The sequence below is a fragment of the Paraburkholderia sp. A1RI_3L genome, assembly GCF_048957895.1.
Taxonomy (GTDB): domain Bacteria; phylum Pseudomonadota; class Gammaproteobacteria; order Burkholderiales; family Burkholderiaceae; genus Paraburkholderia; species Paraburkholderia kururiensis.
On the sequence record NZ_JARCHA010000003.1, the window covers coordinates 572011 to 682209 of the forward strand.

The following is a 110199-nucleotide window of genomic DNA, read 5'->3' on the forward strand; positions in this document are numbered from 1 at the left end:
GCCGGCGCCGAGAGGTCCACGGCATCGATGTCCGCGTTCGGGAACGCGTGGGCGGCGAGCACGGCGAGGCAACCCGAGCCCGTGCAAAGTTCAAGCACCGCGCCGACCAGTTCCGGGTCTTCGACGTAGGGCTGCAAGCCGTCCTGCAGCAGCTCGCCGATGAACGAGCGCGGCACGATCACGCGCTCATCCACGTAAAAGCGCACGCCGTGCATCCATGCTTCGTGCGTGATGTAGGCAGCCGGCACGCGCTCGGTGGCGCGGCGCTCGATCACGCCGAGCACGGTTGTCGTTTCCTCGTCTGTGAGGCGCGCGTCGAGAAACGGATCGAGCAGGTCGAGCGGCAGATGCAGCGTGTGGAGAATCAGATACGCGGCTTCGTCGTAGGCGTTCGTGGTGCCGTGGCCGAATGCCAGTTCGGCTTCATTGAAACGTGTGACCGCGTAACGCAGCAGGTCGCGCACGGTCTGGAAGGTGGCGCAAAGCGGATGCGGCATGGTGGACTCCTCGTGTCGTGTCGGCGTGCGTGGTCGCATCAGGCGATCAGCTGTTCGAGCACGCGCCGGTAGACATTCTTGAGCGGTTCGACGAAGGCTACGTCGATATGCTCGTCGATCTTGTGGATGCTGCCGTTCGGCGGCCCGAATTCGACCACCTGCGGGCAGATGCGTGCGATGAAGCGGCCGTCCGAGGTGCCGCCCGTGGTGGAGAGTTCGGTGGAGACACCGGTCTCGTCGCGAATCGCCTTCTCGAGCGCGCTCGACAACTCGCCGCGCGGCGTGAGGAACGGCAGGCCGCTCACGGTCCATTGAAGATCGTAGTCGAGCCCATGGCGGTCGAGGATCGCGTGCACGCGCTGCTGCAGTCCTTCCACCGTGCTCGCGGTCGAGAAGCGGAAGTTGAAGAGCACGTCGGCGTGGCCCGGAATCACGTTGCTCGCGCCCGTGCCGCTGTGCAGGTTCGACACCTGCCACGTGGTGGGCGGAAAGTATTCGTTGCCGTCGTCCCAGCGTTCGGCTACGAGTTCGGCCAAGGCCGGCGCCAACAGATGAACGGGATTCTTCGCGAGGTGCGGATACGCGATATGTCCCTGCACGCCCTTGATGGTGAGCTTGCCGCTCATCGAGCCGCGCCGGCCGTTCTTCACGACGTCGCCGAGCGTGGCCGTGGACGTGGGTTCGCCGACGATGCAGTAGTCGAGCCGCTCGCCGCGCGCTTCGAGCCGGTCGACCACCTTGACGGTGCCATCCGTGGCCGGGCCTTCCTCGTCGCTCGTGATGAGGAAGGCAACGGAGCCGCGATGCTGCGGATGCGCCGCCACGAATTCTTCGCTTGCCACGACGAAACCGGCGAGCGACGTCTTCATATCCGCGGCGCCGCGACCGTAGAGCTTGCCGTCGCGAATGGCGGGCACGAACGGCGGCGAACGCCATTGTTCGAGCGGGCCGGTCGGCACGACGTCGGTGTGGCCCGCGAAGGCGAGCAGCTTGCCGTTGGTGCCGTCGGTGCCGCGCTTGACGGCCCAGAGATTGGTGACGCCGTGCGACTCGATGGTTTCGCACGCGAAGCCCAGCGGCGCGAGGCGCTCGATCAGGATCTGCTGGCAGTGCTGATCGTCGGGCGTGACCGATGCGCGGGCAATCAGCTGTTCGGTAAGGGCGAGGGTGCCGGACATGGGAACGAGGCTTCCGATAAGAAAATTGCCGGCCCGCGGGCCGGCAACAGCATGGGTTACAGACGGCGCCAAAGCGCCGCCGCGCTAGGCGAAGAGCGCCGCATAGTGGTCGGCCGAGAAGCCGAGCGTTTTCACGTGCCCGTCCACGACTACCACCGGGCGTTTGATGACGGAGGGCTTCTCGATCATCAGCGCGATCGCGCCGGCCTCGTTCTGCGCCGCGGCCTTCGCGTCGTCGTCGAGGCCGCGCCACGTCGTGCCGCGCCGGTTCACGAGCGTGTCGAGCGGCACTTGCTTCAACCAGCCCTTGAGAAGCGGCGCCGTGACGCCGGCTTTCTTGAAGTCGTGGAACTCGAACGCGACGCCGTGCTCTTCAAGCCACACGCGCGCCTTCTTCACCGTGTCGCAGTTCGGAATGCCGTAGACGACCGTTTTGCCGGCGGCCATCTCAGTCGCCCCGCAGCAGTTCGTTCAGCCCGACCTTCGCGCGCGTCTTCGCGTCCACCTTCTTCACGATCACGGCGCAGTAGAGGCTGTGCGAACCGTCCTTCGACGGCAGGTTGCCCGCCACCACGACGGAGCCCGCAGGAATGCGGCCATAGGTCACTTCGCCGGTTTCGCGGTCGTAGATCTTGGTGCTCTGGCCGAGGTAGACGCCCATCGAGATCACCGAGTTCTCTTCGACGATCACGCCTTCCACCACTTCCGAGCGCGCGCCGATGAAGCAGTTGTCCTCGATGATGACGGGGTTGGCCTGCAGCGGCTCCAGCACGCCGCCGATGCCCACGCCGCCCGACAGGTGCACGTTCTTGCCGATCTGCGCACACGAACCGACGGTGGCCCACGTGTCGACCATCGTGCCTTCGTCCACGTAAGCGCCGATGTTCGTGTACGACGGCATCAGCACGACGTTCTTCGCGATAAACGAGCCGCGCCGCGCAATGGCGGGCGGCACGACGCGAAACCCGCCCGCGGCGAAGTCTTCGGCCGTGTAGTTGGCGAACTTCGAGGGCACCTTGTCGTAGAACTGGGAGTAGCCGCCCGCCGGCATCGGCACGTTGTCTTCCAGGCGAAACGACAGCAGCACCGCCTTCTTCAGCCACTGGTTGACGATCCACTGGCCGTCTTTCTTTTCGGCGACGCGCAGTGTGCCGCGGTCGAGTTGCTCGATGGCGTGCGCGACGGCGTCACGCACTTCCGGAGAGGCCGATTTCGGCGACAGCTCGGCGCGGTTGTCCCAGGCGGTGTCGATGATCTGCTGAAGTTGTTGCGACATGTTCGTGGTTGCTGGAAGTGAAAGACAGTGGAAGAGAAGCGTGGCGCCTCGCCGTTGGCTGCAGGCGCGCCGCTTGTGCGGTGTCGTAGCGCCGCGCGCGGCCGGTGTCTGGCGCCTCGACGGTGCCCGGCGCGTCCCGGATCGGCTTAGCTCGCCGCGCAAAGCGCGCGGCAGAACGAAACGATCCGCCTCGCGCCCTCGACGCATTCGTCGACGCCGGCGACGAGCGCCAGACGGACGAAATCGCGCCCTGGATTGACGCCATGTGCGGTGCGCGCGAGATACGAGCCCGGCAGAACCGTCACATTATAGTCGGCGTACAGTTGCCGGGCGAAGGCGGTATCCGAAAGGCCAGTGCGCGCCACGTTCGCCCAGAGGTAGAACGCGGCGTCGGGCATGCGCACGTCGAGGACATCCGCGATCATCGGCGTGACCGTGGAAAACTTCTGCACATACTTCGCGCGGTTCTCGCGCACGTGGGCCTCGTCGTTCCATGCGGCGATGCTGGCGCTTTGCCAGACCGTCGAGAGCGCCGCACCGTGGTAGGTGCGGTAGAGCAGGAACGGCTTGAGAATGGCGGCGTCGCCCGCGACGAAGCCCGAGCGCATGCCGGGCACGTTCGAGCGCTTCGAGAGGCTCGACAGCATCACGAGGCGATCGAATCCGCGCCCGAGCCGGTGTGCCGCCTCGAGTCCGCCGAGCGGCGGGGCGTTCTCGTCGAAGTAGATTTCCGAATAGCACTCGTCGGAAGCGATCACAAAGCCGTACCGGTCCGACAGCGCGAAGAGTTCGCGCCAGTCGTCGAGCGTGAGCACCGCGCCCGTCGGGTTGCCCGGCGAGCAGACGTAAAGCAGCTTGGTGCGCGCCCAGATGTCGTCGGGCACGGCCGAGTAGTCGCAGGCGAAATTGCGCGCCGGATCGCTGTTGGCGAAATACGGCTCGGCACCCGCGAGCAGCGCCGCACCCTCGTAGATTTGGTAGAACGGGTTCGGACAGAGTACGATCGGCCGTTTCGCGGGATCCTTGACGCCAGCGGTCGGATCGACCACCGCCTGCGCGAGCGCGAAGAGCGCTTCGCGCGAACCGGAAACCGGCAGCACCTGCGTCTTCGCATCGACAGCCGGCAGGCCGTAGCGCTGCGTGACCCAGCGCGCGATGGTCTCGCGCAGCGCGTCCGATCCTGCCGTAGCGGGATAGGCCGACAGGCCGTCGAGCGAAGCGATCACTGCCTCGCGCACAAGCGCGGGCGTAGGATGTTTGGGCTCCCCGATGCCGAAGCTGATGTGGCGCAGGTCGTGCGGCGGCGTGACGTCGGCAAAGAGCGCGCGCAGCTTTTCGAAGGGATAGGACTGAAGGGTGTCGAGGAGCGGGTTCACTTGGCGGATCAGGGCTGATCGAAGACGTACAGCGACAGGTGAGCGAGGTACGCGCCGGCCACCATGGAAGCCGGCCCGACGCAGATGCAGCGAGCCGCGAGGCGTGCGGTTGCTGCGGCGAACTTCAAGCGGGCGATTATAGCGTGGAGTGCCGGGAACGCGAGGGGTTGGGCCAGCCAGTCAAGGCGGTACGCCGCCCGGAATGCTCCGCGAAAACACGAAGACACGAAAGGATGCAGATTGACGTTACCGAGCAATGAGGGTGTGGACCACGGTCAGGTAGCGGAAGGCCGCGGAGGTTGGCCGCAATGAATGACCGGATTCGTTCAGACACGCGCACAAACGCGCGCCCGAACACGCCGACAAACGGTGCCGCGAGCTGGTCCACCAGTTGGCCCACGCTCGCGATCATGCTGGGCGCTTCGGTGTGGGGCATGGTCTGGTACCCGCTGCGCATGCTGGCGTCCCTCGGCGTGACAGGCACCGCCGCGAGCGCGGCGACGAGCGCCGCCGGCTGCCTGTTCGTGCTCGCGCTGCGCCGTCGCGCGATTGCGAGCGTGCGGTGGCACTGGATCTTGCCGGCGCTCGGGCTCGCGGCCGGCGTGACCAACCTCGGCTTCGTCTGGGGCTCGATTCACGGCGAAGTAATGCGGGTGCTGCTGCTCTTCTATCTGACGCCGGCATGGACCGCGCTCTTTGCGCATTTCATCCTGCACGAGCGGCTGACGTGGGGCGGCGCCGGTCTCGCGGCGCTGTCGCTGGGCGGCGCGATGCTGATGCTGTGGTCGCCGCAGGCCGGCCTGCCGGTGCCCGCCAACGCGGCGGAATGGGGCGGCCTCGCCGGCGGCATGGGCTTTGCCATGAGCAACGTGTTGATCCTCAAGGCGAGCCGGGTGCTGCCGCAGATGAAACCCGAGATGCGCACGGCGACGATCTTCGGCGGCGCCGCGCTCTTCAGCGCCTGTGCGTCGTTGTTCGAGCCGATGCCTGCGCCGCCCGCGGGCGGCCATCTGGCTATCGCGGCACTGCTCGTGCTGGCGCTCGGGTTCGTGCTGGCGTCGAACAACATGCTCGTCCAGTACGGGCTCGCTCGCGTGCCGGCTAATCGCGCATCCATCATCATGCTGTTCGAACTCGTCGTGACCGCGCTCACCGCGTGGCTCTTCGCCGGCGAAGTGCCGGGCCCGCGCGAATGGGCGGGCGGTGCGTGCATCGTGCTCGCCTCGCTGCTTTCGAGCTGGATACATCGCGATACGAGTCAGCAGCAGGGCCAGCAGAAGGGCGACCAGAAGGGCGACCAGAAGGGCGACGGGCCGGGCGGCGAACAGGACACCGAAGACCGGCACGAGCCGGAAAGCGGTCCGGACGGGCGCACGCCGCGTCGGAATCGATCACGCGCGATGGTATGATTGCCGCTACCCGCCGCAGGTGCGCTGTCTCGCGTGCCTGCGGCGTATCCGTATGGCGCTCCGTCAACGGAAAACGCGCGCCGCACCGGCGGCGCCGCGTTCCGGCACGGGGCGCGATCCAGTTTTCAATCCCTTATAAATCAGCGATATCGCCGTGCGTCTGACCTCGATAAAACTCGCTGGCTTCAAGTCATTCGTCGATCCCACGCATTTTCAGGTTCCGGGCCAGCTCGTCGGCGTGGTCGGCCCTAATGGGTGCGGCAAGTCCAACATCATCGACGCCGTGCGCTGGGTGCTCGGCGAGTCGCGCGCCTCGGAACTGCGCGGCGAGTCGATGCAGGACGTGATCTTCAACGGCTCGACTGCGCGCAAGCCGGGCAGCCGCGCAAGCGTCGAACTCGTGTTCGACAATGCGGACGGCCGCGCCGCGGGCCAGTGGGGCCAGTATGCCGAGATTGCCGTCAAGCGCGTGCTGACGCGCGATGGCACGTCGAGCTACTACATCAACAACCTGCCGGCGCGCCGCCGCGACATCCAGGACATCTTCCTCGGCACCGGTCTCGGGCCGCGTGCGTACGCGATCATCGGCCAGGGCATGATCGCGCGCATCATCGAGGCGAAGCCCGAAGAGCTGCGCGTGTTCCTCGAAGAGGCCGCGGGCGTGTCGAAGTACAAGGAGCGCCGCCGCGAGACGGAAAACCGGCTGCACGACACGCGCGAGAACCTCACGCGCGTCGAAGACATCATCCGCGAACTGACCACGAACCTCGACAAGCTCGAGGGCCAGGCCGTGGTGGCCACGAAGTTTCGCGAACTGCAGTCCGATGGCGAAGAGAAACAGCGCCTGTTGTGGCTGTTGCGCAAGAACGAGGCGGCGAGCGAGCAGCAGCGCCAGCAGCGCGCCATCGAGCAGGCGCAGATCGACCTCGAAGCGCACACCGCGCAGCTGCGCGAAGTGGAGGCGCAACTCGAAACGCTGCGCGTCGCCCATTACTCCGCGACCGACGCGATGCAGGGCGCACAGGGCGCGCTCTACGAAGCCAACGCCGAGGTGAGTCGGCTCGAAGCCGAGATCAAGTTCATTGTCGAGTCGCGTAACCGGGCACAGGCGCAGATCGCAGCGCTCACGGCGCAGCGCGAGCAATGGCTCGCGCAGGCCCAGAAGGCCCAGGGCGACCTGGAAGACGCCGAAGAACAGCTCGCGATCGCCGAGGAAAAAGCGACGCTCGCCGAGGATGACGCCGCCGCGAAGCACGACGCGCTGCCCGCGCTCGAAGCGCGCTGGCGTGACGCCCAGGGGCAGCTCAACGACGAGCGCGCGGGCATCGCGCAAACCGAGCAGGCTATCAAGCTGGAAGCTGCCCATCAGCGCAACGCCGATCAGATGCTGCAACAGCTTCAGCAGCGCGAGGAGCGGTTGAAGGCCGAGGCAAGTGGTCTCGACGCCCCGGACGAGGCGCAGCTCGAAGAACTGCGCATGCAACTCGCCGAGCACGAGGAAATTCTGCGTGACGCCCAGGACCAGCTCGCAGAAGCGCAGGAAACGGTGCCGCGTCTCGACGCCGAGCGCCGCGCCGCCCATGAGCGCGTGCAGGCCGAAAGCGCGCAGATCCACCAGCTTGAAGCCCGTCTTGCGGCGTTGAAGCAGCTCCAGGAAAACGTCCAGACCGAGGGCAAGATCCAGCCGTGGCTCGAGAAGCACGAACTCGCCACCCTGCCGCGCCTGTGGAAGAAGCTGCACGTCGAGGCCGGCTGGGAAACGGCGCTCGAAGCGGTGCTGCGCGAGCGGCTGGCGGCGCTCGAAGTCTCGAATCTCGACTGGGTGAAGGCGTTCGCTACCGACGCGCCACCCGCCAAGCTCGCGTTCTATTCCCCGCCTGTGGCCGGTCAGCCGGTGGCGGCAACGGCGGCGCTGAATCCGCTGCTGTCGCTCGTGCGTATCGACGACGCGGGGCTGCGTGCGGTGCTCAACGACTGGTTGGGCCAGGTGTTCGTTGCCGACGACCTTGCGCAAGCGCTCGCCCAGCGTTCGCAGTTGCCCGAGGGCGGCGCCTTCGTCGTGAAGGCCGGTCACGTGGTGACGCGCGTGGGCGTGCAGCTCTATGCGGCCGATTCCGAGCAGGCCGGTATGCTCGCGCGGCAGCAGGAAATCGAGAACCTCACGCGCCAGGTGCGCGCCCAGGCGCTGCTTGCCGACGAGGCGAAGGCCGCAGCGATCCGCGCCGAAGCAGCGCATACGCAAGCAGCCCAGGCGCTCGCCGACGTGCGCGCGCAGGCCGAGCGCGCCACGCAGCGCGTGCACGCGCTGCAGCTGGATGTACTGAAGCTCACCCAGGCGCACGAGCGCTACACGGCGCGCAGCACGCAGATTCGCGAGGAACGCGAAGAAATCGCTGCACAGATTGAAGAGCAGCGTGGGCTGCGGGCCGAGTCGGAAGCGAATTTCGAGCGTCACGACGCAGAGCTCGCCGAGTTGCAGGCCCGCTACGAAGACAACCAGCTCGCATTCGAAGCGCTCGACGAAGAGTTGACCGCTGCGCGTGGTGCGGCGCGGGACCTGGAGCGCGCCGCGAACGACGCGCGCTTTGCGGCGCGCAACATGGCCAACCGTATCGACGAGCTTCGGCGCAGCATCCAGGTGGCGCATGAGCAGAGCGAGCGGGTGGCAGCTTCGCTCGAGGACGCCCGTGCGGAACTCGAAACGATTAATGAGCAGACCGCGCACACCGGTCTGCAGGACGCGCTCGACATTCGTTCGCAGAAGGAAGAGGCATTGCGCCTGGCGCGCATGGAGCTCGACGATCTGACGGCCAGGCTGCGTCAGGCCGACGAAACGCGCCTCACCGCCGAGCGCGCACTGCAGCCGCTGCGCGACCGCATCACCGAATTGCAGCTGAAAGAACAGGCCGCGCGTTTGAGCGGCGAGCAGTACGTCGAGCAGCTGCAAGCCGCCGGCGTGGACGAAGCTGCGCTGCAAGCCAAGCTCACGCCGGATCTCAAGCCGTCGTATCTGCAGGGCGAAGTGACGCGCATCAACAACGCGATTGCGGCACTCGGGCCGGTCAACATGGCCGCGCTCGACGAACTGGCTGCGGCGAAGGAGCGCAAGACCTTCCTCGATGCGCAGTCCGCTGACTTGACGAGCGCGATCGAAACGCTCGAAGACGCGATCCGCAAGATCGACCAGGAAACGCGCACGCTGCTGCAAGGCACGTTCGACGAGGTGAATCGCCACTTCGGCGAGCTTTTCCCGCGACTCTTCGGCGGTGGCCAGGCGCGGCTGATGATGACGGGCGACGAGATTCTCGATGCCGGCGTGCAGGTGATGGCGCAGCCGCCGGGCAAGAAGAACTCGACCATTCATCTGCTCTCGGGCGGCGAGAAAGCGCTCACGGCCACGGCGCTCGTGTTCGCGATGTTCCAGCTGAATCCGGCGCCGTTCTGTCTGCTCGACGAAGTGGACGCGCCGCTCGACGACGCGAATACCGAACGTTTTGCCAACCTGGTGCGCGCGATGTCGGACAAGACGCAGTTCCTGTTCATCTCGCACAACAAGATTGCGATGGAAATGGCGCAGCAGTTGATCGGCGTGACGATGCAGGAGCAGGGCGTGTCGCGTATCGTCGCGGTCGACATGGAAACGGCTGCTGGTTTCGCCCAGAATAACGTTTGATTGGCGAGCGCCGCGCGGGCGCGCATGGCGGACGGGCGGCGCAGCGCTGTGCCGGACCGTCGCGGCGCCGCATCGCAGACGATGCCTTGTGCGGCGCATCGCTCGAAGAAGAATTGCTGATGGAGCATGCATGGACGAGTTGACCCTCGGTTTGACCGGCGCGGGTGCCGTGGTGGTGGCGGGCGTGGTGGCGTACAACGCCTGGCAGGCAGCGAAGGTGCGCCGCAGAATGCCGAGGCCGATGCCGGCCGAGACGGCGGAAACGCTGGCCCGCGAAGATCACGAGAACCAGAGCCCGTTCATCGAGCCCGCGCAGCCGGTAACGCGCCGCGAGCCCACGCTGGCGGGCGGCCAGGGCGACGAAGCGGAAGAGCGCATCGAGCCGGGCTTCGGAGCGGCGGCGCCGCTCGATACGCCCGCCGATATTCAGGCGGAGACCACGTCGCCCAATGGCGGCTTTGCCGAACCGCAGTCTGCCGAAAGCGATGACGAACGCACCGAACCGGTGCTGCCCGCCGCCACGACGATTTCCGCTGCGCCGCCGGCCGTGGTGGATCGCCGCATCGACTGCATCGTGCCGATCCGGCTTGCGGGCCCCGTGCCGGGCGAGCGCATCATTCCGCTTGCGCAGCGGCTTCGCCGGGCCGGCAGCAAGCCCGTGCATATCGAGGGCAAGCCGGAGGGCGACGGCGCCTGGGAACTGCTGCAGAACGGCGTGCGCTATGAAGAACTGCGCGCAGCAGCGCAGCTTGCCAACCGCAACGGGCCGCTTAACGAACTGGAGTTCTCCGAGTTCGTTTCGGGCGTGCAGCAATTTGCCGATGCGCTCGACGCGGCGCCCGAGTTTCCCGACATGATGGAAACCGTGTCGATGGCACGCGAACTGGATGGCTTCGCTGCACAGTGCGACGCGCAACTCTCGATCAACGTGATGTCGGACGGCGCGCCGTGGTCGGCCAACTACGTGCAGGCGGTCGCTTCCCAAGACGGCCTGCTGCTTTCGCGCGATGGCACACGTTTCGTGAAGCTCGACGCGAAGCAAAGCCCCGTGTTCATGCTGCAGTTCGGCGACACCAACTTCCTGCGCGACGACCTCACCTACAAGGGTGGCCAGATGATCACGCTGGTGCTGGACGTACCGGTGGCCGACGAGGACATTCTGCCGTTCCGCCTGATGTGCGACTACGCGAAGTCGCTCGCAGAGCGCATAGGCGGGCGCGTGGTGGACGACCAGCGCCGTCCGTTGCCCGAGGCCGCGTTCCTTGCCATTGAAAAGCAGCTGATGACGCTCTACGCGAAGCTGGAGCAGGCCGGCATTCCCGCTGGCTCCGCGGCCACGCGACGGCTTTTCAGTCAGTAACGCCAGCAGTCGGTTCACTCTATTCCCTCCTTTGCATCTTCATGGCCCGCTCACCGCAAACGGTGGGCGGCGGCAGGCTCCGGCGTTCGGTTGCTGCACAGGTCGTTGCGAGCCTGACAGGCTGGGCGCTTTCCCGTTAAGCCGGCCCGTGACACGCTTTCATCCGGCCTGTTCGCGAAGCGCTGTCGATCGCTGGTAGTGCTCGCCGCCGCACGTACGAAGAGACAATAGCGGGCCGCACCCAGAGCGTGAAGCTGTCCTTTTGGCCGATGCCACGGCGGCGGCTTCCTGCGATAATCTGACGACTCAATTTCCTTGCGAACCTGCCCACAGCATGGCCCGAACGACTGCCCGCGAACCCGTCCACGCACCCGCTGCCGAGCGCGCCGCATGGCTGCGCAACGAGCTCGAACGCGCGAATTACGCGTACTACGTGCTCGATCAGCCGGAACTGCCGGACGCCGAGTACGACAGGATGTTCGTCGAGCTGCAGCAGATCGAGGCCGAGCATCCGGATCTGATCACGCCGGAATCGCCTACCCAGCGTGTGGGCGGCGAGGTGGCGAGCGGTTTCGAGCCCGTCGTGCACGACGCACCCATGCTGTCGCTGAACAACGGTTTCGAGGACGAGGACATCGTCGCGTTCGACCGGCGCGTGTGCGAGACGCTCGATGTAGCTCACGTCGATTACGCGTGTGAGCTGAAATTCGACGGGCTCGCCATCTCGCTGCGCTACGTCGATGGGCAATTCGTGCAGGCCGCTACGCGAGGCGACGGCACGACGGGCGAGAACGTCACCGAGAACGTCCGCACGATTCGCTCCATTCCGCTCAAGCTCAAGGGCAAGCGCGTTCCCAGGGTGCTCGACGTGCGCGGCGAAGTGCTGATGTTCCGCCGTGACTTCGAACGCCTCAACGAGCGTCAGCGGGAGGCGGGTCAGCGCGAATTCGCAAACCCGCGCAATGCTGCGGCGGGCAGCTTGAGGCAGCTCGATACGCGCATCACCGCGCACCGTCCGCTATCGTTTTTTGCCTATGGCATCGGCGTGCTCGATGGCATGGAGATGCCCGCGACCCACAGCGAACTGCTCGACTGGTACGTGGACCTCGGTTTGCCCGTGAACAGCGAGCGGCGTGTGGTGCGGGGCGCGGAAGGGCTGCTTGGCTTCTTTCGCGCGATCGGGGAGAAGCGCGACAACCTGCCGTATGACATCGACGGCGTCGTCTACAAGGTGAACCGCCGGGACCAGCAGGACACGCTCGGTTTCGTTTCGCGTGCGCCGCGCTTCGCGCTCGCGCACAAGTTTCCTGCCCAGGAAGCGCTGACGAAGCTCCTGGCCATCGACGTGCAGGTAGGCCGCACGGGCGCGATTACGCCGGTGGCGCGCCTCGAGCCGGTGTTCGTGGGCGGCGTGACGGTCACGAATGCGACGCTGCACAACGAGGATGAGGTGCGCCGCAAGGACATCCACATTGGCGATACGGTCGTGGTGCGGCGCGCTGGCGACGTGATTCCGGAAGTGGTGAGCGTGGTGCTGGATCGGCGTCCCGCTAACGCGCGTGCATTCGTTATGCCCACGCATTGCCCGGTATGCGGCTCGCGCATCGAGCGGTTGCCCGACGAGGCCATCGCGCGCTGCACGGGCGGGCTCTTTTGCCCGGCGCAACGCAAGCAGGCGCTATGGCATTTCGCGCAGCGTCGCGCCATGGACATCGATGGTCTGGGCGAGAAGGTGATCGACCAACTTGTCGAACAGAACCTCGTGCGTACGCCGGCCGACCTGTTCAGCCTCGGCTTTTCCACGCTTGCAGCGCTCGATCGCTTCGCGGACAAGTCGGCGCAGAATCTGCTGGATTCGCTCGAAAAGGCAAAGAAGACGACGCTCGCGCGGTTCCTCTACGCACTCGGTATCCGTCATGTGGGTGAGTCCACGGCGAAAGACCTCGCGAAGCACTTCGGTTCGCTCGATCCCGTCATGAACGCGTCGGTGGAAGAACTCCTGGAGGTGAACGACGTAGGCCCTGTGGTGGCCGAGTCGATTCACCAGTTCTTTGCCGAGGAGCACAACCGCACCGTGATCGAGCAACTGCGGGCGCCGGGTCGGGTGACCTGGGCAGAAGGGCCGCCTGCGCCCAGAGCGCCGCAAGGCATGCTGGCCGGCAAAACGGTGGTGCTGACGGGCACGTTGCCGACCCTCACGCGCGAAGCGGCGAAGGAAATGCTGGAGGCCGCGGGCGCGAAGGTGGCCGGATCGGTGTCGAAAAAAACGGATTACGTGGTCGCAGGTGCGGACGCGGGCAGCAAGCTCGCGAAAGCCGAGGAACTCGGCGTTCCCGTACTCGACGAAGAAGGTATGCGCAAGCTGCTGGAGGGTCACACGCCATGATTCGCGAAATTCTCAGAATGGGCGATCCGCGCCTGCTCGGCATCGCGCGCCCGGTCGATCATTTCGACACGCCCGAACTGCATGAGCTCATCGCCGATATGTTCGACACCATGCACGATGCGAACGGTGCCGGGCTTGCCGCACCACAGATCGGCGTCGATTTGCAGGTGGTGATTTTCGGTTTCGGCCAGAACGAGCGTTATCCCGACGCGCCGCCTGTGCCCGAAACGGTGCTCATCAATCCGATCATCCATCCGGTGTCGCAGGATCAGGAGGAAGGCTGGGAAGGCTGCCTCTCGGTGCCCGGCCTGCGCGGGATGGTGAACCGGTTCTCGATGATCCGCTACGAAGGCTTCGATCAGTTCGGCAAACCGATCGATCGCGTCGCAGAGGGTTTTCACGCACGCGTGGTGCAGCACGAATGCGATCACCTGATCGGCAAGCTGTACCCCATGCGGATCACGGACTTCTCGAAGTTCGGTTTTACCGATGTCCTGTTTCCGGACCTCGATCCGGGTCAGGACGATTGATGTGATTGGTGTGACCGGCGCGCAGCAGGGCGAGTTGCCTGCTGCGCGCCTTGGGGACGGTCAGAACGATTCGTCCGGCGTCATGTAACGCCATTGGCCTTGCGGCAGCGCGCCCAGCGTCACCCGGCCCATCCGCACGCGTTTGAGGCCCACCACCTTCAGGCCTACCAGCTCGCACATGCGGCGAATCTGCCGCTTCTTGCCTTCGCGCAGCACGAAGCGCAGTTGTTCGCCGTTCTGCCAGCTGACCATAGCTGGCTTGAGTGGGGCGTCGTCAAGCGCAAGGCCGTGACGCAGCATCGCGAGACTTTCCGCCGGAAAGTGCTGGTCGATGTCGGTGCTCAAGTCGCCGTACGTCACGCGCACGAGGTACTCCTTGTCGACGTCGGACTGTTCGCCGATCAATTGCTTTGCGACGCGGCCGTCCTGGGTCAGCACGAGCAGACCAGTCGAATCGATGTCGAGGCGGCCTGCGGGCGCGAGCGTGCGCAGATGCAAAGGCGAAAAGCGGATACCGGAGCGGTCGCCGTCCCAGTGATTGGCGGGCGTGACGAGCGTCGCCGCAGGAGGGTAGCCGTCCTCGGCCTGTCCGGAGACGAAGCCAACCGGTTTGTGCAGCAGGATCGTTACCTGGCGGGCCTGGGCTGCGCGCGCCGCCGGGTTGATCTCGATCTGCTGCTCGGGGCGCACCTTGGCCCCGAGCGTATCCACGAGCACGCCATCCACGAGCACCCAGCCTTTCTCGATCCACTCGTCGGCTTCCCGCCGCGAACACAGGCCGAGTTCCGACATGCGCTTCGACAGGCGCAGCGTGCCCGGCTCGTCTTCATGGAAGCGGACGGCTTCAGGACGAGGCGAGGGCTTCGCCTTCGCGGGCACCGCCTCGGCTCGAGTAGAGGGTCGGCGGGCAGGCTTGCCTGCCGCGGGCGCGCCGCGGTCGCTTCGTTGGTCGCCGCCGCGGTTGCCACCGTCCCGACGGTCCTCCCGATACGCGCCTTTCACGGGCTTCGCATAGGGCCGCCCGGAGTGATCTGCGCCCGAGGAGCCGGCGCGTGGCGAGCGCTCGAATCGACCAGTGCGCGATTCGGCGTCTTGTGCAGGCGTGTCCGATCTTCGGCCGCCCCCGCCGAAACCTCGCGCCGGTTCGTCGCGCCGGGGCGAGGATGAAGGCGCTGAAGAGGGCGCGCGGCGAGGGCGGTCCGTTGCCGCCGAGCCGCGCACGCCGTCCGTCCTGCGTGCCGCGTCGGTTCGCGGTCCGTCCGTTCGCCGGACAGCCCGGCGCGCACCCTCGGCGTCGCGCGTTGGCCCGCGCGAATCTTCGGCTCTGCGGTTCGTGGCACGGTAGGCACCCTCGGCTTCACGAGCTGGGCCGCGCGGTCTGCGCTCGCCGGCTGGTCCAAACCCTGACTTTTCGGCGCGTCGGCGTTCAGCTCCTGTCGGCTGATCCGACGCAGCGCCCGCGCGGGGCCGCGATGGGTGATCTCCGCCTGCTTCTGTACGAGTCTTGAATTTCCCGTCGGAGCGCCCAAACCCCGATGCGCGTGGCGCGCCCGGCCCTGTGGCTGTGCGATTGCGTCCACCCTCGCGTGCCGCATCGGCTGCGCCGGCCGATCGAACCGTTCCCCGGTCATTCCTGCGATCGCCCGCGCGGTCGCCCCATTTTGCGCCGGTCCCCGCCGAAGCCTTTGCGGCCGGCCGAGGCCGTTTCCCGCCCGCATCGGCTGCGCCGGGCTTCGAGCCCGATCGAGGTCCCGTTCCGGTTGCCGTGCCCGCGCCGCGTTTTGCGCCGGCAAATTTCGGTGCGCCTGCGCCAGCCCCCGACGGAGTCGTCGTGGCGGGGCGGCTGGGTTTGCGCGCGGTTGCGCTACCGGAACGAACGGGGGCGCGCTCGGGCGCCGTCGGCCGCGGATGCTTGGCTGTCAGTTTGACTCGCATGGATTTTTTCAGACTGCGATCGCGCGCAGCAGCTCGGTTTCGACTTGAATCTGGAGCCGGTTGTCGGACAGCCCGTGTCCGTCCAGCAGAAACACGTCTTCGACGCGTTCGCCGAGCGTGTTGATCCGCGCCGCATGGACGCCGACCCGGTGCTCGGCCAGCACGCGCGCGATCGAATAGAGAAGGCCCGGCCGGTCGTTGGCCGACACGGAAAGGATGTAGTACTGACCGCGCTCGTCGGCCCGCAGGTCGACGCGCGGCGTAATGGGGAAGGTGCGCGACAGGCGCGACAGGCGCCCCTTCGACGGCTCGGGCAGCAGCGTGCCGGGAGCGGCCAGCCGCGCCGTCAGCTCCTGCTCCACGAGGTTCGCGATGTCGCGATAGTGGACGTCGCCTTCGGTGTATGCGACGAGAAAGTTGTCGAGCGCGTAGCCGTGTTTCGTGGTGCTCACGCGCGCGTCGAGCACCGAGAGGCCGTTGCGGTCGAAATACGCGCAGATGCCGGCGAAGAGGTCAGGGCGGTCCTTCAGGTAGACGAGCACCTGCAACGCCTCGCCGATCGGCGACGGGCGCGCGCGCACCACGGGCGCCTCCGCCTGCACATGGCGATACAGCACACGCGTTTGCCACGCGATGTCGGCTGCGTCGTGGCGCAGGAAGTAGCCCACGTCGAGCTGATCCCAGAGCGCACGATGCGCGTGCTCGGGCACGGTTTCGAGCCGCAGCAGCGCGAGCGCCTCTTCCTGGCGCGACTTGAGCTCCGAGTGCGCGTCCGGGCGGGCGCCGCCGAGCACGGCCAGCGTTGCGCGATACAGGTCCTCGAGCAGCTTGCCCTTCCAGTTGTTCCATACCTTCGGGCTCGTGCCGCGGATATCGGCCACGGTCAGCAGGTAAAGCGCCGTGAGCCGGCGCTCGGTGCCGACCAGCTCCGCGAAGCGCCGGATCACCTCCGGGTCGCTCGTGTCCTGCTTCTGCGCGACGTGGCTCATCGTGAGGTGGTGCTGCACGAGCCAGACCACGAGCGCTGCGTCGTCGCCTTCGATGCCGTGTTCCCTGCAGAAACGCCGCGCGTCGGCCATGCCGAGCGTGGAGTGATCGCCGCCGCGGCCCTTCGCGATGTCGTGAAAGAGCGCCGCCACGTAGAGCACCCAGGGCCGCTCGAAGTTGGCGATCAACTGGCTGCAGAACGGATATTCGTGCGCGTGTTCCGGCACGGCGAAGCGGCGCAGGTTGCGCAGCACCATCAGGATGTGCTGATCGACTGTGTAGACGTGATACAGGTCGTGCTGCATCTGGCCGACGATGCGCCGGAAGTTCAGCAGATAGCGGCCCAGCACGCTCGTCTGGTTCATGAGACGCATGGCGTGCGTGATGCCCTCGGGCGCCTTCAGGATTTCCATGAAGAGGCGCCGGTTTTCGGGGTCCCGGCGCCAGTGCTGATCCATCGCGTCGCGTGCGTTGTAGAGCGCGCGCAGCGTGCGTGCCGACAGGCCTTTCACGCCCGGCGTCTTCTCGTAGAGCAGGAAAGCTTCGAGGATGGCATGCGGTTCGCGCTGGAACACGTCGTCGCTGGCGATTTCGAGCATGCCCTGCTTTTCGACGAAATGGTCCGAGAGCACCCGCGTGATGCCGCTCGTCTTCGGGAAGAGCTGGGCCTCGATGTTCTGGATCAGGATGGTCGAGAGCTGCGTGACTGCTTTGGCGGCCCAGTAGTAGCGGCGCATCAGCTGCTCGCTGGCACGCCTCGCCCCGCTTGCACGATAGCCGAAACTCTCGGCCACGGGCGTTTGCAGGTCGAATACGAGGATGTCCTGGCGGCGTCCCGAAACGACATGCAGCCGGGCGCGCAGCGATTTGAGAAAACGCTCGTTGCGGCGCAGCTCGCGCGCTTCGCGGCCGGTGATGAGCCCGCGCTGGTCGAGTTCGCGCCAGCTGCTGCCGAAGCCCGCGGCCTGGGTGATCCAGAGGATCAGTTGCAGGTCGCGCAGGCCGCCCGGGCTTTCCTTCACGTTCGGTTCGAGCGCGTAAGGCGTGTCCTGGAACTTCGCGTGGCGCTGGCGCATTTCCAGCACCTTCGCCTGGAAGAACGCGCGCGGATCGAGCCCGGCGTGGTAGCAGTGCGAGAAGTCGTCGAAGAGACCGGCGCTGCCTGTGATGAACCGTGCTTCGAGCAGCGAGGTGCGTACCGTGACGTCGTTCGCGGCTTCCTCGACGCATTGCGACACCGTGCGCACGCTGCTGCCCAGTTCCAGCCCGAGGTCCCAGGCAAGGCCGATGAAGCGCTCGATGCGCGCCTCGACGTGCGGCGGGTCGTCGGGCAGCAACACCAGAATGTCGACGTCCGAATGCGGTGCGAGTTCGCCGCGCCCGAATCCGCCGACGGCGGCGAGCGTCAGCGCGTCTGGCAGCTCGCAGGCTTGCCAGGCGCGGCGCAGCGTGTCGTCGGTGAGACGCGCGAGCGCCCGCATCAGGGCATCGACGTTGGTGGCGGTGCGGAACCGCTCGAGCAGGGCGGCTTTGGCCGCCTTGTAGTCCGTCCTGAGCGAAGACGTATCGGGAAGGGCGACAGCGGGAACACTCATGGGCGGGCGTGTCGAGACAGAGGACGGAGGACCGGGGAGCGGGGGCAGCAGGCGCTGAGCGGAAAGGCCGCTCAGGCGGCCGCGGCGACGATGTCGGGGCGCGCGGGCGTGCCGGCCGAGACCGTCAGCACCTCGTATCCTGTTTCCGTGACGAGCACCGTGTGCTCCCATTGCGCCGAGAGGCTGCGGTCCTTGGTCTTGACCGTCCACTGGTCGGGCATAGTGCGAATGTCGCGGCGGCCGGCGTTGATCATCGGCTCCACGGTGAAGATCATGCCCGGCTGAAGTTCGATGCCCGTGCCCGGGCGACCGTAGTGGAGCACCTGCGGGTCTTCGTGGAACACGGTACCGATGCCGTGGCCGCAGTACTCGCGCACCACGCTGTAACCGTTGTTCTCGGCGTGCCGCTGGATCGCGTGGCCGATGTCGCCCAGATGCCCGCCGGGGCGTACCTGGTCGATGCCGAGCCACATGCACTCGTAGGTGACCTGAACGAGGCGCTTCGCGAGAATGGACCCTTCGCCGACGATGAACATGCGGCTCGTGTCGCCGAAATAGCCGTTCTTGATCACGGTGATGTCGATGTTGAGCGCATCGCCGTTTTTGAGCGTCTTGTCGCCGGGGATGCCGTGGCAGATCACGTCGTTGACGGAAATGCAAGTCGCCTTCGGGTACGGCGGATAGCCCGGAGGCTGATAGTTGAGCGGCGCCGGTACGGTGCCCTGGACATTGAGCATGTACTCGTGGCACAGGCGGTCCAGTTCACCGGTGGTGGCGCCGGCTGCGACAAACGGCGTGATGTAGTCGAGCACCTCGCTTGCGAGGCGGCAGGCAACGCGCATCTGCGCGATGTCGTGTTCGTTCTTGATCGTAATGGCCATGGCGGAGCTCAGCATTTGCTGGCTAAACGGCAATAAAACGCAATTATCGCACCTAACGCGCCGTGCCGCAGAGGTTTGGCAAGCCTGGAAAGGGCGGCGGACCCCGTCACCTAAGGCGATGAAAGGAGGTGATCGGCCATCCGTCCGCTGGGAGGTCATGCCGCGGCATGCTGGCCTTGGGTTGAGTCGTGAAACAGTCGCGTGCTATACTTATTGGCTAAGTCGCTCCCGGTTTTCCCGGATTGCGGGCTGGCCGAAAGGCGGGCCCGATGAATCCGGCGAACACGGTGGAGTGGCTTGGACCTGACGCTGCAAGTGTGAAAGGTGGTCTGCCGGAAATCCCGGTGTCGCCTGATCCACGCGCGCAGCACATTCGCAAGCCGGCGCACCCAGGGTGTCGTCGTGCAAGCTTCGCCCGGCAGGGCAGGCTTGCCGCCGATACGGCAGCCGGCTTAAGACCTAACCCTCGCGGAGAATTTCATGGCAGTCACCATGCGCCAAATGCTGGAAGCCGGTGTCCACTTCGGTCACCAGACGCGCTTCTGGAACCCCAAGATGGCCCCGTTCATCTTCGGCCATCGCAACAAGATTCACATCATCAACCTCGAAAAGACGCTGCCGATGTACAACGACGCGCTGAAGTACGTGCGTCAGCTGGCAGCCAATCGCGGCACCATCCTGTTCGTTGGCACGAAGCGTCAGTCGCGCGACATTATCGCTGAAGAAGCGCAGCGCGCCGGTATGCCGTTCGTGAACGCGCGCTGGCTCGGCGGCATGCTGACCAACTTCAAGACGCTGAAGGTTTCGATCAAGCGCCTGAAGGACATGGAAGCGTCGGTCGAGGCGGGCGAGCTCGAAAAGATGAGCAAGAAGGAAGCGCTGCTGTTCGAACGCGAGATCGCCAAGCTGCAGAAGTCGATTGGCGGCGTGAAGGACATGGGCGGCATTCCCGACGCGATTTTCGTGGTGGACGTCGGCTATCACAAGATCGCCGTGACGGAAGCGAACAAGCTGGGCATTCCGGTTATCGCGGTGGTCGATACGAACCACTCGCCGGAAGGCATCGACTACGTGATCCCGGGTAACGACGACGCCAGCAAGGCTGTCGCACTGTACGCCCAGGGCGTGGCCGATGCGATCCTCGAAGGGCGCGCGAACGCCGTGAACGAAGTCGTCCAGGCCGTGCGCGGCGACGACGGCGACGAGTTCGTCGAGGTCAACGCGGAAGCGTAAGCTGCCCCGTGTCCGGCAAAAAAGGGGGCTTTCTACAGGCCCCCTTTTTTTAAGCTGTGGTGCTGCGCGAGATTGCTCCGCGCCACAGCAGACCGGACGGCAAGAATGGCCGCCACCAGGGCGGTCCCAGCCGCGCGGCACGTGTAACAAATGTGTCGCTGCGAAACGAATTCCGGCCACCCGTATCGAAGTGCGGGCGGCGTGAACAGTCAGATTGCAAGGAGCGAATGATGGCGGCAATTACCGCAAGCATGGTGGCAGAACTGCGCGCGAAGACCGACGCGCCCATGATGGAATGCAAGAAGGCGCTGACCGAAGCCGACGGCGACATGGCCCGCGCCGAAGAACTGCTGCGCGTGAAGCTCGGCAACAAGGCGAGCAAGGCTGCGTCGCGCGTGACGGCTGAAGGCGTGGTGGCGTCGTACATCGGCGGCAACGTCGGCGCGCTCGTCGAACTGAACTGCGAAACCGACTTCGTCGCCAAGAACGACGACTTCAACGCGTTCGCGAAGAAGGTCGCCGAACTGGCGGCCACCCAGAATCCGGCGGACGTGGCCGCGCTGTCGGCGCTGCCGCTCGACGGTCAGACCGTGGACGCCGTGCGTCTCGCACTGGTCGGCAAGATCGGCGAAAACCTGTCGATCCGCCGCTTCGTGCGCTTCGAAACCGCGAACAAGCTGGCCGCTTACCTGCACGGCACGCGCATCGGCGTGCTCGTCGAGTACACGGGTGCGGACGAACAGGTCGGCAAGGACGTCGCCATGCACATCGCCGCCATGAAGCCGGTTTCGCTGTCGGCTGACGACGTGCCGGCGGAGCTGATCGCCAAGGAGCGCAGCATCGCTGAGCAGAAGGCTGCCGAATCGGGCAAGCCGGCCGAGATCGTCGCGAAGATGGTGGACGGCAGCGTGCAGAAGTACCTGAAGGAAGTGTCGCTGCTGAACCAGCCGTTCGTGAAGAACGACAAGCAGACGATCGAGCAGATGCTCAAGGCCGGCAGCTCGAGCGTGCAGCAGTTCGCCCTGTTCGTGGTGGGCGAGGGCATCGAGAAGCGTCAGGACGACTTCGCGGCCGAAGTGGCGGCGCAGGTCGCTGCTGCAAAGCAACAATAAGTAGTCCCGCAGTCTGTCGTAACCCGTGGCGGGGCAAGACCTCGCTGCGGCCGGCAGCGCCGCAAGGCGCGCAGCGGGCCATCCCCGCCGGCGCGCCGATCGACGGTTGCGCGCACCCTGTGCGCGTGCCGGGGCAAATTTGGCGGTGCTTGCCCGAATCAGTATTTCACCCCTACAGTTTCAAGTTATTGTCCCTTTCCGCGCGATCTGGATACCTCCATGCCCACTGCCTATAAACGCGTTCTGCTCAAACTCTCCGGCGAAGCTCTGATGGGCGACGATGCTTTCGGCATCAATCGCGCAACGATCGAAAGAATGGTGGCGGACGTGGCCGAGGTCGTGAAGCTCGGTACGCAGCTCGCGGTCGTGATCGGCGGCGGCAACATCTTCCGTGGCGTGGCGGGCGGCGCAGCCGGCATGGACCGCGCCACGGCGGACTACATGGGCATGCTGGCCACCATGATGAATGCGCTCGCGCTGCAGGACGCCATGCGCCACGCGGGGATCGAAGCGCGCGTGCAATCCGCGCTGCGCATGGACCAGGTCGTGGAGCCCTACATCCGTCCGCGCGCCATTCGCCAGCTGGAAGAGGGCAAGGTCGTGATCTTCGCGGCCGGCACGGGCAACCCGTTCTTCACCACCGACACGGCGGCGGCGCTGCGCGGCTCGGAGATCGGCGCCGAGGTCGTCCTCAAGGCAACCAAGGTGGACGGCGTGTACTCGGCCGATCCGCGCAAGGACCCTGCGGCGACGCGCTACACGACGATTACGTTCGACGAGGCGATCAGCCGCAACCTGCAGGTCATGGACGCCACGGCGTTCGCGCTGTGCCGCGACCAGAAGCTGCCTATCCGCGTGTTCTCGATCACCAAGGCGGGCGCGCTCAAGCGGATCGTTCAGGGCGACGACGAGGGCACGCTCGTCCACGTGTAAACTCTCGGTCACGCGAGAAGGCTCGAACGCGGGTCCGGCGAGGCTTGAAGCTGCCGCAGCGGCGCGCTGGCCGGTCCGCACGTTATGATGGTTCGGAGGTTAGAAAATGGCTGTGGCTGACATCAAGAAGGGCGCCGAGCAAAAGATGCAGCGCTCGATCGACGCATTCAAGAACGATCTGTCGAAGATCCGCACGGGCCGCGCCCACACCGGTCTGCTGGATCACATCCAGGTCGACTATTACGGCTCGCCGGTTCCCATCTCCCAGGTCGCGAACCTCACGCTCGTGGACGCCCGCACGATCGGCGTCCAGCCGTGGGAAAAGAAGATGGTGCCGGTGGTCGAGAAGGCGATTCGCGAATCGGATCTCGGTCTGAACCCCGCCTCTCAGGGCGACCTGATCCGCGTGCCGATGCCCGCGCTCACGGAAGAGCGCCGCCGCGAACTCACCAAGGTCGTGAAGAGCGAAGGCGAAACGGCGAAGGTCGCCGTGCGTAATCTGCGCCGCGACGCCAACGAGCAACTGAAGAAGCTCGTCAAGGACAAGGAAATCTCGGAAGACGACGAGCGTCGCGCCGGCGACGAGATCCAGAAGCTCACGGACCGCTTCGTCGCCGAGATCGACAAGATGGTGCAGACCAAAGAAGCGGAAATCATGACGGTCTGAGGCCGTCGGGCTTTCTTTGCGCCAGTGTTTTCCGTTCCCCAAGCAGTTTGAGTCCGACGGCCATGACCTATACCAGCTCAACCGTTCGCGTGCCTGATGTGGCTGCTGTCCCGCGTCACATCGCGATCATCATGGACGGCAACGGCCGTTGGGCGACGCAGCGCCGGCTGCCGCGCGTCGCCGGTCATACGCGGGGCGTCGACGCGGTACGCGCCACGGTGGAAGCGTGCGCGCGCCGCGGGGTTCAGTACCTGACGCTGTTCGCGTTCAGCTCCGAGAACTGGCGCCGGCCGACCGACGAAGTCTCGTTCCTGATGCGTCTGTTCGTCACGGCGCTCGAACGCGAGATCGGCAAACTCCACGCAAACGGTATCCGGCTGCGTGTGGTGGGCGATCTGTCGATGTTCGACGCCCGCATTCAGGACCTCATCCGCCGCGCGGAAACGAAAACCGCCCGCAACACGCGTCTCACGCTCACCATTGCCGCCAACTACGGCGGCCGTTGGGACATCATGCAGGCGACGAGGAAACTGGTCGAAGAGGCGGCGCAAACGGGCAATGTGGTGCCGGTCAACGAAGACACGTTCGCCCAGCATCTGGCCATGGCCTACGCGCCCGAGCCCGATCTCTTCATTCGCACCGGCGGCGAGCAGCGCATCAGCAACTTCCTGCTTTGGCAACTCGCCTATACCGAGTTCTACTTCACCGACACCTACTGGCCGGATTTCGACGCGGATGCGCTCGGCCACGCCATCGCTTCGTACGCGGAGCGCGAGCGGCGCTTCGGTCGCACCAGTGCGCAGCTGGAGCCGCAATCGCAAAACGTCGATCCTCTTCCATGCTAAAAACCCGTGTCATCACGGCACTCGTTCTGCTGGCTGTCTTCCTGCCGGTCACGCTGTTTGCGCCCATCGGCGCGTTCGGTGCGCTGATCGGCTTCGTCGTGGTGTTCGCCGCCTGGGAATGGGCACGGCTTCTGAAGGCAGGCGGTGTGGTGCCCGTGCTGTACGCGGTGGTCGCCGGCCTCGCCGTGGTGGCCAGCACGCGCCTCTCCGATACGCGGCCGCTCTTCGAAGCGGCCGCGATCTTCTGGGTGATCGCCGGACCCTATGCGCTGGTGCGCAAGCCGGCGCTGGCCGAGGGGGCCTGGCGGCCGTTCCTGTTCGTCGCGGGCCTCGTGCTGTTCGCGGCCTGCTGGCATGCGCTCGTAGCGGCTCGCGCAGCCGGCGTGGCGTTCGTGCTGTCGCTGCTGCTCGTCGTCTGGCTCGCCGATATCGGCGCATACTTCTCGGGTAAGGCCTTCGGCCGCCACAAGCTGGCGCCCGCCATCAGTCCCGGCAAGACCTGGGAAGGCGCCGCGGGCGGCTGGCTCGCGGTCATGGTCATCTCGACGGCCGCCGCGACACTGCACGCGTTCGAGCCGACCCTTTATTCAACGCTCTTCGCGCACGCGGGCCCTGTCCGGGCGCTCCTCGCGCTCACGGTGCTGGTCGCATTCAGCGTGGTGGGCGACCTGTTCGAGTCGCTGCTCAAGCGCCAGGCAGGCGTGAAGGACTCCAGCGGCCTTCTGCCGGGGCACGGCGGCGTCCTCGACCGTATCGACGCACTGCTTCCGGTGCTGCCGCTGGCCATGCTTATCGTCGGCCGCAGCGCCGGCTAGAGAAAGAATCATGCAAAAACGACTGACATTGCTCGGTTCCACGGGCTCGATCGGAGACAGCACGCTCGACGTCGTCGCGCGGCATCCGGAACGTTTCTCGGTCTACGCGCTTACGGCGCACCGCAACGGCGACAAGCTGGTCGAGCAGTGCCTGCGCTTCGCGCCCGAGGTGGCGGTCGTCGGCGACGCCGAAACCGCGGCGCGGGTGGAAGCGAAGCTGCGCGCCGCAGGCAGCAAGACCGAGGTCACGTGGGGCCCGCAGGCGCTCGTCGACGTTTCGAAGAGCGATGGGTGCGATACCGTGGTCGCCGCGATCGTCGGTGCGGCGGGCCTCGCTCCCACGCTTGCGGCCGCTCGCGCCGGCAAGCGCATCCTGCTCGCGAACAAGGAAGCCCTTGTGATGTCCGGCGCCATCTTCATGGATGCCGTGCGCGATCACCATGCAGTGCTCCTGCCCGTCGACAGCGAGCACAACGCGATCTTCCAGTGTCTGCCGCGCGAGGCGGCGCTGCACGGCGGCGTCTCGAAGATCATCCTGACCGCGTCCGGCGGTCCGTTCCGTACACGCGAACCCGCCACGCTCGCCAACGTGACGCCGGAAGAGGCGTGCAAGCATCCGAACTGGGTGATGGGCCGCAAGATTTCGGTCGACTCGGCCACGATGATGAACAAGGGCCTCGAGGTCATCGAGGCGCATTGGCTCTTCGGTTTGCCGGGTGAGCGCATCGACGTGCTGATCCATCCGCAGAGCGTGATCCATTCACTCGTCTCGTATGCCGACGGTTCGGTGCTCGCACAACTCGGCAACCCCGACATGCGCACGCCGATCGCTCATGCGCTCGCGTTTCCGGAGCGCGTCGATTCGGGCGTCGCGCAGCTCGACCTTGCCGAAATCGCGACGTTGTCGTTCGAGAAGCCGAACTATGAGCGCTTCCCGTGTCTCGCGCTCGCCATGAAGGCGCTGGCCGAGGGCGGCGTGGCGAGCGCCGCGCTCAACGCGGCCAACGAGGTCGCGGTCGACGCTTTCCTCGCGCGCCGCATTTCTTTCATGGCTATCGCGCAGACTGTCGACGCCGTGCTCAACGCGCTGCCGAACCGGCGCGCCACGAGTCTCGGCGATGTGCTGGATGCCGACGCGGCGGCTCGCCGGGCAGCGGCATCGTTCATCGACGGTTTGCCTGCCGGCGCGCGCCATCTGGAGCGCGTGGCGCAGTGAGGCGCTTATGAATCTGCTCACCGAACTGGTCGCCTTCATCGTTGCGATCGGCGTGCTCGTGGTCGTTCACGAGTATGGCCACTACAGCGTCGCGCGCTTGTGCGGCGTCAAGGTACTGCGTTTTTCGATCGGCTTTGGCAAGCCGCTCGCGCGTTGGGTGAGCAAGAAGACGGGCGTCGAGTGGGTGGTGGCAGCGCTGCCGCTGGGCGGCTACGTCAAGATGCTCGACGAGCGCGAGGTGGTCGAGGACGCGGTGCCGATTCCCGCTGAAGACCTGCCGCGTGCCTTCAACCGCCAGGCCGTCGGCAAGCGGATCGCCATCGTTGCGGCGGGGCCGTTTGCCAACTTCCTGCTTGCCATCGTCTTGTTCGCGGCCGTGTTCGCAACGGGTGTGACGGAGCCCGTCGCCATCGTAGCCGCACCCCCCGCAGGGACCGTTGCGGCACAAGCTGGCTTTGAAGGCGGCGAGAAGATCGTCGCCATCCGCGATGCCAACGGCGCGCAGGCCGAGCCGGTGCGATCGTGGTCCGATCTGCGCTGGAAGCTGCTGGGTGCCGCGCTCGACCACGAGCGCGTGGTGCTGTCGGCGCGTGACGGACAGGGCACGTATGACTTTCCGGTCAACCTTGCAGGCCTCTCCAGTCAGGATCTCGACGACGACTTCATGTCGAAGCTCGGCTTCGACGTGGGCGGCGCGACGTTGCGCGTGGCGGCTGTCGAGCCGGGTAGCGCGGCACAGCGGGCGGGGCTTGCGGCCGGCGACACGCTGCGCCGCATGGACGGTCGTCCCGTGGACAGCGCGGAAAGCTTCATCGCGTATGTGAAGGCGCACGCCGGCAAGCCGGTGGTGCTGGAGGTGGAGCACGGTGCGCCGCAGCAAACGCAGCAGAAAGCGGGTGCGAGCGACGCCGCAAACAAGAGCGTGGAGCGCGCGCGCGCCGCCGCCGTGCCGGTCCAGCCAACAAGCCAACTGACCGTCGTGCCCGCGTCGCAGCGCGATGACGAAACCGGCCAGAGCGTAGGCCGCATCGGCGCGGCGCTTGCCACAGATGCACCTTCGGTGGACGTTCATTACGGGCCGATCGAGAGCGTTCGCCTGGGCGCCACGCGCACCTGGGACATCGCGATCTACTCGCTGCGGATGTTCGGCCGCATGATTACGGGCGAAGCGTCGCTCAAGAATCTCTCGGGTCCGGTGACGATTGCCGACTACGCGGGCAAGAGCGCACGCCTCGGTCCCTCTGCATTCCTGTCGTTCCTGGCCCTTGTCAGCATCAGCCTCGGCGTGCTTAATCTGCTACCAATTCCGGTATTGGACGGGGGGCATCTGTTATATTATCTGGTTGAGGCTGTAACGGGCAAAGCCGTTTCCGATCGTTGGCAGCTGGTACTCCAGAGAGCGGGGCTTGCCTGCATCGTCGCCTTGTCGGCGATTGCGCTTTTTAACGATCTGGCTCGTTTAATCCACTTTTAAAGAAGTCCGGCGGCGTCCAGCGACAGCCGTCCGGTCTGATGCAGCTATACATACTGGGGAAGCACGTTGTTTAGACCTCATCGCTTGGTTCCGAAAACGGTTGTTGCCGCAGCGTTTGCGGCGCATGGACTGGTGGCACACGCAACGACACCTTTCGTGGTACAGGACATCCGGATCGAGGGGCTGCAGCGCGTCGAACCCGGCACCGTGTTTTCCTACCTGCCCATCAAGCAAGGCGAGACGTTCACCGACGAAAAGGCTTCCGAAGCCATCCGCGCGCTCTATGCGACGGGCTTCTTCAACGACGTGAAGATTGCCACCGAGGGCAACGTCGTGATCGTCCAGGTGGCCGAGCGGCCCGCAATCGGCACCATCGACTTCTCCGGCCTGCACGAGTTCGACAAGGACAACCTCACCAAGGCGCTGCGCTCGGTGGGTCTCTCGCAGGGTCGTTACTACGACAAGGCGCTCGTCGATCGCGCCGAGCAGGAACTGAAGCGCCAGTACCTTACGCGCGGCTTCTACGCCGCCGAGGTCACGACCACGGTCACGCCGATCGACCGCAACCGCGTTGCGATCCTGTTCGCCGTGGTGGAAGGGCCGAGCGCGAAGATCCGCCAGATCAACTTCATCGGCAACAGGACGTTCAAGTCGAGCACGCTGCTCGACGAGATGCAGCTCTCCACGCCGAACTGGTTCTCCTGGTATACCAAGAACGACCTGTACTCAAAGGAAAAGCTCACGGGCGACCTCGAGAACGTGCGCTCGTACTACCTGAACCGCGGTTACCTCGAATTCAACATCGAGTCGACCCAGGTCTCCATCTCGCCCGACAAGAAGGACATGTACCTGACCATCACGGTGCATGAGGGCGAGCCGTACACGGTGTCGAGCATCAAGCTCGCGGGCAATCTGCTCGACCGCGAGGCGGAGCTCAACAAGCTCGTCAAGATCAAGCCGGGCGACCGCTTCTCGGCCGAAAAGCTGCAGGCCACGACGAAGGCCATCGTCGACAAGCTTGGCGAATACGGCTATGCGTTCGCGACCGTGAACGCGGTGCCGCAGATCGATCAGGAACATCACAAGGTCGACCTCACACTGCAGGTGGACCCGAGCCGCCGCGTCTACGTGCGCCGCATCAACGTGAACGGCAACACGCGCACGCGCGATGAAGTGGTGCGCCGCGAAATGCGCCAGCTCGAAAGCTCGTGGTTCGATTCGAACCGCCTCGCACTGTCGAAGGACCGCATCAACCGTCTCGGCTACTTCACGGACGTGGATGTCACCACTGTCCCCGTGGAAGGCACCGCAGACCAGGTTGACGTCGACGTGAAGGTCACGGAAAAGCCGACCGGTGCCATTACGCTGGGCGCGGGCTTCTCGTCCACCGACAAGGTGGTGCTTTCGGCGGGCGTCTCGCAGGACAACGTGTTCGGCTCGGGTACGAGCCTCTCGGTCAACGTCAACACGGCGCGCAGCTACCGCACGCTGACGGTCACGCAGGTCGACCCGTACTTCACGGTGGACGGCATCAAGCGCATTACCGACGTCTACTACCGTACGTACCAGCCGCTCTACTACTCGACCAATTCGAGCTTCCGCATCATCACGGCCGGCGCCGACCTCAAGTTCGGCATCCCGTTCTCGGAAGTCGATACGGTGTATTTCGGCACGGGCTTCGAGCAGAACCGGCTCGACGTCGACTCGGCCACGCCGCAAAGCTATATCGACTACGTGAACAACTTCGGCCGCGTGTCGAGCAATGTGCCCCTCACGCTCGGCTGGTCGCGCGATGCGCGCGACAGTGCACTCGTGCCGAGCCGCGGCTACTTCACGCAGGCGAACGCGGAGTACGGCACGCCGATCGCCGGCACCCAGTACTACAAGGCCGATATCCAGGCGCAGTACTATTACTCGTTTGCGCGTGGCTTCGTGCTCGGCTTCAACTTCCAGGGCGGTTACGGCAACGGCCTCGGCGGCAAGCCGTACCCGATCTTCAAGAACTACTACGCGGGCGGTATCGGTTCGGTGCGGGGCTACGAGCCGAGCTCGCTGGGTCCGCGCGACGCCAAGACGAACGACCCGATCGGCGGTTCGAAGCTGCTGGTCGGCAACATCGAGCTGACGTTCCCGCTGCCGGGCACCGGCTATGACCGCACGCTGCGTGTGTTCACCTTCCTCGACGGCGGTAACGTCTGGGGCACGGAAGGCAACAGCATCGGTGCGAACGGTCTGCGTTACGGCTACGGTGTCGGCCTCGCGTGGATCTCGCCCATCGGCCCGCTCAAGCTGAGCCTCGGCTTCCCGCTCGTGAAACACACGGGCGACCAGTATCAGAAGTTCCAGTTCCAGATCGGGACGGCGTTCTAATCGAGAGGATGACTTTGCTAACGGGTATGTCTTTCAAACGTGTGGCCTGGGCCCTGTCGCTGGCAGCGGCCCTGGGTGTGAGCGCCGCAGCCCACGCCCAGGAAGCGAAGATTGCGGCGGTCAATTCGGACCGTATCCTGCGCGAATCCGCTCCCGCCAAGGCCGCGCAGAGCAAGCTCGAGGCCGAGTTCGCGAAGCGCGACAAGGATCTGCAGGACATGGCGCAGCGCCTGAAGTCGATGTCCGATTCGCTCGACAAGAACGGCACGTCGTTGTCGGCCGCAGACCGCGCACAGAAGCAGCGCGACCTGTCGCAGCTCGATACGGACTTCCAGCGCAAGCAGCGCGAGTTCCGTGAAGACCTGAATCAGCGGCGCAACGAAGAACTCGCCGCGGTGCTCGACCGTGCGAACAAGGTGATCAAGCAGATTGCCGAGCAGCAGCACTACGACCTGATCGTGCAGGAAGCGGTGTACGTGAGCCCACGCATCGACATTACCGACCAGGTGCTCAAGGCGCTTGCGGCGTCGGGCGGCAACGCCAACTGAAAAGCAGGAGCAGTACGCGCACCATGGCATTTACGCTCGAGGAAATCGTCCGGCGGTTCGGCGGTGAAGTAGTCGGCGACCCGTCGCATCGCGTGGGCAGCCTGGCTCCGCTGGATCAGGCCGGCCCGCTTCAACTGGCGTTCCTCGCGAACCCGAAGTACCTGTCGCAGGTCGAGACCACCCAGGCGGGCGCTGTCCTCATTTCGGCCGACGACCTCGCGAAGCTCGCGGCCCGCGAAGGCCGTAACTTCATCGTCACGCCGAATCCCTACGCTTATTTCGCTCGCGTGGCGCAGGCGTTCATCGACCTCGCCGCGCCCAAAGTGGCGCCGGGCGTGCATCCTTCCGCCACGGTCGATGCATCGGCGAAGATTGCCGCGAGCGCGGTGATCGGGCCCAACGTGACGGTCGAAGCGGGCGCTGTGATCGGCGAGAACGTGCGTCTCGACGCGAATGTGTTCGTCGGGCGCGGCACGCAGATTGGCGAAGGCTCGCATCTGTATCCGAACGTGGCGGTGTATTACGGCTGCCGCATCGGCGAGCGCGCGATCGTTCACGCGGGCGCCGTGATCGGCTCGGACGGTTTCGGCTTCGCCCCTGACTTCACGGGCGAGGGCGACGCGCGCACGGGCAGTTGGGTCAAGATTCCGCAAGTGGGCGGCGTCGCGATCGGGCCGGACGTGGAGATCGGCGCGAACACGACGATCGACCGCGGCGCGATGGCGGACACCGTGATCGAAGAATGCGTGAAGATCGACAACCTCGTGCAGATCGGTCACAACTGCCGCATCGGCGCGTACACCGTGATCGCCGGCTGTGCCGGCATCGCGGGCAGCACCACGATCGGGCGGCATTGCATGATTGGCGGCGCGGTCGGCATCGCGGGTCACGTGACGCTGGCCGACTATGTGATCGTCACGGCGAAGTCGGGCGTGTCCAAGTCGCTCTTGAAGCCGGGCATGTACACGAGCGCGTTCCCCGCCGTGGATCACGCCGACTGGAACCGCAGCGCCGCGCTGATGCGCAATCTCGACAAGCTGCGCGACCGGATCAAGGCGCTCGAAGCGGCTGCGGCCGCGAAGACGCCGGACGAAACGTAAGCGACGGCGCAGCCGCGCCGTCCCGCCAACGAGCGGAGGTCGCGGGAACCGCGTGTTCCCCGGCCGCATGAGCCTTTCCGCAGTCATCACCGCGCAGTCAATGCGTGAGCAGAAACACCATGAGCACCGAAAAGATCAATCTCGACATCCATAAGATTCTCACGCTGCTGCCGCATCGCTATCCGATCCTGCTCGTCGACCGGGTGCTCGAGCTCGAGCCGCACAAGAGTATCAAGGCGCTGAAGAACGTCTCGATTAACGAGCCGTACTTCATGGGGCATTTCCCGTCGCGTCCGGTCATGCCCGGCGTGCTGATTCTGGAAGCGCTTGCACAGACGGCGGCGCTCCTCACGTTCGCCGAGGCGCCGCAGGATCCGGAAAACACGCTGTACTACTTCGTCGGCATCGACGGTGCGCGCTTCAAGCGCGTCGTGGAGCCGGGCGACCAGCTGATTCTGAACGCTACGTTCGAGCGCTACCTGCGCGGCATCTGGAAGTTCAAGGCGCGCGCCGAGGTGGATGGCGTCGTGGCGGCAGAAGCCGAGCTGATGTGCACGGTCAAGAACGTCGAGCCGGGCAAGTAAAGGCGGCTGCGACAACGGCTGCCAAGGGCCTGCACGGGCAGGGCGCGAGTTGGCAGAACGAGAAGCAGCAGAACGAGAAGCGAGGACGCATGAGCAGGATTCATCCCACTGCGATCGTCGAGCCGGGCGCGCAGCTCGACGAAACGGTCGAGATCGGACCGTATGCGGTTGTTGGCGCGAACGTCACGATTGGCGCGGGCACCACGATCGGCTCGCATACGGTGGTCGAAGGCCACACCACGATCGGCGTGGACAACCGGATCGGCCATTTCGCGTCGGTCGGCGGCCGCCCTCAGGACATGAAGTACAAGGGCGAACCCACGCGGCTCGTGATCGGCGACCGTAACACCATTCGCGAATTCACCACGCTCCACACGGGCACGATTCAGGACACGGGCGTCACCGTCATCGGCGACGACAACTGGATCATGGCGTACGTGCACGTCGGCCACGACTGCCGGCTCGGCAACAACGTGATCATGTCGAGCAACGCACAGCTGGCGGGGCACGTGATCGTGGAAGACTACGCCGTGGTGGGCGGCATGTCGGGCGTGCACCAGTTCGTGCGCATCGGCGCGCATTCCATGCTGGGCGGCGCTTCGGCGCTCGTGCAGGACATTCCGCCGTTCGTCATCGCCGCGGGCAACAAGGCTGAACCGCACGGCATCAACGTCGAAGGGCTACGCCGCCGCGGCTTTTCGCCCGATGCGATCTCGGCGTTGCGTTCGGCCTACCGTCTGCTGTACAAGAATGGCCTGTCGCTCGAAGAGGCCAAGGTGCAGCTGCGCGAACTCGCCTCGGCGGGCGGCGACGGCGACGCGCCGGTGAAGGCGTTCGTCGACTTCGTCGAAGCGTCGCAACGCGGCATCATCCGCTAGGCGATGGCGCTGCAGACCCGTCCGCTGCGGCTCGCGATGGTGGCCGGCGAACCGTCCGGCGACCTGCTGGCCGCGTCGCTGCTCAAGGGCCTGCAAGGGCGCCTCGAAGGCACGACGCAGTACTACGGCATCGGCGGCCCTCGCATGATCGCCGAGGGCTTCGAGGCGCACTGGCCCATGGAGAAGCTGACGGTGCGCGGTTACGTCGAGGCGCTGCGGCACATCCCCGAGATTCTCGGCATCCGTAACGAGCTGAAGCGGCAACTGCTGGCCGACCCGCCGGATGCGTTCGTCGGCGTCGATGCGCCCGACTTTAATTTCGGTCTCGAGCAACCGCTGCGCGAAGCGGGCATTCCGACGGTCCATTTCGTGTGTCCTTCGATCTGGGCATGGCGCGGTGGCCGTATCAAGAAGATCGCGAAGTCGGTGGATCACATGCTTTGCGTGTTCCCGTTCGAGACCGCGATTCTCGAGAAGGCGGGCGTGGCCGCGTCGTACGTGGGCCATCCGCTCGCCGACGAAATTCCCCTCGAACCCGACACGGTAGGCGCGCGTCGCGTACTCGGCCTGCCGGAGAGCGGTCCCGTCATCGCCGTGCTGCCCGGCAGCCGACGCTCGGAAATCGGCCTGATCGGGCCTACGTTCTTCGAGGCCATGGCGCTCATGCAACAACGCGAGCCCGGCGTGCGCTTCGTGATGCCGGCGGCCACGCCGGCGCTGCGCGCGCTGCTGCAGCCGCTGGTCGACGCACATCCTGGGCTCGCGCTCACGGTGGTGGACGGCCAGTCGCAGGTCGCCATGACGGCCGCCGACGCGATCCTCGTGAAGAGCGGTACGGTCACGCTGGAAGCGGCGCTGCTGAAGAAGCCGATGGTCATCTCGTACAAGGTGCCCTGGCTCACGGGCCAGATCATGCGCCGCCAGGGGTATCTGCCTTACGTCGGGCTGCCCAACATTCTCGCGGGGCGCTTCGTCGTGCCCGAACTGCTTCAGCATTTCGCGACGCCCGAAGCGCTCGCGGATGCCACGCTGACCCAGTTGCGCGACGACGCGAACCGTCGCACGCTCAAGGAAATCTTCACGGAGATGCATCGCGTGCTGAAGCAGAACACGTCGCAGCGTGCTGCCGAAGTCGTGGCGGGCATTGTCGAAAAGCGCAGGAGGCGCGCATGAGGGGCCGCCGGAAAACCGGTGACCGCGCGACTCAGGCGGGGCTCGAGTTCAACGCGCCGGAAGACATCGTCTGCGGCGTGGACGAAGCGGGCCGTGGGCCGCTCGCCGGTCCCGTGGTGGCGGCTGCGGTCATTCTCGATCGCGCGCGACCCATTCGCGGCCTCGACGATTCGAAGGTCTTGAGCGCAAAAAAGCGTGAAGCGCTCTACGAGAAGATCGTGACGCGAGCGGTGGCGTATTGCGTGGCGTCGGCATCGGTAGAGGAAATCGACACGCTGAACATCCTGCACGCCACAATGCTCGCGATGAAGCGCGCCGTGGAAGGTCTCGGCGTGACGCCGACGCTCGCGCGCATCGACGGCAACCGGTGTCCCGTGCTCGCGGTGCGAAGCGAAGCCGTGATCGGCGGCGACGCGCTCGTGCCCTCCATCTCGGCCGCGTCGATTCTCGCGAAGGTCACGCGCGACCGGATGCTGCTGGAGTTGCACGAAACCTTCCCGATGTACGGCTTCGACGCCCATGCGGGCTACGGCACGCCGCAGCATCTTGCCGCGCTGCGTGAGCATGGCCCGTGCGAGCACCACCGGCGGTCGTTTGCGCCGGTGCGCGAGGCCTACGCGCTGCACGGCCTGTCGTTGGTGCTGCCGGGCCGCGAAAACGTTGTGTCGGCGGTTGTTTCCGCAGGCGACGCGGATCTGGACGATGCGTTTGCCGTCGCGTCGGCTGATGGCCTCGCCGGCGTAGCCAAACGGCAGCGCCCGTCACAAGCGCAACCCCAGCCGGACGACGGCACCGCACCGTTCTGAATTACCTCGGCGCCGCATCGGCGCTGTTTCTTCGTCCCATCTTCTTGCCGCGCGCCCACCAGAGCCTTGTGGGCGCCCTCGTGAAAGCCCGTGAAAACGCTTACCTCGCGCGACAATCCGCTCTACAAACGCCTGAAGGCGCTGGCCGGCTCGACTCATCAGCAGCGGCGCAGCGGTCAGGCGCTGCTCGAAGGGTTCCATCTCGCGCGAGCCTACCTGGACGCGGCAGGGCAGCCGCAGACCTGCATCGTGACCGAAGGGGCGCTGCGCCATGACGAGGCGCAGGAAATCATCGCGCGCATCGATCCACAGCATGTCGTGATGCTGCCCGACGCGCTCTTTGGCCAGTTATCCAATGTCGTGAACGGCGTGGGGTTGCTGCTGCTCGTCGACCGGCTTGTCCCCGGGATGCCCGAGCGCGTGGCGCAGACCTGCGTCGTGCTCGACGGCATTCAGGATGCGGGCAACGTGGGTTCGATTCTGCGGAGCGCGGCAGCGGCCGGCATCCAGCATGTCTTCTGCGGTCCCGGCACCGCGTACGCGTGGTCGTCCAAGGTGTTGCGCTCCGGCATGGGCGCGCATTTCCTGATGAACATTCATGAGGACGTGGAGACGTCCACACTGATCGAGCGGCTCGACGTACCGGTTGCGATCACCGACTCGCACGGCAGCGCGGCGATCTACGACAGCGATCTGTCCGGACCGCTTGCGTGGGTGTTCGGCAACGAAGGGGCGGGGGTATCGGCGGCGTGGCGTCAGGCCGCCGCGCACAGGATGACCATTCCGCAACCAGGCGGCATGGAGTCACTCAACGTCGCGGCGGCGGCGGCCGTGTGTCTCTTCGAGCAGTGCCGCCAGCAGCGGCACCGCGAATGAGCACGCTCCTTCGGACGGCGGTCAGTACGCCGGCTTGTCCAGCCTGATTTCCTGCAGGATGGTGGTGGCGATTTCTTCGATCGACTTGTGCGTCGACGAGAGCCACTTGATGCCTTCGCGCCGCATCATCGCTTCAGCTTCGTTGATCTCGTAGCGGCAGTTTTCCAGCGCCGCGTACTTGCTGCCCGGGCGCCGCTCGTTGCGGATTTCGGAGAGGCGTTGCGGGTCGATGGAGAGCCCGAAGATCTTCGTCCGGTGCGCGAGCAACGGCGTGGGCAGCTTGCCGCGTTCGAAATCTTCGGGAATCAGCGGGTAATTGGCAGCCTTCACGCCGTACTGCATGGCGAGATAGAGACTGGTCGGCGTCTTGCCGCTGCGCGACACGCCGACGAGGATCACATCCGCATCCGTCAGATTGCGGTTCGACTGGCCATCGTCGTGGGCGAGCGAAAAGTTGATCGCCTCGATGCGGTTCTTGTATTCGTCGGTGTCCGCGTTCTGGTGGCCGCGGCCCATCGCGTGGCTCGACTTGAGTTCCAGTTCCTGCTCGAGCGGCTCGACGAAGGTCTGGAACATGTCCAGCACGAGCGCATTCGATCCCTTCACGATCTGGTTCGAGCCGCTGTTCACGAGCGTCGTGAAGACGATTGGCCGGCGGCCGTCGTGAATCGCCGATTCGTTGATCTTTTCGACGGTCACGTAGGCCTTCTCCGTAGAGTCGACGAACGGCACGCGCACGAGGCGGAACTTCTGATCGAACTGGGAGAGGATGGAATGCGCGAAGGTCTCGGCAGTGATTCCAGTACCGTCGGAGACGATGAATACGGTGGGCGGCATCGGTAGAAGCTAAAACGTCAAGCGCGGCAGCGCCCGGTGTGGCAAGGAGAAGGATCGGCCCGAAGGCCGCGCCGTGAAGGCCTTGAACGCGAGAGATCGTGTTCGTGCACCCATTCGAGGCGTTGTTCGTGCCGGCTGACACATTTCGGCACTCGGCACGGTAGAATAGCGGCAACCTGTTGGATAAGCAATTGCAGGCGAACCACGCCGAATTGCCGTCGATCCCGCGTCGTTCTGTCGCAAATATGCACAGACTCGCGGTAATTTCGGCGAATCTTGCGCTTCATCGTGCTATCGCAGTCGGCTTTGCCGGCTCCCCGCAAGGCATAGCGCTGGAGGGCCGCCAGTAGTGGCGGCTGCAAGACCTCCGCCGCCGGCGATTGCTTCTCCAACAGGTTGCGCAAGGTGCGACACGCTTCCAATGAGCCTGTCGCGCGTAAGCCCACTTGCGCAATCGAGCATTTTTTTCACACTTAGGGGCTTGTATGACTAACGCAGTTAACGTCGCAAAGGATGAGGCGTATGTAGTTCCGTTCGAACAGTTGCGGATGACCGACGTGGAAATCGTGGGCGGCAAGAACGCGTCGCTCGGCGAGATGATCAGCCAGCTCGCCGAAGCCGGTGTGCGCGTGCCGACCGGTTTCGCCACCACGGCGCTCGCGTTCCGCGACTTCCTCCGACACAACAACCTCACCGAACGTATTGCGAAACGTCTCGACACGCTCGACGTCGACGACGTGAAGGCGCTTGCCGCCGCGGGCAAGGAGATCCGCGAGTGGATCGTGGCTGCGCCGATGCAGCCTCGTCTCGAAGAGGAAATTCGCGCCCAGTTCGACACGCTGCAAAAAGGCTCGCCCGGCGAGCTGTCTTTTGCCGTGCGCTCGTCGGCTACGGCCGAAGACCTGCCCGACGCCTCGTTCGCCGGTCAGCAGGAAAGCTACCTCAACGTGGTCGGTATCGAAGACGTGCTCGACCGCATGAAGCACGTGTTCGCGTCGCTCTACAACGATCGCGCCATCTCGTATCGCGTCCACAAGGGCTTCACGCACGCGGAGGTCGCCCTGTCGGCCGGCGTGCAGCGCATGGTGCGCTCGGACGTGGGCGCGGCGGGCGTGATGTTCACGCTGGACACCGAATCGGGCTTCAAAGAGGCCGTGTTCATCACCTCGAGCTACGGCCTGGGCGAAACGGTCGTGCAGGGCGCGGTGAATCCGGACGAGTTCTACGTCTTCAAGACCACGCTCGCGCAGGGCAAGTCGCCCATCATCCGCCGCTCCATCGGCTCCAAGCTGATCAAGATGGAATTCACGCAGCCAGGCGAGCCGGGCCGTGTGAAGACCGTCGACGTGCCGCACGAGCAGCGCAACCGCTTCTCGATCACGGACGACGACGTCATCGAACTGGCGAAGTACGCGGTCATCATCGAAAAGCACTACCAGCGTCCCATGGACATCGAGTGGGGCAAGGACGGCCGCGACGGCAAGATATTCATCCTGCAGGCGCGCCCTGAAACGGTGAAGAGCCAGTCGCACGGCAAGATCGAGCAGCGCTTCAAGCTCAAAGGCCAGTCGCCGGTGCTTGCCACGGGCCGTGCCATCGGCCAGAAGATCGGCGCGGGCCGCGTGCGCGTGATTCACGATCCGTCCGAAATGGAACGCGTGCAGCCCGGCGACGTGCTGGTGGCCGACATGACCGACCCGAACTGGGAGCCGGTGATGAAACGCGCCTCGGCGATCGTCACGAATCGCGGCGGCCGGACGTGTCACGCCGCCATCATCGCGCGCGAACTCGGCGTACCCGCCGTGGTGGGTTGCGGCGACGCGACCGACGTGCTGAAGGACGGCTCGCTCGTTACCGTGTCGTGCGCGGAAGGCGACGAAGGCCGCATCTACGACGGCCTGCTCGAGACCGAAGTGACCGAAGTGCAGCGCGGTGAGCTGCCGCCGGTGCCGGTCAAGATCATGATGAACGTCGGCAATCCGCAACTCGCGTTCGACTTCTCGCAGTTGCCGAACGAAGGCGTGGGTCTTGCTCGTCTCGAATTCATCATCAACAACAACATCGGCGTGCACCCGAAGGCGATTCTCGAGTATCCGAACGTCGACGCGGATCTCAAGAAGGCGGTGGAAAGCGTGGCGCGCGGCCATGCGTCGCCGCGTGCGTTCTACGTGGACAAGCTCGCGGAAGGCATTGCGACGATCGCGGCCGCGTTCTATCCGAAGCCCGTCATCGTGCGTCTGTCGGACTTCAAGTCCAACGAGTACAAGAAGCTGATCGGTGGGTCGCGTTACGAGCCGGACGAGGAAAATCCGATGCTGGGCTTCCGCGGCGCGTCGCGCTACATCGCGGAAGACTTCGCGCAGGCGTTCGAGATGGAGTGCATCGCATTGAAGCGCGTGCGCGAGGAGATGGGTTTGACGAACGTCGAGATCATGGTGCCGTTCGTGCGTACGCTCGGTCAGGCGGAGCGCGTGGTCGGTCTGCTCGCGAAGTTTGGTCTCAAGCGCGGCGAGAACGGCCTGCGTCTCATCATGATGTGCGAAGTGCCGTCCAACGCGATTCTGGCCGAAGAATTCCTGCAGCACTTCGACGGCTTCTCGATCGGTTCGAACGACCTCACGCAGCTCACGCTCGGCCTCGACCGCGATTCGGGCATGGAGCTGCTGGCGGTGGACTTCGACGAGCGCGATCCCGCGGTGAAGTTCATGCTGAAGCGCGCCATCGACACCTGCCGCCGCCTCGACAAGTACGTGGGCATCTGCGGCCAGGGGCCGTCCGACCATCCGGACTTCGCGAAGTGGCTCGCCGACGAGGGTATCGCCTCGATTTCGCTGAATCCGGACACGGTCATCGAAACGTGGCAGGCGCTCGCCCAGGCGAAGTAATTCACGAGCGCATCTGCGGCGTTCGGCAAGTGCTGTCGCTTGCCGAACGCCGCGGCGAAGAAAGCGCCCGATTCGTGCTGCAACACGTGCTATAACACCCCGGTCAATCCGGGGTGTTTTCGTTTGGGGGGGATCGTCGTGGCCATTCACGGACTGTTCTGGTGGGTCGGCGCGGGGGCGATGATCGTGCTGGAGTTGATGAGCGGCACGTTCTATCTGTTGATGATCGCGCTCGGCTTCATTGCCGCGGGGCTCGCGCAGTGGAGCGGCGCGCCAGTCGAAGTGCAGCTCGCCGTGGCTGCGCTGGTGGCGCTCGTCGCCGTGCTGGCGCTGCGTCGCTCGCGCTTCGGGCGGCTGCGGCGCAAAGACGCAGCGCACAATCCGGACGTCAATATCGACATCGGGTCGCCGCTCACGGTGACGGCCTGGCGCGACCGTCGGGCACGGGCGATGTACCGCGGCGCGCAGTGGGACGTGGAGCTCGCGCCGGGCGAACCGGAGGACGCGCACTTCTACGAGATCACCGCGCTGCGCGGCAGTTGCCTCGTCGTCGCGGCGCGCAAGCATGGGTCGCCCGCCTGACGGGGCGCAATAGAAAAAGCGCAGCACAACAAACGGAGAACAACCATGGAAATACCAGTCGTCGGGCTGATCGTGCTCGTGATCGTCGTGGTGCTGATCGCGCAGACCATCAAGATCGTGCCGCAGCAGCATGCATGGGTGCTGGAGCGGCTCGGGCGCTATCACGCCACGCTGACGCCGGGGCTCAACTTCGTGCTGCCGTTCATCGACCGCGTGGCCTATCGGCACGTGCTCAAGGAGATTCCGCTCGACGTGCCGAGCCAGGTTTGTATCACGCGCGACAACACGCAGCTCCAGGTGGACGGCGTGCTGTACTTCCAGGTGACGGACCCGATGAAGGCGTCGTACGGATCGAGCAACTTCGTCTTCGCCATCACGCAGTTGTCGCAGACCACGCTGCGCTCGGTGATCGGCAAGCTCGAACTCGACAAGACTTTCGAGGAGCGCGATTTCATCAATCACAGCGTGGTGTCCGCGCTCGATGAAGCTGCCTCCAACTGGGGCGTGAAGGTGCTGCGCTACGAGATCAAGGACCTCACGCCGCCGAAGGAAATTCTCCACGCCATGCAGGCGCAGATCACCGCGGAGCGCGAGAAGCGGGCGTTGATCGCCGCATCCGAGGGACGCAAGCAGGAACAGATCAACCTGGCCGCGGGCGCGCGCGAAGCGGCGATCCAGAAGTCCGAAGGCGAGCGGCAGGCGGCGATCAACCAGGCGCAAGGGCAGGCGGCAGCGATTCTCGCGGTGGCCGAGGCGAACGCGCAGGCCATCCAGAAAATCGCCGCGTCGATCCAGTCCGAAGGCGGCATGGAAGCCGTCAACCTGAAGGTGGCCGAGCAGTACGTGAACGCGTTCGGCAATCTCGCGAAGCAGGGCAACACGCTGATCGTGCCCGGCAATCTGGCCGACATGGGATCGATGATCGCCTCGGCGCTCACCATCGTGAAGGGCAAAGGCAGCGAGGTGCGCGGCAGCTAACCGCGCTGGAGCCTTCGCCATGCAAAACGGCCCGCGCGTTGCGGGCCGTGCTGTTTTGCGGGGGGTGTCCGGCAATTCACGCCGCGTTATACGGCTTGCCGCCCGGAAAGAGGGCGGCTTCGACGACGTTCAGCCCGGCGTGCGCATGAGCCGCGCCTTTTCGCGTTCCCAGTCGCGCTTTTTCTCCGTCTCGCGCTTGTCGTGCTGCTTCTTGCCCTTCGCGAGGCCGATCTCGCATTTCACTCGTCCGCCCTTGTAGTGGAAGTTCAGCGGCACGAGCGTGTAGCCGCGTTGCTCCACCTTGCCGATCAGCTTGCTGATCTCGTTGCCGTGCAGAAGCAGCTTGCGCGTGCGGACCGGGTCGGGCTTGATGTGCGTGGACGCTTCTGGCAGCGGGCTGATGTGCGCCCCGATCAGGAACAGTTCGCCGTCGCGAATCACCACGTAGCCTTCCTTGATCTGCGAGCGGCCCGCGCGTATCGCCTTGACTTCCCATCCTTCCAGCACGAGCCCCGCCTCGTAGCGTTCCTCGATGAAGTAATCGAAGAAGGCCTTCCTGTTGTCGATGATGCTCATGAAATATGGAAAGTGCCCAACTCGTTTAAAATTGTGATTTTAGCAAAGCGGGCCGGCAATCGTGGCGCGGGCCCGTCGCTGCTGCCCAATCCTCGCCGCCTGCCGTGCATTTATGGCTGATGTCCAGAAAACCGTGTTGATACGCCATTCGGCGGAACAGATGTTCGACCTCGTCACCGACGTTGCCGACTACCCCAACTTCCTGCCCTGGTGCGGTGGCGTGGAAATTCGCCACAAGGACGAAAACGGAATGGAGGCGCGCATCAACATCCATTTCAAGGGCATCAAGCTCCATTTCGCCACGCATAACACGCAGCAACGGCCCACGCGCATCGACATGGACTTCGCGGACGGCCCGTTTCGCAAGTTCACGGGCTACTGGCGCTTCACGCCGCTGCGCGCCGACGCCTGCAAGATCGAATTCGCGCTGCACTACGAATTCACGAGCATCGTGCTCGAGAAGATCATTGGGCCCGTCTTCAATCACATCGCCAACACGTTCGTGGAGTCGTTCGTGAAGCGCGCGGATCAGCGGTACGGGCGGGCGTGAGCGCGGCATGACTACGAAGCGGCTCACCATCGACGTCTGCTACGCGCTGCCCGACGCGCAGACACTCCTCACCGTCGACCTTCCCGAAGGCGCCACGCTGCGCGACGCGCTCGACGCGAGCGGCATTCTGTCGCGGCACCCTGACATCGACCTCACGCGGCAGAAGACCGGGGTGTTCGGCAAGCTCAAGCCGCTCGACGCGCCGCTTGCCGATCACGACCGCGTGGAGATCTACCGGTCGCTGATCGTCGATCCGAAGCTGGCCCGTCAGCGGCGCGTCGACAAAACGCGCCGCGAAGGCTCGATCGAAGGGCGCAAGTGGTTGCCCAAGGATTCGCGGTAAGCGGGCAGGTCGCGCCGCCTACGGAGCGCTTCCAGCGCTCCTTCAGTCCCGCCTCGCGCCGTGCGTCTTCAGAGCGCGATCCGTGCATCATCAATGCGCCGCAGCCTGCGCCTTTTCCTCGATCGACTGCCCGTCGCCCCCATCCTCGTTTCCGTGTTGGCGGACTGACCAGCTCACGCCAGCCACCAGCAGCACGATGGCGGCAATCTCGAGCGGCCGCGGCAGCCGGTGGTCGTAGATAAACGCGTAGAGCAGCGCAAAGAGCGTCTCGAAGACGATCAACTGGCCGGAGAGCGTGAGCGGCAACCGCCGCGACGCCGCGTTCCATAGCCCATTGCCGAGCCACGACGCGCCGATCGCGAGCCCGAGATTCAAGGCCCAGAACAGATGCCAGCGCGGTGTCGGCAGCGCCGTCTGCACGGTGCCGGCGGGCAGTAGCGCGATAGCGCCCCACATGACGAGGCCGAGCGCGCCCGTCACCACGCCCCACAGCACCGACCATTCGTTGCCGCTGAAATGCTGGATGCGCCGCAGGCAGCGGGCGTTCTCGACTGCGAACCAGGTCCAGCACGCAAGCGCCCCCACCGCGCAGGCGATGCCGGCGAGCTTCGTCAGCGTGTCGTGACCCGCTGCGTCGCCCGTCGTGCCGCCCGTGGAGAACAGGTCGACGTTGATGCAGACGATGCCCGCCACCACCATCGCGAGCGGCCAGACGAGACGGGAAAGCGGCACGGCGCCGTGGTCGCGCCGGCCGAGCAGGGTCACGCTCACCGGCAACACGCCGACAATCAGCGACGACGGTGCGATGCCGACCATGTGGACGGCACCCGTGAGCAGCAGGTAATAGAGCAGGTTGCCGACCACGGCGAGCTTGACCAGTGCGGCGAGGTCCTCGCGCGTGAGGCGGCCCGGCACGGTGCGGATCATCGGCAGCAGCGCCGCAAGCGAGACGAGCCCGTACATCACGTAGCGGCCCGAACTCAGCAGGAAGGGCGAAAAATCCGACAATTGACGGGGTACGAGAAACACCATGCCCCATAACGCACCGGCGAGAACGCCGTACATCACACCGCGCTGCATCTGGAATCCCGGAAACGGTCAAACGAGGCGCGCAGCTTAACAGTCTGGGCGACGCGCGGTCTTGTTCGATCCTGCAACGGGCCGGCGGCGACCGAACGCAAAAACGAAAACCGATCGAACGGCAGGCGAACCGCAAAGCGAATTTTTCGCGCCGGACACCTCAAAAAATTTCGGCAAAACGTCGCTAAGCTGCTGTTCGTGCAGTGAAAACCGGGGAGGTATCGCGTATAATCTGCTTTTGCGCCTATAGGATTTGCCATGCGTCTGATCCAGAAAGCACTCACGTTCGATGATGTGCTCCTCGTCCCGGCCTTCTCCGACGTTCTGCCGCGCGACACCAGCCTGAAGACCCGCCTGACCCGCAACATCTCCCTGAACATCCCGCTCGTGTCCGCAGCCATGGACACCGTGACCGAAGGGCGGCTCGCCATCGCCATGGCGCAGCAGGGTGGCGTGGGCATCGTCCACAAGAACCTCACGCCTGCCGAGCAGGCGCGCGAAGTCGCAAAGGTCAAGCGCTTCGAGTCGGGCGTGGTGCGCGACCCCATCACCGTGCCGCCGCAGATGAAGGTGCGCGACGTCATGGCGCTTTCGCAGCAGCATGGCATTTCGGGTTTTCCGGTGGTCGAAGGCGCACAGTTGATCGGCATCGTGACCAACCGCGACCTGCGCTTCGAAACCCGCCTCGACGAACCGGTGCGCACGATCATGACGCCGCGCGAGCGGCTCGTCACCGTGAAGGAAGGCGCGCCGCTTTCCGAAGCCAAGTCGCTCATGCATAGCCACCGTCTGGAGCGCGTGCTCGTGGTGAACGACGCGTTCGAGCTGCGCGGCCTCATGACGGTCAAAGACATCACCAAACAAACCGAACACCCGGCCGCCTGCAAGGACGAGCACGGCAAGTTGCGCGCCGGCGCTGCGGTCGGCGTGGGCCCGGACAACGAAGAGCGGGTCGAACTGCTCGTGCAGGCCGGCGTGGACGTCATCGTCGTCGACACGGCGCACGGCCACAGCAAAGGCGTGCTGGAACGCGTGCGCTGGGTCAAGAAGAACTACCCGCAGGTCGAGGTGATCGGCGGCAACATCGCCACTGCGGACGCCGCGAAGGCGCTCGTCGAATACGGCGCGGACGCAGTGAAGGTCGGCATCGGCCCCGGCTCCATCTGCACGACGCGCATCGTGGCGGGCGTGGGCGTGCCGCAGATCAGCGCAATCGCGAACGTTGCGGACGCGCTGCGCGGCACCGGCGTGCCGGTGGTCGCGGACGGCGGCGTGCGCTACTCGGGCGACGTCTCCAAGGCCATCGCGGCCGGCGCGAACGCCGTGATGATGGGCAGCATGCTGGCGGGCACCGAAGAGTCGCCGGGCGACGTGTTCCTGTACCAGGGGCGCCAGTACAAGTCGTACCGCGGCATGGGTTCGGTAGGCGCGATGAAGGACGGCGCCGCGGACCGCTACTTCCAGGACAACTCCGCCAACATCGACAAGCTGGTGCCGGAAGGCATCGAAGGTCGAGTCGCCTACAAGGGCTCGGTCAACGCGATCCTGTTCCAGCTGATTGGCGGCGTGCGAGCCAGCATGGGCTACTGCGGTTGCCGCACTATCGAGGAAATGCACGAGAAGGCCGCATTCGTGGAAATCACGGCGGCGGGCATGCGCGAGTCGCACGTGCATGACGTGCAGATCACCAAGGAAGCGCCGAACTACCACGTGGACTGACGCCAATGAAGCCACTGCTGCGCGCTGTGCTGATTGTCGATGCGCTGTTGCTGCTGACGTTCGGGGTGCTGTTTCTGCTTACGCCCTGGACGTCGCTCTACAACGCCTTGCAGCTCGTGCAGCCGCAGCCGGCGTTCGTCGGCCAGGCGTTCGGCCTCGCGCTCGTCGGGCTGGCGTGGCTCGCCTTGCATGCGTCGATCGACGGGGCGATGACGTCTACGGTGGCCAAGGTGGCGGGGCACGTCGAGTGGCTGAGCGGCGTGGTGATGCTGGTCTGGCTGATCGGCCTGCATACGCCGTCGTTGACGGGATTCGGACAGCTCGTGGCAGGGCTTGCTGCTGTGGGGTTGCTCGTGCTCGGGCTGGGTAGCGTGCGGCTGGCCTCGGCCGTACGCAGGCGCGAGAAGGCACGCGTGGCAGAAGACGCGACGGCTGCTCGTTCTGCGAAGCCGGCGCCGCAAGGTGCGCCTGCCGTCAGCGGAAGTGAGCCCGCATTCAATGCCGCGCGCTATCGGGTTGAGCCCGCCGTAGTCGAGCCGGCTCGCCCCGAACCGGCGCCCGTTTATCACTCCGCGAGCGCTGCGCCAGGCCCTTCGGCAACCATGAGCGAAGCGCCCGTGAGTCCGGCTACCGGCCATCCTGTCGAACCCGGTCTCACCGCTGCCGCGGGGCGCGACGAGACGCAGGAAAGGGCGAGTGCAGCGGCCGGCCAGGGGGCGGCGAGCGAGACGACGGCGGCTGGAAGCACCACCAGCGCAGCCCGCGACGAAGCCCGCAGGGAGGCCGCGGGCGCCCCGCGGCCGCCGTTCCATGGCTGACGCCACGCGAAAGACTCGGCCCGCTCCAAAGCAGTCGCAATCCGTCCGCGCCCGGCACTACGCACTGAAAAGTACGCACTGAAATCCATGCCGCGCATCGTGCGCGGTTTTTTGTATCCGTTCTTTCTTAGATTCCGTCCGCTGCCATGCACGACAAGATCCTGATTCTCGACTTCGGTTCGCAAGTCACCCAGCTGATTGCACGACGTGTGCGCGAAGCCCACGTGTACTCGGAAATCCATCCGTACGACGTCGACGACGCTTTCGTCCGCGAGTTCGCGCCGAAGGGCATCATCCTCTCGGGCGGCCCGAATTCGGTCACCGAAACCGATACGCCGCGCGCCCCGCAAGCGGTGTTTGAACTCGGCGTACCCGTGCTCGGCATCTGCTACGGCATGCAGACGATGGCCGAGCAGCTGGGCGGCAAGGTGGACGGCGGTCACGTGCGTGAATTCGGTTACGCCGAAGTCCGGGCGCGCAACCACACGAAGTTCCTGGAAGGCATCGAAGACTTCAGCACGCCGGAAGGTCACGGCATGCTGAAAGTCTGGATGAGCCACGGCGACAAGGTCACGGAAATGCCCGAAGGCTTCAGGCTGATGGCCTCCACCGAGTCGTGCCCGATCGCCGCGATGGCCGACGAATCGCGTCATTTCTACGGCCTGCAGTGGCACCCCGAAGTCACGCACACGGTTCAAGGCCGCGCGATGCTCGAACGCTTCGTGCTCGGCATCGTGGGTGCGAAGGCGGATTGGGAGATGGGCCACTATATCGACGAAGCCGTCGCGAAGATTCGCGAGCAGGTGGGCGACGAGCACGTCATTCTGGGCTTGTCGGGTGGCGTCGATTCGTCAGTCGCTGCCGCGCTGCTGCATCGCGCGATTGGCGACCAGCTCACGTGCGTGTTCGTGGATCACGGACTGCTGCGCCTCAACGAGGCCGAGCAGGTCATGGCCACCTTCGCCGACCACCTCGGTGTGAAGGTCATTCACGTGGACGCGAGCGAGGCGTTTCTCTCGAAGCTCGCGGGCGTGACGGATCCGGAGGCGAAGCGCAAGATCATCGGCGCCGAATTCGTCGAGGTGTTCCAGACCGAGGCGGGCAAGCTCAAGGACGCGAAGTGGCTTGCCCAGGGCACGATCTATCCGGACGTGATCGAGTCCGCGGGCAAGGGCAAGAAGGCCGCACACACCATCAAGAGCCACCACAACGTAGGCGGTCTACCAGAAACGCTGAACCTCAAGCTGCTCGAACCGCTGCGCGAACTCTTCAAGGACGAGGTGCGCGAGCTGGGCGTGAAGCTTGGTCTGCCGCACGAGATGGTGTACCGCCATCCGTTCCCGGGTCCGGGCCTCGGCGTGCGCATTCTCGGCGAAGTGAAGCGCGAGTTCGCGGACCTGTTGCGCCGCGCGGATGCGATCTTCATCGAAACGCTGCGCACCACCATCGACAAGGAAACCGGCAAGTCCTGGTACGACCTCACGAGCCAGGCGTTCGCGGTGTTCCTGCCGGTAAAGAGCGTGGGCGTGATGGGCGATGGGCGCACCTACGAATACGTGGTGGCGCTGCGCGCGGTGCAGACGCTCGACTTCATGACCGCGCATTGGGCGCACCTGCCGCACGAATTGCTGGGTCGCGTCTCGAACCGGATCATCAACGAGGTGCGCGGGATCAATCGCGTGGTGTACGACATCTCGGGGAAGCCGCCGGCGACGATTGAGTGGGAGTGAAATCAGGTCCTTCGGGGACTATCGCAGGCTATCGAAAAACTTCCGTAACGTGTTGATTTCGAAATAAATGCGTCGCGGAAGCTATCGGTGGCTATCGCCAGCCAGCGGTACAGGTTGACGGTAAAGCTGACGGTAGGAACCGGAGGTCGGATTAAGACCCTCTCGTTTACTATTCAGACCATAGCGGTCTTTGACGGTAAAAATCATCTCGGGAAAGCTGGTTTTATGCGGCTTTCCGAGCATCAGCAGGTCTCCTGGCCCCTGACGGTAAAAGCCGTCACGAACAGGAGGAAAACCTCGATGCTTACCGACACCGCACTGCGCAATCTCAAGCCTAAGTCCAAGACTTATAAGGCTTTTGACCGTGATGGTATGTACGTGACGGTATCGCCCGTCGGTACCGTTACCTTCCGCTACGATTACCGCCTCAACGGCCGACGCGAGACGCTGACTATTGGCCGTTACGGGCCGGCCGGTATCTCACTTGCCTTGGCGCGCGAAAAGCTGATCGACGCTAAGAAGGCAGTCGCTCAAGGCAATTCTCCGGCGCTTGAGAAGCAGCGCAGTAAGCGCCGTCTTACCGCGGCTAAGACCTTTGGCGACATGCTGGGCCGCTGGCTGGCCGATGCCCGCATGGCCGACAGCACGCGTGCAATGCGCAAGAGCATTGTTGACCGCGACATCTTTCCTGTCTTCCAGAACCGGTTGCTGACCGAGATCGGTCCCGACGATCTGCGGGCGTTGTGCAACAAGGTGAAGGCCCGTGGTGCCCCGGCGACCGCAGTCCACATCCGCGACATCGTCAAGCAGGTCTATGCCTTCGCAATCCTGCATGGCGAGAAGGTGGACAACCCGGCTGACGACGTGAAAGCCGCCTCGATCGCCACTTTCATCCCGAAGGATCGAGCACTGTCGCCAGCGGAAATTCGGCTGGCGTTCCGTCAGTTGGAGTCTATCGCCACGTACCCGACCATTCGGCTAGCGCTGCGCCTGGTTCTGCTGACACTGGTGCGCAAGAGCGAACTGATCGAGGCGACCTGGAACGAGGTCAATTTCGAGAGTGCGATCTGGACGATCCCCAAGGAGCGGATGAAGGGACGCAACCCACACGTGGTTTATTTGTCCAGCCAGGTGCTAGATATCTTCGTGGCGTTGCACACCTGCGCCGCCGGCTCCAAGTTCGTACTGCCGTCGAGATACGACGCTGATCGCTGCATGTCGCATGCAACGCTGAATCGGGTGACGCAGATCATCGCTGAGCGGGCCAAGATCGCGGGTCTTCCGTTGGAGGCATTTACCGTCCACGACCTGCGCCGTACAGGATCGACCTTACTCAACGAGGTGGGCTTCAACGGAGACTGGATCGAGAAATGCTTGGCGCACGAGGAAGGAGGGCGTTCCTCGCGCTCGGTCTACAACAAGGCCGAATACGCCGAACAGCGACGCCACATGTTGCAGGAGTGGGCCAATATGGTCGGTGCGTGGATCGATGGCCAGACCTATGTGCCTAAGCTGATGCCGGACAACGTGGTCGTGCCGGTGTTGAGTGCAACGGTCTGAAAGGCTGCAAGGTTGTCACTTGACAACCTTGTGGGTCATCCCCACACTGGAGACTACTGATGGCCCGTCCCTCTCATCCGAAGAAAGAGGTCGAGGAAGCTCTCAGGCACGCCGAAGGGCAAGGCTGGCGCGTCGAAGTTGCCGGCTGCCATGCTTGGGGACGGATTTACTGCCCGTACAACGATGAAGAGTGCCGCTGCGGCGAGTTTTGCATCACCAGCGTATGGAGCACGCCGAAGAACCCCGGCAACCACGCGCGCGCCTTGCGGCGCGTCGTGGATAACTGCATTACGCATCGCAAGCAGTTCGGGGCTGACAGCGGTGTCGAGGAGTAGCGGGATGGAATACACCTTTACTTTGAAGTACCAACTTACTGACGATGACCGAGATTTGGATGCACTGGTCGAGCGTTTGGGCGAAGCCGGCTGCGACGACGCTCTGATCGGTATTGGGCAGCCGGGGCGTCTGGCGTTGGAGTTCACTCGCGAAGCGGTTGACGCAGGGGTCGCCGTGCGCAGCGCGTTGGCCGACGTGCTCCGTGCCGAGCCATCGGCCAAGCTGATCGAGGTGGCGCCGGATCTGGTTGGTCTGACTGACGTGGCTGAGATCGTGGGCGTGTCGCGACAGAACATGCGCAAGCTGATGTTGGCCCATCCGAGTAGCTTCCCGGCGCCGATGCATGAGGGCAGCGCGTCGATCTGGCATCTGGCCGACGTGTTGGCCTGGTTGCAGACTAAGGGGAGTTATTCGCTCGCGCAGGCGATGCTGGAGGTGGCGCAGGTGGCCATGCAGGTCAATATCGCGAAGGAGCAGCGGCGAATATCCGAACACCGAAGGCATCGCCTTGTCCCGCGTACTACTCACCCAGTGCTCGAAGGTTGAAGGGCCATTCGTCAGGATCCTCTAACGCATCGAGCGAGAAAAACAGCAGCGCTAAGTCGACCCTGGAAAGGTAACAATGGAAAAGACCCAACCGGAAGGCGATGTCCCTGACATTCCTGATCAACAGGGAACGAGTACAGCTGCCAGCGGTCCTGCTGGCGCGCACTTTGAAGGGCAGGTCGCAGCGTTTTACCTCCTCGCAATGCTCTGCGGGGCACCACCACGTGGTCTTCCTGGCACATCGATAGATCGAATCGCTCTTCAACAAGCGAACACCGGGCGACCGCTCGACGATGTAATTGTTCACGCAGTCGACGGTTCCGGTAGACCTGCGGTACTGGAAATTCAGGTCAAGCGGACGATCACATTCACCCCTGCGGACCCAGTGTTCCGAAAGGTTGTCGGCCAGATTGCCGAGGCCGTGCGTCGCCCGGACTTTTGGCCAACCCAGTATGGCTTGGCAATCGCCACCGCTAGAGGGTCGCGCAAGATCAATGGTCCATATCAGGACGTGCTCGCACTGGCACGACAAATCGGAGATGCAGAGACATTCGTCTCACAACTGAAGCTTCCCGGTGTCGCAAATGACGACATGCGTGCTTTCGTCAAAACGTTCCAAGGTCACCTTAAGGAAGAGGGAGCACCTCACGATGACGAAACGACCTGGAAATTGCTACGCCGGCTGCAGATTCTCACGTTCGACTTTACAGCACCTGGGTCAGCCTCTGAGGATCTCGCTAGGGAGCGAGCGCTCCGCGCGTTGCATGCCGATGATTCTTCGCGAGTCGACGCGTTTTGGGGGAATCTTGTTGAGCTAGCCATTAGCGTGGCCAAGAATGGAGGGGATAGAAGCCGCGAAACGCTTCTGGAATCCCTGCGTCCTCTCGGATTTCGCTTCGCCGCAGACCGGCGGCACTCAAGTGCGCGGGCGGCGCTTGCTGAACATGCCCGCCAGGCGCTCGCGGACATCGACAATTATGTGGGCCAAGTCGTCCTTGCACGACATGAGCGCGTGGCTGCGGTGCACGAAGCCTTCGACGCCGGACGTTATGTGGAACTTCGCGGCGACGCGGGTGTAGGTAAGTCTGGCGTCTTGCGTCAGGTGGCCGAGTCCTTGAGGGTAGAGGGGCACGTTCTCGTCCTAAGCCCTGGCCGTTGCGTTCCGCGCGGTTGGACAGCTATGCGTGCGCAGATCGGTTTTGAAGGTACGGTCCATGAACTTTTGGTGGAGCTTGCCAATGACGGAGGCGCCATCCTGTTTGTGGACAATCTCGATTCTTTTAGCACCGAGGAACGTCTCACTGTCGTCGACATGCTCCGAGCTGCTGCGGATGTCGCAGGTGTGTCGGTTCTCACCACTGCTCGAACTGAGTTTGGTGTGGAGGAACCGAGTTGGTTGCCAGAGGAAGCGCTAGATAGATTGAAGCGCGCGGCACCAGTGTTGATCGATGCGTTGAGCAAGGCGGAGATCGGACAACTCGCGGACAGAGATCCAGCGTTGAGCCCATTGCTTAGCGAGCACCATCCTGCCCGACAGGTAACGAGAAACTTGTTTCGGCTCGCTCGCGTTGCGAGTAAGCCAGCGGCCGAACCATTGCCGCATACCGAAGCTGAGATGGCCAGCCAGTGGTGGTCCACGGCTGATGGCGAGTGCGACACTGGATGGAGAGATCGGGCTCGCCTGTTAAGCGATTTGGCTCGGCAAACGCTCGCGGGATCAAATGATCTTGATGTCAGTATTCAGCCGGCACAGCCTATTGACGCATTGGTTCAGAGTGGCACATTGCGCAGTCTGGGCCCCAACCGCGTCTCTTTCCGTCACGATGTGCTGCGCGAGTGGGCGATCGCCTGCGCACTGCATGGTGATGTCAGTCTCATCGATCGGCTTGACCTGAAGCGTCCAGCTTCCGCAACGCATGCGCGCGGCATCGAGTTGGCTGCCAGGATGATGGTTGAGCGCGCAATGGATGGTTCGGATTGGAAGAGCTTTCTTGAACGCTTGAGCGGCGACGGCGCACACAAGTCCTGGAGACGCGCGGCCATGCTTGCGTTAGCCCGCTCTGAAGCGGCAGAGGCCGTATTGCAGCGCGTACAGCCGATCTTGTTTGCTAATCAGGCGTTGGTGCTTCGTGAACTCCTTCGCACCGTGATGGCCGTCGAAGTTGTGCCAGCTTCGACGGCCTTCGCTGCTGCCGGCGTCGATCCCAATCTCATACCGGCGGGCATGACGATTCCGAAGGGACCCGCCTGGCTCGCTCTCGTTGTGTGGCTCCTGAGCATCGGCGATGGCGTTCCCGCTGAAGCTGTTCCAGAAGTGATTGACCTGTATACGGGCTTCTCCATTGGGACTCTCGGCCTCACGGCCATCACGCCTCTTACAACGCGACAGCTGTACCGATGGCTGAGATCGATGGAACCAAGGAACAGCCCCCCTGGCCTGAATGAAGGGCCTCTATTCTGGGACGGGCTTGAACGCGATCAAGTCCAGTCGGTCCGCCAGGATCTGCGCAACGGATTCATCATGTTTGCTCGCGCAACCCCAGACCTAGCTGCCGAATATCTTCAGGCTGTCGTCCAAAGCGAACATAACGACGACTTGGTTCGAAGTCTCCTGAAGATGCGCGGGACTTTGGCACAAGCGGCGCCCACTGAGCTGGCCAGGCTGACCGAGCAGGCACTAATCGAAAACCCACGCCCCCGCCAGCGACGGTTCCATGATGAGCGCGAAGATGCCTTCACATTCGTCGATCACGAGTTTCTTCCAGCTTCTCCGGCGCAAGGCCCGTTCTTCGAACTACTGCAGTACTCGCCGGTGGACGGGCTCTCGCTGATTCACCACTTGGTGGGTCATGCCATCGCTCACGGCACCCGCGGCCGTGATGCCGGCGATAACGCGATCTCGCTGCCGTATGCGGATGGCGCACGTGCCTTTCCTTGGACAGGCACCTATTTCTGGTCTAGGAGCAGCAACTACTACGCGATAACGTCGGCACTTATGGCCTTGGAAGCGTGGGCTCATCAACGTATCGATGCCGGTGAGTCCTTCGATGCCGTTCTGAAAGATGTACTCGGGCCACCAGGATCTTGCGCCGCCTACCTCCTTGTTGCGGTGGACTTGATCATCTCGCATTGGCCGAAATCGGCCACGTCAGCCGTGGAGTTTCTTGGATGCCCCGAACTCCTGTGCTTGGATCATACGCGACAGGTTCATGATCAGCTTGAGACCCCGGATTTTTTCGGACTGGGAACGTTACAGACCGAACCACGCGGTATGGTGAGTATCGCCGAGCTGAACAAACGGTTGTCCAGGCGGATGACGCTAGATGGGCTAATCGGCAACTACGCGTTGTCAAACGAACCGGAGCAACTGCAAAGGCTAACGGGACTGCTACGTGATGCGGCTGATCGTCTAGGACCAGCCGGAGCCCAAGCCAATCTCAGCAATCCGGAGTTCATGGTCCTGCACGCGCTGAATCTTGCCGAGCCAGCAAACTGGCATGAGGTCGAAATGCTGCGTAAGGATGGTTCGATAGTGAAGGCTCGCCGCTACGTATCTCCGGCCGCAGAACATGATCACCTTCAAGCACTACGGGACGCTGCGGCAGCCAAGTCGTCCGACTTCGCGATGCAGAGCTCAATCACTCTTGGGATCGATGATCCATCCCGCTTCTCGTCGGATCAACTTCAAGCCGCAGTAGCTTGGGCCAGCCGTCCGGCTCCAGAACCCACGGCGCCGACAGATGACGATAGCGATGATGTATCGCCAAACATGCGACGAGAGGCCGTCCTTGCAGCTGCGATGATGAGCATGCGAGATGGCGATAAAAGCTTGCGGGACACGTATGGCGACTGGGCGCGTACCCAGCTGCAGGACGCGCTCGCGTCCGATGGTCACGACCCCGTGCATCAAGTCCGAGCTGGACTTCGCTTCAATCCGGTCGCAATCGCCTATGCCGGTCTGATTCACGCCTTGGCGCACAGGAACACTCAAGAAGATGTTAGGGCCTTGCTCACGGCAGCGGCAGAAGGTCATCATGCGGCCGCTCACGGTTTTGGCGCTGCAATTGAAACACTGGTGAGAGTTGATGAACGGCTGCTTCGAGCCCTTCTCCGCTGCGCGCTCCATGCTTGCATCGTTCCTGTTCGCAAGTGGGACATTTCTGACGAGGAGAGGGCAGCACGAGGCAACCGGAAGAAGGAGGCTGCAGGGGCCGCCGTTGATGCGGAGATGGCCTGGCTGGGAGGGGCTACGCCGGAGCCTAGTTGGCCAGTTTTCCCCAAGGAGCTTACCCGTCCCAGGCGACGCCTTCGACTGCCTGTGGCATCGATGCAGTTTGAAGATCCGCCCGAAGCTGCAGTGCTGCCGCCAGAAGAGGAGGTCTACCACCAAACTGCGGCGCTATGGCTCCGCCAGGTGCAGGGACTCGGCAATGCCGACAAGTGCCCATGGCTTCGCGATGTGGCCAATGCCTACATGCCGTGGACGATTGGAGCGAACGGTGGAGACCTTGTCGACGGGGAGGAGGCTGACAACACACCATTGGAGTGGAACAACGTTTTCTTTGCTCTGGCTGCTCGCTGCACAGTTGGTCTGAGCGCGACTGAGGTCGCAGATCTTGTGACACCGATTTCAGCACTACCGGAGCAGAACTTCTTTGACGTGCTCGCCGATTTCTTGCGGAGCTTTGACGCGGTCTACTTCGGCGGCGGCAATGTGGACGCTTCAGTTGCTGTTGCCATTCGATCGGGGTTCGCTGGCCGCATGATGGAAAGCTGGGGATGGAAGCGTCTGAAGGGCACCAAGGAAACGTCCATTGAGAGGCACATCGCCCCGGCGATCGCCACCCTATTCTTTAACGACTACAACTTTGTCGCACCGACGAAGAGTTATCTCCTTGAAAAGGGCGTGGAGCGGCTCGGGCCGTTTCTGACAGTTTTGGCTCAGCTCACTCATTCCGGACCGTCGCCCTTTGTCGCCCTCGTCCTGCTAAACCTTTTGGAAGTTGCGCCACGCGCAGAGCATCTCGATTTGCTCGTTCAAGCAGGAACGATCTGGCTCGGAACGTATCCCGACTTTCGGTCATTCTGGATCGATCATGGATTCGGTAAGCGATGGTGTGAGATCGTCGAAAGGATTCATGCTCTGGATCCTGTGGCCATCGACGCCGACGCGGCAATCCGCGCGGATGTGGACAGTACCCTAGCGGAGTTGGTTGGCCTTGGCATTCCCGAAGCGAACCGATTGGAAGAATTACTCAATGGTCCAGGTGGTCGCTGAGCTTCTGGATTTCTCTTTCGTAAATCAGTAGACGATAGATGCGACGACCTCGAAGGTCGGTTTTTCCGTTAAATGATCTATGCCTTGGCTTGGCCGAAATCAGGCGACAGTGTTCTTCTCCACTGTCGACGACGCATTCAGGCGCGGCATCAGGTTGACCGGTGCCGCGCAAGCAGTACGGGCCGATGCGTGCGTTGCCTGACATCCGGACCGTAGGGGCTGTCAGCCTGGCCCGATCGAGACGCCCGCTTGCAGGCTTCGATCCAGGCTTCGACTTCTTCCAGGTCCCACACCACGCAGCGCGGCGTTAGCCGGAAGCGTCGGGGAAACTCGCCACGTTGCTCCATTTCGTAGATAGTGGTTTCCGCGAGAGGAACGATCTGGTGCAGCTCGCGGCGGCGAATCGTGCGGCGAAAGGGTAGTGGTGGTGCTGTTGGAAACTGCGAAAGTTCAGCGTATTGCTCCGTGCCAGGTAGAGGCAAGGACGTTGTGGGGCGTGCTGATTTCCCGATTGGATTCGCGTCAGAAGCCATAGCAAGATTCGATATTGTTCGCATTGGTTGTCATGATGGCTATCGGTGGCTATCGCGACAACTTGCTGCAGCAAAGTCTGGCGTAAGGAGTGCGTACGTCCGGCATCCCAGTGTTCCGCTATCGGGCTCGTCGGCTATGTCGCAGGCCTCGTGCTGAGTCGACGCCATCCGCCTTTGAACCCTAGCGCCTTCGGCCCGGTTCTGCGATCTGGGTCTTCACGCTCCACTTGCCCGGTCCGGTCCGCGCGCGGAAGAGGGCGATCTTGTTGAACCCCCTCCAACCTAAGCCGGATCGTCGCATTTAGGTTTCGTCATCTCGTCCACGAATCCAGTCGTGATCGGGGACGATCAGTGACCCAACAAAACCGGCTGTCCGCTGTGACAAACCTTGTTCGTGCTGCGAAATAGAAAGCGCAAGCATTTGGATGGCCGACCTAGCAACACGCAAAGCGCGCAATGCCTCCTGAGTAAACTGCTCCCGTCGGTGACGTTCGATTTCAGGTGCCTGTCTGCTGTGCGCTGGATCACCAAAGTCATGCAGTACCACAAATCTGTGCGTGCCAGCGTTGCGAAGGTCCTTTTGAGAGCGCAGGATACCCGCGCTGCTGTCATAGTCCTCGGCAAGCTCCACAAGGCCATAGAGTGCACTGGCTCCCCCGCGGATCGCCCTTTCAACCTTTTCTGCAAGTGGGCGCACTCCAGTCGCCTTGTCAGGATTTCCTCGCCATAGCTTGCCAAAGTAGACCTTATCTGGCGTTTGCCCGAACTCGAAATAATGGTTCGCTGTTACGGCGATCTTGTCGAGAAGATCGAGGGCTGTACGGTGCGCCAAGATAAGCGCAGACGCATCCGGGCCGTAAGTGGCGTAATCAAGGGTATCTCCAAATCGCCCCGTCGCTGGCCAGACGTTCACATCGAGCGCTCGCCATGCCAGATCGCGCGCGAGGATGAAATCGCTCTTCAGCACATTGAACATGGCGAATACGGGTGGAGGCATCCCGATAGCGCCCGATTCACGCTCCCGAATCCCAGGGAGCACTAGCCAGTCCAGCTTATCGAGGGTGGGGTCGATGAGTTCGATGGCTGGTGCAAGCGTCAAGCGTTCGCGTTCGATCCATTCAATGAATGGATCTGTGTGGGGTGATCGCGGTGGCGGATCTTCCAATTCAGAGGCGAATGCAGCAATCTGCTCTGCGGCCTGCGCACCAGCGTATTGGATAACGCGATCCTGATGCCGACGTGCAATCTTGGCCAACATGATTGCTTCGACGCGGGTAAGGTCCGAACAGCCGCCTTGCTCATACAGCCATAGCAAATTACGGGCTGCGGAACTTGCCGCAACGCCGTTCTCCGGATGAATTTCTAGCGCGGCAAGCCATGCATCATGAGCTTCACCAAGTCGATAGCTGTTACTGAACTGATTGGCGAGGTTCGTCCAGGCTTGAGTTTTCAGTGCCGAATCGGCATCCGGATCCTGCGCTACTTTCCAGAAGCATTGCCGTGCTTCGATGCGAAGCTCTCTCGTGCGTTCCTGATGATCCAACCAGTTCGGACCGCGAGGTGGATTGCCTGTCGAAGCGACTAACCCATTCGCCAGGTTGTAGGTGATATCAGCCGTAGGGAATCGACTGTGCAGTACACGATATAGCGCGAGTCCTTCCTCAATCGCATCTTGCTGCTGAGTCAAGACGCCGCCATCCACCAAGGCACCTGCTCGCAGACACATAAAATTGAAGCGCTCGGGTTCAGGGGTATCAAGATTGATCTCCCTGGCCTGCTTCACTGCCTCAGCGGGATCGCTATTCAACAAGGTATTCAGATAAGTCGCTTGCTCGTAGAACCTTTCCGGCATTGGTGACATAGCTAGGCTCCTTGCCTTATTTGATCGCTAAGAGTTTAGGCGTTTTACCGCATATTGAACCGAGGTGGCGTCTCCGGCCAGATGGCCGGTCGCGCTCTCGTGAATCGAGCCTGCGTTGCAGTCTCGACCCTCCGGGCTTCCATCGCTGACGCCTTCGGCCCGGCTCCTTGATCCGGACCTGCGCGCTTGCGCTTGCGTGGCATCGGCGCCTACTGCGGCCGGTTGCCTGTCCAGCCGTCTTCCCTGACTTCATCCCCTTGTCCGCGACCGTAGCCCGCGTCCATGCGCCGTCAAGGCGCGCCGGGCCGTGTCCTCGGCTGCGCCTGCGGGCCGCACCAACCCGGCGCTTTCCTCCTTGACGGCACCCGTCCGCGTGCTCCTAACCGTCGCGGGCGATGAACTCAGGAAAGACGGTGGCAACGAGGCCGGCCCAGGTCTCTGCGCCGCCCCCACCGGAAGTCCAAAGCGGGCTCCGAATCTAGGAATCCGGTGGGGTTTTCACAGCCAACCCTTGTCAGGAGAAAGACCATGCAACTCGTTTCCCGTTTCGCTCCGCGCTCCCCGGTGCTGCGTTCCGAACATCCCTTGTCGGATGACCAGATCCGCTCCGTAGCCCCGTCCATCTTCGCGGACGCCCCGCACGCAAGTCGCTCGCAACGGTACAGCTACATCCCGACGGCAACCGTGCTGCAGGAACTGCGCGGCGAAGGCTTCGAGCCTTTCATGGTGTGCCAGACCCGCGTGCGGGCCGACGACCGCCGCGACTACACCAAGCACATGATCCGGCTACGCCATGCCAGCCAGATCAACGGCCGCGAGGCCAACGAAATCATCCTGCTGAATTCGCACGACGGCACGAGCAGCTATCAGATGCTCGCCGGCATGTTCCGCTTCGTGTGCCAGAACGGCCTCGTTTGCGGGGACACAGTGGCGGACGTGCGCGTGCCCCACAAGGGCGACGTGGCTGCGCAGGTCATCGAAGGCGCTTACGAAGTCTTGCACGGCTTTGACCGGGCACAGGAATCCCGCGATGCGATGCAGGCGATCACGTTGGACGCCGGGGAATCGGAAGTGTTCGCCCGCGCGGCGCTCGCGTTGAAGTACGACGAGGACAAGCCCGCGCCCATCACGGAATCGCAAATCTTGATGCCGCGCCGTCACGACGATAGCCGCCGCGATTTGTGGAGCGTGTTTAACCGCACGCAGGAAAACCTCGTCAAAGGCGGCCTGTCATCACGCGCCGCGAACGGTCGCCGTCAGACCACGCGCCCTGTGCAAGGCATCGACAACGGCATCCGCCTCAATCGCGCCTTGTGGCTGCTGGCCGATGGCCTGCGCCAGTTGAAAGCCTGAATCCCCGTGCGGCAGGGGCAGGCAGCAGCCCTTGCCGCTTCTCTTGCTGCTGCATCCCAACTGTCAGGAGTTATCACCATGAATGCCGTTACCCAAGCCGAAGCCATCGCCCTCGAATCCGCCGCCGCGCTGGAAGTGGCCGACCCGACCAAGAACCTCATTTTGGTTCCGCTCTCGCAATTGTTGCCGCGCCGCTCCAAGCGCAACGCACGCACGACCCCGCGCCTGTCCATCCCCGAACTAGCCGCGAGCATTTCCCGCGTCGGCCTGCTGCAAAACCTGATCGTCATTCTTGCCGCCGATGATGAGCAATACGAAGTGGTGGCGGGCGACCGTCGCCTGACCGCCTTGAAGCTGCTGGTGAAGAAAAAACGCATCGCCGCCGACCATGACGTGCCATGCCTGCTGGTGCCAGATGCGTCGGCACGTACCGTGAGCCTCGCCGAAAACCTGCTGCGCGAGCAGATGCACCCTGCCGACCAGTTCGAGGCATTCGCCGCGCTGGTCAAGGAAGGTCGACCCATCGAGGACATTGCCGCCGACTTCGGCGTGTCCCCATTGACGGTGCAACGCCGCCTGAAACTGGCCAACGTGTCGCCGCGCCTGATGACCGACTATCGCGCCGGGACCGTGACGTTGGAACAGTTGATGGCCCTCACCATCACCGACGATCACGCCGCGCAGGAAGCCGCGTACTACAGCGCGCCGGAATGGCAGCGCGGTGCATCGGCACTGCGCGAGCGCTTGACCGAGCGCGAAATTGACGCGACGCATCCGCTGGTGCGTTTCGTCGGATTGGATGCCTACACGAAGGCAGGCGGGGGCCTTCGCCGCGACCTGTTCGCGGACGACGACAGCGGCACCTATCTGACCGATGCGGCGCTGCTGGAAACGCTGGTGCGCGACAAGCTGGACGCGCTGGCCGAGGACGTGCGCGGAGAAGGTTGGGCGTGGGTGGAAGCCGTATCGCACATGAGCCATGCCGACCGGCAGACGTTTCAGAATGCACCGCGTCAGCGCCGCGAGCCGACCGCTCGCGAAGCCCGCCGCATCGCTTCGCTGCAAGGCCGTCTCGACAAGATCGACACGACGCTGGAAGAAGCCTACGACGCCGAGAACGAGGACAAGGTAACCACGCTGGAAGAACGGCGCGAGCAGGTGACTGGGGAACTGCAAGCCATCGAGGACGCCTTGCAGGACTACGCCCCGGACGTGCGCGCCGTGGCCGGTGCCATCGTCACGCTCGACCGCGAAGGCGAGGTCATTATTCATCGCGGCCTGTTGCGCGAGGCCGAGGCCAAGGCGCTGCGCACGTTGCACCGGCTGCGGCAGGGTTTCGCGGAGGGCGGAAGCCCGGACGAGGACGAAGGCGGCGCCGCTGACGAAGCACCCAAGACCGCGAATGTCTCCGACCGGCTGGCGCAGCGGTTGAGCGCCCATCGCACGGCGGCGCTGCAAATCGAAGTGGCTAGGCATCCGCACGTCGCGCTGGCCGCACTGGTGCATGGCATGGTGCGGACTGTCTTGCAGGACGGATACCACCGCGACGGCTTGCCGCTCGGTGTGAGCCTGAAAGTGCAAGACCGGCTGGAAGGCATCGCCCCGGACATGCCGGAATCGCCCGCCGCCGTGGCGCTCCACACCTTGCAGGAAGTCGCGGGCGAAGCCTTGCCGCAAGACAGCGCCGAACTGTTCGCTGCGTTGCAGGCGAAGTCGCAAGACGAGCTGGTGCGTCTGCTGGCCGTGTGCATCGCGTCCACCGTGGACGTGGTGACGCCTCGCGCCACGCAGCAACAGCCCGGCGCGGAACTGGCGCAGGCCGTGGGGCTGGACATGGCCACATGGTGGAAGCCGACCGCCGAGGGCTATTTCCGCCACATCGCCAAGCCCGCGATTCTGGATGCCGTGAATCAGTACGCTCCGGCGCACGTCACCCGCCTGTCGAAGTTGAAGAAAGGCGACATTGCCAGCGAAGCCGAACGGCTGGCGGACGGCACCGGCTGGATGCCCGCCGTGTTCCAGATCGACCACCACACCGAGCCCGAAGGTGCACCCGAGGCGAAGGACGGGGCGGATGCGCCAGACGATGCCGCCTAGGTGGAGGAAGCGCACGCCTTGGCCGCGTGAAGTCGCGGCATAGCCCCGGCGCATCGCGCCGGGGTTTTCACCCGAACCGGGCGCGGTAGGTCTGCCGTGCCCGGTTTCACTATCCACCGCAAAACCAAAATCGCCCCGTCGCCGCCTTTGACCAGGCGGCGCCGGGGCGGGCGCGCAACGACTTTGCGCGCAGCACAGCGAATCGGTGCCCGCTGACGCGGGCAAGGTTCTGATAGCGCCTCGCCGCAAGGGACGGGGCTACGCCCCGGCTTGCTGCGGCAGGTTGTGCCAAAGCGTGCCGTCCTCGACGCTGACGGTTCGCCGCCTGTACGTCACGAAGGACGGTTCACCGACACGCCGCCGCCCTTGCGATGGAGCTTCCACGCCACGCTTCAACCACGATGGCCGCCTGCTGGCGGCAAGGGCGTTCTTGCCTTGTCGCTGGCGATTGTCCTTGCCCGCGTCAGGGCGCAAGCCGGTAAAGCCGTCACGCGGAAATGACGAGGTCGGCCATGTCTTCTTTCGGAAGCAGGCGGCCTGTGCGTCCTTGGCTTGTCGTGAATCCTGGCGAGGGCACGGCTGCGCCTTGGGCTTCATGGTCGCAACCTTCCAGCGAAAACAATTTCCCCTGCGCTGCGCGCATTCCTCGCGGGACAAATTCTTTTCGCTTTCAGGTTCTCCACGTTGTTGCGACCGCTACGCGGTGCAACCCGCCCATCCCCCGCCGGCCGGTTCACAACAAGGACGCACTGGCGCGACCTTGGTTCACCGAAAGGAGAAATATCATGGCTAACATCGGCACCTTCACCGCAGAGAAAGACGGCTTCACCGGCACGCTTCGCACCCTGACGCTCAACGTCAAGGTCAAGCTGGTTCCCAACGACAAGGGCGACAACGAGAAAGCCCCGGACTTCCGCCTGCAGGCTGCCAGCCACGACATCGGCGCTGCGTGGAAGAAGACCAGCGAGGCTGGGCGGGAGTACCTGTCCGTGACCCTCGACGACCCTTCGTTCCCGGCAACGGTCTATGCCCGCCTGATCGAAGGCGAGGACGGCACGCACGACCTGATCTGGTCGCGCAGCAAGCCACAGCAGGCGGACTGACGCCGCTCACCGCGCCCCGTCCCTTGCGGCGGGGCGCTTTCCGTGTGACGCCTACGCTTCGGACGCCGCGAGCTGGCGTTCCGTTTCGGTCATCACCACGGCTGTACTGCATTTAAGCGCGCTGGCGATCTTGAAGATGATCGCCAGCGTGGGCATGTGCTCGCCGCGCTCGACCTTCCCCATATGGGAACGCTCGATGCCGGCCAGGTTGGCCAGCGATTCCTGCGCAATCCCGCGTTCCGTTCGCAGTGCGCGCACTGCGGCACCGAAGGCTTGCGCCAGTTCGGCATCGAAGGTGGTAGCACCGGCCGGACGGCCGGGTTGGACGGATCGCTTCTGCATGGACAGAAGCGTCCGGTCGCGGGACAATTAAAACCACGTTATCTTTAACTCATCGGCGGCAATTTAGTCCGTTTCCGTGCTTTTACTGAAATCCGCATCGGCGGATTCCGACAGAATTGGGGAGCCGTTTCCGTGCCTTTCCTGGCCTGCACAATTCCGCTTTCGCACTTCTGCGCATGTACGGATTCGATGGCTTGCGCCTTCGTGTTTCCGCACGAAAGCACGCATCCGCTTCGTCAGTTCCATGCTTCGCAAGAAAAGCGCATCCCTGCATTGTCGGATTTGTGGGATACCCGCCCATGACCCAGCCACTCGTCACCGCAGAACAGCGCGCGCAGCTACTCGCTGCAGGTGCGGCGCGTGCTGCGGGGCAGGACATTGACCCGCAGCCGGTGGTGCGGCTATTCACGCCGGACGCGCACGCGATCTGGTTGTTGGCTTCGCTCGATCCCGCCGATGGCGATACCGCCTGGGGACTGATCGACCTTGGTATCGGGATGCCGGCGCTCGGGACGGCCAAGCTGTCCGACCTAGCCAGCATCGTCGGGCCGCAGCAACGGCCTGTCTTGCGCGATCTCTATTTCCACGCCGCACGGCCACTATCGGAGTACGTCAGGCTGGCGCAGCGCGACGGCTCCATTCCTGACTAAGCGGGGCGTATTGTGTCTTTCTCGGTCTAGGTCAAGACAGTTGCGGTCTGGATCGGCACTCTGGCACCAAGCCGGTGCGGCTCTGACCGAAAGAGACAGGATGCGCGGCGCGGCTTACGGCAGGGTGTCCGGTGCTGCGCGCCATTTCCGTGCGGCGCAGTCGTCGCATTCGGACGACCTTTGTAAGGCACCGGAGCTAATCGGTCTTGACACCCCTCGTTACAGCTTGAGTTTTCGCCGATTGGATGGCGCTTTGATGTTGTAGCTCCTGTGCTCGACGCCCGTAGCGACGTTCCTGTTGAACGGGAGGTCGCGTCATGGCTGATCGAAGCGGCGATGCCTGGTATCCCACCGCCGCGTACCTGTACGTCCTGCATCTGGATGGCCCCGCGCTGGCGTGGGAATACCTGCGTCGCCATTCCGACTACCGGCGCGACTGGCTGCGCCGTCGCTTCCGCCCGGATGCGGCGCACGCCTGGGGCTTGCGCTTGCTGGAAGACCCGACACTGGATGCACGCGACGCGCATCCAGACTGGTTTCCCGATCCGGCTGGCGTGATCCAGCTCTACCCGGATGCTGACCCGCCACCGGAGGCGGACGCCTTCGCGTTCTGGCGCATTCCCGGCCACAAGTACCTGATCCACGATGGCAAGCGCCTTGTGCTGACGGTGGACTGGCCCGGCTACTGCGTGCGGCTCGCACTCGCGCCGGGCTTGGCCGATGGCATGGCCTATCTCTATGCAGTCCGCGCGTGCGCCACAGCCTGCGCGAGCTACCGCACGATCACGGCCGAACTGGACATGCTGGCGACGGCAGACGCGGCCGTGCCTGCGGCAGCGGCCCGCTCGCGGCCCACGCCTGCCGCGCTGCTGGAGCTGCATACCTTGCAGGCGCTCGATGCTGCTCTCGCGGGCGCATCCTTGCGCGAAACCGCCATCGGACTGTTTGGTGCGGATGCCGTGGCCGCCGGCTGGTACGCCGATGGGGGCCTGCGCTCGCGCGTGCGCCGCCTGGTGCGGCGCGGCCAATCGCTGATGCGCGGCGGCTACCGCCGCCTTGCACAACTCGATTGACCTGCGCAGGGCCGTTTTGCCTGCGCTGCAAAACGACCCTCTGCGCAACGCATCGCTTTCCCAAGACTGCTTCCATCCGGTCGCGCTGTGTGGCCGGGCGTTCCTGACCGATGGAGGTTCATATGATGCGTCCCGCTCCCTTGCGACCTGCTGCCGCGCCCGTCGGCACGACACCGCAACCCCAGCGCTACCTTACCAACGACGAAGCCGCCGAGTACCTGCGGCTGTCGCCGCGCACGCTCGAAAAGCAGCGCGTGATCGGCAACGGGCCGAAGTTCCGCAAGTTCGGCCGCCGCGTCATGTACGCGGTGGCCGACCTCGATGCCTGGGCCGATCAGCGCAGCTACGAAACCACCTCCGATCCCGAATACGCCGAACACCATTCGGCCGACAGCCGTGCGCGCTGAACGAAGGCGCGCACGTGGCCATCGCTTTGTCCAGCCTGTCGCGGGAGCGGGAACAGCTCGACCTGTTCCGCGCCTTGCCGGGCGACATGGCGCCGCGCGACGCCCAGGACTTGATGGCCTTTCCGTTCTTCTCGCTGGCGAAGTCACGACGCACGGCGCCGATCGACTTTCGCAGCGGCGACGTCACGATCCGCGTGGAAGGTACGCAGGAGCACGGCATAGCGACTATATGGGACGCGGACGTGCTGATTTGGGCTGCTTCGCAGATCGTGGAAGCGCGCGACGCGGGCTTGCGCCCGTCGCGGCTGATGCAGGCCACGCCCTACGAGATCCTGCGCTTCATCGGGCGCGGTGTGTCGCTGCGCGACTACCAGCGCCTCAAGGCCGCGCTCGACCGGCTGCAATCGACCACGGTGGCGACTTCCATCCGCGAGACGACCAAGCGGCGGCTGCATCGCTTCTCTTGGATCAACGAATGGAAGGAGCTGGCCGATGCCCGCGGCACGCCGCTGGGCATCGAGCTGATCCTGCCGGACTGGTTCTATGCCGGCGTGCTCGACGCCGCCCTGGTGCTGACCATCGACCCGGCGTATTTCCGGCTGACCGGCGGCATCGAGCGGTGGCTGTACCGGCTCGTGCGAAAGCATGGCGGCAAGCAGCCCGGCGGCTGGCAATTCGACTTCCGGCACCTGCACAAGAAATCGGGCAGCACGGCGAAACCCTACGACTTCGCCTGCGACCTGCGCGCGTTGGTCGCGCGGCAGTCACTGCCCGGCTACGTGCTCGGCATCGAGCGGATGCCGGGTACTGGCGCGGAACTGCTGACCTTCCGGCCCGTGCCGTTCACGGCACGGGGATAACTCGGGGACATCGTGTGGATGGCCTCGTGCTATCAGGCGTGCCGGGTATCGTGCTATCAGGCGTGTCCCTATCGTGCTATCAGGCGTGCGAAATCCTCGTAAGGCCAATAACGGTGAGGGTTTGCGTTCCCTCTAACTTCTCTAACTTAAAAGCTCTAACTAGTAGTAAGAGCACGCCGTTCCGGTGGACAACCGCCAAACGGCACCACACGCAACCGCGAAAGCCCGACTTTCCAACACGGAGGGCCGCGCCATGATCGTTGCGCTGCTCAACCAGAAAGGCGGTGTCGGCAAGACCACGCTCGCTACCCACATCGCCGGCGAGCTGGCGATGCGCGGCTCGCACGTCATCCTGCTCGATGCCGACCCACAAGGCTCGGCGCTGGACTGGACGCAGCGACGCGCTCAGCAGGGCTTGCCGCGCTTGTTCAGCGCCGTGGGCCTCGCCCGCGAGACGCTGCACCAGGAAGCGCCGGAGTTGGCCCGCCGCGCCGATCACGTCGTCATCGACGGCCCGCCGCGCATCGCCGCCTTGGCGCGCTCCGCGCTGCTGGCGGCCGAGCGTGTGCTGATTCCCGTGCAGCCCAGCCCCTACGACTTGTGGGCCTCGGCGGAGATGGTGGCACTGATCCGTGAAGCGCAGGTTTTCCGGCCCGCGCTGCGCGCGGCCTTCGTCGTCAATCGGCGCGTCAGTACCACCGTGATCGGCCGCGAAGCGCGCAGCGCGCTCGCCGACCAGCCGCTGCCGGCGCTGCGCTCGGAAGTGCATCAGCGCATCGTGTTCGCCGACAGCGTGGCCGCTGGCCGGCTCGCACGCGAGACGGCGCCCGACAGCGCCGCCGCGCGCGAAATCGCGGCGCTCACCGACGAGCTGCTGAGGTGGCCGACATGAGCCAGCGCAACGGCAAACGCATCGCCATCGGCGCACGTCCGCCGGCGAACCCGCACGCCGACGCCTGGGTTCGTCAGGGCGACGCCGACGGCCTCCAGAAAGGCGACCTCTACACCGCGCGCCTGACCCTCGACATCACGCCCGCCATGCGGGCGCGCATCAAGGTGTCGGCCTTCACGCAGGGCGTGACCGTCGCCGAGCTGCTGCGCGCTCTGCTGGAACACGAGTTTCCCGAGAAACGCCCGGAGAACCTTCCATGAACACATCCGCTCTGGCGGCCACGGCTGCGCCGCCGCCATCGCTCGCAGTGCTCGCCGGCCACGCCGGTGTTGCACCGTTGACCCGCGTTTCGCTCGCCTACATTGAGCAGCGTATCGACCTCTATCTGCGCTTCGGCGAACCGACGCGCATCGTCCGGCTCGACCGCTGGCGGCGCGTCGCGGTGTTCCTGCCGGGCGCGATGTTCTGCCGCATCCGGTGGCACGCTAACGATTACGGCACGATCCGCTGGCAGCTCATGGTGATGCAGGCTTGCACGCCACTGGACGTGGCGCAGCGCATCCCCGGCGTGCTGCCGGGTGCGCGCCTGCTGCTGTGCGCCGAGAGGGAACCCGCCGTGCGCGCTGTGCTGGCGCAGCTCGACGTCATCGAGGCGCAGGATATCGCGCCCGCCGACGTGTCGCCGGCGTACTGGCGCGCGTTCGGCAACCGTCTCGCTGCACGCTTGCCGTTGCCCGCGTACACCGCCGAGCGGCACGCCGCCTGGCTGGCCGGGAGGGCATTGTCATGACGGCTGTTTCCACATCCAGTACCGCGCCGCATCCTCGCGTGCGCGCTCGGCTCGTGCTGGCGGGCCTGTCCGTCTGCGGCTTCGCTGCGCTGGCCTGGGCGTCCTTCGTGTCACCGCTGCCGCGCCTGACCTACAACCCGTCCGACAGCGTCGCGGTCGGCTGGTATCGCATCGACCCGCTCGACCATCGGGCCGGCTCGCCGCCACGTCCGTTGTCCGTGGACAGCATCGTGCTCGTCCCGCTACCGACCAAAGCCGCCGCACTCGCTGCGCAACGTGGTTACTTGCCGACGCGCGTGCCGCTGCTCAAACGCATCGGAGCGATCCCGCCGCAGAAGGTGTGCATCAGCGGCGGAATCGTCCGCATCGACGGCGTGCCTTCGGCCGCCGTGCTGCGTGCCGACGGCATGGGCCGTCCGCTGTCATCGTGGCCGCAATGCCGCCGCCTCGATCCGGGCGAGCTGTTCCTGTTAAGCGTGACCAATCCAGCGTCGTTCGACAGCCGGTATTTCGGCCCGGTTGCTGCGTCCACCGTGATCGGTGTTGCGCATCCGGTTTGGCTGGAGACACGCCGATGATGGCTGCCGATTCGCTGCGCTTCATCGTGCCATCCGGCGTGTCGTCCTGCTGGCGGTCGCCGTGTCGCCGCGCGTATCGTGCGAACGCATCTGCGCCGCCCGTCGCGCAACATCCAGCGGCGCTTTCTCCCGTGCAGGCATCTTGCCTTGAACGCGCCCGGCCAATGGTCGTGGCCGCGTTCTCCGGCGCGCTGGCTGCGAGCAGCGCAGCATCGCCGGGCCGCCGACGCCCGGAGCGACAGCGAGGGGCAAAGGCGGAAGGCAAGATAAAAGGTCGCGGCACATCGCCGCTTGAAAACCTTGTCTGCACTTGGGAGGAGCGCGGCACGCGCTCAGGGGCGGCAGTGTGCCGCGAAGCTGCGCAATGCCGCATCGGCATTGGCGGAGCCGCGTGCTTCGTCCGCTGGACTGCGACGGTCTCGGATGAAGCCACACCATGAGCCAGCGCGACGATGACTGCTTCCGCGTCCGTCCTGGTGCTCCGAAACAGCGTGGCGATGCCTACATCAACAAGGTGCTGCGGCAGGCCAACAAGGCTGGCGCGAAGCTCGGCAAGGCGGCCGGCAAGGTGGGGCAGCGCCCCGGTTCCAGGCTCGGCCGCGGCCACGTAGCGGCACGCTTCGCCGGTCGAGGACTTGGGGCCAACGCCCGGCGCGTGACGATCAAGGCTCGGCTGGTGAATCTGGCGAAGGCCGGGCAGCGCTCGACTGCCGCGCACCTGCGCTACATTGAGCGCGAAGGCGTCGATCGCCAGGGCGGGCCGGGCCACGCCTACGGGCCGACGGCCGACGAGGCGGATACCAAGGCGTTTGAGGAGGGCGGGCGTGAGGATCGGCACCAGTTCCGGTTCATTGTCTCGCCGGAAGACGCCGAACAGCTCGATGACCTGCGCACCTACACGAGGCACCTGATGGCGCGCATGGAGGCCGACTTGGGGACGCGGCTGGAGTGGGTCGCCGTCAATCACTGGAACACTGACAACCCGCACACGCATGTTGTCCTGCGCGGCAAGGACGACACCGGCAAAGACCTCATCATTTCACGCGACTACATCGCCGAAGGGATGCGCCGCCGGGCATCTGAGTTGGCGACCGAATGGCTGGGGCCGCGCACCGAGCTAGAGATGCAGCGCGCCATGCAGCGCGAAGTCGATCAGGAGCGGTGGACGGGTCTGGATCGTACCTTGCAGCGCGAGGCTGGCGACGACGGCCTGATTCGGATCGAATGCTTCGCCCAACCCCGGCTGCAACGCCAGCGGCAAGTATTGATCGGACGCCTGTAACACCTGCAACGCATGGGGTTGGCGACTGAACGACAGCCCGGCTCGTGGGCCATCCATGCCGACGCCGAGCCGACCCTGCGGACAATGGGCGAGCGCGGCGACATCATCCGCGCCATGCAACGCGCCATGAGCGGCCGTCAACGCGAACTGGCCGTATTTCAGCCCAGCGCGGATGGCCACTCCGTCGTCGGTCGCGTCGTCGGCAAGGGGCTGGCCGACGAGCTGTACGACAAGGGCTACCTGATCGTCGATGGTACGGACGGCAAAGCGCACTACGTCGCGTTGCCGCCGCGCTCAGAGTTAGAGCAGTACCCGACCGGCGCTGTGGTGGAGGTGAAAGGTGCCGCCGACGTGCGTGCCGCCGACCTTAACATCGCCGCGCTGGCCGTCGATGGCGTGTACCGCACCGATCATCACTTGGCCGTCGCTCAAGGACAGGCCACGCCCGACCGCGATCCGCACGAGGTGGTGGCTGCGCATGTGCGCCGACTTGAAGCTCTGCGCCGTGCCGGCATAGTGGACCGTGAGGCCGAAGGCGTCTGGCGCGTCCCCGACGACCTGGCCGAGCGAGGCCGCCAGTACGACGCGCAGCGCCTTGGAAGCGGCGTGGCGGTGGATCTCAAATCGCATCTTCCCATCGAGCGACAGGCGCGCGTGATCGGTGCCACCTGGCTCGACCAGCAATTGGTCGGTGGCGGCAAGGGGTTAGGCGACATGGGCTTTGGGGCCGAGGTTAAAGACGCGCTACGCCAGCGTACCGGTTTCCTGGCCGAGCAGGGCTTGGCCGAGCGTCGCGGGCAGCGCGTCGTCCTTGCCCGCAACCTGCTGGCGACGCTACGCGGGCGCGAACTGGCGCAGGTCTCAAAGGATATTGCCGCCGAAACCGGGCTGGAGCATCGGCCGGTGGCCGACGGGCGGCGCGTGGCCGGTATCTATCGGCGTTCCGTCATGCTTGCGAGCGGGCGTTACGCGATGCTCGATGACGGTATGGGTTTTTCACTGGTGCCGTGGAAGCCAGTAATTGAGTCAAGGCTCGGGCAAAGCCTTACTGCCACCGTGCAGGGAGGTTGGGTTTCTTGGCATATGGGCCGTCATCAGGGGATATCCTGAAATCTCTATACGTTCGTTATGGGGGGAAGTATTTTGGATACCCCATGGTGCAGCAACCCGACGGGATCTTCTACATTGCGCTGGCGCGCTCCTGAGAGAGCGTTTCAGGCAGTCTGTGTACGGTGGGGTTCCTGCAGCAACATCTGCCCCAAGAGCGGAAGACGCAGCCATGATGCTGTGCGCGTGCCGACGCAGTCCATCTTGAAATACACCCTAATGTCCCGGGTACTTTCCACCGCTAAGCTGAGAGATCTGTAGACGAAATCTCTTGACGCATTCGCTTCGTGGCAAATTCCACAAACGCGCGAAGTTTGGGTAGAGACTGGTTTCGGCTCGGGTAATAGAGGCTTATTCCCGGCACCTCTCTTGCGTAGCTATCCAAAACCGACACGAGGCGACCTTGTTCGATATAGCTTAAGAGCACCGAACGAACGGTGTAGAGCAGCCCAACGCCTCGTAGCGCCGCTTGGATAGACGCTTGGTAGTCGTTCAACACAAGTGGACCATCAACACCGACCCGCAGGCTTTGCCCATCTCGGACAAATTCCCAGGTTTTGTTGATCCTCCCGTTTCTACGCAGAAGCACGGCGGGAAGACCGTGCAAGTCTTCTGGTGAAGTAGGTGCGGCATGCTTCTCAAAAAATGCGGGGGAGCCCACGACGACATATTTCTCGGAAGGAGTGAGCCAGGCCGACACCATATCCAGTTCTACGGTGTGTCCCAGGCGAATGCCCGCGTCAAAACCCTGGTCGACGATATTGATTAACTCGTCTTCTCCGAAAAGCTCAAGACTGATTTTTGGATAGGTTTCATGGAAATCGGGCAAAAGACGATTTACCAGCAGAGAGATACTCGGTCGAGGCGCGTTTATGCGAAGGTGACCACTGGGCTGTTCGCCCAAATCCCGTGCGGCGGTCAATCCGGCCTGGAACAGATCAGCCGCTGGCTTCGCATGAAGCAAAAGCTGCTGTCCCGCTTCGGTGAGCGCAACGCTACGGGTCGTCCTTGAAAAAAGCGGCGCACCGACACGTAGCTCAAGCATCCGAATGCTTTGACTCACCGCAGAGGGCGTGATGCCCAGGTTGCGGGCCGCTGCGCGGAACCCCTTCTGTTCCGCGACCTCAAGAAATACGGCAAGGCCGTCTAGTTCATCAACTTGGCTCATTGTGCACCACAGCTTAACAGCGTGATCGGATAGTGCTATCTTATCAAACAGTCGATGTAGGGAGATAGTTCCAACCACGATGAAAGATCGCGTGGAGAGCCACCTTGGAACTTATTGCATATCGGCAAATGACACCGGGAAATCCGGCCAGCCTTGCCCGTGTCACGGAAGAGATTCCCGAGCCGGGAGCAGGTGAAGTCCTGGTCCGGATACGCGCGACTTCACTGAATGCGCGGGATCTGGCCGTCCTTTCGGGACGATACCCGTTTCCAGCGAAGCCTGGAGTCATCCCGCTGTCGGATGCCGCAGGCGAGATTTTGGCCATTGGTGCGGGTGTTACGCGGTTTTCGATCGGCGACCGAGTCGTCAATTCCTTCTACCCGCAGTGGTTCGGCGGTCCGCTCAGGGTACGCCCGACTCAATACGCAACGTCGATGGACGGTTGGCTCACCACGCATCGCGTGGTGTCTGCCGAGGCGTTGTCACGGATGCCCGTCCATCTCAGCTTTGAGGAGGCAGCAACGCTTCCGTGTTCGGGTGTTACCGCATGGTCGGCGTTGCAGGGGATTAGCTCCGGTGACACGGTACTCACGCAGGGATCGGGTGGCGTTTCTCTGTATGCCATCCAGCTTGCAAAACAAAGTGGCGCTCGTGTTTTGGCGACGACGACAAGTGTGCACAAGGCCGACCAACTCAAGGCGTTGGGAGCTGATGAAGTCATTGATGTTCGCTCAATCCCCGAGTGGGCGGCAGAGGTGAAAAAGCTCACGCAGGGCATCGGTGCTGATCGGATCGTGGAGGTGGGCGGCCCAGGAACGCTTGAGCAATCTATCCGCGCAGTGGCGTACCACGGACAGGTTTCGATCATCGGGGCACTGAGTGCTGGCCCGGATCAGTCCTCAATCGACTTCAAGCAATTGTTCGTAAGCCAGGCCCGGTACGAGTGCATTGGTGTCGGTAGCCGCGCCGACCTTGAAGACCTGATTCGTACCGTCGCCAATCATCAATTGCGGCCGGTGATCGACTCTGTTTTTTCGTTCGATGATTTCGACAAGGCACTGGCACGGCTCGCCGGACGCGACGTACTTGGGAAAGTGGTGGTCGCTCATGCATAAAGGAAACGGAGCAAGTAGCAGTGGTCTCCTTTACCAAGACGCCGTGACGCTGGCCTCATTGATCCGAACGAAGCAAGTATCGCCGGTCGAGATCATGCAGGCGCATCTTGACCGGGTCGAAGCCGTGAATCCGAAGGTCAACGCAATTACGACGCTGTTGGCAGATCAAGCTATGCAATCGGCGAAGGCCGCTGAACGGGCGGTCGAAAACGGTTCGGAATTGGGCGCATTCCACGGCGTGCCGTTCACCATCAAGGACTCCATCGACTTGGCGAACGTGGTGACGCAAGCAGGATCGCGGCTGCTATCGCGCAACGTCGCGCATAGTGATGCCACTGCCGTTGCAAGAATGAAAAGGGCGGGTGCCATTCCCCTCGCTAAAACCAACGTGCCCGAGTTCTCCTACTGGACTGAAACCGACAATCGAGTCACGGGGCGAACCAACAATCCGTGGAATCTCGATCGCACGCCGGGAGGATCGAGCGGTGGCGAATCGGCCGCTATCGCGGCGGGAATGTCACCGATGGGACTTGGCTCCGATGTCGCTATTTCGGTGCGAGGGCCTGCTGCGCTTACGGGAATTGTCGGGCTCAAGGCGACGCATGGCCGTGTTCCGTACACCGGCCATATGCCGCGATTCTTGAGTCGCTATTGGCATATCGGACCGATGGCGCGCAGCGTTCGAGATGTGGCAGCAATGTTCGATGTCATCAAGGGGGGCGATGGCACCGATCCCTACGCTATCCACGCGCATGATGCACGACCCGTGAAGATACCTCGTTCCGGTGCTCCTGTGCGGATCGGCTACCTGTCCAAAACGGGTTTCGGCCCGATTGATCCGGAAGTTGCCGCCACTGTTGAGGCCGTTGGCAAATTGCTTGAACAGCATGGACATCATGTAGAGCAGGCAAGTATCCCACTGTTGGAGCAGAACGATTTTGTCAGCGTGGGCACGACGCTGACTTCGGCCGAAATGCTGCCTGATTTTCGCAGGATGGTCGCCGGCAGAGAGGCCGACCTGTTCTTTGTCGGCGCGAGAATTGCCAGCATGTTCGATCCGTCTCTGAAGGATTACATCGCGGCGCAAGAATTGGTTCAAGACCTTAAATCCGCATTCGCCCGGTACTTCGAGCAGTACGACATGCTCTTGTGCCCCGTCATCCCATTCACGGCGCCGCCTCATCAGCAGCGTGAGTACATCGTGGATGGCAAGACGATCGCGGCAACGCAGATCAAGCGTGCCACAGTGCCGTTCAACCTGACCGGCCTTCCCGCGCTATCCGTGCCGTTTCGGATGAGTTCCGAAAACTTGCCCATCAACGTTCAACTGGTGGCGCGCTGGTTGGACGAAGAAACGATTCTGAATATCGGAGCCGCGATCGAAAGCGCAAGCACCGTTTGGGATCAGCGCCCATTTCTCTAGATGCACGACGCTGCGCATGACTGCGCGCGTCACTACCTATCCATAGATGCTCGTTGAGCAAAGGAGTTGAAGTGAAAATCCATGATCGTGCCGGTTTCCCCAATCCCACCCGTATTCGTATCGTTCTTGCCGAGAAAGGGCTCGACGACAACGTCGAATTCGTTTCCGTCGATCTGATGGCTGCCGAGCACAAGCAGCCGGCCTTTCTCGCCAAGAATCCGTCTGGCGTCCTGCCAGTGCTCGAACTTGACGATGGCACTTTCATCGCCGAATGCACGGCTATTACCGAGTACCTCGATAACCTCGATGGCAAACCGTCCTTGACGGGTCGCACGCCACGCGAGAAGGCGCTTATCCACATGATGCAGCGCCGTGCCGAGGCTTACGTGCTTGATCCGCTGGGTGTGTTTTTCCATCACGCGACGCCGGGCTTGGGCGCCACGCTTCAAGCGTTCAAGAGCCCGGAATGGCAGGGACGCACGGAGATGGGGCAGCGCGAAGCGGCCAAGGCCAAAGAGGGGCTCGTCTACTTCAATGGTGTGCTGAGCAACCAGCCGTATCTGGTCGGGGACAGCTTTTCGATGGCGGACATCACGCTCTTCAGCGGTTTGTTGTTTGCCGGGGCGCTTGGCTTGCTCTCCGACGATCTGACGGCGCTCAAGCAATGGCAGGAACGTGTGGCGGCGTTGCCTGCCGTGAAGAACCGCAGCGGTCAGAACTTTCTGACGGAAGACCTCAAGCGGATGGGCTACTGATTCTTCAATTTAGATAAACAAGGACAAGACTGCATGAAACTTTATGACCGTGATGGCGCTCCCAACACTGCACGTATTCGCATCGTCCTCGCGGCGAAAGGACTCGACGACCAGGTGCAGTACGAGAGCGTCGATCTGATTTCCGCCGAGCAGAAGCAGCCGGATTTTCTGACCAAGAATCCGATCGGGAAGATCCCGCTGCTCGAACTGGATGACGGCTTCATCCTGTCCGAATCGACCGCGATCACCGAGTACCTCGACAACCTCAATGGCAATCCCATGTTCATGGGCAAGACACCGCGTGAGCGGGCTACCGTGCTCATGATGCAGCGCCGGGTCGAACAATTGCTGCTCGAACCGCTGGACGATTTCTTCCACTACGGCACGCCGGGCCTCGGCAAGACGCTTGCGCCGTGGCGTATGCCCGAATGGGACGGACGCAAAGAATGGGGCTTGCGCCGTGGCGACATGGCCATCAAGGGTCTGGCTTACTTCGACGAACTCTTGAAGGAACGTTCGTATCTCGCGCTCGAAGCTTTTGCGCTGCCCGACATTACGCTCTACATCAGCTTGTTGTTCGCGGAGATCGCCGGCCTTCCTGTGTCGCCGGAACTGACGACGCTGGCCGCATGGCGCGCCAAGGTCGACGAATTGCCGTACGTGAAGAACCGTAAGGCGCAAGGAATTTTGCCCGGCGACCTCGCGCGTCTCGGTCAATAACAACGAGACCATCCCGGCATTCTCCTCAGTAAATATTTGCGCACGTAAGTTCATCCGAGGCGAGCCGTCGCATCCAGAGGAAAATCATGATGAGCATTGCAGATTCGGTTCCGCATGGCAGGGCCGTGGAGCATGCTGGGAATACTTCGCAAGGGCTGCTTCGCGACAAGACTGCGCTGATCACCGGCGCGGGCCAAGGAAACGGCCGCGCGCTTGCGCTCGGCTTCGCGCAGGCCGGTGCGCGCGTCATCGCGACCGACATCCGCGAAGCCTCCGCATGCGAAACGGCACAAGCCATCAACGACGCAGGTGGCGAAGCATGGGGCTATGAGCTGGATGTTGCCGACGAGCGGGCGTGCCGCGCGGCGGCAGCGGAATTCCGCAAGTTCGCAGGACCGATCGACATCCTGGTTAACAACGCCGGCATCGTTATACGTGAAGGCATGGACAGCCCGCATGCGGTGGAGAACTGGCATCGCGTCCTCGGCGTCAACTTGGACGGCAGCTTCCACATGATCCTGGCCTTTCGCGATGATCTGCGTACGACGCGCGGCGCGATCATTAACGTGGGCTCGATTGCTTCGTTCATCGGCGTCGATTCCGCACTCGGCTATTCGGCCTCCAAAGGCGGGGTCAGGCTGCTCACGCAGGCGATGGCGCGTGATTTGGCGACGGACGGTATTCGCGTGAACGCCATAGCGCCGGGCCTCATCGAGACGGCCGTGACCGAATCGACGCGCAATAACCAAGATCGGTTTAACGGGATGATGGCGCGTACGCCGATGCGACGCGCGGGGCAACCCGAAGAATTGGTTGGGCCATGCCTGTTTCTTGCGTCTTCGATGGCAGCCTACGTGACCGGCGTGACACTCCCGGTGGACGGAGGCTTCCTAGCCTCATAGAACTATTCACTTATTCAAAGGTGACACATCGACAGGCAGGCTTGTGACCTAAAAAGATGAAGTAGAAGAAACGCGTTCGTTTACTTCGATTTCATGTGACGAGTCTTCCCGCTCGCGACTCATAAAGGATAACCCAATGTTTTTCCCGACATTAAAACGTCAAATTCGGCTCACCACTGCCTTTTGCGTAATCGCAGTCACCGCAATTGCAGCTCAAATGACGCCGACTCTCGCTCTGGCCAAACCCGCCATGGCAAGCGTCGGATCCGGTTCGCTGCATCAAAACGCCAAAACCCAATTCGTCGAGGTCGACGGAGCCAAGATCGCCTATCGTCGCTTCGGCAAACATAGTGGCGTGCCGCTGGTCTTCTTCCAGCACTTTCTAGGCAACATGGACAATTGGGATCCGATGATTACCGATGGATTCGCGAAAGATCGGGAGGTTATTTTGTTCGACAATGCGGGCGTAGCCGCGTCGGGCGGTCAGGTGCCGCATACAGTTGAGGGTATGGCCAAGTATGGTATCGACTTGATGGAGGCTATCCATATCAAACAGGCCGACATCCTGGGCTTTTCGCTCGGCAGCCTCGTTGCTCAAGAGGTCGCACTCGAGCGCCCAGATCTCGTCCGCAAGATAATTCTGATCGGTAGCGCACCGCGCGGCGGTGATGGCATGGCTTCGCTGACGCCTGAATTTCAAGCCATGCTGACCAAGAAATATGATCCGGCCGACACGATTCTGCTCACCACATTCTTCAACCCTACGGCCGGAAGTCAGGCGGCGGGTCGTAAATTTCTCGATCGCATCCGTTTGCGTCAGATCGATCGGGATGCCAATCCCGGCCCGGACGTTTATGGTGCGCAAGTCGCCGCCTTTGCCGCTTGGGGCGCTCATTCGGCCAATGCTAACGATTACCTGAAGAATATAAAGCAGCCGGTGTTGATCATCAGCGGCAGTAAAGATCTCATCCACTACACCAGTAACTCGTACAAGTTGGAGGACAACCTGCCGAACGCCGAACTGATCGTATATCCGGACACCAACCACGGCTCCTTCTATCAATACCCTGATCTTTTCTTGCAGGAAGCGACAACTTTCCTTGATCAGCCGTTCTGACCTAGACGACTGCGCGAATATACCTGCCATCCAATTCGCGCGTTTAGAGGTTAAAGGGGGAGTCGGTGGAGATCCGCCATCTGCGTTGCTTCCTAGCCGTTGCAGAGGAGCTTCATTTCGCCCGTGCGGCGGAGCGACTTCATATCGAACAATCGCCGCTGTCGCGGGCAATCAAGGAGCTTGAAGAAGACCTTGGTACCCAGCTCTTCGTGCGTACTACGCGTAGTACCCGGCTGACTCGCGCAGGACAGCTGTTCTTGGAGCATGTTCCGCGTGTCTTCACGGCCTTGCAGCAGGCGCGTGACAGCGTGAAGGCTGCTGAGAACGGTTTCCACAGCCAGTTGCGGGTTGCTCTTTCTGATGGTATCCAACCGTCGCGCTTTTCGACATTCTTAGCGCTGTGCCGCCAGGAAGAACCAGAGATTGAGATTCGTCTATTCGAGGCTCCGTTGCTGCAGCAGATCAAAGGGCTGCACGATGACCTATACGACGTAGGCTTCGCGCGATCGGATGAAGTCGGCGATGGCATCATTGCTCAACCCGTTTGGGACGATCCTTTGATGGTGGCGGTGCCTGCTCGTCATCCTCTACTAGCCCACAAGCGCATCCCATTGGAAGAAGTGCTGCGCTATCCGCTAGTGCTTGGCGATCTTCATGCTTGCGAAGGCTACTCACGACAGATTGAACGGGTACTGCGAAAAATCGATCAAGAGCCAATGATTGCCGAACGGGTTTCATCTGTCGACCTAATGATGGCTTTGGTTGCAGCAGGCTTCGCGCTAGGTCTAGCCGGCGCCTCACAAATCGCTGCCTGTCACGAATCGAATGTAGTTGCGAGGCCACTTGCCGGTCGCACGCCGATGCTCACCACTTACTTGCTGCGCTTGGACAAAGAGCCAACAGAACTCTTGGCTCGGTTTATCGAGAGAGTTGGGAATCTCGAAGAATCGCCCGCTGGAAAAGTGTCTGCTGAATTATCCGATCCCGATGCTCCGGAGGAAGTCGAGCCATGAAACCGATCGTGCTTATGATGTACATAGCACTGCTGACTGCTTGCGGCAAGCATGAACCGACCGAAACCGTGGATTCCCTCGCAGCGAATCCCGAGCACTTGAAGGATCTTCGCCAGCAGTGCAAGACGGATCGTGCCACGCTCGGCGATGAGCTTTGCAATCGCGTGGCCGAGGCAACGAACCGGCGCTTCATGGGCGATGGCAAAGTGCCATATACCCCATCGAAGGATGCGCCGAAGTTTTAATCGTTGACGATTCATCAAAAGCTTCGACTTTCGCTCGATACGCCGCAATGCGCCTTTGCTTGCGGCGTTTTTCGTTCATTCGCTTCTGCACGAAATCTTGCTTTCTTTTCGACATTTTTCCCGATAACGGTCTTTGACCGTTCCTTGACCTGACGCCAATCCTCGCAATTGCGGCACGCCTTTGTGCCGCGGGTTGCGCAGAAGAAAGCGGAGGCCGGGATGAAAGGTCAAGGCGTGCTGTTCGGGCAGATCGCCGTTGTATTCGGCATTGTGTTCGCCGGCGTGTGGGCCGCCACACAATGGACAGCAGCAGCTTTGGGTTTTCAGCTCCGCCTTGGCTCGCCGTGGTTCGACTTCCTCGGTATGCCGGTCTATCACCCGTGGCGGCTATTCGGGTGGTGGTTCCTCTACGACGGCTATGCGCCGCACATCTTCAGCATAGGCGGTGCTATTGCGGCCGGCAGCGGCCTAGTGGCAGTGCTGGTCGCCATCATCATGTCCGTGTGGCGCTCGCGGCAATCGAAGCTCGTCACTACCTACGGTTCGGCACGTTGGGCCGAAGCCGCCGATATTCACAAGGCCGGCCTCGACAAATCTGCCGGCGTATTCCTCGGCCTGCATCGCGGTCAGTACCTACGACATGAAGGCCCGGAACATGTCCTGACCTTCGCGCCGACACGCTCTGGCAAAGGTGTCGGCCTTGTCGTACCGACGCTGCTGAGCTGGCCGGCGTCCGCCGTCATCCACGACATCAAGGGCGAGAACTGGCAGATCACCGCCGGCTGGCGCTCGCGCTTCTCACACTGCCTGCTGTTCAATCCGACCGATGCGAAGTCGGCTGCGTACAACCCGCTGCTCGAAGTCCGGCGCGGCGCGCATGAGGTGCGTGACGTACAGAACATCGCGGACATCCTAGTCGATCCCGAAGGCGCACTCGAACGCCGCAACCATTGGGAGAAGACCTCGCACGCGCTCCTTGTCGGTGCAATCCTGCATGTGCTCTACGCGGGCGAGGACAAGACGCTACGCGGTGTTGCCAATTTCCTGTCCGATCCAGCGTGCCCGTTCGAGCTGACGCTGCACCGGATGATGACCACGCGGCACCTCGGCGACGCGCCACATCCCGTCGTCGCCTCTGCCGCGCGCGAAGTGCTCAACAAGTCGGACAACGAGCGGTCGGGCGTATTGTCCACGGCCATGTCGTTCCTGGGCCTGTACCGCGACCCCACCGTAGCTGAAGTGACTTCGCGCTGCGACTGGCGCATCGCCGACCTGATCGCATCCGAGCATCCCGTCTCGCTGTACCTCGTCGTGCCGCCGTCCGACATTAGCCGCACGAAGCCGCTGGTGCGCCTGATCCTGAACCAGATTGGCCGGCGGCTGACCGAATCGCTCGATGGCAGCGACGGCATCTCGCGTCGTCACAAGCTGCTGCTGATGCTCGACGAGTTTCCGGCGCTGGGTCGGCTCGACTTCTTCGAGACGGCGCTCGCCTTCATGGCCGGCTACGGCATCCGCAGCTTCCTCATCGCGCAGTCGCTCAACCAGATCGACAAGGCGTATGGGCAGAACCATTCCATTCTCGACAACTGCCATGTGCGGGTGACGTTCGCCACCAACGACGAACGCACCGCCAAGCGCATTTCCGAAACGCTTGGCACCGCGACCGAGTTGCGCGCGCAGCGCAACTACGCCGGCCATCGGCTCGCGCCGTGGCTCGGACACCTGATGGTGTCGCGGCAGGAAACCGCGCGCCCGCTGCTGACGCCGGGCGAAGTGATGCAGCTGCCGCCCGACGACGAAGTGGTGATGGTGTCGAGCGTCGCACCGATCAAGGCGAAGAAGCTGCGCTACTACGCCGACGCCAATTTCAGGCGACGCGTGCTGCCACCGCCCACGCTCGCCATCGGGTGCTACGCCGATGCGCCGCCGCTGCGGCTCGACGACTGGAGCGGGCTGGTGATTCCCACCGTTCCCGCGGCTCCTGTCTCAACCGGCCTCGCTGGCGACGACACCGGCATGGCCGACGACGGCGGCCCACGTCGTCAGCCCGAACTCTCCGAAGTCGCCGAATACAGCCCCGAACCGCAGTCCGCCGACAACGACCTCGCGCTGCTCGATGACGACGACCTGCCGCTGCCGCTTACCCGCCAGCTCGACCCGGCCATGCAACGCACGGCCCGGCTGGCGTCCCTCGACCAACAAGATGGGATCGAGCTATGAGCCAGTACCGCCTCAACCTGTTCATTCCGCGCGAACACGCCAAACGTCTCGATGAGCTGGCCGCCAAGAAAGGCGTCTCGAAATCCAGCATCGTCGCGGCGGCGCTCGCATCCTGGCTGTCGCCCGACGCGGGCGACCAGCGCGAGGCCGCCATCGCCAAACGGCTCGACCGGCTGACGTGCCAGTTCGAGCGACTGGAGCGCGACCAGAACATCGAGATCGAAACGCTGGCGCTATTCGTCCGCTATTACCTGACTGTCAGCACGCCGGTTCCCGAAGCGCATCAGGAAGCCGCGCGCGCGCAGGGCAAGGCGCGCTTCGAGCAATTCGTCGAGCAGCTCGGCCGCCACCTGATGCGCGGGCGCAGCCTGGTGCGTGACGTGGTGGAGGAACTGAACCCCGACGCTGCACGGCTCGATGACGCGGCGGTGCTGGCCGAAGCTCATGAACATGATGCGGAGCGTGCCTCATGAGCGCCGTGCCGCAGTCCTTCGCTACCACGTCTCTCGACCGGCGCATCCGCATGTTGCGCACGGCGATGGGGCCGTTAATCGCTGCCGCGCTCGAAGACCCGGACGTGGTGGAAATCATGCTCAACCCCGACCACACGCTATGGGTCGATCGTCTGTCGTCGGGGCGCGCGCCGATGGGCGCGGAACTGTCCGAAGCCGACGGCGAACGCATCATCCGCCTGGTCGCGGCGCACGTCGGCGCGGAAGTGCATCGCGGCCAGCCGCTCTTGACCGCCGAGCTGCCGGAAACCGGCGAGCGATTCGAGGGCATTCTGCCGCCCGCTGCGCCTGGGCCTGCCTTCGCGCTGCGCAAGCGCGCGGTCGGAGTCATTCCTCTGGAGCGTTACGTCGCAGACGGAATGATGACCGCCGAACAGGCGGCGTTCCTGCGCGACGCCGTGCGCGAGCGGCAGAACATCCTCATCGCCGGCGGCACCAGCACCGGCAAGACCACGCTCGCCAATGCCTTGCTCGCCGAGATCGCCGCCACCGGCGACCGTGTGCTGGTGCTCGAAGACACGGTAGAGCTGCAATGCGCAGCACGCGATCACGTCCCGCTGCGCACGCGCGCGGGCGTCGTGTCGATGACCGAGCTGGTGCGCGCCACGATGCGCCTGCGTCCTGACCGCGTGGTCGTTGGCGAGGTACGTGGCGGCGAGGCGCTGGATCTCATCAAAGTGTGGGGCACGGGCCACCCCGGCGGCATCGCCACGATTCACGCCGGCTCTGCCGTGGGCGCGTTGCTGCGCCTCGAACAACTGATTCTCGAAGTGGCCGTGAATCCGCCGCGCGCGCTCGTTGCCGAAGCGGTCAACGTCGTCATCCACATCGCAGGCCGCGGCCGCAAGCGCCGCATCGAGAGCGTCGCCCGCGTCGTCGGCTTCGACGGCGTGGGCTACCGCCTCGCGGACGCGCTGGAGCCACCGCCGCATCCCGAACTGCCGCTGTCTTTCCCATCCCCTGACCACGCTGGAGAACTGCCATGACGCAGATGCACACCGCTGCTTTCCGCTTTTCCGTAAATCCGGTTTCCATCCTCGCGCGCCTGCGCCGTCTGGCCCGGCCGGCGCACCACGGCCTGCTGTCGGCTGCCGTCATGGTGATGGCGGCCGGCACGGCGAAGGCGTCCGGTTCGTCGATGCCCTGGGAGACGCCGCTGCAATCCATCCTCGATTCGATCCAGGGGCCGGTCGCCAAGATCGTCGCGGTGCTCATCATCATTTCGACCGGCCTGACACTGGCCTTCGGCGATACCAGCGGCGGCTTTCGCAAGCTGATTCAGATCGTGTTCGGCCTGTCCATCGCGTTCGCAGCATCGAGCTTCTTTCTGTCGTTCTTCAGCTTCTCCGGCGGAGCCGTCGTATGAGCACCGCCAACGACCTGCCGGGCTTTGAGGTGCCGCTGCACCGCTCGTTGACCGAGTCGATCCTGATGGGCGGTGCCCCGCGCACCGTGGCGATTGCCAACGGCACGCTTTCCGGCGCAGTTGGGTTGGGCCTGCAACTGTGGATTCCTGGTATCGCGCTCTGGATCGTCGGCCATTCACTCGCCGTATGGGGCGCGCGCGTGGACGCGCAGTTCATGCAGGTGTTCGCGCGGCACCTCCGGCACAAGCCGCTGCTGGACGTGTGACGGGAGATGCCGCGATGCTCAACTTCGCCGAATACCGCCATCGTCCGGCCTTGCTCGCCGACTGGCTGCCATGGGCCGGACTTGTCGCGCCCGGCGTCGTGCTCAACAAGGACGGCAGTTTCCAGCGTACCGCACGCTTTCGCGGTCCCGACCTTGATAGCGCGACGCAAGGCGAACTGATCGCCACGACCGCGCGCCTGAACAATGCGCTGCGCCGGCTCGGTGCCGGCTGGGCGTTGTACGTCGAAGCCGAGCGCCGGGCGGCGGCCGACTATCCACACTCGGATTTTCCCGAGCCGTTGTCGTGGCTGGTGGACGAGGAGCGCCGCGCGACCTTCGAGGAATCGGGCAACCACTTCGAGAGCGGCTATCACGTCACGCTGCAATACCTGCCGCCGGAGGAATCTCGCGCACGCGCGGCCAAGCTGCTCTACGAGAACACGCCGACTACCGGCGTGGACTGGCGCGAGCGCCTGACCGCGTTCGTCGCGGAAACCGCGCGCGTCTTCGATCTGCTCAATGGCGTGATGCCGGAAATCGACTGGCTCGACGATGCCGAAACGCTGACCTATCTGCACGCGACCGTCTCGACGCGGCGTTATCGCATCAAGGTGCCGGAGGTGCCGTTCCATCTCGACGCGCTGCTGGCCGACATGCCGCTGGTCGGCGGCCTCGCGCCCATGCTCGGCGACGCGCATCTGCGTGTCGTCACCGTGCGCGGTTTCCCGACCTCGACCTGGCCGGGGATTCTGGACGACCTCAACCGGCTCGGCTTCGCCTACCGCTGGAGCACGCGCTTTCTGTGTCTCGACAAGGCCGAGGCCGAGAAGGAACTTGGGCGGCTGCGCCGGCAGTGGTTCGCCAAGCGCAAGAACGTCCTCGCGCTGCTGCGCGAGACGATCTTCCAGCAGGAAAGCCCGCTGGTCGATACCGACGCCAGCAACAAGTCGGCCGATGCGGACGCCGCGATGCAGGAACTCGGCAGCGATCAGGTTGCTTTCGGTTTTGTCACGGCAACCGTGACCGTGCTCGATGACGACGCCGACACGGCCGACGAGAAGCTGCGCCAGGTGGAGCGCGTGATTCAGGGACGGGGCTTCGTGACGATTCCCGAAACCCTCAATTCGGTGGAGGCGTGGCTGTCGTCGGTGCCGGGCAATGCGTATGCGAATGTCCGCCAGCCCATCGTCTCGACGCTGAATCTCGCGCATCTGATGCCGGTGTCGGCAGTGTGGGCCGGGCCGGAGAAAAACGCCCACCTCGACGGCCCGCCGCTGATCGTCACCCGCACCGAAGGCGCGACGCCATTTCGCCTTGTCACGCACATCGGCGACGTAGGCCACACGCTGATTGCCGGCCCGACCGGCATGGGCAAGTCCGTGCTGCTCGCCACGCTGGCGATGCAGTTCCGCCGCTATCCCGGCGCGCGCATCTTCGCCTTCGACATGGGCCGCTCGATGCGGGCAACGGCGCTGGGCCTGGGCGGCGAGTATTACGACCTCGGCGCCGATGGCGCAATCGCGTTCCAGCCGCTCGCGCGCATCGACCAGGAGGGCTATCGCACCTGGGCCGCCGAATGGGTCGAAGGTCGCCTGACGCACGAAGGCGTCGCGGTTGGCCCCGACGAGAAAGCGGCCATCTGGTCGGCGCTCGGCAGTCTCGCTGGTGCCCCGGTCGAACAATGCACGCTCACGGGCCTGTCGGTACTGCTGCAATCGAACGCGCTGCGCCAGGCGCTTGCGCCGTATGTGCTCGGTGGCGCGCACGGCAAGCTGCTCGACGCCGACCACGACCGGCTCGGCATGGCCGACGTGCAGTGCTTCGAGATGGAAGAACTGATGCATAGCAAGGCCGCCGTGCTGGCCGTGCTGGGCTATCTGTTTGCGCGTTTCGATGAGCGGTTCGACGGCGCACCGACGCTGCTGATCCTCGACGAATCCTGGCTGTTCCTCGATGACCCGGTATTTGCTGCACGCATCCGGCAATGGCTCAAGACGCTACGCAAGAAAAACGTGTCGGTGATCTTCGCCACACAGTCGCTCGCGGACATCAAGGATTCGACCATTGCGCCCGCGATCATCGAGAGCTGCGCGAGCCGCATCTTCCTGCCAAACCCGCAGGCCACCGAACCGCAGATTCGCACGATCTACGAAGGCTTCGGCCTCAACAGCCGGCAAATCGAGATCGTCGCCACCGCGCAGCCCAAGCGCGATTACTACTACCAATCGCGCCTCGGCAACCGTCTGTTCGACCTCGACCTGGGGCCGGTCGCGCTCGCGTTCGCGGGCGCCTCCACGCCCCAAGACCAACGCGACATCGACCGCGTGCTGGCGCAGGCCGGCACGCCGGGCTTTGCCGGTGCGTGGCTGCGTCATCGCGGCCTCGATTGGGCAGCCAACCTGTTGCCGTCCGCACCATCGGCGGCTTCCTTCCTTGCTTCTCAGCCGCTGGAGGTTTCGCCATGAAAACCCGTGTGCTTTCCGCTTCGCTCGCCGCCGTACTGTCCGGTTCGCTGCTGCTCGCACAGCCGGCGGCGGCCATCACCGTCATTGATCCAACCAACCTCGTGCAGAACACGCTGACCGCGATTCGCACCATGGAAATGATCGAAAACCAGATCAACCAGCTCCAGAACGAAGCGCAGATGCTCGTCAATCAGGGGCGCAATCTGGCGAGCCTGCCGTTCAACGTGGTCAGCCGCCTGCAATCGAATCTGGCGACCACGCAGCAGCTCATCACGCAGGCGCAGGGACTGGCGTTCCAGGTGCAGAACATGGATCAGCAGTTCGCGCAGTTGTACCCGCAGCAGTACGCCGCGACCGTAAGCGGCAACCAGATGTACCAGGATGCGCACCAGCGCTGGCAAAACACGCTCACCGGCTTGCAGACCGCGATGCAGATGCAGGCGCAGGTGTCGCAGAACGTGACCACCGATCTAGGTGTGCTGACCGACCTCGTGGGCCAGAGCCAGTCCGCGACCGGAGCTTTGCAAGCACAGCAGGCAACCAATCAGCTTCTGGCTTTGCAAGCCAAGCAGTCGATCCAGGCGCAGCAGCTTCAGCTCACGCAGGGCCGCGCGTCGGCGCTGGAACTGGCGAGGCAGGCCGCCGCCGTTGAGCAGGGCCGCGTCATCACGCAGCGGTTCCTCGGCACCGGCACGCCGTACACGCCGGAAACCGTGAGCTTCTACGGGAACTGACGGCCATGAACCGTGTGTCCGTCCTGTTCGTCATCGCGTGCCTGCTGGCCGGTTGCGACCGGCCGCAGGCGCTGTCGGTCGATGCGCTGGCCACCGACCCCGCGCGATTGCACGCGCTGCACGGGCAATGCCTGCACGGCCAGCACGATGCCGCGTTCTGCGCGCAGGTCGAACAAGCCAATTTGCGACGCTTCTTCTCCGGGCGCGTCGGCCGCAGCGAGTACCAGACGCTCGCCGATCTGCCGCCCATTCCGGCCAGCTTCGACGGCCCCAGTGAATCGACGGAGCAACGGCCATGAACGATGTTTCGATCATCGACCACTTTCTCAATGTCTTCTCCACCTACATCGACTCGGGCTTTGGTCTGCTGCGCGGCGAGGTCGGCTTCCTGACCGCGACGCTGGTGGTCATCGACATGACGCTGGCGGGTCTTTACTGGTCGCTCGGCCACGCCACCGGCCAGGGCGAAGACGTGATGGCGAAGCTCATCCGCAAAGTGCTCTACGTCGGCGCTTTCGCCTACATCATCGGCAACTTCAACATGCTGTCCGGCGTCGTGTTCCGTTCCTTCGCCGGCCTCGGCCTGACGGCCACTGGCTCGGCCGTGAGCATGGAGACGTTCCTGCAACCGGGGCATCTCGCCAAGACCGGCATCGACGCCGGTATGCCGATCCTCGAACAGATTAGCGACATGGCAGGCTTCCCCGAAGTGTTCATCAACATCACGCCCATCGTCGTGATGTTCCTCGCCTGGCTGACCGTCATCGTCTGTTTCTTCGTTTTGGCGGTGCAGCTTTTCATCACGTTGATCGAGTTCAAGCTGACCACGCTGGCCGGCTTCGTGCTGGTGCCGTTCGCGCTCTGGAACAAGACCGCGTTCCTTGCGGAAAAAGTGCTCGGCAACGTGGTGTCGGCAGGCATCAAGGTACTGGTGCTGGCCGTCATCGTCGGCATCGGTACGGGGCTGTTCGCGCAGTTCCCGACCACGCCCAGCGAGCCGTCCATCGACCATGCGCTTGTCGTGATGTTGGCCTCGCTCGCCTTGCTCGCGCTCGGCATCTACGGGCCGGGCATTGCAACCGGCCTCGTGTCCGGCGCTCCACAGCTCGGCGCGGGCGCGATGGCCGGCGCTGCCGTGGGTGCAGCCGGTACCGCTGTCGCCATTGGTGTGGCGGCTACGGGTGTCGGCGGTGCCGTCGCGGCCGGGGCGCGCATGGCGCCGGCCGCCGCCAGCGCGCTCGGCAAAGGCGCACGTATGGCCGCCTCCACGGCCAGCAGTGCCGGCCCGGCATTCCAGGCGGGTTCCGCTGCCGCGGGTGGCGGCGCGAAAGGCGCGATGGCGGGCTTCGGCAATGTCGCCAAGACCGGCGCGCAGGCCGTCGGCCAGAAGGCCGCCGCTGGCGCGCGCTCGTTCCGGCAACGCGCTGCCGCTGCCTTCCGTTCGGACAGTGCAAGCACCAGCGCAGGTGCATCCAGCAACGGCGGCACGTCTCCCGGCGTGGCTGCATCCGGCGAATCCACCGCTAACCCCGCTGACCAGCCGCAACCGGCGTGGGCCAAACGCCTGCACCGCCGCCAGCAGATCACCCATGCCGCGACCACCGCCGCGCACACGCTGCACGGCGGGGACGGCGGCGGTTCGGCGCAAGGCCCTAGCTTGGGCCAACCCGACGAATAAACGCCCCTTGAGGAGAACCCGCCATGCGATTCAAGCGACCGCAGGTGCGCTACGCGAGTACGCCGCAGCCTGCCACTCCGTACCAGTCCGCCGCGCAGGTGTGGGACGAGCGCATCGGCTCGGCCCGCGTGCAGGCGAAGAACTGGCGCTTCATGGCCTTCGGCTGCCTCGCGCTCGCGTTGCTGATGGCTGGCGGCCTTGTGTGGCGCTCGGCGCAATCCATCGTCACGCCCTACGTGGTCGAGGTGGACAAGACCGGCCAGGTGCGCGCAGTCGGCGTGGCTACCACGCCGTACCGGCCCGCCGATGCGCAGATCGCCTATCACCTGGCGAACTTCATCACGCTGGTTCGCTCGTTGTCGATCGACCCCATCGTGGTGCGGCAGAACTGGCTCGACGCCTACGACTACACGACGGACAAGGGCGCGGCCGTGCTCAACGACTACGCCAGCAAGAACGATCCGTTCGCGCGCGTCGGCAAGGAATCGGTGACGGTGCAGATCACCAGCGTCACGCGCGCCAGCGATGCGTCATTCAACGTGCGTTGGACGGAACAGCACTTCGCCAATGGCGCACCGACCGGCACCGAACGCTGGAATGCCGTGGTGTCCATCGTCCTGCAAACCCCGCGCACCGAACAGCGGTTGCGCAAGAACCCGCTCGGCATCTACGTCAACGGCCTGTCGTGGAGCCGCGAGCTGGATGCGTCTGAAGGAGCCAAGCCATGAACCTGCATTTCCGTATATACGCTTTCGTGCTGACCGTGGCAGTCCTGCCGGGCTGCGCCTCGCAGGGCAAGCCACCGCCGCACATCTCGCTCGACGAGCCGGTGCAGGCACAGAAGCAGCCCGATCCACCCAAGCCGATCGAAGTGGTGGAGGTGCCGAAGGTGCTGCCGATGCCGGCGCAGATGAAGCCGCTACCGGACGTGGATGACGCCAAATCCGCACCGGAACCGGCCGACGAAACCGCGCGCGTCTCGCGTGCGAATGCCGAGGCACGCATGGCGCCCACGCGCGAGGGCTTCGTCAACGCAATCCAGGTCTGGCCCTTCACCGACGGCGCGCTGTATCAGGTCTATGCCGCGCCGGGCCGCGTTACCGTGATTTCGCTCCAGGCCGGCGAGGAGCTGGTGACGGTCGCCGCGGGCGACACCGTGCGCTGGATCGTCGGTGACACGTCCAGCGGCGCCGGCAACGAGCTGCGCGTGAGCGTGCTGGTGAAGCCCATCCGCTCGGGCCTCAAGACGAACCTGGTCATCACCACCAGCCGGCGCACCTACCTGATCGAGCTGACCTCGACCGACAAGGCGTGGATGGCGTCGGTGTCGTGGGAGTATCCGAAAGACCAGATGCTGGCCTTGCAGCGGCAGGATCAGGCCGCGCAGGCAGCGGCCCCCGTCGATACCGGCCTGTCGCTGGAGAAGATCCGTTTCCGCTACGCGATCAGCGGCAGCAATCCGCCGTGGAAACCGCTGCGCGCCTTCGACGATGGCGAGAAGGTCTATATCGAGTTTCCGCCCGGCATCGCCCAGGGCGAACTGCCGCCGCTGTTCGTCATCGGCGCGCAAGGTGATGGCCAACTCGTCAACTACCGTTTCCGCTCACCGTACTACATCGTGGATCGGCTGTTCGGCGCGGCCGAACTACGCCTGGGCGGTGACAAGAGCGACGTGGTGCGTATCGAGCGCACGGACGGCACGCGGGGGAACTGACCATGAGCCAGGACAACACCCCGGACGTACCGATCCCCGATGCCGCGCCGAAGGTCGCGCCGGAAAATGTGGCGCTGCGGGCGCAGCCGCGCCCGGTAACGCGCCTCAACCGCCGCACGCTGGCGCTGCTGGCCGGTGGCCTCGGCGTTGCGGTGCTCGGCGCAACGATGTGGTCGTTGCAGCCGAAGCACTCGCGCGGCAACACCGATGCGAGCGAGCTTTACAACGTCGATCGCGTATCGAAGTCCGAAGAACTCGGCCAACTTCCCGCCGACTACTCGAAGCTGCCGCCGCAGCCAACACCGCTGTCGGCAAAAGTGCCAGAGCTAGGGCCGCCGCTGCCGGGCGATCTCGGCCCGGCTATCGTCCAGTCGCAGCAGCCGGCGGTGGCGAACTACGCGCCACCCGGTCAGGACGCGGCGGCGGCCGAGCGCGACGCGCTACGCAAGGAGGCCGAAGCGGCAGCGGGTTCGTCGGTATTTTTCCGTTCCAGCAACACGCAGCGCGCCGCTGCCGCGACCGCTGCGCCCACGCAGACCGCGACGGCTGCGCCCGCATCCGGTCTGGCGGGCTTCGACCCGCAGGCCGCAGGCCCGGCCTCGACGGCGGCGCAGCCGGCCGATCCGACCGCCGTGCAGAACCGGCAAGACCAGAAAGAGGCGTTCCAGAAAGCCGAAACCACGCAAACCCGTAATTCCGGCAGTCTGCAAACGCCGGCCTCGCCGTATCAGGTGATGGCCGGCACCGTGATCTCGGCGGCGCTGGTGACGGGTATCAAGTCCGATCTGCCGGGCGACGTGATCGGCACCGTGACGGCGCCGGTGTACGACACGGCGACCGGCCGTTATCTGCTGATTCCGCAGGGTTCGCGCATCCTCGGCAAATACAACAGCCAGGTCGCCTACGGGCAGAGCCGTGTGCAGATCGTGTGGAACCGCATCATCCTGCCGGACACGTCTTCGCTCACACTGGACAACCTGGCCGGTGCCGATCCGGCTGGCTATGCCGGTCTGGAGGATGGCGTCGATTGGCATTGGGGACGCATTCTGGCGGGTGCCGCGCTGTCCACCCTATTGGGCGCGGGTTCCGAGCTGGCCGTCTCGAACCAGGGCAATGCCAACGGCAATACCGTGATCGCGTTCCGGGATAGCGCTCAGGACACGGCCAATCAGGTCGGCCAGGAATTCACGCGCCGCAACCTCAACATTCAGCCGACCTTGACCGAACGGTCGGGCTTGCCGGTCAGCATCATCGTCAACCGCGATCTGGTGCTGCGACCGTACCAACCGCTGTTCTTCAACCGAGGGACTTCACGATGAGCACGACGCGCAAGCTGCGGCTGGGGCCGCTGCCAAAGACCGAAAGCATCAAGCTGACTTTCGCGTGCCCGTCCAGCCTAAAAGCTGACCTTGACCGCTACGCCGCGTTGCACGCGCAAGCATATGGCGAGGTTTTCGATGCCACGACGTTGATTCCGCACATGTTGGAGGCCTTTATGGCTGGGGATCGAGGGTTTCGGCGGACTAACAAATTCCCGGCCGCGAAGCCCATCGCCAAAGACGGCTGACGGCTATCTGTCGCGCTTCCGATAAGTCGCCGCTGACTGCGCCCCTGGGCCTGATGCGGTGGACTGTGCCACCTCCACACCGTCGGCGCCTGCCTCCTGTAGGAGGTAGATCGGCGCGATGTGCCCATTTCCGATCTCCTTCACAGCCCGCTGAAAAGTGTGAGACAATACGCCTAGTCCGTTTGTTGTTCAGTTAAATGTATTTAAAATCAATGGGTTGCAAGTGTTATGGGCGAATTGAGTGGTTTGAAGGCTGATTTAGCCCAGGTTGTGCGATTGGCACTGGCTGAGCAGACGGAGGATGTTCGTCTGTTCGCTGCGAGGCTGGTCAGAAAGTATCGGGGCACTGAGCCAGAGTTGGCTGAGCAGGTGGATTTATTCCTTCGCGCCAAGCCGCATCGAGCAGGGGCGCCATTGCGCAAGGCGGCCGCGCCGTCATTCACCGAACAGGTGCTGCCGGTGGATGATGAATCGCGTTTGTCGCTGCTTAAGGTCTTCAAGGACTCTCCGGATCGCGAAGCGCCACTGCTGTCTGCCAGTCTAGAAGAGTCCCTTGGTCAGCTAATTCAGGAGCGCAAGCAAACAGCCCGTCTCACCGCACTGGGCTTGACGCCGACGCGCTCTGCTATCTTTGTTGGTCAGCCAGGTGTCGGCAAAACGCTAACAGCGCGTTGGTTGGCAGCTCAACTTGGCGTGCCGTTGTACGTACTCGATCTGACTGCTGTGATGAGTAGCTTGCTGGGACGTAGTGGCAGCAATCTGCGCGCAGCGCTGGATTTTGCCAAACGTGTCCCCTGTGTCTTATTGCTGGATGAGATCGATGCGATCGCCAAACGTCGTAGCGACGACACTGACGTCGGCGAACTCAAGCGGCTGGTGACCGTGATACTGCAGGAGGTTGATGAGTGGCCGGCGACGGGGATGCTACTGGCAGCAACCAATCATCCGGAACTGATCGATCCAGCGCTATGGCGTCGATTCGACCTCGTGGTCGAATTCAAGGTGCCAGAGGCAGCAGCAGTCAAAGAGGCAATCAAACGCTTCCTGGGGCCGGACTTCGCCCTGTTTGGGCGTTGGATCGAGATTCTGGCCTTCGCGTTTCGCGGCCAGTCTTTCAGCGACATCGAGCGTGAGATACAGCGTTTCCGACGTGCCGTGGCGTTGGGGACGACACCAGATGCTGACTTGATCGAAGAGTTCATCAAGGCGCGCGCCCTGTCGCTGGATCGCCAGGGGCGCATTGATATGGCGGTGCTGCTGGCAAAACAGACGCGCCTGTCTCAGCACAGCATCTCGGATATCACTGGCGTGAGTCGAGACACCATTCGCAAGTACACAAGCGACGGATCGACCGTCGCGCCCAAAAAGCGGAGGCGTGAGGCGTGAACCAGACCAATTTCCTGATCGGGCGCGGCGAGTTGCTGACCCATGAAATCAAGGGGCCGAAGCGCGGCATGGACAAGGCCGAGGTCTACACGCTGCAGCAGGCGAGGAGTCGACTGACACCGCAGTTCGTCGACGTTGCGGCAAGTCTCGACAACTTGCCCGACAACGCCTGTCCGGGGGATTTGGGCGTGGCACGCCTCGCACTCAATCCTAGTTACATCGCGCGCTCCTTCTTCCCGGTGGCCATGCTGCGCAGCGTAGGTCTTGAATCGGTCGGCAGTAGGGCGGTCAAACTGACGCCGGAGGGCTGGTCGAAGAAGGGTCCGCCGCGGGAGTCGACCACCACAGAGCTATTCGTGGTGGGCAAGCGCCAGGCCTTCCGTCAGCTGAAGGACTGGGCAGGGCAACTGGAGGAGGGATCGAACGAGGCGAAGGATCTGTCGCATATCGAGCGGATTTCCGCGTTCGAGCCGAAGGATCGTATTGTTTCGCTCGGCGAGGAGAAAGATCGCTTCTTCGAGGTGGGCATCCATCTGCTTCCTGGCGACAACGATCAGTTCGTGCAGAGAGCATTTGCCAAGTACGCGGCCGATGTCGGCGTGAAGATCCATGCCGACTTGGCGTTTAGCGCTGGCAATCTGTGGTTCCTCCCGGCCGAGGGCACGCATGACAACGTCGTGCGTCTTGCTGAATTCTCTTTAGTGCGGGTGATTCGTTCCATGCCGAAGCTGCGTGGCATGCGTCCCGTACAGCGCTCGGCGGGTGTGACAGTGCCATGCAGTCTGCCGACGGAACAGCCGCTATCGTCCGAACCTAAGGTGGCGATCCTCGATGGCGGTCTGCCTGAGCAGCACGGCATCGCACCATGGTTGCATACCTACCGCGTTCTCGATGAAATGGCGGCCGACGATCCGGGCGGCCTGGAGCATGGCCTTGGCGTGACATCAGCATTCCTGTTTGGCCCAATTACTCCCAACAGCATCGCTGCGCGCCCTTACTCTTACGTCGACCACCTGCGTGTTCTGGATCGCGAGACTGATTCGGAAGACCCATTGGAGCTGTATCGCACGCTGGGGCTGGTCGAGGAAGTGCTGCTGTCGCGGCAGTATCACTTCATCAATTTGAGTCTTGGGCCGGACCTCCCAATCGACGACACGGACGTGCATGCCTGGACTTCCGTGATCGACGACCTGCTCAGCGATGGCGAGACGTTGATGACCGTGGCTGTTGGCAACAATGGTCAAATGGATCGGTCGGTAGGAAATGCCCGTGTGCAGGTGCCTTCCGATTGCGTCAATGCGCTATCTGTCGGCGCTGCCGACAACACGGACGCGTCATGGTCGCGTGCCGCCTACAGTGCCATCGGACCGGGGCGCAGCCCCGGCGTGGTAAAGCCGGACCTCATGGCCTTCGGTGGGGATGCCGCCAACTCCCAGTATTTCCATGTGCTGGCACCTGGTGCGAAGCCGACACTGGTGCCGCAGTTGGGCACCAGCTTTGCGTCACCGTATCTATTGCGCAATGCTGTCGGTGTTCGAGCGATCCTCGGTGCAGATTTGACTCCGCTGGCCATCAAGGCCTTGCTTGTTCACGCTGCGGATTCATCCACGCACGACAAGCTCGAAGTCGGTTGGGGAAAGGTTCCGGAAGATTTGATGGATGTCATTACATGCCCAACCGGCGTGGCGCGGGTGGTCTATCAGGGCGAGCTGAAGCCGGGAAAATATCTGCGTGCGTCACTTCCTCTGCCTGCCGGTGGTTTGCAGGGCAACATCCGCCTGAAGGCGACCTTCTGCTATGCGTCGCCGACAGACCCGCAGGATGCCGTTGCCTACACGCGGGCCGGCTTGGAAATCGTGTTCCGGCCCAGCGACAAGAAAGTCAAGGAAGGCAAGAGCAACGCGGACACGAAGGGCTTCTTCGATATGAAGAAGTACGCTACGGAAGAGGAGCGTCGTTCCGACATGGGAAAGTGGGAGACGGTCCTGCACGGTAACAAGTCCATGCGTGGCACTAGCCTGGATAACCCCGTGTTCGACATCCACTACAACGCACGCGAGGCCGGTGCGCCGACGGCGAGTGCGGAGAAGATTCGCTACGCGCTAATTATCACCGTCGAGGCGCCCAAGCACGCGGATCTGTACAACGACATTTTGCGCGCTTACGCCAAGATGTTGGTGCCCATTCAGCCGAAGGTCGCCCTGCCTATTCGTGTGTAGCGGCAAATGCGGAGGGGAACATCTCATTGCCACGCCGTGCCGGCTTCGATAGACAAAATTCAAGAAGAGATGGGGCATGAAACTCACAAGAATTTACGTTAGCAATTTTCGCAACTTTCGCGAGGTGGACATCGTCGTAGATGGAAACATCGTCATAGTCGGCGAGAACCGCGTTGGTAAGAGCAACCTGCTTCATGCCTTGCGACTAGTTTTCGATCCAAGCTTGCCCGACAGCGGTCGACAGCTTGGGCAGGGCGATTTCTGGGATGGGTTGGGAGAGCCACTCGAAGATGAAGAAATCACTGTCTCCGTAGAATTGCAGGAGTTTGAGGACGACCTGGATATTCTCGCCCAGCTCACGGACTTTCGACTTGACGACGATCCGCACACGGTACGGCTTACCTACAAGTTTCGGCCGATTCCTGGGTTAGAGGGGGCGCCGGAATGCGACGACGACTACGAATTCATCTGCTTCGGCGGTGAGGTCGAAACGAAACGGTTTGGGCATGAAGTGCGCCGGCGCATTGCTATGGACCTCCTGCCGGCGCTGCGCGATGCTGAAGGCGATCTAGCGACGTGGCGCCGTTCGCCTTTGCGGCCCTTGCTCGAACGGGCTTTTGCAGGCGTGTCTGGCGAAGACCTTGAAGGCGTTCGCGATGCCGTCCAAGCAGCGACGGGACGACTGGCGGACTTCCCTTCGGTGCAGAGCCTGGAGCAGGCCCTACAGCAACTGTTTGCGTCGATGAGCGGTCCCAAGCAGGATATCGAACCCGGCCTGGGGTTCGGCACGACCGACGTGACACGCCTGTTCCGCAATCTTCGGCTACTGATCGATGGCGGCCTGCGCACGATTAGCGAGGCCAGTCTCGGCTCGGCCAATGTAGCCTTCCTGACCTTGAAGGCCCTGGAGCTTCGCCAGCTGATGAGCCAGAACTGGCGCGACCACACGTTGCTGGCGATCGAGGAGCCAGAGGCCCACTTGCACCCCCATCTGCAACGCTCTGTGTATCGCCATCTATTCGAAGGCCTCGCAGGCGAGGAGGCGAACGAACCTCTCTCGCTACTCCTGACAACCCACTCGCCGCACATTGCGAGTGTCGCGCCTCTGCGCTCCCTGGTGCTGCTGCGCGACACGCCTAACGAGGGCACCGTTGCGGCCTCGGCCGCGTCGATCGACCTCACCGATGACGAGGAGGACGACTTGGCGCGGTACCTGGACGTGACGCGCGCCGAGATGCTGTTCGCTCGGGGGATCGTCCTGGTCGAAGGGGATGCAGAGAAATTCCTGCTGCCAGTGTTTGCCGCCTCGATGGGGCACGACTTCGATCATCTCGGCATCACGGTATGTTCGGTGGCGGGCACGAACTTCACGCCGTATGCGAAGTTCCTTGCGGCGCTGGGCATACCGTTTTCGGTCGTGACAGATTGGGATCCGCAGGAAAACCGGAGACCTCTCGGTTACAACCGCTCGTGGCGGCTCGTGAAGACGGTTGAAGAGGCGCGAACAAGCGAGGACCAAGACGAGCTCATCGGGGAACTCAAGATGATCGAGAGTTACAACGATTTCTCTGACCGATGTGAGATGTATGGGGTCTTCACCAACGTCGATACATTGGAAGTCGATGTGTTTCGCGACGAGGATTTCACTGAGGCGATTATCGAAACACTCCGAGAGCAAAGTCTAAGCGAGGAGCGGCAGGCCTGGGTGAGCCAATGGGAAGACGACCCCAAGACCTTGGATCGAGAGAACTACCTGAAGCTGATCGAGGCCGTCGGAAAAGGACGATTTGCACAGCGTTTGGCGTCTCGCATAGAGGGTATCGCACCACCCCCCTACATTGCGCGCGCAATTACCTACGTGGTCGACCGTGTCTGATCGCGCGGCCTACCTGCGGGCGGCTGCGCAACTCCAGCGTAACCCGGGGCAATGGGCGGCATACGAGTCCCGTGGCCATTGCGTCGTGCTGGCGGGGCCCGGGAGTGGGAAAACCAAGACGCTCGTGACGAAGTTGGCGCGTATGCTCGCGGAGGACGTGCCAGAACCACGCGGCATCGCCTGCATCACATATAACAATGAATGCGCGCGCGAGCTAGAAGATCGGCTGGCTTCACTGGGGGTTGCGCCAGGCGGACGTGTGTTTGTCGGGACCGTGCATTCCTTCTCGCTTACGCAGATCCTCTTACCCTATGCCAAGGTTGCCCGATTGGGTCTGCCTGAGGGTTTCGGTGTGGCCCCGAGCTGAGCGACAGGCGGCGCTGGTCGAAGCGGTGAACCGTGCGATAGAAGCGCCCGGCAATCCTCAAGACTGGGAATTCCGGCTTGGCAACTATCGCCGATCAATCTTGAATCGCGACAGTCAAGAATGGCGTGATACCGATCCGGAGCTTGCGCGCCTTGTGGAGACCTACGAAGCACAGCTACGTCGCCGCGGCCTGATCGACTTCGATGACATGCCCTTGCTGGCGGTGCGAGCGCTGCGTGACAACCCGTGGTTGCAGCGGGCGCTGCTCGCCAAATACCCCGTGCTCGTCGTCGATGAGTACCAGGACCTTGGTATCGCGCTTCATCGCATGGTGATGGGGTTGTGTTTTCGAGCCGGTATGCGGCTCTTTGCGGTGGGCGACGTTGATCAGTCGATCTATGGATTCACTGGCGCTCGCCCTGATTTGCTCCGTCGACTGTCAGAGCGCGAGGACGTGGAGACTGTGCGCCTGCGGCTGAACTACCGCAGCGGAAACCGTATCGTCGTGGCGTCGCGCGTGGCCCTGGGTGAAGAGCGTGACTACGAGGCGGCTGATGCTGCGGCGCAGGGAACGGTTTACATTCAGCCGGCAGGCGGCACCTATGAGCAGCAAGCAGCCCGGCTTGTCGGCGAGTTGCTGCCGCAGGCGCTCAGGCGTCACCCGCAACTTAGTTACCGCAACGTTGCAGTGCTTTATCCGGCCGCGTGGATCGGCGACGCCGTAGCCGAAGCGGCGCAAGCTGCCGGAATACCAATCGTGCGCACAGACGGCAACGCCCTCTACTCACGCTCCAGTCGCGTCATGCAGTGGTTGGAACTGTGCGGTCAATGGTGTTGTGGTGGATGGCGAACGGGGAAGCCGCGTTTTGCTCGCCTGGCGCAGGAGGGGCGGCGACTGTTCGCGGAGGCCATACATAGCGATAGCCAGGCGATGGACTTTCATGGTCGATTGATTGCCACGCTGTGGGATAGCCGGGATGCGAGCATGAATCTACATGGTTGGCTTGCAAGACTGTCGATGGACGTGATCGAGCCATTCGCCTCCGAATGTCCTGCGTTGAGGGATGAGATGGACACATTGGCTGTCTTCGCTGATCGGATCGCCCCGACGGGAGATCATGCAGATATGGTTCTGGGCGAGCTGGCTGGCGACGGTGAGCATTTGGACCGGCTAACACTGTCGACGCTTCACAGCGCAAAAGGCAGGGAGTTCGATGTGGTGTTCTTGTTCGGTATCGACCGCGGGCGGCTACCACGCAACGGTGTTGGTCCGCAGCAGGTCGTCGAGGCGCGTCGAGTGTTTTACGTAGGCTTTACCCGGGCCAAGTCTGAGGTTCACTTGGTGTACACGGCGGGGCGTTCCTCGCCGTTTGTGGAAGAAATTGAAAATCACCTGGCCGAGGATGCTTGACGGCCCCGTATTTGACGCCGGCAGCCTTCCGACGGGGGGCAAAGCTGCGGTACGAAGGTTAGGGGAGGCGCTTGAGCCAAGTAGCGATAGGCTGTGTGTGCGGAGACAAGCTGTCCCGCTTTCATCATCCCCTGTTTCAGAGTGATCTCTGGGCCATAGATGATCGTCACCTGTTGATCAGTTGGCTGGCGCCCCACGAGCGCGGCTCTCTGTGCGCCAGGCAAATCGCATAAACCTGCGCTCTACGTCCAGTTCGCTCAGGCAGATATCCTGTGCGGTTACATCAACGACGACGCTGAACCGGGGCGGGCTGGAATGGGGAACATGTATTAGGTCGCCGGGCTTGATCCCTTCTCGGTCGAGGTAGGCCATGGCGGGGGCTGTGGCGACTTCTAGACCGGTTGCGATGTGATGCGCGAGCCAAGTTTCGCCATGGGCGCTTTCGTCAGCAGTCGGCGTGCTTGTCATTCGCACGCTGGAGGCGAGCCGCGCTGTGTCCTCGTCATCGACGGCGATGGCCGGGAACAGGTCATAAAGATATGCGTAGGCCAAAACCAAATTGTCCTTTGTAGCTTGCGGCGCCATGGGCTCAATGCGCTTCAGAAGGCTGTGACCAATGTCCCAGGCCAGCCACGCCAGCAGTGCCCGCACTTGACCGAGTTCCACGACTTCGTCGATCTCGACGTCATGGACGCAGACATCGCGCGCGATACCCCGTGCGCGCCCGAAAAGGATGACCATCGACTGCGACAGGAGATCCTGACGGGTTTCCGAATCGATGAACCCTCCCATGCGGCGCCACTGGGGCTGGTGGCGAAGTCGCCTGAACTCCCTCACAAGGGAAAGCACCGCGACAAGTTGGACCACCCCGGTTCGCGCCTTGGCCGCGCGCACCTCAGGTCTGGTCTCGCCTTGCGCTGCCTTGAGTTGCTTGATCATGCGACGGACGACTTGTTTGAGCCGCCTTCTGACGGCGTTGACCGCCTGTTGGGTCAACGCTGCGGGAGGCTCTTGGCTGGCGCCCTCATGTTCAGTTCCCACAAGCTCCTCTTCCGAGAGCTGCGGTGTGTCGGTGCCAGACGAAGCCGATCGTGGCAGACCCTGACCCAGGCGGTAGAGGAGAGCATCGAGCACGTCGATCAGGCTCCCGGCTTGCAGAAGGCGCTTCTTCTTTCTCTTTTTGGCACTGACACCTTCGCCGACGTGGACGGCGAGCGATGCCGGACGTGCCGAAGCAGTGGCGGCTTGTTCCCCGGCACTAGGGCGTGCGGCGCCAGGAAGTGGTGACACTACTTGTTCCGGGTCGTCGAAGATCGCCTTCTCGATTTGCTGAATAAGCAATTCGATGTTCGCACCGCTGAAGTCCAAGCCGGCCAAGGCGTCCTGAAGTGCGGCTCTATGCGAGCGTACTGCGCCACGGCCCAGAGCCGCATCGTGGTGGACGATCACGCGAAGGAGCTTGCCACTGCGGCCACTCAGCTCCAGCCACCGCACTTCATGCGCCCGCTCGCCCAGCTCTGCGATTGCGCTCCCATTTTCAGCACGTCCAAGGTCCACAGGTGCGGTGTGGGAACCGTCCTGAAGGTGCATGACGAACTCCGCGAATCCTGCAGAGTCCGACGCCGGGATCAAGACTGCCGAAGTCCCCGTAGCAAGCGCGACGATCCGGACTGGAACGCTTGGTGCGTCGGCGTCGTTCTCATCATCCTGATGTGTGATCGGTATTGAGCGCAGGTCGGCGTCATCCATTGCGCGCGCCGTAAAGCCCTGCGCAAGATCGCTGGCGAAGCGTGAGCTTGCCACTTCAAGCTTCGGCCGAACGAGCATGGCCTCGAAGTTGGCGCGCGTGCCTCCAAGCCACGCAGGCCGGCTCGGGTTTGCGCTGCCTGCAACGAGCATATGCGAGTCACCGAAGTCGAGAAGGAGCGCCTTAGCGTGAAGATAGCGGTCTGTATTCTTCTCCCAGAGCTTTCGCGCATTAACGAATTGTGAACGAAGCCCTTTCGGACTGCCGCCGAGCTTTACGGTCTTGGGGTCGATGATCACCTTGATCGAGGCGCCGGGCCAGCGGCCCTCCAGCGCTTTCAGGAAGGCGTGTTGGGTATCGAAGAAAGCCCCGGTGACCACCACGCGCCTGGGAGCCACCGGGATCGCCAGGTCAAGCTGTTCGAGCAACGACGGTCCGCTGCTGGATTGTCCGAGCAGCCGGATGTCGGAATGCTTCGACTGTGCGGCATCTGCCTTCGGGATAAGTTCGCCGATCCTATGCGCGGCCTCCAGTACGGACGGGGCCAGCACCTCCTCTTGAGTCCGAAGCCATTCTTGGAGCAGGCTCCAGACATGGCCTAGCAGCAGCTTGTGGGCGGGGTCGCTATCAGGGCGCACGTCGATGTACGTCGTTACCTCCCGGTTAAAGCCGAAGCCGGACAGCGTAAGGTTGTGGCTGCCAATGAACACGATGCAGCGTTTCTTGCTGGCAAGCAGGCAGATCTTTGGGTGGAAGGCGCCGGGCGCGGCCATGGGAATGAGCGCGTACGCCGAGCCAGCCAGGCGCGGCCTCAAGGATGGCGTTGCCCACGAGCGCGCGCACTGGACAGCATCCATCAGCACCACGTTGTGCCGTGACTCGGCCGCCTGCAGACGCCGAAGCACGACCTCTTCGTAGAATGGAAGCGTCGCATTGAAGGTCGTCACCAAAGAGGCTTCGAATTTCGCGCCTTTAAGGGCCGCCAGCAGCGAGATGTCATCGTTGGTGTCACCCATGGGCACTCTCGAAGAGTTGGTCGCCAAGCGCTGTGACACGCAGGTCCCCGCTGCCATCGGGCTCGCGGGCCAGGGCGCCGACATCCCACAGGATTTTGATCGCTTGTCGGATGCGGGGATTGGTCTTGGCGGGGACGGGCACGTCACCGCGTGCCTCGATTCCCCGCTCGGAGGGATGGATTCGGAAGGTAGCGGTCGAACTTTGTCGCAGCTTGCGCAGTGCGACGTGCAGATGAGTTTCTAGGACCCAGCCGACCAGATCTGCAACGACTGCTGAAAGCGCCATGTCGTTCCATTTCAAGCAGCGCACCCGAAACGATCTCAGGTTGATCGGGGAGTCCTGAAGCTGCGTCGGGTCCATGGCCAGTGGGCCATAGGCGGGGGCATCCTGGTTTTCTCGCATGCGAAGAAGGGCGAGCACGTTCACGACTGACGCCAGAAAGGCGGGCTCCAAGTCCAATTGTTGGCGTTCTCTCGAGACGCGGGCAGCAGCCCACGCCAACTCGTGCCCGTCGGCCATGAAGTCGGCCAGCGCCGGTGCCCCTGATTCCAGTGAGCTGCACAGCGCGCCGAAAGTCTTTGCCTTCAGTTGGTTCAGTGCCCTGGCGAGCTCGGGGTGGCTCGTTAGCGACTGGCTGAACTCTTCGATGGAGCTCGGCGGTGTCGGCTCCGTTGTCAACGCGGCGAGCGAGATGGCGAAGGCCTTCTGCATCGCAATGGACATCAGGTCATTGCGGACGTAGTAGGCCCAGGCCGACCGGGTGCGGGCCAAGGGTGGGGGGGGCCGCCATGCCGTGCCGTCCGCAAGGGTCTCTGTGTAGACGGCTGCGCGGAAAGTCGGTTCGTCAAGGGCTGGGAGTTCTGCCGCCTGCAATGCTCCGGCCAAATAGAGCAAGAGCGCCAGGCTCTTGCGCCGCTGGACGCCTTCTGCCTCGAACTCGGACTTCCGGTCGAAGAGGATGTCGAGCAACGCATCGCGTTCGCCTTGCCGTTGGGGCAGGCAACACGGGCAGAAGTCATGGAGCGCATCCAGCGTCTGCGCTGAAACGGTGTCTGCATCTACGGCTCGCCAGAAGGCACGACCGTCGACACCCATATCGAACGCTTGCGCGATCGGCTCGCCACGCTCGTGTGTATAGCTCAGCCATGGTTTTTCGACTGTGGCCAAGATGTCGAGCTGCGTCAACGTTCCCGCATAGTACTGACCGAGGCCGCCAAGCCTGTTGGCAAAATAACGCTCGCTGGAATCCTCTCGGGTCGCGTAGGTCGAGAGACGAACCGACTGCCCTTCGCCGACTAACTTGACTGCATCGTTGAGCGTGTCTCGCCCGACCATCGCAGGCCCGTGGCGCGCTGCGTCGTCGCCCATGACTTGCGCATGGCGCTCGGCGATCATCGTAAAGAGGCAATCGGCTTTCCGGTAAGCATCTAGGAACGCGTTGAAGTTTTCGCGGTGCGTGTCGCGCTCCGCGTATGACCGGATCAGCCATGGATAAAAACTGTAGTACCGGGCTCTGTCAGTGACGTTTGTAATGCCAGGGAGCAACTGGGAGTAGATCAGGATGCACGGGCCTTGCGTACCGACGTGGTCTAGGCCACCTATGATGTGCGGAGGTAATACCCAACTCGTTTTGATTGCCATGGATTTTGGTTGAAATTCAGCCTCGGCGGCCTAAACGACAGTCACCCCTATTGGCGACCAAGCGCCTGCTACTCGTCGAGAGACGACGTCGTGGTTGGATCCCCGCTCCAACCAGCCACGCAAAGCCTAAAGGATTCAGAGCAAATCTCGAACGGCCGTCCTTGGACTTTATTCCCTTCATTCCGCCCTGTCCCGCTAATTGTACGTATTTTGTAACGCACATCGAGCGTACCCTCTGAAAATTGCGCACTTCGAGACTGAGACGAACCGCGCTCTTGAAATGTCAACACTGCTCAAGCCTGTGAGCAGTGGCCGCCGCCATCGAGAAGCTGTCAAAGCCAGCGTCGGCGAACGGATTGAAGACCGGGGAGGGGACAAGGCTCGCTGTCTCTTGTATTCTTATGAGGTGATTGATGATGGTGTCGCCAGAGTCGTCGCCCCGCGAATCGCTCCATCTCCCCCGCCAGTAAAAGGTGGCGGCTTCTGACGGTAAAGGCGACGGTAAGGCCTCGTGTCGATCACAGCTAATCCCTTTATCCACGCGGGCTTGCGAGACCTGTTGATGATCGAGTGGGAGTAATTTAGGATCCTCTGCAGAGGTCCGTCGATCCCCTGATTTTCCCCACGAAAACAGGGGTTTATCGACTATCTTGGTCCGCTGCCGTCCGTCGGCAGCCCCGCGTCGCCGACGGCATGAGCGACGGTATAGCATCTTTCTCTGCAGACAATCCATTTTGGTACCGTCACGGCGCGTAACGGTATCAAACACGGTATCAGTTCACGGAGTATTGCATGCTTACGGACCTCGAATTGCGGTCACACGCGCGGTGCACCGTAATGCACCCGCACTTGCGTGATCTCCCTGATGCGCATTCCCAGTGCGCTCTGATCCCGCGCGACCGACTCGTAACGGTAGACCGTGCGGGACAGTTGCAACAACGCGTAGGTCTGCCGCTGGCTCGCGCCGAAACGCTGCATCAAGTCCGTGACCCGTTCACGGCGCCGGGAAGGCCTCAGAGCTTTTTTGAAAGACATCCTGCAACATGGCCTTGTCCAGCGACAGATCGGCCACGAGCCGCTTGAGCTTCGCGTTCTCTTCCTCAAGCTGCTTCAGCCGGCGCAGCTCCGAAGGCAACAGCCCGCCATATTTCGTCCGCCGATTGTAGAACGTCGCATCGCTGATCCCCATCTTGCGACATACCTCCGCGACCGGCGTGCCCAGTTCGGTCTGCTTCAACGCATAGGTAATCTGTTCCTCGGTGAACTCGCTCTTCTTCACAGCATGACCTCCTCGTCTTGGTGACAACGTCATGCCGGAATTTTCCACTTCCAAGTGGGACAGTTTTGTGGGCCAAGGTCAGGTCCATAACGCACATCGCATGGCGCTTGCCGGCGAATCGCTTCGCAAAACCCGAGACAGTTTGACCAGCAAAAAGGACCAGGAGTAAAAGACAACATCCCCGCGTCGTCACGCCCGCCCCGCTCGTAATGACGTGGAATTGCCCCTCGGTTCAGCGGGGAATGCTCGCTCGCTTTACCGCGGAACGGCTACTCGAATTGCCTTGGAATACGCAATCGGGCACCGCGTGGTAGTTCAAATACCTCTGTAATACTCGTCGCAGCCACCGACCCACCACAGCTCCATCGATGGAGCCTTTCCAGCCGGGTGGATCGCTGTTGCGTTCATCTGCCAGCAGTCACTATACTTAGCTCACTTCCAAAGTGAAAGAGCGATACAGCTCTCGCCCATCCGCAGCATAGCGGAATCGTCAGTTTCACTCCGAATCGCCCTCCCTTTTTACGTTGAGTCAGCACGTCTGGCGTTGAGTCAGCACGTCTGGCGAGCTGCCACCGAAACAAGCGCGGTGTGGGCTTCCGTCCTGTATGGCCATCACGCTTTTCATCTTTCATTCATCCGGTCACGTGCACAAATCGTTTTGCAGTGCGTGACGAGGTGCTCCGAATCTGTGTGAAACGCGTCGATCCCGTTAACGCCAATGGGCCGCTTTGCGGCATTCATCTGCCAGTACGAGGCCGCGACCCGTGCCCTGGGCTTACTACTTCCTTCCGATCACCATGAACGTTCCAGGATTCCTGCCAGACACGCTGCCGTACATCGATACGCTGTACGATTACGGCGCCTTCCTCGCCCGCACCGGCGAGCGTCTCGGTGTGCTGCCGGCAGAATGCGCATGCGATGCGAGGATCGCGATCATCGGCGCGGGAATCAGCGGGCTGGTCGCTGCGTCGGAACTGCTGCGCGCGGGCGCCCGCCAGGTGTTTGTGTTCGAAGCGAACCCCGCGCGCATAGGCGGACGGCTGCTGACACAGCCGATCAATCCAGATCATCCGCGCCTGCTTGCCGAAATGGGCGCGATGCGGTTCCCGCCTTCGCAGGCCGCCCTCTACCACTACCTCAACCGGTTCGGCATCGACAGTACATTCGCGTTTCCCAATCCGGGCGTCGTGGATACCGAGATCCATTACCAGGGGCGTGCATACCGCTGGATGGCCGGCGATGCCCCTCCCGCGCTATTCGATAGTGTCGACCACGGCTGGCGCTCCTTCATCCGTGACGGCGCACAGCTCGACGGCGGCGTACGGTTGCCCGCACCGGCGGAACTCACGGCACTTTTGCGTGCGCATCGCTATGACGACGCACAGCGCGGGTGGCAACAGTACATCGACCAGTTCGGTGACGAGTCGTTTTACTCGGCGATCGTCACGATCTTCACAGGCGCGACTCCACCCGGTGGCGTGCGCTGGCGCAAAGGCAAAGATCTGCGTCTGTTCGGCACGCTCGGCATTGGATCGGGCGGGTTCCAGCCGGTCTACCATGCATCGTTCCTCGAAATCCTGCGGATTCTCGTCAATGAGCTTGAGGTCGATCACAGGCTGATTCCTGCTGGCATTTTCTCTCTCGCGCAAGGGCTGCTGGACGACGGCGCCGACGACGCCCGCGTGCGCGACTGTATTGTCCACACTGCCGTGCACGGCGTGACAAAGCGCGCAGATGGCAAGTTTGTGCTTGCGCTTGATGATGGGGCGGCGCAGTCGTTCGATCGCGTCATTGTCGCGACAACCACGCGCGCGATGCAGGTTCGTATGGGCATCACGGATACCTCGAACCTGTTCGCGCCAGAAGTGATGCGAGCAATCAAGGAGACGCACATGGTGAGCTCGTCAAAACTATTCATCCTGACTCGCGACAAGTTCTGGCTCAGGCATGGGCTACCGCACAACATTCAGACCGATACGCTGACGCGCGGCATCTACTGCCTTGACTACGCACCCGACGATCCCTACGCGCACGGCGTAGTGCTGATCAGCTACACGTGGGAAGACGATTCGCACAAGATCCTGTCGCTAACCGACAAGATCGAGCGATGCAAGCGGCTCGTCGCGGAGATCGGTGCCGTGTCGCCCGCGTTTGCCACGCATCTGCGCCCGCTCGACAACGACTACGCGCGCAACGTAATTAGCCACGACTGGCTGTTGGACCCATACGCGCTGGGCGCTTTCAAGCTGAACCATCCAGGCGAAGACGTCCACTCGCAGGCACTGTTCTACCAGTTCCAGACGGCGGCTGATCCGACCGTGGACAGCGGGATCTACCTCGCCGGGTGCTGCTGCTCGTTCACCGGCGGGTGGATCGAAGGTGCGGTGCAGACGGCAATCAACGCCGCAAGCGCTGTGATACATAGCCTCGGTGGCACTCTTGCCGAGGGGAATCCGCTTGACGCGATGCGCAGCCGCTACCGATACGGCGACTGATAGGATTATCGGTCCGGCTCTGGATAGTCCTGGAGACCTTTCGCTCTGACCTACCCCCGGTTTGAGGTCGGTCGGAATCGGTGGAGGCCAACGCGTTAAGCAGCGGCGCGATCCAGATAGAATCGCTGCGTAAATGCGGCAGGCGACAGGTAGTCCAGACGGGGCCTGCGTGCGCTGCCGGTTGTAAAACATTTCGATGTATTCGCTGATAGCGAGTCTGGCCTGCTCGCGTGTAGCGAATCGCCGATGGTAGATTAGCTCGCTCTTCAGCGAACCCCAGAACGATTCGATCGGTGCGTTATCGTAGCAGTTGCCGCGGCGGCTCATCGACGCGCGCATGTCGAACTGCCTGACGATTTTCTGGTAAGCCGATGAACAATATTGCGAGCCGCGATCGGTATGCTGAATCAGGCCGGGCTTCGGACGTCGGTTCGAGACGGCGCGAAACAGCGCGAAACAGCGCGAAACAGCGCCTGCATCACCAGGTCCTTCGTCATGCGTTCACTCATCGCATAGCCAACGATTTCGCCGCTGTACAAGATATAACCATCCTTCGTCGGTCGCGATGTATGTGATATCGCCACACCAGGCCTGATCGGGCGCCGAGACGTCGAAGTCCTGTTGCAGCAGGTTCGGTGCGACGGGCTCATGCCTTGAATTGGTGGTGGCCTTGAACTTGCGCTTCTGTCTGCACCGCAGGCCCAGTTTCCTGCGCAACCGCTTTATCCGACATACGCCCACATGAATTCCATGGCGCTCAAGGTGTTTCTGCAGGCGCTCGGGGCCAAAGCTTTCGCGCGTGCGCTGATGGGCAGCGAGAATTTCGGCTTCGAGCCGCGTACCTCATCGCGACTCTCTCGCGGAGCACGTCGCGAATCTTCTTAACAGATCGCGCTCCATTTTCGCTTCCGCCAATTCCCGCTGCACGCGTGCACGCTCGGCCTCAAGTGCCGTTTGCGGCTTCTGCTCCTTGCCGACTTCCTGCAGCTTGCCCACTCTCGCTGAACGGACCCAGTTCGCCAACGTCTTGAGAGGAACCGACAGCCGCCGTGCCGCCTCCCAAATACCGACACCTTCACAGAGCGCCAGCTTGACTGCCTGCTCACGAAATTCGCTTGTGTAGACCGCCTTCGATTCAGCCATACCTCCGTTTCACGATTGTACGAAACGTTGGCCTCTACTTTTTCCGACCTACCTCATTCGCAGGGGGGGCAAATTTCAGAGGTTGCGGCACCCTCGAAAAGGTATTGACCGGAATCCCACCTACGCTCGTGCGTAATGCAATGTCCGAATGTGCCGCGCGGTTGTTTTTTTGTTGCATTCCGTTGTAAAGACTCTCTATACTTGAGCCACACATCACAGCGTCTCGTGATGCCCATTATGATCCGCAGCATAGCGGAGCAGGGAATCTACCTCGAAATCGTCATGTGCCGTCTCGCGGCACGATCCGGCGACTTATCCCGTTGAAATCAATGTTGTGGCTGGCTCCATCGGCCGCGCTTCGTTCGTCCATACGCAGATTTCACGCGTGTGGCGGCCGGGTATTGTCTGTTAAATAAATTGATTTTTCGAGTGTTCTGCGCTTTCAATCAATTCATTCGTTTTGAATTTTTATTTAAATGAAAGAGCAATAAAGAAAAAGAGAAGTTTTTAAACCGCAAGGAGAAACTGTGTATGACGTATCCCGACATTCTTCGGACGTTGCATAACCTGGTTGCGACGCCGGTCAGCGAGCAGGCTCCTCCGTTTCTCGGAGAGGCGAGGAGCGATGTGAAGGATGCAGTGGATTCGCTTTTGCCGAATCTTCTTGCGGCGATCATCCACCGGGGTCTGGCGACTCCCTCGGGCGCCGATGCGCTCACGGCTGTGCTCGATTCGCCGCGGCTCGACCGGTCGCTGGTGCGCACGAATCTGGACAATTTCTTTTCGGGCGGCGCGGTGACGGAATCCAACATGAAGGCCGGTTCGGCATTGCTCGCCGAGCTGTTCGGCGACCGTGTCCCCGCCATGGACCACGCCGCGGCGAGCATGGGCCACCTGCGGCTGGAAAGCGGCCACGCGTTGCTTGCGATGGTGGCGCCGTTTGCCTTCGCCGTGCTTCGACATGCCTGGGTGACGGGCCCCGACGGTGCGAGTCGCGCGTCCCTTGTCAGCCTTCTGCATGCACAGCGGCAGGCGATTCACCCCAGGTTGCTGGACCGGTTCCTGCTAGCGCTGGGCATTCCGTCTGCCGTGGCCTGGCTCGACTCGACCCTGGAGCCGAAGGCGGCAGTGGCTCGCCCCGGGACAGCCATGCCTTCGGGAGCTAAAGACGAGGACCGGCCCCGGCATCGCGTGCTGTGGGCGATTCTGCTGTTGCTCATACTCGCGGCATTGCTGGCCCTGGCCTATTGCACGAATCGTATTCCGGGCGCAGACAAGACAGCGGCCACGACGGCACCTGTGGTGTTGGTGGGGCCGGCATCGTCCTCCGCACCGGCATCGTCGCCTGAACCGGCTTCGTCTACTCCTGCGGCGTCTGCCGCCTCCGCACCCGACGCTGCCTCCGAACCTGCGTCGAGCCCCGCGGCAACCTTGAAGCCGGGGCCGGCTCCGGTGGCGCCATTGCTCGAAGTGCGCTTTGGTTACGCCAGTGCAGCGTTGCCCGCCGATTTTGCGCAGACCGCTTCCGAATGGATCGCGTACGCGAAAGATCATGCGGATGCCACGTTCGAGGTATCCGGCTTCGCGGACAACACCGGCGAGCAGGCATTGAACGAGCGTCTTGCCGACCGTCGTGCAGAGGCTGTCATGGCCGCACTGGTGAAGGCGGGAGTCGGCGCGGCGCAACTGTCCAAAGGGGCGTCTCAAGTCGTGAGCGAGACCGCCGACGCGACCGTGGCCCGGCGCGCCGAGGTACGGCCGAAACAGTGATATGCGTACCAGACCTGTGTTTCGCGCAAGCGTACTGGCCTTGTCGTTTGTGTGCGGCGCGTGCGCACTCGCGCCCACCGACGGCCCGGCAACACGCGACATCATCGCGCAGCAGCAGTCCCCCGCGCGTATCGAGGTGGTCGACCTGACGCCGGACGTCGTGGGCCGGATGCGCACGCTCGACACGCGCCGCACGTTCGCCGACCGCTTCACGCCCGCACCATCACGCACGGACGTGCTGGGGCGTGGCGACATTGTCGCCATCACGATCTGGGAAGCCCCGCCGGCAACGCTCTTCGGCAGCAGCACGGACACGGCTGGCTCGATGGCGCCGGCCGCGGCGAAAGCCACCGCGCTGCCGGAACAGACGATCGATTCGAACGGCAGGCTGATCGTCCCGTTCGCG

At 63.3% G+C, this 110199-nt stretch carries 91 protein-coding genes and 4 pseudogenes (1 of these 95 only partly in view); 74 read left to right on the plus strand and 21 right to left on the minus strand.

Features of this window, described 5'->3' with window-relative positions; genetic code table 11:
- The 5 genes from prmB to dapC form a co-directional block, all read right to left on the minus strand.
- Positions 1–497, minus strand: partial view of a 50S ribosomal protein L3 N(5)-glutamine methyltransferase gene (gene prmB / locus PXJ20_RS12375; protein WP_199541527.1) — the 5' portion only. Its footprint begins 400 nt before the window's first position; 497 of the gene's 897 nt are visible here — the first part of the coding sequence; the start codon lies at positions 495–497; the stop codon falls past the left edge of the window.
- A gap of 38 nt (positions 498–535) precedes the next feature.
- On the minus strand, positions 536–1675 hold the full coding sequence (dapE, locus tag PXJ20_RS12380; protein ID WP_421030834.1) for a succinyl-diaminopimelate desuccinylase: 1140 nt from the start codon (positions 1673–1675) through the stop codon (positions 536–538).
- 84 nt (positions 1676–1759) lie between these two features.
- On the minus strand, positions 1760–2122 hold the full coding sequence (locus tag PXJ20_RS12385; protein ID WP_017778125.1) for an ArsC family reductase: 363 nt from the start codon (positions 2120–2122) through the stop codon (positions 1760–1762).
- Between the two features lies 1 nt (position 2123).
- Positions 2124–2951, minus strand: a complete 828-nt coding sequence (gene dapD / locus PXJ20_RS12390; RefSeq protein ID WP_017778126.1) for a 2,3,4,5-tetrahydropyridine-2,6-dicarboxylate N-succinyltransferase — start codon at positions 2949–2951, stop codon at positions 2124–2126.
- A gap of 146 nt (positions 2952–3097) precedes the next feature.
- Entirely contained in the window at positions 3098–4327 is a 1230-nt protein-coding gene (gene dapC, locus PXJ20_RS12395; protein ID WP_421030835.1) for a succinyldiaminopimelate transaminase, read from the minus strand.
- A gap of 410 nt (positions 4328–4737) precedes the next feature.
- Here dapC and PXJ20_RS12400 point away from each other — a divergent pair, with 410 nt between their 5' ends.
- The 5 genes from PXJ20_RS12400 to def all read left to right on the plus strand — a co-directional run bounded on the left by PXJ20_RS12400 (position 4738) and on the right by def (position 13685).
- The gene (locus PXJ20_RS12400; protein WP_421031012.1) at positions 4738–5736 is read left to right on the plus strand and encodes a DMT family transporter; all 999 of its coding nucleotides are present in this window, start codon (positions 4738–4740) and stop codon (positions 5734–5736) included.
- Between the two features lie 154 nt (positions 5737–5890).
- Positions 5891–9409, plus strand: coding sequence for a chromosome segregation protein SMC (gene smc, locus PXJ20_RS12405; protein WP_421030836.1), 3519 nt, complete (start codon positions 5891–5893; stop codon positions 9407–9409).
- Between the two features lie 130 nt (positions 9410–9539).
- Positions 9540–10769 carry a cell division protein ZipA C-terminal FtsZ-binding domain-containing protein gene (locus tag PXJ20_RS12410; protein ID WP_421030837.1) on the plus strand — a complete coding sequence of 410 codons (1230 nt, stop codon included), beginning with the start codon at positions 9540–9542 and terminating at the stop codon, positions 10767–10769.
- Between the two features lie 334 nt (positions 10770–11103).
- On the plus strand, positions 11104–13155 hold the full coding sequence (gene ligA, locus PXJ20_RS12415) for an NAD-dependent DNA ligase LigA (RefSeq protein ID WP_421030838.1): 2052 nt from the start codon (positions 11104–11106) through the stop codon (positions 13153–13155).
- Positions 13152–13685 carry a peptide deformylase gene (def, locus tag PXJ20_RS12420; protein WP_017778133.1) on the plus strand — a complete coding sequence of 178 codons (534 nt, stop codon included), beginning with the start codon at positions 13152–13154 and terminating at the stop codon, positions 13683–13685. Before ligA ends, def begins: the two co-directional genes overlap by 4 nt.
- Positions 13686–13745: 60 nt before the next feature.
- Here def and PXJ20_RS12425 read toward each other — a convergent pair whose 3' ends face one another.
- The 3 genes from PXJ20_RS12425 to map form a co-directional block, all read right to left on the minus strand.
- Positions 13746–14564, minus strand: coding sequence for a pseudouridine synthase (locus PXJ20_RS12425; protein ID WP_325101067.1), 819 nt, complete (start codon positions 14562–14564; stop codon positions 13746–13748).
- 1064 nt (positions 14565–15628) lie between these two features.
- Positions 15629–18202, minus strand: coding sequence for a [protein-PII] uridylyltransferase (locus PXJ20_RS12430; protein WP_017778135.1), 2574 nt, complete (start codon positions 18200–18202; stop codon positions 15629–15631).
- Between the two features lie 71 nt (positions 18203–18273).
- Complete coding sequence (gene map / locus PXJ20_RS12435; protein WP_017778136.1) at positions 18274–19098, minus strand: type I methionyl aminopeptidase; 825 nt, start codon at positions 19096–19098, stop codon at positions 18274–18276.
- Positions 19099–19563: 465 nt separating this feature from the next.
- Between map and rpsB the strand changes: the two genes are divergently transcribed.
- The 16 genes from rpsB to PXJ20_RS12515 all read left to right on the plus strand — a co-directional run bounded on the left by rpsB (position 19564) and on the right by PXJ20_RS12515 (position 35713).
- Positions 19564–20316 (plus strand): 30S ribosomal protein S2, encoded by a 753-nt coding sequence (gene rpsB / locus PXJ20_RS12440; protein WP_017778137.1) that lies wholly within the window; start codon positions 19564–19566, stop codon positions 20314–20316.
- A gap of 230 nt (positions 20317–20546) precedes the next feature.
- Positions 20547–21428: a translation elongation factor Ts gene (gene tsf, locus PXJ20_RS12445; RefSeq protein WP_421031013.1), complete on the plus strand. Its 882-nt coding sequence runs from the start codon at positions 20547–20549 to the stop codon at positions 21426–21428.
- Between the two features lie 219 nt (positions 21429–21647).
- Positions 21648–22361 (plus strand): UMP kinase, encoded by a 714-nt coding sequence (pyrH, locus tag PXJ20_RS12450; protein WP_017778139.1) that lies wholly within the window; start codon positions 21648–21650, stop codon positions 22359–22361.
- Between the two features lie 106 nt (positions 22362–22467).
- Positions 22468–23028, plus strand: a complete 561-nt coding sequence (frr, locus tag PXJ20_RS12455) for a ribosome recycling factor (protein WP_017778140.1) — start codon at positions 22468–22470, stop codon at positions 23026–23028.
- 62 nt (positions 23029–23090) lie between these two features.
- The gene (gene uppS, locus PXJ20_RS12460; RefSeq protein ID WP_199541537.1) at positions 23091–23873 is read left to right on the plus strand and encodes a polyprenyl diphosphate synthase; all 783 of its coding nucleotides are present in this window, start codon (positions 23091–23093) and stop codon (positions 23871–23873) included.
- Positions 23867–24688 (plus strand): phosphatidate cytidylyltransferase, encoded by an 822-nt coding sequence (locus tag PXJ20_RS12465; protein WP_126875653.1) that lies wholly within the window; start codon positions 23867–23869, stop codon positions 24686–24688. The genes uppS and PXJ20_RS12465 overlap by 7 nt, the downstream gene beginning before the upstream one ends.
- Positions 24689–24698: 10 nt before the next feature.
- Positions 24699–25904, plus strand: coding sequence for a 1-deoxy-D-xylulose-5-phosphate reductoisomerase (locus tag PXJ20_RS12470; RefSeq protein ID WP_421030839.1), 1206 nt, complete (start codon positions 24699–24701; stop codon positions 25902–25904).
- Between the two features lie 7 nt (positions 25905–25911).
- Positions 25912–27378, plus strand: coding sequence for an RIP metalloprotease RseP (rseP, locus tag PXJ20_RS12475; protein ID WP_017778144.1), 1467 nt, complete (start codon positions 25912–25914; stop codon positions 27376–27378).
- 66 nt (positions 27379–27444) lie between these two features.
- Positions 27445–29748 carry an outer membrane protein assembly factor BamA gene (bamA, locus tag PXJ20_RS12480; protein ID WP_421030840.1) on the plus strand — a complete coding sequence of 768 codons (2304 nt, stop codon included), beginning with the start codon at positions 27445–27447 and terminating at the stop codon, positions 29746–29748.
- Positions 29749–29762: 14 nt separating this feature from the next.
- Positions 29763–30296 (plus strand): OmpH family outer membrane protein, encoded by a 534-nt coding sequence (locus PXJ20_RS12485; protein WP_026122120.1) that lies wholly within the window; start codon positions 29763–29765, stop codon positions 30294–30296.
- A gap of 23 nt (positions 30297–30319) precedes the next feature.
- Positions 30320–31396 (plus strand): UDP-3-O-(3-hydroxymyristoyl)glucosamine N-acyltransferase, encoded by a 1077-nt coding sequence (lpxD, locus tag PXJ20_RS12490; RefSeq protein ID WP_126875649.1) that lies wholly within the window; start codon positions 30320–30322, stop codon positions 31394–31396.
- Positions 31397–31515: 119 nt separating this feature from the next.
- Positions 31516–31980 carry a 3-hydroxyacyl-ACP dehydratase FabZ gene (gene fabZ / locus PXJ20_RS12495; protein ID WP_017778148.1) on the plus strand — a complete coding sequence of 155 codons (465 nt, stop codon included), beginning with the start codon at positions 31516–31518 and terminating at the stop codon, positions 31978–31980.
- A gap of 89 nt (positions 31981–32069) precedes the next feature.
- Positions 32070–32858 carry an acyl-ACP--UDP-N-acetylglucosamine O-acyltransferase gene (gene lpxA / locus PXJ20_RS12500; RefSeq protein WP_017778149.1) on the plus strand — a complete coding sequence of 263 codons (789 nt, stop codon included), beginning with the start codon at positions 32070–32072 and terminating at the stop codon, positions 32856–32858.
- A gap of 3 nt (positions 32859–32861) precedes the next feature.
- On the plus strand, positions 32862–34031 hold the full coding sequence (lpxB, locus tag PXJ20_RS12505; RefSeq protein WP_017778150.1) for a lipid-A-disaccharide synthase: 1170 nt from the start codon (positions 32862–32864) through the stop codon (positions 34029–34031).
- Positions 34028–34837, plus strand: coding sequence for a ribonuclease HII (rnhB, locus tag PXJ20_RS12510; RefSeq protein ID WP_421030841.1), 810 nt, complete (start codon positions 34028–34030; stop codon positions 34835–34837). Before lpxB ends, rnhB begins: the two co-directional genes overlap by 4 nt.
- A gap of 90 nt (positions 34838–34927) precedes the next feature.
- Positions 34928–35713: a TrmH family RNA methyltransferase gene (locus PXJ20_RS12515; protein ID WP_421030842.1), complete on the plus strand. Its 786-nt coding sequence runs from the start codon at positions 34928–34930 to the stop codon at positions 35711–35713.
- Positions 35714–35734: 21 nt separating this feature from the next.
- On the opposite strand, the gene ppsR is transcribed toward PXJ20_RS12515, so the two are convergent.
- A complete protein-coding gene (ppsR, locus tag PXJ20_RS12520) occupies positions 35735–36550 on the minus strand; it encodes a posphoenolpyruvate synthetase regulatory kinase/phosphorylase PpsR (RefSeq protein WP_017778153.1) in 816 nt (271 codons plus the stop codon).
- Positions 36551–37035: 485 nt separating this feature from the next.
- On the opposite strand from ppsR, the gene ppsA reads away from it, so the two are divergent.
- The 3 genes from ppsA to PXJ20_RS12535 all read left to right on the plus strand — a co-directional run bounded on the left by ppsA (position 37036) and on the right by PXJ20_RS12535 (position 40995).
- Positions 37036–39435, plus strand: coding sequence for a phosphoenolpyruvate synthase (gene ppsA, locus PXJ20_RS12525; RefSeq protein WP_413213732.1), 2400 nt, complete (start codon positions 37036–37038; stop codon positions 39433–39435).
- A gap of 138 nt (positions 39436–39573) precedes the next feature.
- Entirely contained in the window at positions 39574–40017 is a 444-nt protein-coding gene (locus PXJ20_RS12530) for an NfeD family protein (protein WP_026122122.1), read from the plus strand.
- A 45-nt stretch (positions 40018–40062) separates the two neighbouring features.
- Complete coding sequence (locus PXJ20_RS12535; RefSeq protein WP_017778156.1) at positions 40063–40995, plus strand: SPFH domain-containing protein; 933 nt, start codon at positions 40063–40065, stop codon at positions 40993–40995.
- Between the two features lie 129 nt (positions 40996–41124).
- On the opposite strand, the gene smpB is transcribed toward PXJ20_RS12535, so the two are convergent.
- Positions 41125–41571: an SsrA-binding protein SmpB gene (smpB, locus tag PXJ20_RS12540; protein WP_017778157.1), complete on the minus strand. Its 447-nt coding sequence runs from the start codon at positions 41569–41571 to the stop codon at positions 41125–41127.
- A 112-nt stretch (positions 41572–41683) separates the two neighbouring features.
- On the opposite strand from smpB, the gene PXJ20_RS12545 reads away from it, so the two are divergent.
- Both PXJ20_RS12545 and PXJ20_RS12550 read left to right on the plus strand, forming a co-directional pair.
- The gene (locus tag PXJ20_RS12545; protein WP_026122123.1) at positions 41684–42121 is read left to right on the plus strand and encodes a type II toxin-antitoxin system RatA family toxin; all 438 of its coding nucleotides are present in this window, start codon (positions 41684–41686) and stop codon (positions 42119–42121) included.
- Between the two features lie 7 nt (positions 42122–42128).
- Positions 42129–42464, plus strand: coding sequence for an RnfH family protein (locus PXJ20_RS12550; protein ID WP_277597913.1), 336 nt, complete (start codon positions 42129–42131; stop codon positions 42462–42464).
- A 90-nt stretch (positions 42465–42554) separates the two neighbouring features.
- On the opposite strand, the gene PXJ20_RS12555 is transcribed toward PXJ20_RS12550, so the two are convergent.
- On the minus strand, positions 42555–43544 hold the full coding sequence (locus tag PXJ20_RS12555) for a DMT family transporter (protein WP_421030843.1): 990 nt from the start codon (positions 43542–43544) through the stop codon (positions 42555–42557).
- Between the two features lie 258 nt (positions 43545–43802).
- On the opposite strand from PXJ20_RS12555, the gene guaB reads away from it, so the two are divergent.
- The 7 genes from guaB (at position 43803) to PXJ20_RS12590 (ending at position 55531) form a co-directional block, all read left to right on the plus strand.
- Positions 43803–45263: an IMP dehydrogenase gene (gene guaB / locus PXJ20_RS12560; protein WP_017778161.1), complete on the plus strand. Its 1461-nt coding sequence runs from the start codon at positions 43803–43805 to the stop codon at positions 45261–45263.
- Between the two features lie 5 nt (positions 45264–45268).
- A complete protein-coding gene (locus PXJ20_RS12565) occupies positions 45269–46081 on the plus strand; it encodes a hypothetical protein (RefSeq protein WP_421030844.1) in 813 nt (270 codons plus the stop codon).
- 146 nt (positions 46082–46227) lie between these two features.
- Entirely contained in the window at positions 46228–47811 is a 1584-nt protein-coding gene (gene guaA / locus PXJ20_RS12570; RefSeq protein WP_421030845.1) for a glutamine-hydrolyzing GMP synthase, read from the plus strand.
- A 300-nt stretch (positions 47812–48111) separates the two neighbouring features.
- Positions 48112–49371 carry a tyrosine-type recombinase/integrase gene (locus PXJ20_RS12575; RefSeq protein ID WP_186032782.1) on the plus strand — a complete coding sequence of 420 codons (1260 nt, stop codon included), beginning with the start codon at positions 48112–48114 and terminating at the stop codon, positions 49369–49371.
- 59 nt (positions 49372–49430) lie between these two features.
- Positions 49431–49706: a hypothetical protein gene (locus PXJ20_RS12580; protein WP_421030846.1), complete on the plus strand. Its 276-nt coding sequence runs from the start codon at positions 49431–49433 to the stop codon at positions 49704–49706.
- A gap of 4 nt (positions 49707–49710) precedes the next feature.
- Positions 49711–50253, plus strand: coding sequence for a helix-turn-helix transcriptional regulator (locus tag PXJ20_RS12585; protein ID WP_186087570.1), 543 nt, complete (start codon positions 49711–49713; stop codon positions 50251–50253).
- Between the two features lie 76 nt (positions 50254–50329).
- Positions 50330–55531, plus strand: coding sequence for an ATP-binding protein (locus PXJ20_RS12590; RefSeq protein ID WP_421030847.1), 5202 nt, complete (start codon positions 50330–50332; stop codon positions 55529–55531).
- Between the two features lie 149 nt (positions 55532–55680).
- Here PXJ20_RS12590 and PXJ20_RS12595 read toward each other — a convergent pair whose 3' ends face one another.
- Together PXJ20_RS12595 and PXJ20_RS12600 are read right to left on the minus strand one after the other, a co-directional pair.
- Positions 55681–56064, minus strand: a complete 384-nt coding sequence (locus PXJ20_RS12595; protein ID WP_421030848.1) for a helix-turn-helix transcriptional regulator — start codon at positions 56062–56064, stop codon at positions 55681–55683.
- Between the two features lie 301 nt (positions 56065–56365).
- The gene (locus tag PXJ20_RS12600; protein WP_421030849.1) at positions 56366–57925 is read right to left on the minus strand and encodes an LA2681 family HEPN domain-containing protein; all 1560 of its coding nucleotides are present in this window, start codon (positions 57923–57925) and stop codon (positions 56366–56368) included.
- Positions 57926–58453: 528 nt separating this feature from the next.
- Between PXJ20_RS12600 and PXJ20_RS12605 the strand changes: the two genes are divergently transcribed.
- Together PXJ20_RS12605 and PXJ20_RS12610 are read left to right on the plus strand one after the other, a co-directional pair.
- Complete coding sequence (locus PXJ20_RS12605; protein WP_421030850.1) at positions 58454–59278, plus strand: DUF932 domain-containing protein; 825 nt, start codon at positions 58454–58456, stop codon at positions 59276–59278.
- Between the two features lie 78 nt (positions 59279–59356).
- Positions 59357–61375 (plus strand): ParB/RepB/Spo0J family partition protein, encoded by a 2019-nt coding sequence (locus PXJ20_RS12610; protein ID WP_421030851.1) that lies wholly within the window; start codon positions 59357–59359, stop codon positions 61373–61375.
- A gap of 258 nt (positions 61376–61633) precedes the next feature.
- Here PXJ20_RS12610 and PXJ20_RS12615 read toward each other — a convergent pair whose 3' ends face one another.
- Positions 61634–61972, minus strand: coding sequence for a hypothetical protein (locus PXJ20_RS12615; protein WP_421030852.1), 339 nt, complete (start codon positions 61970–61972; stop codon positions 61634–61636).
- Positions 61973–62160: 188 nt separating this feature from the next.
- On the opposite strand from PXJ20_RS12615, the gene PXJ20_RS12620 reads away from it, so the two are divergent.
- Positions 62161–62478: a DUF736 domain-containing protein gene (locus PXJ20_RS12620; protein WP_036039748.1), complete on the plus strand. Its 318-nt coding sequence runs from the start codon at positions 62161–62163 to the stop codon at positions 62476–62478.
- Positions 62479–62529: 51 nt separating this feature from the next.
- Here PXJ20_RS12620 and PXJ20_RS12625 read toward each other — a convergent pair whose 3' ends face one another.
- Entirely contained in the window at positions 62530–62820 is a 291-nt protein-coding gene (locus PXJ20_RS12625; RefSeq protein ID WP_026349857.1) for a helix-turn-helix domain-containing protein, read from the minus strand.
- Between the two features lie 299 nt (positions 62821–63119).
- On the opposite strand from PXJ20_RS12625, the gene PXJ20_RS12630 reads away from it, so the two are divergent.
- The 9 genes and pseudogenes from PXJ20_RS12630 to PXJ20_RS12670 all read left to right on the plus strand — a co-directional run bounded on the left by PXJ20_RS12630 (position 63120) and on the right by PXJ20_RS12670 (position 70462).
- Positions 63120–63470 (plus strand): DUF2958 domain-containing protein, encoded by a 351-nt coding sequence (locus tag PXJ20_RS12630; protein ID WP_036039744.1) that lies wholly within the window; start codon positions 63120–63122, stop codon positions 63468–63470.
- Between the two features lie 317 nt (positions 63471–63787).
- The gene (locus tag PXJ20_RS12635) at positions 63788–64543 is read left to right on the plus strand and encodes a DUF7011 domain-containing protein (RefSeq protein WP_421030853.1); all 756 of its coding nucleotides are present in this window, start codon (positions 63788–63790) and stop codon (positions 64541–64543) included.
- A gap of 125 nt (positions 64544–64668) precedes the next feature.
- On the plus strand, positions 64669–64950 hold the full coding sequence (locus PXJ20_RS12640) for a helix-turn-helix transcriptional regulator (RefSeq protein ID WP_070106976.1): 282 nt from the start codon (positions 64669–64671) through the stop codon (positions 64948–64950).
- Between the two features lie 14 nt (positions 64951–64964).
- On the plus strand, positions 64965–65810 hold the full coding sequence (locus PXJ20_RS12645; RefSeq protein WP_421030854.1) for a replication initiator protein A: 846 nt from the start codon (positions 64965–64967) through the stop codon (positions 65808–65810).
- Between the two features lie 253 nt (positions 65811–66063).
- Positions 66064–66702 (plus strand): ParA family partition ATPase, encoded by a 639-nt coding sequence (gene parA, locus PXJ20_RS12650; RefSeq protein ID WP_186139485.1) that lies wholly within the window; start codon positions 66064–66066, stop codon positions 66700–66702.
- Positions 66699–66962, plus strand: a complete 264-nt coding sequence (locus PXJ20_RS12655; protein WP_070106975.1) for a chromosome partitioning protein ParB — start codon at positions 66699–66701, stop codon at positions 66960–66962. The genes parA and PXJ20_RS12655 overlap by 4 nt, the downstream gene beginning before the upstream one ends.
- Complete coding sequence (locus PXJ20_RS12660) at positions 66959–67492, plus strand: DUF2840 domain-containing protein (RefSeq protein ID WP_421030855.1); 534 nt, start codon at positions 66959–66961, stop codon at positions 67490–67492. The genes PXJ20_RS12655 and PXJ20_RS12660 overlap by 4 nt, the downstream gene beginning before the upstream one ends.
- Positions 67489–68070, plus strand: a complete 582-nt coding sequence (locus tag PXJ20_RS12665; RefSeq protein ID WP_421030856.1) for a S26 family signal peptidase — start codon at positions 67489–67491, stop codon at positions 68068–68070. The genes PXJ20_RS12660 and PXJ20_RS12665 overlap by 4 nt, the downstream gene beginning before the upstream one ends.
- Positions 68071–68506: 436 nt before the next feature.
- Positions 68507–70462, plus strand: a pseudogene (locus tag PXJ20_RS12670) (relaxase/mobilization nuclease domain-containing protein).
- Between the two features lie 238 nt (positions 70463–70700).
- On the opposite strand, the gene PXJ20_RS12675 reads toward PXJ20_RS12670, so the two are convergent.
- On the minus strand, positions 70701–71627 hold the full coding sequence (locus PXJ20_RS12675) for a LysR family transcriptional regulator (protein WP_421030857.1): 927 nt from the start codon (positions 71625–71627) through the stop codon (positions 70701–70703).
- A gap of 104 nt (positions 71628–71731) precedes the next feature.
- On the opposite strand from PXJ20_RS12675, the gene PXJ20_RS12680 reads away from it, so the two are divergent.
- The 26 genes from PXJ20_RS12680 to PXJ20_RS12805 all read left to right on the plus strand — a co-directional run bounded on the left by PXJ20_RS12680 (position 71732) and on the right by PXJ20_RS12805 (position 98701).
- The gene (locus tag PXJ20_RS12680) at positions 71732–72742 is read left to right on the plus strand and encodes a zinc-dependent alcohol dehydrogenase family protein (protein ID WP_421030858.1); all 1011 of its coding nucleotides are present in this window, start codon (positions 71732–71734) and stop codon (positions 72740–72742) included.
- A complete protein-coding gene (locus PXJ20_RS12685) occupies positions 72735–74165 on the plus strand; it encodes an amidase (protein WP_421030859.1) in 1431 nt (476 codons plus the stop codon). The genes PXJ20_RS12680 and PXJ20_RS12685 overlap by 8 nt, the downstream gene beginning before the upstream one ends.
- 71 nt (positions 74166–74236) lie before the next feature.
- Positions 74237–74920: a glutathione S-transferase family protein gene (locus tag PXJ20_RS12690; RefSeq protein WP_421030860.1), complete on the plus strand. Its 684-nt coding sequence runs from the start codon at positions 74237–74239 to the stop codon at positions 74918–74920.
- Positions 74921–74953: 33 nt separating this feature from the next.
- Positions 74954–75640 carry a glutathione S-transferase family protein gene (locus tag PXJ20_RS12695; protein ID WP_421030861.1) on the plus strand — a complete coding sequence of 229 codons (687 nt, stop codon included), beginning with the start codon at positions 74954–74956 and terminating at the stop codon, positions 75638–75640.
- Positions 75641–75726: 86 nt separating this feature from the next.
- A complete protein-coding gene (locus tag PXJ20_RS12700; protein WP_421030862.1) occupies positions 75727–76542 on the plus strand; it encodes an SDR family NAD(P)-dependent oxidoreductase in 816 nt (271 codons plus the stop codon).
- Between the two features lie 136 nt (positions 76543–76678).
- On the plus strand, positions 76679–77659 hold the full coding sequence (locus PXJ20_RS12705; RefSeq protein ID WP_421030863.1) for an alpha/beta fold hydrolase: 981 nt from the start codon (positions 76679–76681) through the stop codon (positions 77657–77659).
- Positions 77660–77724: 65 nt separating this feature from the next.
- On the plus strand, positions 77725–78672 hold the full coding sequence (locus PXJ20_RS12710; RefSeq protein WP_421030864.1) for a LysR family transcriptional regulator: 948 nt from the start codon (positions 77725–77727) through the stop codon (positions 78670–78672).
- Positions 78669–78917 (plus strand): EexN family lipoprotein, encoded by a 249-nt coding sequence (locus PXJ20_RS12715; RefSeq protein WP_421030865.1) that lies wholly within the window; start codon positions 78669–78671, stop codon positions 78915–78917. The genes PXJ20_RS12710 and PXJ20_RS12715 overlap by 4 nt, the downstream gene beginning before the upstream one ends.
- A 219-nt stretch (positions 78918–79136) precedes the next feature.
- A complete protein-coding gene (locus PXJ20_RS12720; RefSeq protein WP_421030866.1) occupies positions 79137–81140 on the plus strand; it encodes a conjugal transfer protein TraG in 2004 nt (667 codons plus the stop codon).
- Positions 81137–81613: a CopG family transcriptional regulator gene (locus PXJ20_RS12725; protein ID WP_421030867.1), complete on the plus strand. Its 477-nt coding sequence runs from the start codon at positions 81137–81139 to the stop codon at positions 81611–81613. Before PXJ20_RS12720 ends, PXJ20_RS12725 begins: the two co-directional genes overlap by 4 nt.
- Positions 81610–82638, plus strand: a complete 1029-nt coding sequence (gene trbB / locus PXJ20_RS12730; protein ID WP_421030868.1) for a P-type conjugative transfer ATPase TrbB — start codon at positions 81610–81612, stop codon at positions 82636–82638. Before PXJ20_RS12725 ends, trbB begins: the two co-directional genes overlap by 4 nt.
- Positions 82635–83018 carry a TrbC/VirB2 family protein gene (locus PXJ20_RS12735; protein WP_421030869.1) on the plus strand — a complete coding sequence of 128 codons (384 nt, stop codon included), beginning with the start codon at positions 82635–82637 and terminating at the stop codon, positions 83016–83018. The genes trbB and PXJ20_RS12735 overlap by 4 nt, the downstream gene beginning before the upstream one ends.
- Positions 83015–83284: a VirB3 family type IV secretion system protein gene (locus PXJ20_RS12740; RefSeq protein WP_036039700.1), complete on the plus strand. Its 270-nt coding sequence runs from the start codon at positions 83015–83017 to the stop codon at positions 83282–83284. The genes PXJ20_RS12735 and PXJ20_RS12740 overlap by 4 nt, the downstream gene beginning before the upstream one ends.
- Positions 83285–83298: 14 nt before the next feature.
- Positions 83299–85749 (plus strand): conjugal transfer protein TrbE, encoded by a 2451-nt coding sequence (trbE, locus tag PXJ20_RS12745; RefSeq protein ID WP_421030870.1) that lies wholly within the window; start codon positions 83299–83301, stop codon positions 85747–85749.
- The gene (gene trbJ / locus PXJ20_RS12750; protein WP_421030871.1) at positions 85746–86483 is read left to right on the plus strand and encodes a P-type conjugative transfer protein TrbJ; all 738 of its coding nucleotides are present in this window, start codon (positions 85746–85748) and stop codon (positions 86481–86483) included. The genes trbE and trbJ overlap by 4 nt, the downstream gene beginning before the upstream one ends.
- Positions 86484–86488: 5 nt before the next feature.
- Positions 86489–86782, plus strand: coding sequence for a hypothetical protein (locus PXJ20_RS12755; RefSeq protein WP_421030872.1), 294 nt, complete (start codon positions 86489–86491; stop codon positions 86780–86782).
- Positions 86779–88161 carry a P-type conjugative transfer protein TrbL gene (gene trbL, locus PXJ20_RS12760; protein ID WP_421030873.1) on the plus strand — a complete coding sequence of 461 codons (1383 nt, stop codon included), beginning with the start codon at positions 86779–86781 and terminating at the stop codon, positions 88159–88161. Before PXJ20_RS12755 ends, trbL begins: the two co-directional genes overlap by 4 nt.
- A gap of 23 nt (positions 88162–88184) precedes the next feature.
- Positions 88185–88889, plus strand: a complete 705-nt coding sequence (gene trbF / locus PXJ20_RS12765) for a conjugal transfer protein TrbF (RefSeq protein WP_176034405.1) — start codon at positions 88185–88187, stop codon at positions 88887–88889.
- The gene (trbG, locus tag PXJ20_RS12770) at positions 88886–89875 is read left to right on the plus strand and encodes a P-type conjugative transfer protein TrbG (RefSeq protein ID WP_421030874.1); all 990 of its coding nucleotides are present in this window, start codon (positions 88886–88888) and stop codon (positions 89873–89875) included. The genes trbF and trbG overlap by 4 nt, the downstream gene beginning before the upstream one ends.
- A gap of 2 nt (positions 89876–89877) precedes the next feature.
- On the plus strand, positions 89878–91194 hold the full coding sequence (locus PXJ20_RS12775; protein ID WP_421030875.1) for a TrbI/VirB10 family protein: 1317 nt from the start codon (positions 89878–89880) through the stop codon (positions 91192–91194).
- Positions 91191–91442, plus strand: a complete 252-nt coding sequence (locus PXJ20_RS12780) for a DUF2274 domain-containing protein (RefSeq protein ID WP_421030876.1) — start codon at positions 91191–91193, stop codon at positions 91440–91442. The genes PXJ20_RS12775 and PXJ20_RS12780 overlap by 4 nt, the downstream gene beginning before the upstream one ends.
- Before the next feature lie 228 nt (positions 91443–91670).
- The gene (locus PXJ20_RS12785; RefSeq protein ID WP_421030877.1) at positions 91671–92828 is read left to right on the plus strand and encodes an AAA family ATPase; all 1158 of its coding nucleotides are present in this window, start codon (positions 91671–91673) and stop codon (positions 92826–92828) included.
- Entirely contained in the window at positions 92825–95047 is a 2223-nt protein-coding gene (locus tag PXJ20_RS12790) for a S8 family peptidase (protein ID WP_421030878.1), read from the plus strand. Before PXJ20_RS12785 ends, PXJ20_RS12790 begins: the two co-directional genes overlap by 4 nt.
- A gap of 76 nt (positions 95048–95123) precedes the next feature.
- Positions 95124–96923, plus strand: a complete 1800-nt coding sequence (locus PXJ20_RS12795) for an ATP-dependent nuclease (protein ID WP_421030879.1) — start codon at positions 95124–95126, stop codon at positions 96921–96923.
- Positions 96924–97008: 85 nt separating this feature from the next.
- Positions 97009–97290 carry a UvrD-helicase domain-containing protein gene (locus PXJ20_RS12800; protein WP_421031014.1) on the plus strand — a complete coding sequence of 94 codons (282 nt, stop codon included), beginning with the start codon at positions 97009–97011 and terminating at the stop codon, positions 97288–97290.
- Positions 97291–97315: 25 nt separating this feature from the next.
- Positions 97316–98701 carry a UvrD-helicase domain-containing protein gene (locus PXJ20_RS12805; RefSeq protein WP_421030880.1) on the plus strand — a complete coding sequence of 462 codons (1386 nt, stop codon included), beginning with the start codon at positions 97316–97318 and terminating at the stop codon, positions 98699–98701.
- Between the two features lie 177 nt (positions 98702–98878).
- Here PXJ20_RS12805 and PXJ20_RS12810 read toward each other — a convergent pair whose 3' ends face one another.
- The 4 genes and pseudogenes from PXJ20_RS12810 to PXJ20_RS12825 form a co-directional block, all read right to left on the minus strand.
- Positions 98879–101464: a hypothetical protein gene (locus PXJ20_RS12810; RefSeq protein ID WP_421030881.1), complete on the minus strand. Its 2586-nt coding sequence runs from the start codon at positions 101462–101464 to the stop codon at positions 98879–98881.
- Complete coding sequence (locus tag PXJ20_RS12815) at positions 101457–103106, minus strand: hypothetical protein (protein WP_421030882.1); 1650 nt, start codon at positions 103104–103106, stop codon at positions 101457–101459. Before PXJ20_RS12815 ends, PXJ20_RS12810 begins: the two co-directional genes overlap by 8 nt.
- Before the next feature lie 816 nt (positions 103107–103922).
- The gene (locus PXJ20_RS12820) at positions 103923–104084 is read right to left on the minus strand and encodes a hypothetical protein (protein WP_420873188.1); all 162 of its coding nucleotides are present in this window, start codon (positions 104082–104084) and stop codon (positions 103923–103925) included.
- A gap of 20 nt (positions 104085–104104) precedes the next feature.
- Positions 104105–104385 (minus strand): annotated as a pseudogene (locus PXJ20_RS12825) (transposase); the annotation flags it as partial.
- Positions 104386–105182: 797 nt separating this feature from the next.
- On the opposite strand from PXJ20_RS12825, the gene PXJ20_RS12830 reads away from it, so the two are divergent.
- Positions 105183–106880, plus strand: a complete 1698-nt coding sequence (locus PXJ20_RS12830) for an FAD-dependent oxidoreductase (protein ID WP_421030883.1) — start codon at positions 105183–105185, stop codon at positions 106878–106880.
- 95 nt (positions 106881–106975) lie between these two features.
- On the opposite strand, the pseudogene PXJ20_RS12835 reads toward PXJ20_RS12830, so the two are convergent.
- Positions 106976–108023 (minus strand): annotated as a pseudogene (locus PXJ20_RS12835) (IS3 family transposase).
- A 531-nt stretch (positions 108024–108554) separates the two neighbouring features.
- Here PXJ20_RS12835 and PXJ20_RS12840 point away from each other — a divergent pair.
- Together PXJ20_RS12840 and PXJ20_RS12845 are read left to right on the plus strand one after the other, a co-directional pair.
- Positions 108555–109793 (plus strand): DUF937 domain-containing protein, encoded by a 1239-nt coding sequence (locus tag PXJ20_RS12840; protein ID WP_421030884.1) that lies wholly within the window; start codon positions 108555–108557, stop codon positions 109791–109793.
- Between the two features lies 1 nt (position 109794).
- Positions 109795–110199: pseudogene (locus PXJ20_RS12845) on the plus strand (polysaccharide export protein); the annotation flags it as partial.

Bases quoted from the DNA above. Each gene is read 5' to 3' on its own strand.
- dapE (WP_421030834.1), bottom strand. From the start codon at position 1,675: ATGTCCGGCACCCTCGCCCTTACCGAACAGCTGATTGCCCGCGCATCG.
- PXJ20_RS12385 (WP_017778125.1), bottom strand. From the start codon at position 2,122: ATGGCCGCCGGCAAAACGGTCGTCTACGGCATTCCGAACTGCGACACG.
- dapD (WP_017778126.1), bottom strand. From the start codon at position 2,951: ATGTCGCAACAACTTCAGCAGATCATCGACACCGCCTGGGACAACCGC.
- PXJ20_RS12400 (WP_421031012.1), top strand. From the start codon at position 4,738: ATGCTGGGCGCTTCGGTGTGGGGCATGGTCTGGTACCCGCTGCGCATG.
- PXJ20_RS12410 (WP_421030837.1), top strand. From the start codon at position 9,540: ATGGACGAGTTGACCCTCGGTTTGACCGGCGCGGGTGCCGTGGTGGTG.
- ligA (WP_421030838.1), top strand. From the start codon at position 11,104: ATGGCCCGAACGACTGCCCGCGAACCCGTCCACGCACCCGCTGCCGAG.
- def (WP_017778133.1), top strand. From the start codon at position 13,152: ATGATTCGCGAAATTCTCAGAATGGGCGATCCGCGCCTGCTCGGCATC.
- PXJ20_RS12430 (WP_017778135.1), bottom strand. From the start codon at position 18,202: ATGAGTGTTCCCGCTGTCGCCCTTCCCGATACGTCTTCGCTCAGGACG.
- map (WP_017778136.1), bottom strand. From the start codon at position 19,098: ATGCTGAGCTCCGCCATGGCCATTACGATCAAGAACGAACACGACATC.
- rpsB (WP_017778137.1), top strand. From the start codon at position 19,564: ATGGCAGTCACCATGCGCCAAATGCTGGAAGCCGGTGTCCACTTCGGT.
- tsf (WP_421031013.1), top strand. From the start codon at position 20,547: ATGGCGGCAATTACCGCAAGCATGGTGGCAGAACTGCGCGCGAAGACC.
- pyrH (WP_017778139.1), top strand. From the start codon at position 21,648: ATGCCCACTGCCTATAAACGCGTTCTGCTCAAACTCTCCGGCGAAGCT.
- frr (WP_017778140.1), top strand. From the start codon at position 22,468: ATGGCTGTGGCTGACATCAAGAAGGGCGCCGAGCAAAAGATGCAGCGC.
- uppS (WP_199541537.1), top strand. From the start codon at position 23,091: ATGACCTATACCAGCTCAACCGTTCGCGTGCCTGATGTGGCTGCTGTC.
- PXJ20_RS12465 (WP_126875653.1), top strand. From the start codon at position 23,867: ATGCTAAAAACCCGTGTCATCACGGCACTCGTTCTGCTGGCTGTCTTC.
- PXJ20_RS12470 (WP_421030839.1), top strand. From the start codon at position 24,699: ATGCAAAAACGACTGACATTGCTCGGTTCCACGGGCTCGATCGGAGAC.
- rseP (WP_017778144.1), top strand. From the start codon at position 25,912: ATGAATCTGCTCACCGAACTGGTCGCCTTCATCGTTGCGATCGGCGTG.
- lpxD (WP_126875649.1), top strand. From the start codon at position 30,320: ATGGCATTTACGCTCGAGGAAATCGTCCGGCGGTTCGGCGGTGAAGTA.
- fabZ (WP_017778148.1), top strand. From the start codon at position 31,516: ATGAGCACCGAAAAGATCAATCTCGACATCCATAAGATTCTCACGCTG.
- lpxA (WP_017778149.1), top strand. From the start codon at position 32,070: ATGAGCAGGATTCATCCCACTGCGATCGTCGAGCCGGGCGCGCAGCTC.
- lpxB (WP_017778150.1), top strand. From the start codon at position 32,862: ATGGCGCTGCAGACCCGTCCGCTGCGGCTCGCGATGGTGGCCGGCGAA.
- rnhB (WP_421030841.1), top strand. From the start codon at position 34,028: ATGAGGGGCCGCCGGAAAACCGGTGACCGCGCGACTCAGGCGGGGCTC.
- ppsR (WP_017778153.1), bottom strand. From the start codon at position 36,550: ATGCCGCCCACCGTATTCATCGTCTCCGACGGTACTGGAATCACTGCC.
- ppsA (WP_413213732.1), top strand. From the start codon at position 37,036: ATGACTAACGCAGTTAACGTCGCAAAGGATGAGGCGTATGTAGTTCCG.
- PXJ20_RS12535 (WP_017778156.1), top strand. From the start codon at position 40,063: ATGGAAATACCAGTCGTCGGGCTGATCGTGCTCGTGATCGTCGTGGTG.
- smpB (WP_017778157.1), bottom strand. From the start codon at position 41,571: ATGAGCATCATCGACAACAGGAAGGCCTTCTTCGATTACTTCATCGAG.
- PXJ20_RS12545 (WP_026122123.1), top strand. From the start codon at position 41,684: ATGGCTGATGTCCAGAAAACCGTGTTGATACGCCATTCGGCGGAACAG.
- PXJ20_RS12550 (WP_277597913.1), top strand. From the start codon at position 42,129: ATGACTACGAAGCGGCTCACCATCGACGTCTGCTACGCGCTGCCCGAC.
- PXJ20_RS12555 (WP_421030843.1), bottom strand. From the start codon at position 43,544: ATGCAGCGCGGTGTGATGTACGGCGTTCTCGCCGGTGCGTTATGGGGC.
- guaB (WP_017778161.1), top strand. From the start codon at position 43,803: ATGCGTCTGATCCAGAAAGCACTCACGTTCGATGATGTGCTCCTCGTC.
- PXJ20_RS12565 (WP_421030844.1), top strand. From the start codon at position 45,269: ATGAAGCCACTGCTGCGCGCTGTGCTGATTGTCGATGCGCTGTTGCTG.
- guaA (WP_421030845.1), top strand. From the start codon at position 46,228: ATGCACGACAAGATCCTGATTCTCGACTTCGGTTCGCAAGTCACCCAG.
- PXJ20_RS12575 (WP_186032782.1), top strand. From the start codon at position 48,112: ATGCTTACCGACACCGCACTGCGCAATCTCAAGCCTAAGTCCAAGACT.
- PXJ20_RS12580 (WP_421030846.1), top strand. From the start codon at position 49,431: ATGGCCCGTCCCTCTCATCCGAAGAAAGAGGTCGAGGAAGCTCTCAGG.
- PXJ20_RS12585 (WP_186087570.1), top strand. From the start codon at position 49,711: ATGGAATACACCTTTACTTTGAAGTACCAACTTACTGACGATGACCGA.
- PXJ20_RS12590 (WP_421030847.1), top strand. From the start codon at position 50,330: ATGGAAAAGACCCAACCGGAAGGCGATGTCCCTGACATTCCTGATCAA.
- PXJ20_RS12595 (WP_421030848.1), bottom strand. From the start codon at position 56,064: ATGGCTTCTGACGCGAATCCAATCGGGAAATCAGCACGCCCCACAACG.
- PXJ20_RS12600 (WP_421030849.1), bottom strand. From the start codon at position 57,925: ATGTCACCAATGCCGGAAAGGTTCTACGAGCAAGCGACTTATCTGAAT.
- PXJ20_RS12605 (WP_421030850.1), top strand. From the start codon at position 58,454: ATGCAACTCGTTTCCCGTTTCGCTCCGCGCTCCCCGGTGCTGCGTTCC.
- PXJ20_RS12610 (WP_421030851.1), top strand. From the start codon at position 59,357: ATGAATGCCGTTACCCAAGCCGAAGCCATCGCCCTCGAATCCGCCGCC.
- PXJ20_RS12615 (WP_421030852.1), bottom strand. From the start codon at position 61,972: ATGAAGCCCAAGGCGCAGCCGTGCCCTCGCCAGGATTCACGACAAGCC.
- PXJ20_RS12620 (WP_036039748.1), top strand. From the start codon at position 62,161: ATGGCTAACATCGGCACCTTCACCGCAGAGAAAGACGGCTTCACCGGC.
- PXJ20_RS12625 (WP_026349857.1), bottom strand. From the start codon at position 62,820: ATGCAGAAGCGATCCGTCCAACCCGGCCGTCCGGCCGGTGCTACCACC.
- PXJ20_RS12630 (WP_036039744.1), top strand. From the start codon at position 63,120: ATGACCCAGCCACTCGTCACCGCAGAACAGCGCGCGCAGCTACTCGCT.
- PXJ20_RS12635 (WP_421030853.1), top strand. From the start codon at position 63,788: ATGGCTGATCGAAGCGGCGATGCCTGGTATCCCACCGCCGCGTACCTG.
- PXJ20_RS12640 (WP_070106976.1), top strand. From the start codon at position 64,669: ATGCGTCCCGCTCCCTTGCGACCTGCTGCCGCGCCCGTCGGCACGACA.
- parA (WP_186139485.1), top strand. From the start codon at position 66,064: ATGATCGTTGCGCTGCTCAACCAGAAAGGCGGTGTCGGCAAGACCACG.
- PXJ20_RS12655 (WP_070106975.1), top strand. From the start codon at position 66,699: ATGAGCCAGCGCAACGGCAAACGCATCGCCATCGGCGCACGTCCGCCG.
- PXJ20_RS12660 (WP_421030855.1), top strand. From the start codon at position 66,959: ATGAACACATCCGCTCTGGCGGCCACGGCTGCGCCGCCGCCATCGCTC.
- PXJ20_RS12665 (WP_421030856.1), top strand. From the start codon at position 67,489: ATGACGGCTGTTTCCACATCCAGTACCGCGCCGCATCCTCGCGTGCGC.
- PXJ20_RS12675 (WP_421030857.1), bottom strand. From the start codon at position 71,627: ATGAGCCAAGTTGATGAACTAGACGGCCTTGCCGTATTTCTTGAGGTC.
- PXJ20_RS12685 (WP_421030859.1), top strand. From the start codon at position 72,735: ATGCATAAAGGAAACGGAGCAAGTAGCAGTGGTCTCCTTTACCAAGAC.
- PXJ20_RS12695 (WP_421030861.1), top strand. From the start codon at position 74,954: ATGAAACTTTATGACCGTGATGGCGCTCCCAACACTGCACGTATTCGC.
- PXJ20_RS12700 (WP_421030862.1), top strand. From the start codon at position 75,727: ATGATGAGCATTGCAGATTCGGTTCCGCATGGCAGGGCCGTGGAGCAT.
- PXJ20_RS12705 (WP_421030863.1), top strand. From the start codon at position 76,679: ATGTTTTTCCCGACATTAAAACGTCAAATTCGGCTCACCACTGCCTTT.
- PXJ20_RS12715 (WP_421030865.1), top strand. From the start codon at position 78,669: ATGAAACCGATCGTGCTTATGATGTACATAGCACTGCTGACTGCTTGC.
- PXJ20_RS12720 (WP_421030866.1), top strand. From the start codon at position 79,137: ATGAAAGGTCAAGGCGTGCTGTTCGGGCAGATCGCCGTTGTATTCGGC.
- PXJ20_RS12725 (WP_421030867.1), top strand. From the start codon at position 81,137: ATGAGCCAGTACCGCCTCAACCTGTTCATTCCGCGCGAACACGCCAAA.
- trbB (WP_421030868.1), top strand. From the start codon at position 81,610: ATGAGCGCCGTGCCGCAGTCCTTCGCTACCACGTCTCTCGACCGGCGC.
- PXJ20_RS12735 (WP_421030869.1), top strand. From the start codon at position 82,635: ATGACGCAGATGCACACCGCTGCTTTCCGCTTTTCCGTAAATCCGGTT.
- PXJ20_RS12740 (WP_036039700.1), top strand. From the start codon at position 83,015: ATGAGCACCGCCAACGACCTGCCGGGCTTTGAGGTGCCGCTGCACCGC.
- trbE (WP_421030870.1), top strand. From the start codon at position 83,299: ATGCTCAACTTCGCCGAATACCGCCATCGTCCGGCCTTGCTCGCCGAC.
- trbJ (WP_421030871.1), top strand. From the start codon at position 85,746: ATGAAAACCCGTGTGCTTTCCGCTTCGCTCGCCGCCGTACTGTCCGGT.
- PXJ20_RS12755 (WP_421030872.1), top strand. From the start codon at position 86,489: ATGAACCGTGTGTCCGTCCTGTTCGTCATCGCGTGCCTGCTGGCCGGT.
- trbL (WP_421030873.1), top strand. From the start codon at position 86,779: ATGAACGATGTTTCGATCATCGACCACTTTCTCAATGTCTTCTCCACC.
- trbF (WP_176034405.1), top strand. From the start codon at position 88,185: ATGCGATTCAAGCGACCGCAGGTGCGCTACGCGAGTACGCCGCAGCCT.
- trbG (WP_421030874.1), top strand. From the start codon at position 88,886: ATGAACCTGCATTTCCGTATATACGCTTTCGTGCTGACCGTGGCAGTC.
- PXJ20_RS12775 (WP_421030875.1), top strand. From the start codon at position 89,878: ATGAGCCAGGACAACACCCCGGACGTACCGATCCCCGATGCCGCGCCG.
- PXJ20_RS12780 (WP_421030876.1), top strand. From the start codon at position 91,191: ATGAGCACGACGCGCAAGCTGCGGCTGGGGCCGCTGCCAAAGACCGAA.
- PXJ20_RS12785 (WP_421030877.1), top strand. From the start codon at position 91,671: ATGGGCGAATTGAGTGGTTTGAAGGCTGATTTAGCCCAGGTTGTGCGA.
- PXJ20_RS12795 (WP_421030879.1), top strand. From the start codon at position 95,124: ATGAAACTCACAAGAATTTACGTTAGCAATTTTCGCAACTTTCGCGAG.
- PXJ20_RS12810 (WP_421030881.1), bottom strand. From the start codon at position 101,464: ATGGGTGACACCAACGATGACATCTCGCTGCTGGCGGCCCTTAAAGGC.
- PXJ20_RS12815 (WP_421030882.1), bottom strand. From the start codon at position 103,106: ATGGCAATCAAAACGAGTTGGGTATTACCTCCGCACATCATAGGTGGC.
- PXJ20_RS12820 (WP_420873188.1), bottom strand. From the start codon at position 104,084: ATGCAGCGTTTCGGCGCGAGCCAGCGGCAGACCTACGCGTTGTTGCAA.
- PXJ20_RS12830 (WP_421030883.1), top strand. From the start codon at position 105,183: ATGAACGTTCCAGGATTCCTGCCAGACACGCTGCCGTACATCGATACG.
- PXJ20_RS12840 (WP_421030884.1), top strand. From the start codon at position 108,555: ATGACGTATCCCGACATTCTTCGGACGTTGCATAACCTGGTTGCGACG.